97 protein-coding genes (2 of these 97 cut by a window edge) are annotated in these 115,343 nt (G+C 49.7%); 52 read left to right on the top strand and 45 right to left on the bottom strand.

Translation table 11 applies throughout. The annotated features are described in order from the left end of the window. Together AAHB90_RS13855 and coaD are read left to right on the top strand one after the other, a co-directional pair. Nucleotides 1–418 carry the 3' end of a DUF3822 family protein gene (locus tag AAHB90_RS13855; RefSeq protein WP_342085794.1) on the top strand. 488 nt of this gene lie to the left of the window's left edge, so 418 of the gene's 906 nt are visible here — the last part of the coding sequence; the start codon falls outside the window, past its left edge; it ends in the stop codon at nucleotides 416–418. 11 nt (nucleotides 419–429) lie between these two features. Next, nucleotides 430–912: a pantetheine-phosphate adenylyltransferase gene (gene coaD / locus AAHB90_RS13850; RefSeq protein ID WP_342085793.1), complete on the top strand. Its 483-nt coding sequence runs from the start codon at nucleotides 430–432 to the stop codon at nucleotides 910–912. A gap of 21 nt (nucleotides 913–933) precedes the next feature. Here the strand turns inward: coaD and AAHB90_RS13845 are convergent, their stop codons facing one another. Continuing rightward, nucleotides 934–1,623: an NUDIX hydrolase gene (locus AAHB90_RS13845; protein WP_342085792.1), complete on the bottom strand. Its 690-nt coding sequence runs from the start codon at nucleotides 1,621–1,623 to the stop codon at nucleotides 934–936. Between the two features lie 101 nt (nucleotides 1,624–1,724). Between AAHB90_RS13845 and AAHB90_RS13840 the strand changes: the two genes are divergently transcribed. Together AAHB90_RS13840 and pyrE are read left to right on the top strand one after the other, a co-directional pair. Beyond that, nucleotides 1,725–3,029, top strand: coding sequence for a hemolysin family protein (locus tag AAHB90_RS13840; protein WP_342085791.1), 1,305 nt, complete (start codon nucleotides 1,725–1,727; stop codon nucleotides 3,027–3,029). A 2-nt stretch (nucleotides 3,030–3,031) separates the two neighbouring features. Further along, a complete protein-coding gene (gene pyrE / locus AAHB90_RS13835; protein ID WP_342085942.1) occupies nucleotides 3,032–3,673 on the top strand; it encodes an orotate phosphoribosyltransferase in 642 nt (213 codons plus the stop codon). 104 nt (nucleotides 3,674–3,777) lie between these two features. Here pyrE and AAHB90_RS13830 read toward each other — a convergent pair whose 3' ends face one another. Further along, nucleotides 3,778–4,800 carry an aldo/keto reductase gene (locus AAHB90_RS13830; protein ID WP_342085790.1) on the bottom strand — a complete coding sequence of 341 codons (1,023 nt, stop codon included), beginning with the start codon at nucleotides 4,798–4,800 and terminating at the stop codon, nucleotides 3,778–3,780. A 142-nt stretch (nucleotides 4,801–4,942) separates the two neighbouring features. Here AAHB90_RS13830 and ppk1 point away from each other — a divergent pair, with 142 nt between their 5' ends. Both ppk1 and AAHB90_RS13820 read left to right on the top strand, forming a co-directional pair. Continuing rightward, nucleotides 4,943–7,042: a polyphosphate kinase 1 gene (ppk1, locus tag AAHB90_RS13825; protein ID WP_342085789.1), complete on the top strand. Its 2,100-nt coding sequence runs from the start codon at nucleotides 4,943–4,945 to the stop codon at nucleotides 7,040–7,042. 205 nt (nucleotides 7,043–7,247) lie between these two features. After that, a complete protein-coding gene (locus AAHB90_RS13820) occupies nucleotides 7,248–7,841 on the top strand; it encodes a TetR/AcrR family transcriptional regulator (protein WP_342085788.1) in 594 nt (197 codons plus the stop codon). On the opposite strand, the gene epsC is transcribed toward AAHB90_RS13820, so the two are convergent. Continuing rightward, nucleotides 7,834–8,667, bottom strand: a complete 834-nt coding sequence (gene epsC, locus AAHB90_RS13815; protein ID WP_342085787.1) for a serine O-acetyltransferase EpsC — start codon at nucleotides 8,665–8,667, stop codon at nucleotides 7,834–7,836. The genes AAHB90_RS13820 and epsC overlap by 8 nt on opposite strands. A gap of 196 nt (nucleotides 8,668–8,863) precedes the next feature. Here epsC and AAHB90_RS13810 point away from each other — a divergent pair, with 196 nt between their 5' ends. Continuing rightward, nucleotides 8,864–9,763, top strand: a complete 900-nt coding sequence (locus AAHB90_RS13810) for an alpha/beta fold hydrolase (protein WP_342085786.1) — start codon at nucleotides 8,864–8,866, stop codon at nucleotides 9,761–9,763. Between the two features lie 158 nt (nucleotides 9,764–9,921). Here the strand turns inward: AAHB90_RS13810 and AAHB90_RS13805 are convergent, their stop codons facing one another. Together AAHB90_RS13805 and AAHB90_RS13800 are read right to left on the bottom strand one after the other, a co-directional pair. After that, nucleotides 9,922–11,022, bottom strand: a complete 1,101-nt coding sequence (locus AAHB90_RS13805) for a T9SS type A sorting domain-containing protein (RefSeq protein WP_342085785.1) — start codon at nucleotides 11,020–11,022, stop codon at nucleotides 9,922–9,924. 130 nt (nucleotides 11,023–11,152) lie between these two features. Further along, nucleotides 11,153–12,244: an isoaspartyl peptidase/L-asparaginase family protein gene (locus AAHB90_RS13800; protein ID WP_342085784.1), complete on the bottom strand. Its 1,092-nt coding sequence runs from the start codon at nucleotides 12,242–12,244 to the stop codon at nucleotides 11,153–11,155. 181 nt (nucleotides 12,245–12,425) lie between these two features. Here AAHB90_RS13800 and AAHB90_RS13795 point away from each other — a divergent pair, with 181 nt between their 5' ends. Continuing rightward, nucleotides 12,426–14,300: a glycoside hydrolase family 2 protein gene (locus tag AAHB90_RS13795; RefSeq protein ID WP_342085783.1), complete on the top strand. Its 1,875-nt coding sequence runs from the start codon at nucleotides 12,426–12,428 to the stop codon at nucleotides 14,298–14,300. A 71-nt stretch (nucleotides 14,301–14,371) separates the two neighbouring features. Here the strand turns inward: AAHB90_RS13795 and AAHB90_RS13790 are convergent, their stop codons facing one another. The 8 genes from AAHB90_RS13790 to AAHB90_RS13755 form a co-directional block, all read right to left on the bottom strand. Further along, nucleotides 14,372–16,645 (bottom strand): NADP-dependent malic enzyme, encoded by a 2,274-nt coding sequence (locus AAHB90_RS13790; RefSeq protein WP_342085782.1) that lies wholly within the window; start codon nucleotides 16,643–16,645, stop codon nucleotides 14,372–14,374. A gap of 113 nt (nucleotides 16,646–16,758) precedes the next feature. Continuing rightward, the gene (locus AAHB90_RS13785) at nucleotides 16,759–17,949 is read right to left on the bottom strand and encodes an MraY family glycosyltransferase (protein WP_342085781.1); all 1,191 of its coding nucleotides are present in this window, start codon (nucleotides 17,947–17,949) and stop codon (nucleotides 16,759–16,761) included. A 149-nt stretch (nucleotides 17,950–18,098) separates the two neighbouring features. Next, complete coding sequence (locus AAHB90_RS13780) at nucleotides 18,099–18,842, bottom strand: glycosyltransferase family 2 protein (protein WP_342085780.1); 744 nt, start codon at nucleotides 18,840–18,842, stop codon at nucleotides 18,099–18,101. Then, nucleotides 18,839–19,405, bottom strand: a complete 567-nt coding sequence (locus AAHB90_RS13775; RefSeq protein ID WP_342085779.1) for a putative colanic acid biosynthesis acetyltransferase — start codon at nucleotides 19,403–19,405, stop codon at nucleotides 18,839–18,841. The genes AAHB90_RS13780 and AAHB90_RS13775 overlap by 4 nt, the downstream gene beginning before the upstream one ends. Further along, nucleotides 19,362–20,288 (bottom strand): glycosyltransferase family 2 protein, encoded by a 927-nt coding sequence (locus AAHB90_RS13770; protein ID WP_342085778.1) that lies wholly within the window; start codon nucleotides 20,286–20,288, stop codon nucleotides 19,362–19,364. The genes AAHB90_RS13775 and AAHB90_RS13770 overlap by 44 nt, the downstream gene beginning before the upstream one ends. An 83-nt stretch (nucleotides 20,289–20,371) precedes the next feature. Next, entirely contained in the window at nucleotides 20,372–21,526 is a 1,155-nt protein-coding gene (locus AAHB90_RS13765) for a glycosyltransferase (protein ID WP_342085777.1), read from the bottom strand. 29 nt (nucleotides 21,527–21,555) lie between these two features. After that, nucleotides 21,556–22,728: a glycosyltransferase family 4 protein gene (locus AAHB90_RS13760; protein ID WP_342085776.1), complete on the bottom strand. Its 1,173-nt coding sequence runs from the start codon at nucleotides 22,726–22,728 to the stop codon at nucleotides 21,556–21,558. Further along, on the bottom strand, nucleotides 22,725–23,768 hold the full coding sequence (locus AAHB90_RS13755) for a hypothetical protein (RefSeq protein ID WP_342085775.1): 1,044 nt from the start codon (nucleotides 23,766–23,768) through the stop codon (nucleotides 22,725–22,727). The genes AAHB90_RS13760 and AAHB90_RS13755 overlap by 4 nt, the downstream gene beginning before the upstream one ends. A 287-nt stretch (nucleotides 23,769–24,055) precedes the next feature. Here AAHB90_RS13755 and AAHB90_RS13750 point away from each other — a divergent pair, with 287 nt between their 5' ends. Next, a complete protein-coding gene (locus AAHB90_RS13750) occupies nucleotides 24,056–24,934 on the top strand; it encodes an alpha/beta fold hydrolase (protein WP_342085774.1) in 879 nt (292 codons plus the stop codon). Nucleotides 24,935–24,986: 52 nt separating this feature from the next. On the opposite strand, the gene AAHB90_RS13745 is transcribed toward AAHB90_RS13750, so the two are convergent. The 3 genes from AAHB90_RS13745 to AAHB90_RS13735 are packed head-to-tail and all read right to left on the bottom strand — an operon-like array spanning nucleotide 24,987 to nucleotide 27,240. Further along, a complete protein-coding gene (locus AAHB90_RS13745) occupies nucleotides 24,987–25,355 on the bottom strand; it encodes a VOC family protein (protein ID WP_342085773.1) in 369 nt (122 codons plus the stop codon). A gap of 26 nt (nucleotides 25,356–25,381) precedes the next feature. After that, nucleotides 25,382–25,891, bottom strand: coding sequence for a cupin (locus tag AAHB90_RS13740; protein WP_342085772.1), 510 nt, complete (start codon nucleotides 25,889–25,891; stop codon nucleotides 25,382–25,384). A 14-nt stretch (nucleotides 25,892–25,905) separates the two neighbouring features. Continuing rightward, a complete protein-coding gene (locus tag AAHB90_RS13735; protein WP_342085771.1) occupies nucleotides 25,906–27,240 on the bottom strand; it encodes an amidohydrolase family protein in 1,335 nt (444 codons plus the stop codon). Between the two features lie 123 nt (nucleotides 27,241–27,363). On the opposite strand from AAHB90_RS13735, the gene AAHB90_RS13730 reads away from it, so the two are divergent. Next, the gene (locus tag AAHB90_RS13730) at nucleotides 27,364–27,540 is read left to right on the top strand and encodes a DUF6496 domain-containing protein (RefSeq protein ID WP_012779878.1); all 177 of its coding nucleotides are present in this window, start codon (nucleotides 27,364–27,366) and stop codon (nucleotides 27,538–27,540) included. 215 nt (nucleotides 27,541–27,755) lie between these two features. Continuing rightward, on the top strand, nucleotides 27,756–31,631 hold the full coding sequence (locus AAHB90_RS13725) for a PAS domain S-box protein (protein ID WP_342085770.1): 3,876 nt from the start codon (nucleotides 27,756–27,758) through the stop codon (nucleotides 31,629–31,631). Nucleotides 31,632–31,766: 135 nt separating this feature from the next. On the opposite strand, the gene AAHB90_RS13720 is transcribed toward AAHB90_RS13725, so the two are convergent. Continuing rightward, entirely contained in the window at nucleotides 31,767–32,624 is an 858-nt protein-coding gene (locus tag AAHB90_RS13720; protein ID WP_342085769.1) for an SDR family oxidoreductase, read from the bottom strand. A gap of 238 nt (nucleotides 32,625–32,862) precedes the next feature. Between AAHB90_RS13720 and AAHB90_RS13715 the strand changes: the two genes are divergently transcribed. Genes AAHB90_RS13715 through AAHB90_RS13700 form a run of 4 tightly spaced genes read left to right on the top strand, consistent with a single transcriptional unit; the run spans nucleotide 32,863 to nucleotide 37,767 of the window. Next, the gene (locus tag AAHB90_RS13715) at nucleotides 32,863–34,134 is read left to right on the top strand and encodes an NAD(P)/FAD-dependent oxidoreductase (RefSeq protein ID WP_342085768.1); all 1,272 of its coding nucleotides are present in this window, start codon (nucleotides 32,863–32,865) and stop codon (nucleotides 34,132–34,134) included. Between the two features lie 45 nt (nucleotides 34,135–34,179). Further along, nucleotides 34,180–35,082 (top strand): magnesium transporter CorA family protein, encoded by a 903-nt coding sequence (locus tag AAHB90_RS13710; protein WP_342085767.1) that lies wholly within the window; start codon nucleotides 34,180–34,182, stop codon nucleotides 35,080–35,082. Between the two features lie 54 nt (nucleotides 35,083–35,136). Then, nucleotides 35,137–36,594 carry a fibronectin type III domain-containing protein gene (locus AAHB90_RS13705; protein WP_342085766.1) on the top strand — a complete coding sequence of 486 codons (1,458 nt, stop codon included), beginning with the start codon at nucleotides 35,137–35,139 and terminating at the stop codon, nucleotides 36,592–36,594. A gap of 30 nt (nucleotides 36,595–36,624) precedes the next feature. After that, nucleotides 36,625–37,767 carry a glycoside hydrolase family 18 protein gene (locus AAHB90_RS13700; RefSeq protein ID WP_342085765.1) on the top strand — a complete coding sequence of 381 codons (1,143 nt, stop codon included), beginning with the start codon at nucleotides 36,625–36,627 and terminating at the stop codon, nucleotides 37,765–37,767. Here AAHB90_RS13700 and AAHB90_RS13695 read toward each other — a convergent pair. Continuing rightward, nucleotides 37,764–41,153, bottom strand: coding sequence for a DEAD/DEAH box helicase (locus AAHB90_RS13695; RefSeq protein WP_342085764.1), 3,390 nt, complete (start codon nucleotides 41,151–41,153; stop codon nucleotides 37,764–37,766). The two genes, AAHB90_RS13700 and AAHB90_RS13695, sit on opposite strands and share 4 nt — an antisense overlap. Before the next feature lie 59 nt (nucleotides 41,154–41,212). On the opposite strand from AAHB90_RS13695, the gene AAHB90_RS13690 reads away from it, so the two are divergent. The 3 genes from AAHB90_RS13690 (at nucleotide 41,213) to AAHB90_RS13680 (ending at nucleotide 44,729) form a co-directional block, all read left to right on the top strand. After that, on the top strand, nucleotides 41,213–42,040 hold the full coding sequence (locus AAHB90_RS13690; protein ID WP_342085763.1) for a DUF481 domain-containing protein: 828 nt from the start codon (nucleotides 41,213–41,215) through the stop codon (nucleotides 42,038–42,040). 118 nt (nucleotides 42,041–42,158) lie between these two features. After that, nucleotides 42,159–43,331, top strand: coding sequence for a Gfo/Idh/MocA family protein (locus AAHB90_RS13685; RefSeq protein ID WP_342085762.1), 1,173 nt, complete (start codon nucleotides 42,159–42,161; stop codon nucleotides 43,329–43,331). A gap of 42 nt (nucleotides 43,332–43,373) precedes the next feature. After that, nucleotides 43,374–44,729, top strand: a complete 1,356-nt coding sequence (locus AAHB90_RS13680; RefSeq protein WP_342085761.1) for an amidohydrolase family protein — start codon at nucleotides 43,374–43,376, stop codon at nucleotides 44,727–44,729. A 3-nt stretch (nucleotides 44,730–44,732) separates the two neighbouring features. On the opposite strand, the gene AAHB90_RS13675 is transcribed toward AAHB90_RS13680, so the two are convergent. Further along, nucleotides 44,733–45,482, bottom strand: coding sequence for an SDR family NAD(P)-dependent oxidoreductase (locus tag AAHB90_RS13675; RefSeq protein WP_342085759.1), 750 nt, complete (start codon nucleotides 45,480–45,482; stop codon nucleotides 44,733–44,735). Between the two features lie 12 nt (nucleotides 45,483–45,494). Then, the gene (locus tag AAHB90_RS13670) at nucleotides 45,495–46,340 is read right to left on the bottom strand and encodes an aldo/keto reductase (protein ID WP_342085758.1); all 846 of its coding nucleotides are present in this window, start codon (nucleotides 46,338–46,340) and stop codon (nucleotides 45,495–45,497) included. A 169-nt stretch (nucleotides 46,341–46,509) separates the two neighbouring features. On the opposite strand from AAHB90_RS13670, the gene AAHB90_RS13665 reads away from it, so the two are divergent. Continuing rightward, nucleotides 46,510–46,752 (top strand): transcriptional regulator, encoded by a 243-nt coding sequence (locus AAHB90_RS13665; protein WP_342085757.1) that lies wholly within the window; start codon nucleotides 46,510–46,512, stop codon nucleotides 46,750–46,752. A 3-nt stretch (nucleotides 46,753–46,755) separates the two neighbouring features. Here AAHB90_RS13665 and AAHB90_RS13660 read toward each other — a convergent pair whose 3' ends face one another. Beyond that, entirely contained in the window at nucleotides 46,756–48,879 is a 2,124-nt protein-coding gene (locus tag AAHB90_RS13660; RefSeq protein WP_342085756.1) for a type IA DNA topoisomerase, read from the bottom strand. A gap of 589 nt (nucleotides 48,880–49,468) precedes the next feature. Between AAHB90_RS13660 and AAHB90_RS13655 the strand changes: the two genes are divergently transcribed. Beyond that, a complete protein-coding gene (locus AAHB90_RS13655; RefSeq protein ID WP_342085755.1) occupies nucleotides 49,469–49,726 on the top strand; it encodes a hypothetical protein in 258 nt (85 codons plus the stop codon). Nucleotides 49,727–49,872: 146 nt separating this feature from the next. On the opposite strand, the gene AAHB90_RS13650 is transcribed toward AAHB90_RS13655, so the two are convergent. Continuing rightward, nucleotides 49,873–53,496 carry a BamA/TamA family outer membrane protein gene (locus AAHB90_RS13650; protein ID WP_342085753.1) on the bottom strand — a complete coding sequence of 1,208 codons (3,624 nt, stop codon included), beginning with the start codon at nucleotides 53,494–53,496 and terminating at the stop codon, nucleotides 49,873–49,875. A 222-nt stretch (nucleotides 53,497–53,718) separates the two neighbouring features. Here AAHB90_RS13650 and AAHB90_RS13645 point away from each other — a divergent pair, with 222 nt between their 5' ends. From AAHB90_RS13645 to AAHB90_RS13630, 4 genes are all read left to right on the top strand, one after another. Next, nucleotides 53,719–54,417 carry a response regulator transcription factor gene (locus AAHB90_RS13645; RefSeq protein ID WP_342085941.1) on the top strand — a complete coding sequence of 233 codons (699 nt, stop codon included), beginning with the start codon at nucleotides 53,719–53,721 and terminating at the stop codon, nucleotides 54,415–54,417. After that, nucleotides 54,401–55,771, top strand: a complete 1,371-nt coding sequence (locus tag AAHB90_RS13640) for a HAMP domain-containing sensor histidine kinase (protein WP_342085751.1) — start codon at nucleotides 54,401–54,403, stop codon at nucleotides 55,769–55,771. The genes AAHB90_RS13645 and AAHB90_RS13640 overlap by 17 nt, the downstream gene beginning before the upstream one ends. A 142-nt stretch (nucleotides 55,772–55,913) precedes the next feature. Beyond that, nucleotides 55,914–56,366, top strand: coding sequence for a hypothetical protein (locus tag AAHB90_RS13635; protein WP_342085750.1), 453 nt, complete (start codon nucleotides 55,914–55,916; stop codon nucleotides 56,364–56,366). A 53-nt stretch (nucleotides 56,367–56,419) separates the two neighbouring features. After that, complete coding sequence (locus AAHB90_RS13630) at nucleotides 56,420–57,328, top strand: bestrophin family protein (RefSeq protein ID WP_342085749.1); 909 nt, start codon at nucleotides 56,420–56,422, stop codon at nucleotides 57,326–57,328. A 48-nt stretch (nucleotides 57,329–57,376) separates the two neighbouring features. Here AAHB90_RS13630 and AAHB90_RS13625 read toward each other — a convergent pair whose 3' ends face one another. Continuing rightward, nucleotides 57,377–58,264 carry a hypothetical protein gene (locus tag AAHB90_RS13625; protein WP_342085747.1) on the bottom strand — a complete coding sequence of 296 codons (888 nt, stop codon included), beginning with the start codon at nucleotides 58,262–58,264 and terminating at the stop codon, nucleotides 57,377–57,379. Nucleotides 58,265–58,445: 181 nt separating this feature from the next. Between AAHB90_RS13625 and AAHB90_RS13620 the strand changes: the two genes are divergently transcribed. Further along, nucleotides 58,446–62,291: a PVC-type heme-binding CxxCH protein gene (locus tag AAHB90_RS13620; RefSeq protein ID WP_342085746.1), complete on the top strand. Its 3,846-nt coding sequence runs from the start codon at nucleotides 58,446–58,448 to the stop codon at nucleotides 62,289–62,291. A 39-nt stretch (nucleotides 62,292–62,330) separates the two neighbouring features. Here the strand turns inward: AAHB90_RS13620 and AAHB90_RS13615 are convergent, their stop codons facing one another. The 5 genes from AAHB90_RS13615 to AAHB90_RS13595 all read right to left on the bottom strand — a co-directional run bounded on the left by AAHB90_RS13615 (nucleotide 62,331) and on the right by AAHB90_RS13595 (nucleotide 64,853). Continuing rightward, on the bottom strand, nucleotides 62,331–62,762 hold the full coding sequence (locus AAHB90_RS13615) for a hypothetical protein (protein WP_342085745.1): 432 nt from the start codon (nucleotides 62,760–62,762) through the stop codon (nucleotides 62,331–62,333). After that, on the bottom strand, nucleotides 62,737–63,288 hold the full coding sequence (locus tag AAHB90_RS13610) for a Panacea domain-containing protein (RefSeq protein WP_342085743.1): 552 nt from the start codon (nucleotides 63,286–63,288) through the stop codon (nucleotides 62,737–62,739). The genes AAHB90_RS13615 and AAHB90_RS13610 overlap by 26 nt, the downstream gene beginning before the upstream one ends. Nucleotides 63,289–63,399: 111 nt before the next feature. Further along, the gene (locus tag AAHB90_RS13605) at nucleotides 63,400–63,675 is read right to left on the bottom strand and encodes a hypothetical protein (RefSeq protein WP_342085742.1); all 276 of its coding nucleotides are present in this window, start codon (nucleotides 63,673–63,675) and stop codon (nucleotides 63,400–63,402) included. Nucleotides 63,676–63,871: 196 nt separating this feature from the next. After that, complete coding sequence (locus AAHB90_RS13600; RefSeq protein ID WP_342085741.1) at nucleotides 63,872–64,456, bottom strand: YdeI/OmpD-associated family protein; 585 nt, start codon at nucleotides 64,454–64,456, stop codon at nucleotides 63,872–63,874. Beyond that, entirely contained in the window at nucleotides 64,446–64,853 is a 408-nt protein-coding gene (locus AAHB90_RS13595; RefSeq protein WP_342085739.1) for a VOC family protein, read from the bottom strand. The genes AAHB90_RS13600 and AAHB90_RS13595 overlap by 11 nt, the downstream gene beginning before the upstream one ends. Nucleotides 64,854–65,094: 241 nt before the next feature. Here AAHB90_RS13595 and AAHB90_RS13590 point away from each other — a divergent pair, with 241 nt between their 5' ends. Together AAHB90_RS13590 and AAHB90_RS13585 are read left to right on the top strand one after the other, a co-directional pair. Continuing rightward, nucleotides 65,095–66,219: a redoxin domain-containing protein gene (locus tag AAHB90_RS13590; protein ID WP_342085738.1), complete on the top strand. Its 1,125-nt coding sequence runs from the start codon at nucleotides 65,095–65,097 to the stop codon at nucleotides 66,217–66,219. 28 nt (nucleotides 66,220–66,247) lie between these two features. Further along, nucleotides 66,248–67,255, top strand: coding sequence for a sugar phosphate isomerase/epimerase family protein (locus tag AAHB90_RS13585; protein ID WP_342085737.1), 1,008 nt, complete (start codon nucleotides 66,248–66,250; stop codon nucleotides 67,253–67,255). Nucleotides 67,256–67,426: 171 nt separating this feature from the next. On the opposite strand, the gene AAHB90_RS13580 is transcribed toward AAHB90_RS13585, so the two are convergent. Together AAHB90_RS13580 and AAHB90_RS13575 are read right to left on the bottom strand one after the other, a co-directional pair. Further along, a complete protein-coding gene (locus AAHB90_RS13580; protein WP_342085736.1) occupies nucleotides 67,427–67,801 on the bottom strand; it encodes a PIN domain-containing protein in 375 nt (124 codons plus the stop codon). Beyond that, on the bottom strand, nucleotides 67,770–68,000 hold the full coding sequence (locus AAHB90_RS13575; protein WP_342085735.1) for a DUF2080 family transposase-associated protein: 231 nt from the start codon (nucleotides 67,998–68,000) through the stop codon (nucleotides 67,770–67,772). The genes AAHB90_RS13580 and AAHB90_RS13575 overlap by 32 nt, the downstream gene beginning before the upstream one ends. A 100-nt stretch (nucleotides 68,001–68,100) precedes the next feature. On the opposite strand from AAHB90_RS13575, the gene AAHB90_RS13570 reads away from it, so the two are divergent. From AAHB90_RS13570 to AAHB90_RS32795, 5 genes are all read left to right on the top strand, one after another. Continuing rightward, complete coding sequence (locus AAHB90_RS13570) at nucleotides 68,101–68,466, top strand: BlaI/MecI/CopY family transcriptional regulator (protein ID WP_342085734.1); 366 nt, start codon at nucleotides 68,101–68,103, stop codon at nucleotides 68,464–68,466. 27 nt (nucleotides 68,467–68,493) lie between these two features. Then, entirely contained in the window at nucleotides 68,494–70,515 is a 2,022-nt protein-coding gene (locus tag AAHB90_RS13565; protein ID WP_342085733.1) for a M56 family metallopeptidase, read from the top strand. A 62-nt stretch (nucleotides 70,516–70,577) separates the two neighbouring features. Next, nucleotides 70,578–71,714, top strand: coding sequence for a glycoside hydrolase family 5 protein (locus AAHB90_RS13560; RefSeq protein ID WP_342085732.1), 1,137 nt, complete (start codon nucleotides 70,578–70,580; stop codon nucleotides 71,712–71,714). A gap of 64 nt (nucleotides 71,715–71,778) precedes the next feature. Next, complete coding sequence (locus AAHB90_RS13555; RefSeq protein WP_342085731.1) at nucleotides 71,779–72,000, top strand: hypothetical protein; 222 nt, start codon at nucleotides 71,779–71,781, stop codon at nucleotides 71,998–72,000. Then, complete coding sequence (locus tag AAHB90_RS32795) at nucleotides 72,000–72,143, top strand: type II toxin-antitoxin system PemK/MazF family toxin (protein ID WP_446717900.1); 144 nt, start codon at nucleotides 72,000–72,002, stop codon at nucleotides 72,141–72,143. The genes AAHB90_RS13555 and AAHB90_RS32795 overlap by 1 nt, the downstream gene beginning before the upstream one ends. Here AAHB90_RS32795 and AAHB90_RS13550 read toward each other — a convergent pair. After that, a complete protein-coding gene (locus AAHB90_RS13550) occupies nucleotides 72,082–72,579 on the bottom strand; it encodes a VOC family protein (protein ID WP_342085730.1) in 498 nt (165 codons plus the stop codon). The genes AAHB90_RS32795 and AAHB90_RS13550 overlap by 62 nt on opposite strands. Before the next feature lie 107 nt (nucleotides 72,580–72,686). Between AAHB90_RS13550 and AAHB90_RS13545 the strand changes: the two genes are divergently transcribed. After that, a complete protein-coding gene (locus AAHB90_RS13545; RefSeq protein ID WP_342085729.1) occupies nucleotides 72,687–73,604 on the top strand; it encodes a sugar phosphate isomerase/epimerase family protein in 918 nt (305 codons plus the stop codon). A 31-nt stretch (nucleotides 73,605–73,635) separates the two neighbouring features. On the opposite strand, the gene AAHB90_RS13540 is transcribed toward AAHB90_RS13545, so the two are convergent. Both AAHB90_RS13540 and AAHB90_RS13535 read right to left on the bottom strand, forming a co-directional pair. Next, complete coding sequence (locus tag AAHB90_RS13540) at nucleotides 73,636–74,187, bottom strand: hypothetical protein (RefSeq protein WP_342085728.1); 552 nt, start codon at nucleotides 74,185–74,187, stop codon at nucleotides 73,636–73,638. Continuing rightward, nucleotides 74,188–75,189, bottom strand: coding sequence for a phosphotransferase (locus tag AAHB90_RS13535; protein WP_342085727.1), 1,002 nt, complete (start codon nucleotides 75,187–75,189; stop codon nucleotides 74,188–74,190). Nucleotides 75,190–75,217: 28 nt separating this feature from the next. On the opposite strand from AAHB90_RS13535, the gene AAHB90_RS13530 reads away from it, so the two are divergent. Next, nucleotides 75,218–75,553 carry a GNAT family N-acetyltransferase gene (locus tag AAHB90_RS13530; RefSeq protein WP_342085726.1) on the top strand — a complete coding sequence of 112 codons (336 nt, stop codon included), beginning with the start codon at nucleotides 75,218–75,220 and terminating at the stop codon, nucleotides 75,551–75,553. 10 nt (nucleotides 75,554–75,563) lie between these two features. On the opposite strand, the gene AAHB90_RS13525 is transcribed toward AAHB90_RS13530, so the two are convergent. Further along, nucleotides 75,564–77,966 carry a PAS domain-containing sensor histidine kinase gene (locus tag AAHB90_RS13525; RefSeq protein ID WP_342085725.1) on the bottom strand — a complete coding sequence of 801 codons (2,403 nt, stop codon included), beginning with the start codon at nucleotides 77,964–77,966 and terminating at the stop codon, nucleotides 75,564–75,566. A gap of 182 nt (nucleotides 77,967–78,148) precedes the next feature. Here AAHB90_RS13525 and AAHB90_RS13520 point away from each other — a divergent pair, with 182 nt between their 5' ends. Continuing rightward, nucleotides 78,149–78,787, top strand: coding sequence for a 3-keto-disaccharide hydrolase (locus AAHB90_RS13520; protein WP_342085724.1), 639 nt, complete (start codon nucleotides 78,149–78,151; stop codon nucleotides 78,785–78,787). Nucleotides 78,788–78,833: 46 nt separating this feature from the next. Here the strand turns inward: AAHB90_RS13520 and AAHB90_RS13515 are convergent, their stop codons facing one another. After that, entirely contained in the window at nucleotides 78,834–79,316 is a 483-nt protein-coding gene (locus AAHB90_RS13515) for a DinB family protein (RefSeq protein ID WP_342085722.1), read from the bottom strand. A 129-nt stretch (nucleotides 79,317–79,445) separates the two neighbouring features. Between AAHB90_RS13515 and AAHB90_RS13510 the strand changes: the two genes are divergently transcribed. From AAHB90_RS13510 to AAHB90_RS13465, 10 genes are all read left to right on the top strand, one after another. Beyond that, nucleotides 79,446–80,825: a Gfo/Idh/MocA family protein gene (locus tag AAHB90_RS13510; RefSeq protein ID WP_342085721.1), complete on the top strand. Its 1,380-nt coding sequence runs from the start codon at nucleotides 79,446–79,448 to the stop codon at nucleotides 80,823–80,825. A 74-nt stretch (nucleotides 80,826–80,899) separates the two neighbouring features. Then, nucleotides 80,900–81,760 carry an alpha/beta hydrolase gene (locus AAHB90_RS13505; RefSeq protein ID WP_342085720.1) on the top strand — a complete coding sequence of 287 codons (861 nt, stop codon included), beginning with the start codon at nucleotides 80,900–80,902 and terminating at the stop codon, nucleotides 81,758–81,760. A 5-nt stretch (nucleotides 81,761–81,765) separates the two neighbouring features. After that, entirely contained in the window at nucleotides 81,766–82,551 is a 786-nt protein-coding gene (locus AAHB90_RS13500) for an SDR family NAD(P)-dependent oxidoreductase (protein WP_342085718.1), read from the top strand. A gap of 643 nt (nucleotides 82,552–83,194) precedes the next feature. Further along, nucleotides 83,195–86,350: a SusC/RagA family TonB-linked outer membrane protein gene (locus AAHB90_RS13495; RefSeq protein ID WP_342085716.1), complete on the top strand. Its 3,156-nt coding sequence runs from the start codon at nucleotides 83,195–83,197 to the stop codon at nucleotides 86,348–86,350. Nucleotides 86,351–86,360: 10 nt separating this feature from the next. Continuing rightward, entirely contained in the window at nucleotides 86,361–88,241 is a 1,881-nt protein-coding gene (locus AAHB90_RS13490) for a RagB/SusD family nutrient uptake outer membrane protein (protein WP_342085715.1), read from the top strand. A gap of 248 nt (nucleotides 88,242–88,489) precedes the next feature. Then, the gene (locus AAHB90_RS13485) at nucleotides 88,490–88,834 is read left to right on the top strand and encodes a hypothetical protein (RefSeq protein ID WP_342085714.1); all 345 of its coding nucleotides are present in this window, start codon (nucleotides 88,490–88,492) and stop codon (nucleotides 88,832–88,834) included. 108 nt (nucleotides 88,835–88,942) lie between these two features. Further along, complete coding sequence (locus AAHB90_RS13480; protein WP_342085713.1) at nucleotides 88,943–90,664, top strand: PQQ-dependent sugar dehydrogenase; 1,722 nt, start codon at nucleotides 88,943–88,945, stop codon at nucleotides 90,662–90,664. A gap of 105 nt (nucleotides 90,665–90,769) precedes the next feature. Next, complete coding sequence (locus AAHB90_RS13475) at nucleotides 90,770–91,132, top strand: hypothetical protein (RefSeq protein ID WP_342085712.1); 363 nt, start codon at nucleotides 90,770–90,772, stop codon at nucleotides 91,130–91,132. A 33-nt stretch (nucleotides 91,133–91,165) separates the two neighbouring features. Beyond that, on the top strand, nucleotides 91,166–91,867 hold the full coding sequence (locus AAHB90_RS13470) for a hypothetical protein (RefSeq protein WP_342085711.1): 702 nt from the start codon (nucleotides 91,166–91,168) through the stop codon (nucleotides 91,865–91,867). Between the two features lie 10 nt (nucleotides 91,868–91,877). After that, nucleotides 91,878–92,816: a hypothetical protein gene (locus AAHB90_RS13465; protein ID WP_342085710.1), complete on the top strand. Its 939-nt coding sequence runs from the start codon at nucleotides 91,878–91,880 to the stop codon at nucleotides 92,814–92,816. Here AAHB90_RS13465 and AAHB90_RS13460 read toward each other — a convergent pair whose 3' ends face one another. Then, on the bottom strand, nucleotides 92,817–93,542 hold the full coding sequence (locus tag AAHB90_RS13460; protein ID WP_342085709.1) for an esterase family protein: 726 nt from the start codon (nucleotides 93,540–93,542) through the stop codon (nucleotides 92,817–92,819). A 14-nt stretch (nucleotides 93,543–93,556) separates the two neighbouring features. Next, nucleotides 93,557–94,174, bottom strand: a complete 618-nt coding sequence (locus AAHB90_RS13455) for a GDSL-type esterase/lipase family protein (RefSeq protein ID WP_342085708.1) — start codon at nucleotides 94,172–94,174, stop codon at nucleotides 93,557–93,559. Between the two features lie 233 nt (nucleotides 94,175–94,407). On the opposite strand from AAHB90_RS13455, the gene AAHB90_RS13450 reads away from it, so the two are divergent. Both AAHB90_RS13450 and AAHB90_RS13445 read left to right on the top strand, forming a co-directional pair. Then, nucleotides 94,408–94,830, top strand: a complete 423-nt coding sequence (locus tag AAHB90_RS13450) for a hypothetical protein (RefSeq protein ID WP_342085707.1) — start codon at nucleotides 94,408–94,410, stop codon at nucleotides 94,828–94,830. A 135-nt stretch (nucleotides 94,831–94,965) separates the two neighbouring features. Then, the gene (locus AAHB90_RS13445) at nucleotides 94,966–95,898 is read left to right on the top strand and encodes an aldo/keto reductase (protein ID WP_342085706.1); all 933 of its coding nucleotides are present in this window, start codon (nucleotides 94,966–94,968) and stop codon (nucleotides 95,896–95,898) included. Here the strand turns inward: AAHB90_RS13445 and AAHB90_RS13440 are convergent, their stop codons facing one another. Together AAHB90_RS13440 and AAHB90_RS13435 are read right to left on the bottom strand one after the other, a co-directional pair. Next, entirely contained in the window at nucleotides 95,899–98,028 is a 2,130-nt protein-coding gene (locus AAHB90_RS13440; protein WP_342085705.1) for an outer membrane protein assembly factor BamB family protein, read from the bottom strand. It lies immediately after the preceding gene. A gap of 29 nt (nucleotides 98,029–98,057) precedes the next feature. Beyond that, nucleotides 98,058–100,013 (bottom strand): sialate O-acetylesterase, encoded by a 1,956-nt coding sequence (locus AAHB90_RS13435; RefSeq protein WP_342085704.1) that lies wholly within the window; start codon nucleotides 100,011–100,013, stop codon nucleotides 98,058–98,060. Nucleotides 100,014–100,089: 76 nt separating this feature from the next. On the opposite strand from AAHB90_RS13435, the gene AAHB90_RS13430 reads away from it, so the two are divergent. After that, on the top strand, nucleotides 100,090–101,013 hold the full coding sequence (locus tag AAHB90_RS13430) for a glycosyltransferase (RefSeq protein WP_342085703.1): 924 nt from the start codon (nucleotides 100,090–100,092) through the stop codon (nucleotides 101,011–101,013). Nucleotides 101,014–101,382: 369 nt separating this feature from the next. Continuing rightward, nucleotides 101,383–102,432, top strand: coding sequence for a hypothetical protein (locus tag AAHB90_RS13425; protein WP_342085702.1), 1,050 nt, complete (start codon nucleotides 101,383–101,385; stop codon nucleotides 102,430–102,432). Nucleotides 102,433–102,568: 136 nt separating this feature from the next. On the opposite strand, the gene AAHB90_RS13420 is transcribed toward AAHB90_RS13425, so the two are convergent. The 4 genes from AAHB90_RS13420 to AAHB90_RS13405 are packed head-to-tail and all read right to left on the bottom strand — an operon-like array spanning nucleotide 102,569 to nucleotide 107,038. Then, complete coding sequence (locus AAHB90_RS13420; protein ID WP_342085701.1) at nucleotides 102,569–103,321, bottom strand: glycosyltransferase family 2 protein; 753 nt, start codon at nucleotides 103,319–103,321, stop codon at nucleotides 102,569–102,571. 1 nt (nucleotide 103,322) lies between these two features. Then, entirely contained in the window at nucleotides 103,323–104,279 is a 957-nt protein-coding gene (locus tag AAHB90_RS13415; protein WP_342085700.1) for a glycosyltransferase family 2 protein, read from the bottom strand. Further along, on the bottom strand, nucleotides 104,276–105,208 hold the full coding sequence (locus AAHB90_RS13410; protein WP_342085699.1) for a glycosyltransferase family 2 protein: 933 nt from the start codon (nucleotides 105,206–105,208) through the stop codon (nucleotides 104,276–104,278). The genes AAHB90_RS13415 and AAHB90_RS13410 overlap by 4 nt, the downstream gene beginning before the upstream one ends. Beyond that, nucleotides 105,209–107,038, bottom strand: a complete 1,830-nt coding sequence (locus AAHB90_RS13405) for an ABC transporter ATP-binding protein (protein WP_342085697.1) — start codon at nucleotides 107,036–107,038, stop codon at nucleotides 105,209–105,211. Nucleotides 107,039–107,301: 263 nt separating this feature from the next. On the opposite strand from AAHB90_RS13405, the gene AAHB90_RS13400 reads away from it, so the two are divergent. Continuing rightward, on the top strand, nucleotides 107,302–108,486 hold the full coding sequence (locus AAHB90_RS13400; protein ID WP_342085695.1) for a putative sensor domain DACNV-containing protein: 1,185 nt from the start codon (nucleotides 107,302–107,304) through the stop codon (nucleotides 108,484–108,486). On the opposite strand, the gene dinB is transcribed toward AAHB90_RS13400, so the two are convergent. Further along, nucleotides 108,481–109,599 (bottom strand): DNA polymerase IV, encoded by a 1,119-nt coding sequence (gene dinB, locus AAHB90_RS13395; protein ID WP_342085693.1) that lies wholly within the window; start codon nucleotides 109,597–109,599, stop codon nucleotides 108,481–108,483. The two genes, AAHB90_RS13400 and dinB, sit on opposite strands and share 6 nt — an antisense overlap. 166 nt (nucleotides 109,600–109,765) lie before the next feature. Between dinB and AAHB90_RS13390 the strand changes: the two genes are divergently transcribed. Beyond that, nucleotides 109,766–111,907, top strand: coding sequence for a M43 family zinc metalloprotease (locus tag AAHB90_RS13390; protein WP_342085691.1), 2,142 nt, complete (start codon nucleotides 109,766–109,768; stop codon nucleotides 111,905–111,907). A gap of 86 nt (nucleotides 111,908–111,993) precedes the next feature. On the opposite strand, the gene AAHB90_RS13385 is transcribed toward AAHB90_RS13390, so the two are convergent. Next, complete coding sequence (locus tag AAHB90_RS13385) at nucleotides 111,994–112,389, bottom strand: hypothetical protein (RefSeq protein WP_342085690.1); 396 nt, start codon at nucleotides 112,387–112,389, stop codon at nucleotides 111,994–111,996. 367 nt (nucleotides 112,390–112,756) lie between these two features. Here AAHB90_RS13385 and AAHB90_RS13380 point away from each other — a divergent pair, with 367 nt between their 5' ends. Next, on the top strand, nucleotides 112,757–115,343 hold the 5' portion of the coding sequence (locus tag AAHB90_RS13380) for a SusC/RagA family TonB-linked outer membrane protein (RefSeq protein WP_342085689.1). 968 nt of this gene lie beyond the right edge of the window; the window shows 2,587 of its 3,555 coding nt (coding positions 1–2,587); it begins with the start codon at nucleotides 112,757–112,759; its stop codon lies beyond the right edge, outside the window.

Below are 115,343 nucleotides of genomic sequence, written 5' to 3'. Positions count from 1 at the left end.
GACCGTAACGTTCTACCATCTGACAAGTGCCCTGGCGATCGGTTCGCTGGTCAACCACGTAGAGCACCAGGAGATGCGGATGATGTCCTTGTATTTCGAAAAAGACCATTTCACACTGGTAGTAAGCGAAAGCCAGCAACTGATGCTTTGCAACCGTTTTAAATATGCCCAGGTTCAGGAACTGGCTTACATTATCCTCTTTACATTGAGCCAGTTGAATATCCTGCCGGAGGAAATCAAGGTCCTTTGTTATGGTGAAATTACGCCGGCTTCGGATTCTTACCACGAGCTTTCGCGGTTTTTCCCGAACTTGCATATGGGTACGCGGCCGACCACGCTGAGGTACAGCCCGCAATGCGCGGAAGTGCCCGGTCACCGGTACTTCGGTCTGTTCAATACTTATCTTATTTCTTCCTAATACGTCCTCCTATGACACGTGTTGCATTATTTCCGGGATCGTTCGATCCTTTCACAAAGGGTCACGAAGATATCGTCCTGCGCGGGCTGAGACTGTTCGACCAGGTGGTAATCGGGATTGGTAACAATGCTACCAAAAAGCGTTATTTCCCGCTGGAAGTGATGAAGGAAATGATCGAAAGGACTTTTCGAGCCGAACCGAATGTAAAAGTGGTCACTTACGACGACCTGACGGCCCATACCGCTCGTGAATTGGGCGCGAGGTTTCTTTTGAGAGGCCTTCGGAATACAACCGATTTTGAATATGAAAACGGTATCTCTCAGGTTAACAGGTATTTATATGAGGAGATCGAGACCGTGTTCCTGATCACTTCGCCGAGTCTTGCGCCGATCAGTTCCAGCATTATCCGCGACCTGCACCGTTACGGACAGGCCGTGGACAATTTTCTTCCCTATTCACTATCCGAATTGAAAAAAGCGGAACAGAGCAGTTAAAAATAGCTCTTAGCGCCGGTTTCAGGATTCTTTCAGGTTATGTATCTTGTTAAGGCTGTCGATCACATAGCGGATTGAGCTGTACGACTTGATTAGCAGCGGTTTTACTTCTGCCGGCTCGTACCAATCCAGCTTTTCGATCTGCTCTTCGGCCTGCGGGCTCATTTTAGAATCGTCGATACAATCGAAGAGATACCATTTCGTGCGTTTGAGAATACGGCTGTTGTTGAGCGTGTAGGTGTGCCAGGTGGTGCAGATTTTGTCTCGGATCAGCGCTTTCACGCCCGTTTCCTCCTCAATTTCCCGGGTAGCTGCTACTTTGGAATTTTCGCCTTTATCCAGCTTCCCTTTCGGCAGGTCCCACATCTTACGACGGTACATAAAGAGCCATTTGCCCTCTTTCACCACCACGCCGCCTGCGGCTTTGATCACCTTGTATTGTGCCTTGATCCTGTCTTCTACCTCCGCTTTTTCGCGAGTTGCCATCGTAATCGAGAGCATTTCTTTCGGAAACTCCTTTTCGAGCATCTGGATTACCTGAATGGCGCTCGTAGTAGTGGAATTCAGAAACAGGACGTGACCTGTCAGCATGCTTCTCTGCAACTTTTCAAGCCGTAGGTCAACGATGTGTTCAAACCGTGACGTTTCGGCAGCAGACAACTGATTGGTCCGTACAATTCTGACTGGACGGTCGTCGAAAAAAATGGTCATTTTGGAATGGGTACGTGAATGGATCGCAAAATTAAGTAAAGAGTTTAGTTTAGGCAGAGATTATTATTGATAAATTTGTACTTGTAACAACTAACCAGTTCTTGGAACTCCTTATAATTCTACTTCTGGTGCTGCTCAATGGCCTTTTTTCCATGTCAGAGATAGCACTGGTTTCCTCCCGAAAATCGCGCCTGGAGGCAGCAGCCAAGAATGGCGATTCGAGCGCGAAAGCTGCTTTAAACCTCGCAAATTCACCCACAAAGTTCCTTTCCACCGTTCAGATCGGTATTACGCTTATTGGTTTGCTGACCGGTATGTATAGCGGTGACAATATTACGGCCGATTTCGAGCAGTTCATTGCAACGTTTCCAATCCTGGCTCCATATAGCCATTCACTGGCAGTAGGCACGGTGCTGGTTTTCATCACATATCTGTCCCTTGTGCTCGGTGAGCTCGTCCCGAAACGAATAGGTATGTCTAATCCGGAGGCCATTTCGAAAGTGATGGCTACGCCTATGAACCTGCTTTCGAAGGCGACAGCGCCCTTTATTGCGTTGCTTGGTTTTTCAAGTGATTTGATTATCAGGGTTTTAAATATAAAGCAAAGCGAAAACGCAGTTACAGAGGAAGAGATTAAAAGCCTGATACAGGAAGGAACCTCTGGTGGTGTTTTCGAAGAGATAGAGCAGGAGATCGTCCACAATGTGTTCCAGCTCGGGGATCGTAAGGTAACCTCGCTGATGACCAACCGCCAGGAAATCGTTTGGCTGGACCTGGAAGATACCGTCGAAGAAAATAAGGCCAAGATACTCGATGCGAGGCACTCTATTTACCCGGTTTGCCGGGGTAATGTTGATGATGTGGTTGGTTTGGTGTATGTCAAAGACCTGATCGCGACAGACCTGGAAGTACAAATGGCCCACCTTAATTCGATCATGCGCGACCCGGTGTATCTTCCGGAAAGCAACCGGGCTTATCAGGCACTCGAAAAGTTTAAGGAGCAGCGCGTGTATTACGGCATTATCGTGGATGAATATGGCGGTACGCTTGGCGTGGTGACCATGCACGACATTATGGATGCGCTGGTAGGCGACATTTCCGAGGATATCGAAGAGGCATCCGAAATTGTTAGAAGGGAGGACGGTAGTTATCTCATTGATGCTCAATTGCCGTTTGACGATTTTATTCAGTATTTCAATATCAATATCCAGGAAAGTGAGCGTCGGGAGCTGGTGGGCTTTAATACCCTGGGCGGCTTTGTGCTGCACGTTCTTGAAAACATACCCCAAACCGGCGAGAAGTTCAACTGGCGGCAGTTCGAGTTCGAGGTCATCGATATGGACCGTAGCCGTATTGACAAGCTTTTAGTAACCAACCATAATAAACAGCAAGAATCCGAAGATTAATGATGTCGAACGATCAGGATATTACCAAACGAATCGCCGAGCTGCTTTTGGAAGCGCAGGCCATCAAGCTTAGCCCCGAAAAGCCGTTCCAGTGGAGCTCAGGCTGGTTTTCGCCCATTTATTGTGACAACCGGGTCGCCTTGTCCTACCCTGACACACGCACTTTTATTAAAAAGGCGCTGGCGGAACTGATCCGTGCAAAATATCCTAATGTACAGGCGGTTGTAGGTGTGGCAACCGGTGGCATTGCGCAGGGTGCATTGGTAGCTGATATGCTCGAATTGCCTTTTGCCTACGTGCGTCCCGAACCCAAAAAGCACGGAATGGGTAACCAGATCGAAGGCAGATTGGAAAAAGGTCAGTCGGTGGTCATCGTGGAAGACCTTATATCGACCGGAGGAAGCTCGCTGAAAGTAGTAGATGCCCTCCGCGAAGCGGGCATTGAAGTAGCCGGAATGGTAGCCATATTCACCTACGGCTTCGAAGTCGCTGTCAACAATTTTGCCACTAAAAATGTCCAGCTGGATACGATCAGCAATTACAATGCACTGATCGAGGTAGCACTGGAACATCAATACGTAAACGACTCACAACTTGAAAGCCTGGCGGCCTGGCGCACGGCGCCTGAGCAGTGGGGCAGGTAGGTAATTAGCCATAAGCTTTAAGCTATAGGCCTTAGGCTATAAGCTATGCGTGAGATTTGCATAGCATTAAAGCCTACAGCTTATAGCTTATAGCTTTTTTTCCCTCACCCCCGATGATTATCAAGACTCTCATACAGCCCGCCAAAAGCCTCTTCCTTCACTCCGTCTGATTTCAGGAATTCGTGCGGGAAGCCCAGCTCGATTTTGCTTACCTCGTTTAGCTTTTGCAGGGCTTCTTCCGGAAGGCGGAAGTCAAGGCAGCCAAGAGAATCAATCAGCTGACTTTCTTTTGACGCGCCGATGATCGGGATCATTACCTGATCGCGGTGGCGCGTCCAGTTGATCGCTACCTGTGCGGGTGTTACTCCCAGTTCTGCGGCGACATCGACCACAGTTTGTGCGATTGCGCTGCTGTGATCGTTTCTGCGGGTACTATGGTCGGGCACGCGGCCAGTTTCTCCCCGCAGATATTTACCCGTTAACGCGCCGCCGCCAATTGCGCCCCATGGGGTTACAGCCAGGTCAAGCGCCTTTGCCATCGGAAGCAGGTCGCGCTCCGGCGTTCGTTGCAGCAGCGAGTACTCAAACTGGATAGCGGCAAATGCATTCCAACCGCGGAAATCAGCGACGGTATTAGCCTGGGAGACAATCCAGGCAGGTGTATCGGAAATGCCGATGTAATGTACAATTCCGCGGGTTACAAGGTCATCCAGGCCACGCATTACTTCTTCGGTCGGGGTGGTATTGTCCCACATGTGCACCCAAAGCAGGTCAATGTATTCGGTATTAAGGCGTTTGAGGCTCGAAGTGACAGAACGCATCATGTTTTTGCGGTGGTTGCCGGCAAAGTTAAGGTCATCGTTGCGATCTTTGAGCGTGAATTTGGTGGCCAGTACCCAATGGTCGCGATCGCTTTCGATGAATTCGCCCACATACTTTTCCGAAGTGCCTTCGGTATACCGGTTGGCCGTGTCGATGAAATTGCCGCCTGCGTTGGCGAATGCTTCAAAAATTTTGAAGCTCTCGTGTTTATCCGCTCCCCAGCCCCATTCTTTTCCGAACGTCATGGTCCCCAGGCAAACTTCTGACACCCGCAAGCCCGAGCGGCCTAATAATTGATAACGCATAGTAATTTACTTGTGGTTTTGAATGAAGATATAGCTGCTGAAACTTACCGGACAACGTTGTTTTTTGTACCGCAAAGTTATATTCTTACCCGCCAAATGTATTTATATTGTACCAAATTTTGAATCTTTTACACCACACTCAATGATCGACGTTGCCTATCCCTACTTTGATACCAATCTCAGTTGGCTTTCGAACAATTACAGGTTGCTGCTGGAAGCAAATGACGAAACGGTACCGGTAAGGGAACGGTTGCGGTTTTTGGGTATATATGCCTATCAGACCAAAGAGTTTTACCGTGTTCGTATCCCAAATCTGCTGGCGATGGGGGAGGTCAGTGAGGATATACGCTCCAAACTGAATATTTTTCCCGAGTCGCTGCTCGAACATGTCTATGAAACGGTTGAGAATCAGCTTCGCGAGTTCAACGATATTCTGACATCGGGCATCTTGCCTGCATTGATCGAACAGGGCGTACATCTGTATTATCGCGAGGCATTTGTACCCGATCATACCGCATTTGTGAGGCGTTTTTTTCTCGATAAGCTGTTCCGCTATTTGCAGCCGGTATTTCTGGACAGTCGTCGCACGCTGAAAACGCCGGCCTTTGAATCCAAGCAACTGTATCTGATCGTCCGGATGCAGCATCGCGAAGATGCCGAGGAAGATTGGTATGCGACCGTCAATGTTCCCACTGAGCATTACGGCCGTTTCCTGGAACTGCCAGAGTGGGAGGGGAAGCGCCACGTCGCCTTTTTGGAGGATGTAATACGAGAAAACCTGCCTATACTTTTTCCGGGTTACAACATCCTGGAAAGCTATGCGCTGCGGGTCGAAAGGGAAACCGAGCTTTCTATTGAAGACGAATACCCGATGCAGGTCGCACAACGCATTCTCAAACAGCTTGAAAAGCGGAATTTCGTGCAGCCTTCCCAATATTTTTATGAATCCGGCATGCCGCTGTACGTGCGCGAATATCTGGTGGGTAAGGTGGCAATACCGATGAATGACTTCCATGAACGCGGGGATTACCTGCTTATGCAGGACCTGGCCAAATTTCCGGTAGTATCCCGCCGGCTCGATTATCCCTACCAGCGGCCGGTCCAAAATCCTGAATTCGAGGAAGCGAAATCGGTCTTCGAGGCTATTCAGCAGGCCGACCAGATGCTGCACCTTCCTTACCAATCCTATGAACCTATCGTCCGTTTTTTTAATGAAGCGGCCGTGGACCCGCATGTGCGGGAGATTCACGTTTCTTTGTATAAAATCAGTCCTAATTCATTTATACTGAACTCGTTGATAAGCGCTTCAAAAAACGGGAAGCGAGTCACTACCTATGTCGAGCTGAATACCAAACTCGACATCCAGGAGAACCTGCAATGGTCGAAAAAGATGCGTGACGCGGGCGTAAAAATCCTGCTGAGTGTTCCTGGTCTGAAAGTGCATGCGAAAATGGCTTTGGTGAAACGGAAGGTGCAAAAAGGGTGGGAGCGTTACGCATTCCTGGGAACCGGCGGTTTTTACAGACTGACCAGCCGGGAGATCGTCGATCATGCGCTGTTTACCTCACACCGCGAACTAACCAATGAATTGGAATTGCTGTTCGGGTACCTTTCCACGCAGGATGAACCCAAGAAATACAAGTATCTGCCTTTCAATAGTCTGTATGTTACCCAGTTCAATCTTCAAAAAAGGCTGCTGGATCTGATAGACCGTGAGATTGCCAATTGCAACGCAGGTCTTAAATCATTTATCACCATTAAAATCAACCAGTTGCAGGATCATATCCTGATAGACAAGCTCTATCAGGCCGGACAGGCGGGTGTGCCCGTGCATGTGATCGTAAGCGAGAGTTGTGGGCTGATCTCAGGACTCCCGTCGATCAGCGATAATATCGTGGTAAGCCGCCATGTAGACCGTTACATTGAGAACACGAGGATATTCCATTTTGGTAACCGGGGCAACGACGAGATCTACCTTACATCCTGCGACTGGACGCACCGTAACCTGCACCGGCGTATCGATATCTGTTTCCCGGTACTGGATGAGACATTGAAGAACCAGATGCGGACCGTGCTCCGCAATTATGTGAACGACAACCAGAAATCGGTGCGGCTGGATCTGTACCAGAACAACTTGCGTATTGTCGACGACGCGCGGGGCAAGGTGCGCGCGCAAGAGGCTAATTACCGGTTAGTGGAGAAAATTGAGCGGAATGGACTTGCGCGGCGTTCAGAAATATAAGCTTTCCGGTGGCTTAAAAAAATTTTATCAGCATTAAATTTCCGAATCGCCTGTCAGATTTAATGGACGGCCTTTGTAGAAAACTTAAATAAATTTTGGGTCAGTTTTTCATTGCCATACCTTGTCTGGTCTTGAAGTGTAAGGGGTATATCGTTATATTTGAAATCATATCATTCTGAATCAATCCTAAAAGACATTTTTAAGCATGGGAATAGTAGAGCGAAGAGAGCGGCTTAGAATACAGGTACGCTCAGACATCGTTAAGACAGCCAAGGACATAGCCCGCGAGGACGGATGGACGGCTGTTTCGATTCGCAAGATTGCTGATGTGATTGAGTACAGCCCGCCTATTCTCTATGAGTATTTCGAAAGTAAGGACAAGCTCCTGGAAGCCATCCGTATGGAAGGGTTCGACTATTTGCAGGGAGAGTTTGTAAAGATAAAGGGCCATTTCAGCAACCCGCAGAAGCAGCTTGTGGAGGTCGCACAGACGATCTGGCATTTCGCTGTGGAAAATCCGGAGGTATTTCAGGTAATGTTCAACCTGGAAGGCGCTTACTGCGACTCGAAGAAAGCCTATTCACAGGCGATGAGCATTAAGGACAACCCGGTCTGGGAAATGATCGCCGGACTTCGTCCGAAATCAGGGGACCTTGTTACTAAAACCTATTATGAATGGTGGTGCCTTACCTTTGGGTTTATCAGCATCACTATGACCACCCAACCCCGTTACGCATTTCCACAGGCAGAGCCCGTGTATATGGAAGGTATCCGGAGATTTATCCGGAGTATTATGTAATAGAAGGGGAGGAATGTTGGCGTATCTCTATTTTACTTTGGTGATAAACCAGCGAATATGGAGGTACGCTTTTCGTTAGCCAGGCATTCCCGCCGATGATCGAGTCGTGACCGATTACGGTTTCTCCACCCAGAATGGTCGCATTGGCATACACCACCACATTGTCTTCGATTGTAGGATGCCGCTTGTGTGATGCAAGGGATTTAGAAACATGCGTCGCACCGAGCGTAACACCCTGATAGAGCTTCACGTTATTGCCGATATGGGTCGTCTCGCCAATTACTACACCGGTACCGTGATCGATGAAAAACGAATGGCCGATGGTTGCATTCGGGTGAATATCGATGCCTGTCTGGCTGTGGGCGAACTCGGTAAGCATGCGCGGAAGCAGGGGAATACCGCTTTTGGCAAAAGAATGCGCAAAACGGTAGGTAGCAATAGCCATAAAGCCCGGATACACTGAAATCACCTCCTCAACACTCACCGAAGCAGGGTCGTTATCCGTAATGGATTTGGCATCCGTCAGAAGCGCTTCATAAATACCGGGGATTTGTGCAAACACTTCGTCGAGTATTTCCTCTTTGTCGCGTTCGAGCTGGGGCAGAAGCGGTTGCAGCATGCAGTTCAGATCATTGCGCAGGTCGGCATACTTCATCGCCAGGTCCTTGGCCGGACAACTGGGGCAATCCTTGCTGATCGGGAACAGGAAATTGATCAGGTTCTGGATGAATTTCCCCGCGTCCTGCCGTGAAGGTAGCTTGTACCTGTACTGTTCGGTCTGGGCGGTGAGGCGCTCGAAAAAAAGTGCTTGCTGGGTGGTTGTCATTAAAATAGAGGTTGAACTATACCGTTAAACCATTGCTGGCATTGCTTTTGCATATCCAACAACGAAATGCACTGAAAAATTTTGAGGGTGGCGCTTTCTTTTCAAAAAAGGCCAATCGTCAGTTTTTTCTCCCGATAAAATCGTATATTGAAATATCCTGTGAATTTAGGAAATAAGGCAAGATTCTCTACGGCGTATGTTAAGTTTTAAATTGCTTCGTTCGGCTATCCTGTTCCTTTCTTTGTCTGTTTCTCTGAGCTCCTGCTTTTCGCGGTACATTATTTCAGCCAAGGAAGTGCGGAGGCATTATGCCGATAAGAAAGTCAAGCCAAAGGAAATATTCATCAGGAACGACACACTTTCACTATCGCTGGCCAGCATCGGGCCCGACACGCTTCCGATGCTGCTGCTTATTCATGGTGCCCCGGGTTCCTTGTGGGGGTACATGAACCTGATGGATGATGAGGATCTCCAAAAGCATTTTCATATCGTTTCCGTCGACAGGGTAGGTTACGGCAAATCCCGGCTGAAAAAGCGGCGGTTTGTGACCTCTATCGAAACGCAGGCGAATGCATTGCTACCAGTGTTCTCGCTCAACAAAAGTGATCAGAAGGTGATTGTGCTGGGGCGGTCTTACGGGGCAGCCATTGCCGCCAGGCTGACTTCGATGGTGCCTGACAAAGTGAAAGAGCTCATTATGGTATCGCCTGTCATCGACCCGGAAACCGAGCGGTTCTTTTGGTTTTCGAAGTGGGGCCGCATGAGCTTCGTGCAGCTTTTCCTACCTAGCGCATTCAATGCCGCAACGGCCGAGAAGTACAGCCACGCCGACGAGCTACGCAAAATGCTACCGGTTTGGGAACAGCTAAGTGTGCCCACCACGGTGATCCAGGGCGGCAACGATTGGATTGCAGATCCTACCAATATCGAATTTGCCAAAAAGCACATTAAGAGCAAGCGTGCCCAATATATTTTCCTATATAACGCAGGCCATATGATTACCTTCTCGCACGCTACTATGATCAAGGAAATGCTGCTGAAAAGCAGGCTGTTTCAGGAAAAAATCACTGCATTGGAGTCATTTGGCAACGAGTAGTTAATCAGAGAGCGTTCAAAAAGAAAGCGGCAGGTCACAGGATCTGCCGCTTTTCTGTTAATAATTAACCTATGGTGATAGGTGAAATTAGATTTCACCTAAAACAACTATATCCCATAGGACGACATTAATGCCGGAAACCATTACAGGCAGGGGCATTATCTCAATACTTTCTGTGTTACCGAATCTTTTGCATTGCTGGCGCGGATCAGGTACATGCCCTGCGCCAGGTTATGCATGTCGAATACTTCCTGAACTGCGATTTCCGGCACTTTGCTTACGATTTCGGTCAAAATGCGGCCATTCATGTCGATCAGTTGCAGGCGGATGATTGCCCGTTGCTTGCTGTATGCTTTCACTGTCACAAAACGCTCGGTAGGTACCGGATATGCCTGGATAGCCATAGACACCTCTGGCGATGTGACAACAGGCGTAGAAGTGATCACGCCGCCATATTCCGAGGACTCGTACGGAGGGATTTCAACGGTTTCTCCCGGCCTGTCGACCACAGTTACCATGCCTTCGCGATAACTTTCGGAGATTCTCGCCCCGTTGCGCCATTCGGCGACAACGATCGCAAAAAGGTAGTTGCCAACCACTTCCGGTGCAGTCCACACCAGCTTTTTTTGCACCGCATCGACCTTAAATGTGCCACTGGCGCTAATTTCATTAGGGAATAAGTAGCTGTGATCGACCATGCGTACGCCACAGGTGCCCGGTGAAGGCTTGCTCAACCGGACCACTTTGGCTGTAATGCTGTCATTATCTGCGACGGTCGGTTTAAGGTCAACGGAGAAAACCTGGCGGACACCGGCAACAAATTCAAGGGGCGGCAGGACCGGCGTAGCGTTAGAAAGTTGCGTATCAATCACCGTCCATAAAAACTGGGATGTCATTTCTGCTTGCGGCAAATTCAGGATCTGGCCGGTACGGGTTTCCAGGGCTACTGAAATCTGATAAATTCCCGAAGAAGGATAGGTGTAAATAGCCTGATACTCACCTAGCGATACATTATTGGAAATGGCTGTTAATGAAGCTCTGGAAAGCTCTTTAATGCCTCCGTCACCCATGCAGACTGTCACAGAGTTCAACGCATCAACAGCGCTTTGACCGTTTTGCGTATCAAGGTAGAGCCTTACCTTGATATGATAGGTTTGGCCCGAAATGTGGCTTGCCAGAATTTCTCCGCCTCGCAGATGCGATGCTTGCGCATGCGCCGAAAGCAGGATCAGTAAGAGAATGCTGTAAACTGATTTCATACAGAGGAAAAGAAGCCGTGAGGTTACATACAAGTTCAAAACGCGGGAAACGTTTGTTTTTGTATGACTTCTTTTCAAAACAAATGCAAAAAATGCCGCCGCAAAATCCTTTCCTTTTTGGCGCGCATTGTTAATCCTTATAAATCAATATTTCACGTTTCCCATCGCTTTTGATGTAGCCCCTGTACATACCTTCGCTGTTAAACGGCATGGCCACATTGCCATTGCGATCGACGGCGATAACGCCCCCCTCGCCACCTCTTTCGACCAGCTTTTTCATCACCACCTCGTTTGCCGCTTCGGAGAGGGGCATGCCTTTATATTCCATCAACGCAGAAATGTCATGGGCGACGACCGAACGGATGAAATACTCGCCATGGCCCGTTGCGGAAACGGCGCAGGTCGCATTGTTGGCATACGTTCCGGCCCCGATAATGGGTGCATCGCCGATGCGGCCATACCTTTTATTGGTCATTCCACCCGTAGATGTGCCCGCGGCCAGGTTGCCATATTTGTCCAAAGCCACACAGCCCACTGTTCCGAACTTTTTACCCTCAGTAAAAATCAAATCTTCTGCGGGATAATATCCCGTCCTGGGCGCCTTTTTTACGTCTGGTTTCCCTGTTCCTCTCTTGTCTCCATTTTCTTCCTTACCATTGTGGTCAAGCTCGGTCTTTTCCTGCTCTTTGGCTCGTTCTAAGGCTTTATACCGAGCTTCGGTGTAGAAATAGGACGGGTCTACGATTTCCAATCCCTTCTCTTTGGCAAAAAGCTCGGCCCCCTTGCCAGCCATCATCACGTGAGCCGATTGGTCCATAACGGCGATCGCCGCCGAAATCGGGTTCTTTATAGTGGTAACACCTGCAACCGCACCGGCTTTAAGCGTTTTGCCTTCCATAATGGCGGCGTCCAGCTCATTTTTTCCCTCATTGGTAAAAACGGCCCCCTTCCCGGCATTGAACAATGGCGAGTCTTCCATGACGTGGATCGCTGCTTCTACGGCTTGCACGCTCGTTCCGCCTTTTTTCAACACATCATAACCTGTCTCCAAAGCGGTGTTCAGCGCCTCCCGATAAGCCTTCTCGCGTTCGGGGCTCATGTTCGCGCGGGTGATCGTACCTGCGCCCCCGTGTATGACGAGTGTAATTTTATCAGAGTAGCCCTGCGCGAAAGTTGAAACGCCGGAAAGGCAGATCAGCAGAGTCAGAAGAAGTCTTTTCATGAGATAGCAATTTGAGTGATGTATTCAAATCTAGTAACAAAAATTCGATATCGCTATTGATCTAACAGCCCGGCGCTTTTATCTTCTGGCACCGGATATGCCGTTTTTTGTACAGTAGAGCGCATTCAGACGCTACTTTTGGTAGTTCTGATTAAAATTTACCTACAAAACCGAAACTCTGATGAAGAAAGTAGTGCTTAGCCTGGGAATGCTCCTGGGCAGCCTGTACGGTTCGGCTTATGCGCAGGGAACTGTTGAGCCGAAATCCGCCTGGAACTATGTGCGAGGCAGGATCGTAACGCCCTGGGCGGAAAAAGTCACAGCAGAAAACCCGCATCCCGAGTATCCGCGTCCTCAAATGGTGCGCCAGAACTGGCAGAATATCAATGGCCTGTGGAATTATGCAATCGTCCCTCAAAGTGCGGCAGAGGCCAGGCCTGCGGCCTTCGATGGCAAGATTCTCGTCCCATTCGCAGTGGAGTCTGCATTGTCGGGCGTGGGCAAGACGGTCGGAAAAGACAGTGTCCTTTGGTATCAGCGCACGATCGATTTCGCTCCCAAACTGAAAGACCAGCGCGTGCTGCTTCATTTCGGGGCTGTCGACTGGAAAGCCGAAGTGTTCGTAAACGGCAAACCTGCGGGAAGCCATCAGGGTGGTTACGACCCATTCTCATTTGACATTACCGACCTGCTGGTAAAGAAAAAGCAGCAAGAAATTGTGGTAAAGGTATGGGATCCAAGCAGCGACGGCCCTCAGCCGCGTGGAAAGCAAATCAAGAACCCGCATGGGATCTGGTACACTCCCGTGACGGGTATCTGGCAAACGGTTTGGCTGGAAACGGTCGCCACCAGCCATATTAAAAGAGTAACTCCTGTCGCTGATATTGATAAGCAGACACTTACTGTAAATGCGGAGGTGGCCAGTTCCGGGACAACCGATAAGGTGAAAATCATTGCCTGGGATGGTAGTGAGAAAGTGGCTGAACAGGAAGTGGCGGCTGGCCAGTCTGCCAGCCTGACGATCAACAATGCAAAACTCTGGTCGCCGGATTCGCCCTCACTTTATAATCTGACTGTGACACTTACACGCAATGGAAAAGTGGTCGACGAGGTAAAAAGCTACGCGGCCATGCGTAAAATCGGCGTGCAGGTTGATGAGAACGGCATCCAGCGCATGACTTTGAACAACAAGTTCCTGTTTCAATATGGCCCGCTCGATCAGGGTTGGTGGCCCGATGGACTCTACACTGCGCCGACCGATGAGGCTTTGAAGTTCGACATTGTGAAAACCAAGGAAATGGGTTTCAATATGATCCGCAAGCACGTAAAAGTGGAACCGGCAAGATGGTACCGTTATTGCGACGAACTTGGCATGTTGGTATGGCAGGATATGCCAAGCGGCGACTTAGGCAACAACTGGGAAATGCGCCCGGGCATTACCGGCAACGAAACCGACCAGAAGCGCACGCCCGAGTCTGAGAACATCTACAAAACGGAATGGAAGGCCATCATGGACGCCAACCGCTTTTTTCCCTCGATTGTGGTTTGGGTACCGTTCAATGAAGCATGGGGTCAGTTCAAAACGGCTGAGATAACCAACTGGACCATGCAATATGATCCTTCGCGCCTGGTAAACAGCGCCAGTGGCGGTAATTTCGAGCCGGTGGGCCACATTATCGATTTACATAATTATCCGGCTCCCGTAATGCCGCGTCCTGATCTGTTCGGTCAGAAGCAGATCATTGTTTTAGGGGAATTCGGAGGTTTGGGTTTGCCGGTTGACCAGCATGTCTGGCAGCAGAAAGATAACTGGGGTTACCAGAGCTTTAAAAACCAGGAGGAGCTCTACAACCGGTATGAGTCGTTTATCAACCGCTTCGAACCTCTGATCAAAAAAGGCCTTTCGGCAGCGGTTTATACCCAGACAACCGACGTTGAGGTTGAAACCAACGGATTAATGACTTATGACCGCAAGGTGAACAAATTCCCCGAGGCAAAGTTGAAGCAGATTCATTCGAAGCTTTATGATCCATCATTTGTAAAATTGAAGCCGTGACAGGCTTTTCATAAAACAAAATAGCCCGGCATGTTCCGGGCTGTTTTGTTTAGAATCAATCACTAAGTGCATTATTGGCCTTTCAGCTGCGCTTCGACCACCGCTATTGCGACCATGTTCACAATCTCTCTGACGGAACTGCCCAATTGCAGTACGTGCACGGGCTTTTTTAGTCCCAGCAGGATCGGCCCGATGGTTTCCAGCTCTGCTGCTTCTTTCAGCAAGTTGTAAGCAATGTTACTGGCCGAAAGGTTAGGGAAGATCAACGTGTTGGCACCGCCGTCCACCAGGTCGCTGAACGGGTGATTTTCTTTCAATAGCGCGGTATTGAATGCAAGGTGCGCCTGCAATTCGCCTTCCACGATCATTGACGGGTTACGCTTTTTCAGGATCGCCGTCGCATCGCGCATTTTTTCGGCATCGGCTCCTTTGGCACTGCCGTAGTTGGCATAGGTCACCAGCGCAATGCGCGGCTGGATATTGAAGCGCTCAACAGCTTTTGCCGTCAGTTCGGTGATTTCCACGATGTCATCAACGGTCGGATCGAGATTGACTGTGGTATCAGAAAAGAACAACGGACCTTTCGGAGTGAGCAGGATATACATACCCGCCACCTTGTTGACGCCTTCCTGCTTACCGATCACTTGCAGCGCAGGGCGGATCGTGTCGGGGTAAGTTCTTGTCAGACCGGAAATGAATGCGTCGGCTTCTCCGGTTTCAACCATCATCGAGCCGAAATAGCTTTTGAAATACATCGTTCGACGCGCTTCGATAGGGGTAAGGCCCTTTCTTTTGCGTTTTTCGAACAATTTTGCGGCATATTTCTCGATCATCGGATCGCTTTCCGAAGCGCGCGGATCGATGATCGACACATCGGCCAGATCGAGCTTGCTTTCCTGGATCAAATGAAGTATTGTATCCTTATTACCCAGCAGGATTGGCGTAGCAATTCCTTCGTCGCGGACCTGCTGGGCGGCGCGTAGCACCTGGATATTCTCTGCATCGGCAAAAACGACCTTTTTCGGGGCCAATTTTGCTTTGTTAAGGATTACGCGGGAAATCTGCTCATTGCGTCCAAGACGGTTGGAAAGCTCCTGGTCATAAGCATCCCAGTCGGTGATAATCTTCCGCGCCACACCGGTTGCGATCGCTGCTTTCGCAACAGCAGGTGCTACGGTAGTCAGCAGGCGGGGGTCCACCGGTTTTGGGATAATATAATTTTTGCCAAAAACGATATTTGTCTCATTGTAAGCCAGGTTGACGATATCAGGTACCGGTTTTTTAGCCAGATCGGCTAATGCGTGAACGGCAGCAAGCTTCATTTCCTCGTTGATCTCCGTCGCTCGCACATCAAGCGCGCCCCTGAATATGTACGGGAAACCAAGCACGTTATTGACCTGGTTGGGGTAGTCCGAGCGGCCGGTGGCCATGATCACATCTTCGCGGGCCTCAACTGCGTCCGGATAAGGAATTTCGGGGTTGGGGTTAGCCATTGCGAGCACGATCGGGTCTTTGGCCATGGATTTGACCATGTCCTTCGAAACGATATCGGCTGTGGAAAGACCCAGAAACAGGTCGGCACCTACCATGGCTTCTTCCAGTGAGCTGTAAGCTACATCGGTAGCAAACTGCTTTTTCATGTCGCTGAGGTCGGTTCGTCCATTGTGAATGTGGCCCTTGGTGTCAAACATCGCGATATTCTTCGGGTTTGCCCCTAAGGCGAGGTAGAGCTTGGTGCACGAGACGGCCGATGCGCCCGCTCCCGAGACGACCACGCGGATGTCGCCAATATTCTTGTTGACCAGCACCAATGCATTCAGCATCGCGGCCGCGCTGATGATCGCCGTGCCGTGCTGGTCGTCGTGCATCACCGGAATGTTCAGTTCTTTTTTAAGCCGGGTTTCTATCTCAAAGCATTCGGGCGCTTTGATATCTTCCAGGTTGACGCCACCGAAGGTAGGTTCGAGGATTTTGACTGTTCTTACAAATTCATCGACGTCTTTGGTGTTGAGTTCGATATCGAAAACGTCGATGTCAGCATATATTTTGAAGAGCAATCCTTTTCCCTCCATCACGGGTTTGGAAGCTTCCGGACCGATATCGCCCAGGCCGAGCACGGCGGTGCCATTGCTGATAACAGCCACCAGATTGCCTTTGGCGGTGTATAGATAGGCATTTTCTACATTTTCGGCGATTTCCAGGCAGGGCTCCGCCACGCCGGGAGAATAGGCAAGCGAAAGGTCACGTTGGGTACTCGTTTCTTTGGTGGGGATAACCTGTATTTTTCCAGGTCTACCCTTGGAATGGTAGTATAGCGCGTCTTCTTTTCTGATCTTTTTGTTCATACCTAAGTGGACGATGTTTCGTGCAAGGTACAAACATTCGGTTCATCGCCATGAATTCTCAGAAGGTATTCGCGAGAATTTCATCGCGGTTTTCAGACGACAGGTTACTGTGTTTATTGAAAGGTAGAAAGGTCATCGTCGGCCAGTGAAGGGCTTTTGACCAATTTTTTCCGCTCTTTGACGGAAGCAATGCGCTTTTTGAGAAAATAGGCAAATACCATGTATAAACCGAACATGCCAATGTAAATGTACATGGATGCTGTGTTGGTGATGTCGCCATGGAAGGTGAAGAACAAGGCAGTGTTGATGATGGTCACCATCCAGAGCGTGAATGAGGCCCAGAAATGGTTCAGGCCATTGTCGATCAGGATATGGTGCATGTGGTTGCGGTCGGCTACGAATGGAGAGCCGCCTTTAAAAATACGTACGATGAAGACGCGCAATGTGTCGAAGATCGGCACAATGAGCAATACCATCACAATGATCGGCGCATTGAAATAAGCGTTGGGATCGTGCAGATACCCTACATTCAATGAGAGGAATTCCACCGCAAAGATCGATAGCAGATACCCTACGATCAGCGAACCGGTGTCGCCCATAAAAATCTTGCTGGTTTTGGAAAAATTGAAACGCAGAAAACCGAGCAGTGAGCCCGACATCGCGAACGCGAGGCAGCCGAAAGAGAAGTGGTCATTGGCAATAAACCAGATTCCGAAACCAAGGCCGGCTATCAGGCTGATACCGCCTGCCAGGCCATCTATTCCATCGATCAGGTTGATGGCGTTAATGATGGCGATGAATATAAAGACGGTCAGGGGAATGCTGATAAAGTCTGAAACGCCGTGAATGCCGAAGATGCCGTAAAAGTTATCAACCTTGAAATTACCCATCGCCACAAGGATCAGCGACGCGAAAATCTGGATAATGAGCTTCTTGGTAGGATCTACTGCAAGAATATCGTCTTTGATCCCCAGGAAAAACAGGATGATCATTCCGGTCATCGCCAGACTGATCAGGTTCGAATCGAGTATGTTTTCTGAATGCGGCCACAGAAAGTAGGCTATCAGCGTGGCTGCAAATATGGCAATACCGCCCAAAGTAGGCGTTTCCGTTTCATGTGAGCTTCTGAAACCCGGCTTTGCAGTCAGATGCAGCAGGTTTGAGAGGTTGATGATGATGGGTATCGAAATGATCGAAAGAAAGCATCCGATCAGGAAAGAGAGAAGGCATTGATAGATGTCATGATGGACAAGCGTATTGACGTTTCCTTCGGTCAGTATCTGCAGAGGTAGTTGTAATTCCATGTGCCTGTCAAGTTAGTAAGTGCGTCGAGTACGGATCCGAAAATCCAAATTCAAATGTCGAAATATAAACCAATATTTGTAATATGCAAATGCCTGAATATCAAAATAATTACTGTGTGGTTTAAGCTACTTCAGTTGAGTTCCGCATCTTAGATAAATTGTATAATTTTTCTCAAAGGTTTTAACCATAAGGTATAAAACCGGGGTTCCAGATTGTTGATTTTCCAAGCCATCCGGTCGTTCCGGTTGGCCGCGACGCGATTTCTCAGCGTGCTGTTGCTGACCCCGCCCGCCCGCATTTTCACCAGGACTCTTGGCAGGTAAGCAAGTTTGATTTTTTCACGATGTACAAAACGCAGCATTAGTTCATAATCCGCTGCGCTTCCCAGATCGAGGCGAAAAAGCCCGTGTGCGTTGTAAACCTTTTTCTTGACAAAAAAGGTGGGGTGTGGCGGCATCCATCCATTCAAAAATGCGCCAAACTTATATGCACCTGAGACCCATTTCCTGCGTACCACCGTTGCATCGTTCGCATCAATATATTCAAGATCACCATAGGAAGCATCGATGTCGCTGGATGCCAGTACTCCGGCCACTTCGCTGATCACCGATGGATACGCGTAAAAATCATCGGCATTCAGTATTCCTATCACATCGCCGGTTGCCAATTGTATGCCTTTGTTCATGGCATCGTAAATTCCGGCATCAGGTTCGCTGAGAAAACGGGCTATTTTATCACCATAGGACCGCACAATTTCCTGGGTGCCGTCCTTCGAATTTCCGTCCACGACAATATATTCGACGTCAGGATAATCCTGCCCGATGACCGACTCGATCGCGTCGCGGATCGTCGCCGAGCCGTTATATACAACAGTAAGTATACTTACTTTCAATTGGTTATAGTTCTTGTTTTGACATATTTCGCAGGATTTCCCTGATATATTCCATAAGGCTCTAAATGGCTCGTCGCCACAGACCCCACTGTCAGCAGCGCGTGGGAGCCTACCACCACACCCGGGCAAACTGTCGCTTTTGCGCCGATCCAGGCGCCAGCCCCAAGGGTTATCGGCTTCACAATCAGGTCAAAAGTGCTTTTTCTGTAATTATGATTGCCCGTCAGAAGCATCGCGCCCTGCGAGAGGCACGCATTTGATTCAATAGTCACCAAAGTGAGGTTGTCGATCCACACTTCTTCACCGATCCAGACGTGGTCGCCTATTTGCAGGAACCAGGGATATTTCACGTTCACTTTTGGCTTGATCACCACGCCTCTGCCGATCCTGGCGCCGAACATCCGCAGCAATGCAACCTTGAATGAAGAAGGGTACGGAATATGCGTATGAATAAACAGCCGGTTGAGGAAATACCAGATCACCATCTTGGGATAACTGCCTGGCTTGTACCAGTCGATGTTATAAACTGACAGATTGGTTTGGGTTCCTGAGGTCTTTTCCATACTCTGTCCTGAAATGTGATATAATAGCTTCCTTGTCGCGTCCTACCCGGTGATATACCTCATAAATTTTGGCATCAACCAGGAACCGGTACCAAAACCCCTGTAAAACGTGCCATATGAGCCCCTTCGTTCCATCGAGGAACCCCAATTTAATGAAGTACCTGTATGTGAAGTAGATGAATGGCCGGGTGAAAAGAGGCATATTGGCATATTTGATTTTCAGGAAGCGCGTCCGCTGCTCCTGGCTGCCCCAGAAACTCGGCTCGACAGTCTCCTTGCTATCAAAGTTATACTTAATGTTTAACAGGTCGATAACCTCCCTGATTGCGTAATTGTTATGCTTTTGCGTCCACCAGGTCAGGTTGTTGAGGGTGTGATCGACGATATCGTGTTGCAATTGGGCAGTGCTTCCACTGCTTAGCTTGATATGCTCATCCATCCACAATTCTTCGCAAATGCCTAGTCCGCGACGCCAGATACGCAGTAGCCAGATCGGATAGTATCCGCCCCGATGGATCCATTTTTCCATGAAAATCACCCGCCGTTTCAGGTATAATCCTGAAACGTGCTCGGGCACTTGTGCCAGGGAACTGTTCAGTTCAGCCGCAAGTTCGGGAGTAAGGTATTCGTCGGCATCCATCCGCATAAGCCACTGCGTTTGGAACGGGTTGTTGCGGATACCGAAATTGAATTGGAATGCGTAGGAAACCCAGGGATTTTGCACGACTCTGGCGCCGAGCCTTTCAGCAATCGCGACTGTGTCGTCGGTTGAAAACGAGTCGACGATGAAAATTTTATCAGTAACCTGTAACAGGCTTTGAATGCACCGGCCTATGTGCTTGGATTCGTTGTGTGTTAAAATGATGACGGATAAATCGATCATACGTTGTTGGAAACAGAACCGGGCATCGTTGCCGTTCACCCGCGCCGGGCGCCATGGAACGGTTACTACGGCGGCAAATGTAGTTACTTTTTTTGAACTTTCTTGTATTCTTCCAATAACTGGTTGGCAACCACACGGATGTCAAAATTTTCGGTTACCATCTCGAAAGCTCGATTTGCAATAGATTCAGCATAGGGCTTGTCTTGTAATATTTTAAGAAGACCATCTGCTACACCGTCGCTGGTCAACGGGGTAAGGTAGGCTGCCCCATAACGGGCGATGTAGTCGCCAAAGCCAACGCGGTCGGACACCAAAGCGGGTACGCCTGAGGTCATCGCTTCCAGCACCGCGATCGAAAAACCTTCGGAATAGGAAGGGGAAACGAACAGATCTGCATCTGCCAATGCTTCTTTTTTGATCGTATCGGTAAGCATTCCTACCAGTTTGACGCGGTCTTCCAGGTGATGCTTTCGAATGAAGTCTTCGGTTTCGGCCTTGTAACCATCGTCGGGTCCGGCAAGGATCAGTTGGGCATCAGGTATCTGTTGATGAACTTTCTGAAAGGCGGGCAAAAGCAGATCGAGGCCTTTTTTAATATTGAGCCTTGCCAGGAAAAGCACTATTTTCTGGTCGGGCAAAATGCCGTGTTTAGCTCTGAAAAGGCCCCTTGCAGGCAAATTGGAACGGGTGTACTCGTCGAGCTTCATACCATTTGGTACGATCACCATGTTTTGGGGCCGATACCCCAGGTAGCGGATCACATCCTCTTCCTCATCGGTATTATTGATCTGAATCAGGTCGGCCTTCCCCAGTAACCTTTTTTGGTACAACAAGGTCACCAGATCCTTTTTCCACTTACTGTGGGCCACCGCCCATTTGTCAAGCAGGCCGTGAATGGTGATCACTTTTGCCGCCTTCGAGGGGATCAGGAACGGGGCCAGGCTGCCGAAATGCCAGATCCCATGCATATGTACCACGTCGTATTCGTGGATATGTTTTTTGAGGTATTTGTACAAATCGACAGAAAACTCCCGGTAGAAATTGCTAAATGGCGTTGTGCGGGCCACAGCGATCAGGCGCGCACCTTCGGGTACGGGATACATCTTCTCGCCTGGCGTCATCGGGCTGAGGATATCGACCTGGTGGCCTTGCCTGACTACTTCTGTGGTATGGTCGTAGATAATGCGGGCCGGGCCTCCGATCGCCCATGTATATGCACAAATATTCAGTATTCGCATGCTTGGGTTTTAATGTATAGTTGTGTTGGTTATGCTACCGGTCGTCTGGCGGTCAGGTCGCGGTAGGCCCCCGCCATTTGCGCGGCTACGGGGCCTGATGCGAATGGAGCGATCAATTTCACAGACTCTCGTCCCATTCCGGTTATGCGGTCGGGGTTCCGGATAAAAAAGCTTAAATGTTCTTCCAGCTCAGCCTGACGGGAGTAATCGAATGTAAACCCGTTCACGCCGTTACGCACCAGATCCTGGGCACATCCACAGGTTTGGGACACGATTACCGGCATCCCGCATACCATCGCTTCATTAACGACCAATCCCCAGGGTTCCGATTTGCTGGGCAATACGAGCACATCGCTTTGCGCCAGCCAGCCAGGCACCTGATACCAGGGGAACCCGCCGGCAAAAATGACCTGTGCGGCAATACCCAAATCGGTCACCAGTCTGTCCAGGTTGGCCCGTTCAGGGCCGTCTCCCACGAAAAGCAATTTCCAGTCCGAACCAGTTTGTCTGACCACGTTGTCGAATGCCCGGATCAGCGTCGTCAGGTTTTTCTCCGGAGCGAGCCTGCCGACATACACGAATTTTCTCGAAACGCGATCCGCTCCCGCAGAGGCGGCGAGTTCTCTTTTAGCTTCGTCGTATCGGTTACGGATCACTTGCTCGTCGATGACCGCCGCATTTCTCACCATGATCGCACTTTTCGCTACACCAAGGCTTTCAAGGTACTTCGCCGATGTTTCCCCGAAACAAAAGAAGGCATTGGCACGGCCAACAATCACTTTTTTGACCCATTCTTTCCACGCCGATCGGTTATGGTCGGCCGAGGAGGATTCTGATGAAATGGCCACCTTTACGCCTTTCCAGCGGGCATAGAACATCAGCAGTACCTGGGCCCAGTCGAAATAGCCGGTAATGTTGAGCACGTCAGGCTGGTATTCGTTAAATATCCTGAAAAGTGCCTGGCGCCGCTCCGCAAAGCTCACCTGGTCGAGGCTGCGTTCGAAGAGAACCTTGTAAGGATAATCATAAATGATCGCATCGTCACTTTGCATTACTTTCCGGCTTGCTTCGTAAAAAGCGATCTGCGCCACAAGCAGCTCGTCTCCCGGATCGGTTAACTTTATGGCCCTGTCGATCTCACTGAAAAGCTTCGATTTGTAATGCGCCCATAATTGGTTGTGAACAATCAGTACGCGCATCATTTCCGGAGGTTAAGGTATTCCTGAAACAATGGATACAGATTGTCGGCCAGGAAGATCTGTCCCCGGCTGTTGAAATGCACGACATCCATCTTGCGGTATCTTTCTTTCGAGACGCCGAACTTGAACTCGTCTATCAGCCGGATATTCTTCTCTTTGGCGAAGGCGATAATCTCCTGACCCTGGTCATTAAAATGCCCCAGATCGATCTCGGAAATCTCCGGATGCAGATAAATGAGCATCGGAATGTGATCCCTTTGTGCGATTTGGTAAAGCTGCTCATAACCGGGATTGAATATCAGCCCGGATTTACGGATGCCCGCATCGTTGAGTTTTTGCGCCTCTACCGTATCCTCTACCGCCTTCGCGTCCGCCGCAACGTGTGCGCTGTCGGTCACGTCGGGTTTCACGATGGCGATATTGTCCTCTTTTTTCTCGGGTTCGGGTGTCAGGAAAAGGGTATCCAGGAAATAGAAGAGCATCCAGCGATACCGGTCCCAAAGCTCGTAAAGTGCCACTTTGTATTGTTTGTCGGGCCAGCCCGGGTCGATGCCTACTGGACTTTGGGGCGACATGATATCATGGGCGTCGTGACTGCTCGTTACAAGGCATATCAATTTAGCCTTGAAAGTGCCGTATTTTTTGAGATAACCGGCGATATTGTCCGGACCCCATGATCCGGCGGAGATGTTCAGAACGCGCACCCGTTTCTTGAAATCCTTTAAGAAGCGCTTTTCCAGCAGGGTGGAAGCAATGCTGTCCTGATCGGTGAGACTTCCGCCATTTACCACCGAATCTCCGATCAGCAATATCACCAGGCTGTCGGTAGGAAGCACTTCCTCATTTCGCATGGAAAGGCTATTGGTACGCAGCACCTGGCCGAACCTTTTTACGTTCTGGTTTGGCGCATATATATATTCAAAATCGGGGTCGGACACGTAAAGCGGTGAGTTACAAAAGCCATATTTTACCCTTAATACAACCTCGGTAATCCCCGCAAGAATGACAATAGCAATTAAAAAACCGTAAACAAACTTTAACATCAAGTGAATGTCTTCTGCGTCGAAAGTGACTGCAAATTTAGGATTACTTTTGCCAATTACTGCTTTTTCGCTTCGCGTTAACTAAATATGTCGGCATTTGAACTGGCATACAGGATTTTGCTGATCTTCCTCCCCGCTGTTCATATCCGTCCACAACCTAGTATCCCTGGCAAATCATGCAGGAATACATTCATCACTTTATTTGGGATGATCCGCTGGCTGGCACAGCTCTTTCTGTCGGGTGGTTGCAGATTTTAGCATCAACCAGAATCTAAAAACAGAACGTCATGGGATTTATAGAATCAAAAACAGCGGTCAATGCAGAGCCTGTACAGCTTTTTGTGCATGAAGTTGGGCAGGGAAAGCCCGTCATATTCATTTCGGGTTGGCCTCTCAGCCATGAAATGTGGGAGTATCAGTTTAATGTGCTGCCAAAACATGGCGTTCGCTGCATTAGCTACGATCGTCGCGGCTTTGGCAAGTCGGATAAACCTTGGAACGGCTACGATTACGATACACTGGCCGCTGACCTTAAATCGGTGATCGATACGCTGGACCTGAGGGATGTGGTCCTGGTCGGCTTCTCGATGGGCGGAGGCGAAGTGGTGCGTTATCTGAGCAAATACGGTAGCGGCAAAGTGGCTAAGGCCATCCTGATAAGTACTGTGCTGCCTTACATGCTTCACACCGAGGACAATCCCGAGGGCCTGCCTCAGGAAGTCTTTGACGGTTTTGTGAAGGACATCGAAGACGACCGTCCTAAATTTCTGGCGGGTTTTGCCAGAGATTTTTATGGGAATGGATTTTTAAATCATGCCGTAAGTGAGGAGTTGCTGCATTGGCACAGCATGCTTGCATTACAGGGTTCAGGCCGCGCTACAACGCAATGCATCCGCAGTTTCAGCGCTACCGATTTTCGAAACGAAATCTCGTTGCTGGATGTGCCTCTGCTGGTCATTCACGGAGAAGACGATAAGACGGTACCTATCAATGTGAGCAGCGAACGCACATCCGGAATGCTGCCCGGGGCTGAGTATATCGTTTACGAAAGCGCGCCACATGGTCTGTTTTTCACCCACAAGGAGCGCTTGAACGAGAATCTGATCCAGTTCATCAATCAGGAAGTCGTCACGATCAGCAATCCATATACCGATATCACAACGTAGGTTTGGTTTACAAGCCGCAGGGGCCGTGCCAATGGTGCGGCCCCTGTCATTTTTATGCGGTCATTTCAATCAATTCTATACGGTTTCCGAACGGGTCGCGGAAGGAGAAGCGGTTACGATCCGGAATTTTGCTTTCATTCTTGACGGTGATGCCGTGCTTTGCGAGCAACGCGCGGGCCTCTTCCAGGTCGTGTACCTCAAATGCCGGATGCCTTTGTGAAATATCGTGCACATCTTCGGCACGGATATGCAACTGTATATCGCCCATCTGAAACCAGATCGCGCCATGTGGCAGCGGATAACCCAGGTCGGCTAATTCTTCCAGGCCCAGTACGCCACCGTAGAATTCCCGCGCCTGCTGTTCGGTACCCGGCGGAATGCAGAGCATGATATGATCGAGTCTTTTAAATCTAATTTTCATGATCAGGAGTGATTTTGGGCATTAAATTACTTCCATATTTTGGATAAACCTTTTTCGGAGCCCCATACAGGGTCCAAAAGCGGGATGGGAACTTTGCGGATATTTTCCAGGGCACGCGGCCTGTCGCCAGCCTGGCCACGCAGGATGTCGTAATCCCGGCCGTCGGGGTATGCGCCAACTACCGCAAAATCCGCCGAGGCTTTCAGTTTCTTGTGACCCACTCCGGCCGGTATCACCAGCACATCGCCAGCGCTTACGTTCAGCTTTTCACCGAGCTCTCCCCCCATATGCAGCAATGCATGCCCGGCATACACGCCCAGCACCTCGTGTGTGATGCTGTGGTAGTGGTGATACGGAAACACACCATTCCGCCATGAATTTGTCCAGTTATTTTCTGCAAACCGCTTTTCCAGACAGGCAGCACCATCCTGTCCCGAGACCTTGAAAGCGCCATGATAAATAAGCAACGGGAGTTTGTTGTTGGGTATATTTCCGTCGTCTTTAAAGTAGTAAGTGTGAGGTTGTGTGATGTTCATGGTTTTACTGGTTATTAAAGAGGCCCCTTGCTCACCTCCTGCCCATTTTTCCAAACAGATTCGATCTTCCTTGTGTTCCGGATGTCTTCGAAAGGGTTCCCCGAGAGGATGATCAAGTCGGCTTTTTTACCTTTCTCGAGCGTGCCCTTTTCATGGCTGATGCGAAGGGCGGTGGCCGCATTACGTGTGCTGATGGTGATGGCTTGCGCGGGTGTGAGACCGGCTTTTACCATCAGTTCCATTTCCAGGTGTTCGGTGAAGCCCTGGGTACGGACAGGGAACGCCCCGGAGTCGGTGCCGAGCGCTACGGGAATACCTGCATCGTATATTTTCTTCAAATTGATCATCGCAGTTTTGAATGCAGACATGTTGCGCTGGTAATCCGGGGAGTTCTTGATTTTTTCACCATAAGCTTTATCGGTGATCATTTCGAACACACCCGGTTCGAGCGAGGCTTTAAAAAACGCATCGTTGATCCATTCGGGATGACCAGCGTATACAAACTGGTATTCATCAAGCGAAAGCGTGGGTATATAAATTACCTTCTTCTGCTTCATTTTTGTGAGAAGGTCCTGGCCGACTTCCTTGTCGCGGATGCTGTGGGCTATGATGTCGATACCGGCCTCGGTCAGCTTGCGGGCATCTTCGGCATAAAACAGATGCGCGGCTACGCGGATATTGCGTTTGTGTGCCTCGCGGATAATGGCCTGATAGATTTCCGGTTTCATTTTCCGGGCGTTACCACCGTGGTCATCGACCCAAATCTTAACCACTGTGGGTTTCACTGCCGCGAGTTTTTCCATCATGGCAGGGACCTCTTCGGGCGTATCGGGCCGCAAAAGCAGGTTCATCCACGAGCCAGGATTTGGATCAGGGGTGTTGAAACCGTAGCCTGCCGAATAAAGTCTGGCTCCCGGCAGCAGTCCTGCCTGGGTGGAATCGATAAATCCATTAAATATCAGCGGACGGTCGGTGCCCATAGCCAGCACGGCACTGACGCCATAATCCTGATATTTTTTCAAATGCCTTAGCACGTTCTCACGGGTGTAGTTATCGGCCGACGAGGTGGTTGCTTTGAGCGTTCCCACGTGTGCATGCGCACAAACCAGGGAGGGCATGACAGTCTTACCGGTCAGATCAATTTCGCGTGCCCCATTTGCTTTGATATTCTTTTGAACAGCGGCAATTTTTCCGCCGGCAACGAGAATATCGGTATTGGTTTGGGCGGTCGAACCCGCGCCATCGAGCACGGTCGCATTTTTTAGCAATATCAGATCGTTGTTTTGGGCTATTGCAGCAGAGCTGCATAATGCGCAGGTCATCTGAAACAGTAATTGTATTTTTTTCATGAGCTATGGGTTTGGAATTATAAAGTCCAATGAAATGGTTTTTGTTGGTATGCATTTTGAGCTACAAAATGCGCGCCGCTACGGTGTGAAAAATAAAAGCATCAACTCCTAAAAAACAATGTCATGGCTAAATATTCGAAAAAAGCCGGTGAAAAGGTGGAAGAGGCCTTACACGAGCAGAAAGAAGGTAAACTTAAATCGGGCTCCGGGAAAAAAGTAACTTCTAAAAAGCAGGCGATTGCCATCGGTTTGTCTGAAGCCCGAAAAGAAGGAGCCAAAGTCCCCAAAAAGAAAGATTAACAAGTTGCCAGTTAAGCAGACGCTCTTTTTCCAACACCTGAAAAAGAGCGTTTTTATTTATACCAGCAGGAAATGCAAATGTAGAATTTGTTTTAGAATATTATAAAATTAGGTACCGGACAGCTTAGCGCTCCCCAAAATCGTCGAATAACTCCTATATTGTACAAAAAAGGGTATTCCAATATTGACGTTTCTAATTGTAAGTCTTTTTGAAAATGAATGATCTGAGGACGGAGCTGTTAAGGCTGCTGCAAAAGGATGAAAGTATTTTCGATTTTATCCAGGACTCAGCCATAGACGGACTACTGATTTGGAAGCATTCAGATCCGGGCGATCGCTGGGCCGATGCCAGGTTACGGCAAATGCTCGAACGGGGTTTTGAGGAAGGTTCCGATCTGGTTTCTTCGCTTTTTAATAATCAATCTTTTACATTCCACATCAACAAGGCCCGCGCGGCTTTCCCGGAAAACCTGGAAGCCCGTCATGGGATCGTACGGATTCAAAAACATAACCTACAATCGCTGCGGCTGGCCGTTACCTCCATTTGCACCTTCGCCGAACCGCATGGCTGGCTGGTATTGTCGGGCTTCCGTCGCCAGGATCTGATGCCCGAACTACCAGGGTTGGTAACCGGTACCGAACTCTATAAATCCTTGCTGAATAGTAATGCGTTTTTTGTTACAAGCATCGACCTAGAGGGAAATTATATATATGTCAACGACCATTTCAGTGAATTTTATGGTCTGGAAAAAAGCGAGATTATAGGCAAGCCGTCACTTAGCGGGGTTGTACCCGAAGACATTGAAAAATGCCTGCAAGCGGGCGAGCAATGCTTTGTCAACCCGGGTACACCCAACCCTGTGGTGCTTCGGAAGTACTCATCGCCCGGAGGTGTCAAAACAACCAGATGGGAGTTCACCGGCATTGCAGACGAGAATGGCGTTGTTACCGAGATATTTTGCGTGGGTTACGACATCACCAAGCAGCTCAAAGTACAGGAGGATCTTTCTGTACTCGTATCCAATATGCAGGATGTGCTGTTCACGATCTCGCCGGCAGGCATTTTCAGTTATGTCTCACCCAGTTGGACGGCGATGTACGGGCATACGGTCGAAGAGACAGTCGGGAAGCCTTTTACCGAATTCATACACCCGGAAGATTTTGATGTCTGTTTCGAGGCGTTGCGGATTACCTCCGAGACAGGCGTACCGGTGCCGGGAGGGATAGAGCATCGGATCAGGCATCGGGACGGATCGTGGTCATGGAGTAATACCAGCGCTAATATAGATCCGGTGAGCAAGGACATTATCCTTACCAGTCATGACATTACCGAGCTGCGAAATTCCCGTGAACGGCTCAAAGAGCTGGCCATTGTAGCCTCGAACACGACCGACTACATCGTCATCACAGACAGCAAGGGCTACATCACTTGGGTCAACAAAGCCTATGAGATCCGCACGGGCTATGGCCGAAGGGAAGTCAAAGGCCAGAATCCGCTCCTTTTGTTGCGCGGCCCAGATACTGATCTGGATACCCTCGACCGGATCGCGTTGCAGTGTAAGGAGAAGAAAATTGTTAGAGAGGAAGTGCTCTGCTACACTAAAACTGGTGTCAGTTATTGGGTAGACTTGAAAGTTACTCCCGTATTCGATGATTATGGTAACTGCATCAACTACATAGCCGTCGAAAGAGACATAACCGCCCGCAAGGAAGCGGACATGGAGCTTAAAAGGATCAAGGATATCCAGGAACAGACCCATAGTGTCGCGCATGTGGGAGGATGGGAGTACGATGTGCGCACGGATGAACTTTACTGGTCGTCGACGACCAAAGAAATCCACGAAGTCCCCCAGGATTATGTTCCCAGTATAGAAGCAGCCATTCAGTATTATAAGGAAGGTCATAGCAGGGACGAGATAGCCCGGCTGTTAAGTGAAGGCCTGGCACATGGAACCGACTGGGACAGTGAGTTGCAAATTATCACCGCAAAAGGGACCGAGCTATGGGTGAGGACTATCGGCAAGTCAGAGATGATCGACGGCGTATGTGTGCGAATTTATGGAGCATTTCAGGACATCACATCCAGAAAGCAGGCAGAAGTGGATATCAAAAATTCCGAGGCCAAGTTCCGTCGCCTGTATGATTCCACCAGCGATGCGGTTATTCTTTTTGACCATACGGGATACCTGGATTGCAACAGCGCCGCGTTGAAAATGTTCGGGATCGATTCGGTGGAGACCTTTCTGAGGATGCCGATGGGCGACTTGTCCGGCCTGAACGAATTGGGCATGGAGGACAACAAAACGGAGGGCAACCGGCATGTGCAGGCCGTTTATGAAAAAGGCACCCACAGCTTCGAATGGAAATACAGGCGTTTTGGCGAATCGGAAGAATCTTTCATTGCCGAAGTTTTGCTTAATCTGATTAAAATCAATGACACCCAGATCATCCAGGCGGTGATCCGAGATATTACGCTACGGAAGCGGGCCGAGCTTGAATTGCTTGAAGCACGGGAGCATGCAGAGGCAGCCAGTAAACTGAAATCGCAATTCCTGGCCAATATGAGCCATGAAATCCGGACGCCGCTCAATGGCATAGTAGGGTTTACCGATCTGCTGATGAGGACCAATCTGGACGAAAGCCAGCAGCAATACATGTCAATGGTATTTCAATCGGCAAACTTGCTGATGGACATTATCAATGATATCCTGGATTTCTCCAAAATAGAGGCGGGCAAGCTGGAACTGACGCCCGAAAAAACCGATCTGCTGGAAGTTTGCGGCCAGGTCGCTGATATGGTAACCTACCAGGCGCAACAGAAGCACCTTGAAATGCTGCTGAATATCCCTGCCGACATCCCACAGTTTGTCTGGTGCGATTCGGTGCGGTTGCGGCAGATCCTGGTGAACCTGCTCAGCAATGCCGTCAAATTTACGAGCCAGGGTGAAATTGAACTGAAAATTGAACTGCTGCATAAGGCTAGCGGCCCGGAGAATACATTCCGGTTCTCGGTCCGCGACACGGGTATCGGCATCGATCCTCAGAATCAGCGCCGCATCTTCGAAGCGTTTTCACAGGAAGATTCCTCCACCACCAAACGGTTTGGCGGCACAGGACTCGGCCTGACTATTTCAAACAGCCTGCTCGGTTTGATGGAAAGCCGCTTGCAACTGGTAAGCAAACTCGAAGGCGGCAGTACTTTTTTCTTTGATGTCACCTTCCATGCTATCGAAGGCGAGGAACGATTTGAATGGGAGAATGTGGAGCAGATAGAAAAGGTGCTTATCGTCGACGATAATGTGCATAACGGCCAGATTTTGAAAGATATGCTAGCCAATAAACGCATCGGGTCCGACTACGTCAGCGGTGGTGAAGAAGGCTACCGCCTGCTGTCTTCGGGTGAACGATACGATGTGGTGCTAATGGACTGCCAGATGCCAGGGTGGGACGGGATTGAAACAATCCGTAAAATCAGAAGACTGGAAGGCCGCATGGCAGAACAGCCCGTGATACTGCTGAACGATTCGTTCGACGAAGAGGCGCTTAGCGTTTTTAGCAACGAGTTGGATATCAAGCATTTTTTGGTAAAACCGGTGAAGATTCAACAGCTATTTCACGCGCTCTCCGATCTCGGGCTTAAATCGGAAATCACTTATAAGCCAGAGAAATCACCCGCAAAAGAAGAATTTTCAAAAGTCATTTACGAAACAGGCGAAGTGAAAATACTCATTGCAGAAGACCACAAAATCAACATGCTGCTGGTTAAATCGATGCTGAGCAAAATATTGCCCGGCAGTGAGTTGATCGAGGCAGCCAACGGCAAAGAGGCCATCGAGGCATTCCGCCGGACCAGCCCTGATATTGTATTTATGGACATTCAAATGCCTGAAATGAATGGGTATGAAGCTACACGCGAGATCAGGCAGGTGGAGAGTCATTCCCACGTGCCGATCATCGCGCTTACGGCTGGTACAGTCGTAGGCGAGCGTGAAAAATGCATCGAGGCCGGCATGGACGATTATCTCACCAAGCCGGTTTTGAAAGACACGCTCGAAGAAGCGATCCGAAAATGGCTTTACAAACAGGACTAGCCGTCCGCGACTAGCCGTCCGCGACTAGCCGTCCGCGACTAGCCGTCCGCGACTAGCCGTCCGCGACTAGCCGTCCGCGACTAGCCGTCCGCGACTAGCCGTCCGCGACTAGCCGTCCGCGACTAGCCTCTGCCATTACCCGTTTACTACCTGCCCGCCATTAGGGTGGAGCACTTGCCCGCTCATGTAGGAGGCATCCTCGCTGGCCAGGAATACGTAGCATGTTGCCACTTCGCAGGGTTGGCCCGGCCGTTTGAACGGGGTATCTTTTCCGAAATTCTTCACCCGCTCCGAATCAAAGGTCGACGGGATAAGCGGCGTCCAGATCGGTCCCGGCGCAACTGCATTAACCCGTACGCCTTTTTCCGCCAGGTTAGCCGCTAGCGAACGTGTATATGCGACAATCGCCCCTTTGGTAGAGGAATAATCGAGCAGTGAGGGGCTGCCGTGGTAGGCGGTTACAGAGGTCGTATTAATAATTGAGTCTCCCTCAGCCAGGTGAGGTAAAGCCGCCTGTGTGAAATAGAAAAAGGAGAAAATGTTTGTAGCAAATGTGTCGCTGAGCTGATCGGGCGAGATTTCGGATACTTGCTCTTTCGGATGTTGCTCGGCCGCGTTATTGACCAGGATATTCAATTTCCCAAACTCATTCACTGCGCGGCTCACAGCTTCACGGCAGAATTCCTCGCTACGGATATCGCCCTGAATCAGAAGGCAATTTTTACCTTCTGCCTCCACCATCGCCTTGGTATCGGCCGCGTCCTGGGTTTCCTCGAGGTAAACAATGGCGATGTCGGCGCCCTCGCGGGCGAAATGCACGGCTACTGACCGGCCTATGCCACTGTCGCCGCCGGTGATAAGGGCCGCTTTGCCCTGCAATTTGCCGCTGCCGCGGTAGTTTTCCCTGATGACTACCGGTGCAGGATCCATAATTTCTTCTATGCCGGGTCGTGCGCTTTGCGTTTGTCCGCGGGTATCGATGTCAAAGTTCATAATGCAGATGTTTTGTGAATTCGGCCCACCGCCACAAAGCACATGCCAGCATTGCCAACCGCGGCACCAGGGGCGCTATTGGATAGCTTACCGCCGGGAATGAGTAAAGATTTTCACAGTTCATCGCGTGCATTTGAGCAACGAAGGTGGATTTTGAAGCTTCCTGAGGCGTTCGGCATGGTTATTAATGCAAGCCACGCGATGCGGCCCACAACACGGGCAGACAAAAAGTTTGGCTATGGATGTAAAAAAAGTAGTGATTATTGGAGGAGGGTTTGGCGGGATCAACCTTGCTCAGAGACTTTCCCGGAACAAATCGTTTCAAATTGTGCTGGTGGATAAGAACAATTACAATTTCTTCCCGCCATTGTTGTACCAGGTAGCGACGGGTTTCCTGGAAGCTTCTAACATCAGCTACCCGTTTCGTAAGTTTTTTCAGGATAAACCCAATCTTCGTTTCAGTTTGGGGGCTTTTGAAAGGATTTTTCCCGATCAAAAAAAAGTCGCGACCGAAAGTGGTGATATCCATTACGACTACCTCATATTTGCCACAGGCACCGAGAGCAACTACTTCGGAATGGAAAACGTGCGGAAAAACGCAGTACCGATGAAAACCGTACGGGATGCACTGGCTTTACGGAATCATATTCTGAGGCTGAAAGAGCGGGCTACCAAAGAAACCGACCCGGTCGTGCGCAGAAAGTTGCTATCGATTGTGGTGGCAGGCGCAGGACCGACTGGCGTGGAGGTTTCCGGAATGCTGGCAGAAATGCACAAGTCCATTTTCAAAAAAGACTATCCTGAATTGAAACGGGAGGAAGTGAAAATCTACCTCGTCGATGCATTACCAGTCGTGTTGAACCCGATGACTAAAAAATCACAGGAGGAAACGCTCGCCGAACTACGCGGACTCGGGATAGAGGTTTTGCTGGAACATGCCGTGAAAGATTATGCCGATGGAATAGTCGCATTCGGTAACGGGAAAACGATTGAAACTGAAACGCTGATCTGGACCTCGGGTGTCACTGCAACGGCATTGCCCGGACTGCCCGGGGAGGTTTTCGGAAAAGGTAAGCGGGTGCTGGTGGATGCCTACAACCGGGTAAATGGCTTCGACGACATTTTTGCCATCGGTGATATTTGCCTGATGGAGGCCGATGAAAATTTCCCGAACGGACATCCTCAACTGGCGCAAGTAGCCATTCAGCAAGGGAAGAACCTGGCGCGTAACCTCTCGTTGTGGCACGAAGGGAAGTCGCCGAAGCCATTCCGCTACGTCGATAAGGGCACAATGGCGATTATCGGTGTTAACAAAGCCGTAGCCGACCTACCGGGTTTGCATTTCAAGGGCTTTATCGCTTATTTTCTGTGGCTGGTCGTGCATTTGTTTTCGCTGATCCGCTACCGCAACCAGATAAAAACTTTTTACAACTGGATGGTGGCTTTCTTCACAAGGGATCAGTCGCTGCGTTTTATCCTCGATTCGAAGCCTGAGAAGCCGGGCCGCTGACGACATTCAATTTATTAACACCGTAAAATTATAGCCTTATTCCTTATGGTCCAGACAATTGCAGATTCATCTCAGTACCCATTCGAATGGATTGACGTGACGGATCCCGATGAAGAGGAATTAAAGCAGATCAGAAAAAAATATGCATTGCATGAGTCGTCGATCAACGACTGGCTGCAACCCGATCACTTACCTAAATACGAAGATGTGGGTACTTACGTGTTTATCATTTTCAGGATGCATGCCGAGAAAGTAGGAGGGGAGGCCGATACGGTCGCCGAGCTGACCGACAAGCTGGCCATTTTTATGACCAAGGAGGCCGTTATCACGATGCACAAAAAAGACTGGGGCGCTCCTGAGATCATTCGTGAGCAGCAGGTCGACAAACATTCCTGCGAGGACACAATTCATCTCGTCAATGAAATCATCAAAAGCTGCATTGCGACCTACGAGGCACCGTCGTTAAAACTGACGAAGGACATCGAGTATTACGAGGAAAATATGTTCCTCAAAAGGCGGAAAGCATCCCTTTTGAAGGGATTATATTATCTGAGAAGAAGGGTGGAGGTTACACGGCGCATATTAATGCTTTCGCATGAAATTGTCGATAAAATGGATGTGCCCGGGCATTCCAATACCTACACACGCGATACACGCGACCTGTACGTGAAGCTTCATAATATTTACGACACCCTTTTTGAAAACATGAACCATCTGGTGATGGTCTATTTCTCGATTTCCTCCCAGCGAACCAACGAAATCGTGCGCGTACTCACCGTGTTTTCAGTCTTTTTTATGCCGCTGACATTTATTGTAGGCATTTACGGGATGAACTTTGATTTTATGCCTGAACTGCGTTTGAAATGGGGTTATCCGGGTGTGATGATCCTGATGGGAGCGATTACTTTCGGGATTTATGTCTGGTTTAAACGGCGCGGATGGCTGTAACTGGTGGCATGAATGCTTTTAACCTCTATTTTTGCCTCCCTATTGTCCCGATTTATGAACCGAACCTCTACCCGACGCGGATTTGCACTGTTGATTCCGATTTGTATCCTGTTTCTATTTTCGTTTGGCGTTTTAGCCGCCGTTCCCAAAGCACCTGCAACGCTGGTTGCTTTGCCAGCCTCCGCAAGCCAGATCAATCTCACGTGGCTGGATCTTTCCTCCGACGAGACCGGCTTTGAAGTCGAGCAATCGACTGACGGGGCAAAATTTGTTAAAATAGCCGAGCTAAATGCCAATTCCATTTCCTATCAGGACAAATCACTTAAATCGTCCACCAAATACTGGTACCGGGTACGAGCCAAAAATGCCTCTGGCGCCTCGCCTTATTCCAATGTCGCCAATGCGACAACACTGGCCATCATCACAGTTCCAAAGGCCCCGTCGGCACTAGCCGCTGCCGTGGTTTCCGCTACGCAAATCAATCTGAGCTGGAAAGACAATGCAACGGATGAGACCGTTTTTGAGCTCGAACGCTCGACGGACGCTTTGTCCTTTACCAAAATAGCCGATCTGGGGCCAAACGTGACTACCTACCAGCACACCGGCCTGGCGCCCGCGACCCGCTACTGGTACCGCGTGCTTGCCAGGAATGCCGCAGGGAAATCGGCTTATTCCAATATCGCCGACGCCACCACGCTGCAGGTAGCACCTAACGCGCCTTCGGGGCTCACTGCTACGACGGTTTCGACTACGCAAATCAATCTGAAATGGACCGACAATGCCGGCAATGAGACCGGCTACCAGGTCGAGCGTTCACAAAATGGGACGAATTTTACCAAAATAGCCGACCTGACCGTCAATGTTACCTCTTACCAAAGTACTGGTCTGGCCCCCGCGACCGAGTACTATTACCGCGTGCGGGCGATAAATGCAATCGGGGCATCGGCGTATAGCAACACAGGCTCAGCCAAAACGCAGAATATTGCGGTACCGGACGCTCCGGTGAACCTGACGGCCGTTCCCATTGGTCCCGACCTTATCCAGCTCCGCTGGGCCAAACCTACGGGCAATGCAAACGAAATCGTGATCGAGCGCGCGAAAGGCGATGGCAACTTTTCGCAAATAGCAAAGGTTCCGGCCACGGTTCTGCAATATGAAGATAAGTTGGAGCTGGAAACGGCGGAGTATTTTTACCGCGTCAAGGCTGTGAACGCGGGGGGCGACTCACCTTACAGTTTACTTGCCATCGTGCGGGCGGCGTCTATTATAACCGGCGTGGAAATGCCACAAGACCAGCATTTGATCTACACCGTCGGGCGGATGTTAATTGTGAATCTTGCCAGTTCAGCGCGGGTAAAGCTATCGGTTTATGACCTTGCCGGCAGGCTTCATCATGTGTATCAGATCAGTCGAGAAGGGCGCATTGACCTGAGCCGGCTTCCCGCCGGGATCTATGTGGCTGTAACCGATACGGGTAAAGAAGTAATATCGAGGCGGATATTCCTTTATTGATATATCCTGAACCTAAATTTACTGACCTCTATGAAATGCTCTTCGGCGAAGCCCTTTCGGGCTTCCCCTTTCCTGGCACTTGCTCTGTGCGTGCTTATGTCCGGCGCTGTTTTGGCTCAAAAGAAGAAAAAATACATCGTAAATGCCTACGTAGGCGGCTTCCGCGGCCTGGCGAATGTAGAAGAAATTGATGCAGAGAAGCTGACACACATCAATTATGCATTTGTGAATGTACAGGACAGTCTGGCCGTGCTTACCAACCTGGCTACCGACTCGACCAATTTCCGCAAATTGAATGCACTTAAAAAGAAAAACCCGGACCTGAAAATCGTAATCTCGATCGGTGGCTGGGCTTGGAGCGAGAACTTTTCCGATGCGGTGCTGACTGAATCTTCCCGTTTGAAATTTGCGAAATCGAGCGTCGACATTGTCCGCCAGTTCGACCTGGATGGTGTGGACATCGACTGGGAATACCCCGGTATGCGCGGCGAGGAAGGCAATATCTTCCGTCCTGAGGACAAGCAGAACTTTACGCTGATGTTCAAAGCATTGCGGGATGAATTGAATTTGCTCGAAAAAGAAAAAGGGAAGAAATACCTGCTGACTACGGCTGTTGGCGGTTCAAAATCGTTCATTGAGCACACTGAAATGGGTTTGGCGCAGGCGTACCTGGATTATGTGCTGATAATGACCTACGATTACGGCGGTCGCAACGGCACGGTAGGGCACCACACCAACCTTTACGATTATGATTCCTCGGGTGAAGGCTCATCGGCCGACCGTTCAGTGAAGAATTTTATTGCCGCGGGTGTGCCTGCGAGCAAGATCGGATTGGGGGCGGCTTTTTATGGTAAGGGCTGGGAGGCTGAGACGGCCGACAATCATGGCCTGGGAGCGAAGCGTGTCAAATCGGTGCAAGGTGGTGGTTATACCAAGTTGAAAGACACGATTATCGAACAGAATGGCTATAAAAAGTATTATGACAAAAAAGCCAGAGCGCCTTATCTGTTCAATGATTCTACCAAAGTACTCATTACCTACGAGGATGAAAAATCGATCAAAGGGAAATGTAAATATGTGAAAAAGAATAAGTTGGCTGGTATTTTCTTTTGGGAGTATTTCAATGATCCGAAAGAATACCTGGTCAACGAAATTCACAAAAACCTCGACTAGCGCGATACCAGCGCCATCAAATCACTCCTGGTCAATGATTTGAGAATATCCGTATCGGTTTTCACCAGATCATTGGCCAGGTCTTTTTTGGCTTCCTGCAATTCCATCACCTTTTCTTCGATGGTCCCCGGGCATATGAGCCGCACGGCGATCACGTTTTTCTGCTGACCAATACGGTGACTCCGGTCGATGGCCTGATTCTCGACGGCCGGGTTCCACCAGGGGTCTATCAGGTACACATAGTCGGCTTCCGTGAGATTCAACCCCGTCCCACCGGCTTTCAGGCTGATCAGGAACACGCGCACCTGATCGTTGGTCTGAAAGTTCTCCACGCGCGCGCCGCGGTCGCGCGTCTGGCCTGTAAGATATTCATAGCCTATGCCGCGTTCTTCCAGTTTCGGCTTGATCAGGTCGAGCATGGATGTAAACTGGGAGAATATCAGGATCTTATGCCAGGGCGCTGTGTCTTCAATTTGCTCCATCAACACATCTATTTTTGCCGACGATTCACCATAATAAAGATCATCGCGCAGCAATGCGGGCGAGTTGCAGATTTGCCGCAACTTGGTAAGGCCCTGCAAAACGTGCAGCCTGCTGCGTTCAATGTCGCCCTCGGTGCGGGTGTTCAGGAAAGTGAAAAATTCCAGCTCGTAAGCGTTGTAAACCTTGCGCTGCTCTTCACCCATTTCGCAGTAAATGACCATTTCGGTTTTTTCGGGGAGCTCCGAGGCAACCTGTTGCTTGGTGCGCCGCAAAATGAACGGGTTGATCCTCTTTTGCAGCTCGGCGGCCCGTTCATTGTCCTTGAACCGGTCGATCGGGATCGAAAAATGGTTGCGGAACTGCGTCTTATTGCCTAGCAGGCCGGGACAGGCAAATGAAAGCTGGCCATAAAGGTCGAAAGTGTTGTTTTCGACCGGCGTTCCGGTCATCACCAACTTATTGCGGGATTGAAGCAGCCGTGCCGCTTTGTAACGCTGTGATTCGGGATTTTTAATGGCCTGCGACTCGTCGAGGATGATATAATTGAAATAATAGGTTTTCAAAAAATTGACATCCGAAAGCAGTGTGCCATACGAAGTAAGAATGATCTCGTAACGGTCAAAGTCGGTCACTTCTTTCACCCGGTCGGAGCCGTAGATCGTGAGTATTTTAATGCTGGGCGCAAACTTTTCGACTTCGGCCTGCCAGTTGAATATCAGCGAAGTCGGTACAATGATCAGGTTTGTGTTTTTGACCTGTTTTTTTCTTTGTAATAATATGAACGCAATGATCTGTAAGGTTTTTCCCAAACCCATGTCGTCGGCCAGACAGCCGCCGAAATTGTATTCATCCAGGAAATTCAGCCAGTTGAGTCCCTGTTTCTGGTAATTGCGCAGGGTTGCTTTCAGCGTCCTGGGCACAGGTACCGGTTGAATGGACCGGAAATCTTCAACCCGAGACTGGTAGAATGCGATCTGCTCTTTCACCTCGCGGTCAAGCATCTCATCTTCATACATTTCTTGCACCGATGCGAAGCGGATCTTGGGCGTCTGAATCACCTCTCCGGCAATTTCGCCCGCCTCGAAAAACTTCGCGAACTTTTCGACCCATTTTTCCGGCAGGATACCCAATGTCCCGTCTCCCAGCTCCACATATTTGCTGCGGTTTTTGACGGCTTTGTGTAAATGTTTGAGCGTGACTTTTTGCTTGCCAAATTCCACATTAGCCGTGGTATTGAACCAATTGATTCCGCTTGCCATGTGCACGGAAACGTTGGCCTTGTTCTGATTCAGCCGGTTTTTGGTCAGTTTGTTAAAACCCAGAATGGTAACGCCCTGGTTTTGCCATTCTTCAAATGCATCCGGGAACCAGTCCTCGCTCAAAAAACGGGCGCGGTGCAGGTAGAAAAACTCCTTGCCCAACTGCTCTTCAAAATCCGGATGCTGACGCATAACCGCGCTGCCGAAGCGCAGTTCAGCCTCTTGATCGCGTCTTACCATGAAGGGGTTGCCGTGGTTATCGACGGCGTAAATATCATTTTTGGAGAACAGCGGCACCTCCACCTTGCCATATTTGAGCACAGGCGTAATCATCACATAGTTGCCGACGTCTTCAAGGTAAATAATTTTTTCGATACCCTGGTCGAACCCCTGCTCCTGGCGCTGGGCCGGGGTGGCAGCCTTCACATAGGTGTAGTTGATCCGAATGGCGTTGCCGAGTTTGGAAAGCAGATTGACCCTGAATGCCTCGAATTTGGATTCGTGGACGTAAATGCGTTGGTTATGCTGCCTGAAAAATTGCAGCGTCCTGAGAATGTCCTGGCTTTCGATCAGATGCAGTGAGTCCTTGTAAAGCACGAAATAATCGTAACGGAACTGCACGTTTTCGATGTCCAGATGTACATTGTCGAGGATTAACTCGCCCTTGATCTGGAAAAACGGGTCCTTCTTGTCAATAGTTAATTGCAGATCGGCCGGCGTGGCAGCGAGCTTCACGGGCACCAGGGACCCGGCATTGACATTCTCGGAAACCAGGGGATTATGATAGTAGAAATCAATCTTCAGCGGATTCTGTACAATCGAATGCAGCCCCGGCAGGTCGGTTTCCGGGTTCTTTTTCCTGAAATTATTCTGAAAAGAGGCAATGGCCGTGTGAAACCTGATCGAATCCGTATCCTGGGTTTTCCAGATCATTTCGAGCGGATTAAGCGGAACGAACGGGTTTTTCAATTTACCCTGCCGGGTTACCGGCGCCTCGTACATTTCCATATAAAAATGATCGTAGTACTTATTCAGGCCGATGGCGACGATCGTTTTGGTATCGATGGCCTGTGGCTTGGGGCCTGGGAAGTCGCGGCCCGGTTTGGGCACGAGTTGTTCCTGCAAGGCCTCCACCGAAAGAGTGTCGACCGGGATGAGCTCCTTCAATCTGGGCTTAACCTGCAGTTCGCGCCCGCCGTATTCGAGCTGAAAATACTGATCGAGATCGGGCTCGTCCTGCATGCCGTAGATGAAAGCAACTTCCCTGATCTTCTCCTGCCGGAGCTTTTTATCAAAGAATGCACGCAGGTCCCTTCTATTCAACAGGTTATATAATACCTGGCTCTGATGCTCGCACAGTTTCCGTTTTGGACGAGTGCATTCACAGTAAAGGTTGACCGCTTTCCGGTCCTGCTTCACCACCACTTTGAATGTCTCGGTAAGGTTTACAGCTACCCGGAATGCGGCGTAATCGACATCGATTTCATGAGGCTGAATATCAAAAAAGCCCCTTTTCTCAGTTTGCGGCATTTCCGAGCTGTTGTTCAGGATGTGTGAAACCGAGAGTTCGGAAATGTTGAAATCCAGAAAAATGAAGTTATGCTGTCCGGGTACCGGCATTCCCGCTGGGTCAATCTTGTTCATAAGGCAAATTAACCAACTGCCCGTACGTTTGGCACCATTATTTTGCAAAATTTGCGTTAATGAAAAATCTTACTTGCTTCCGTTTCTTTACGTTTGCCGCTTTTTTAATTCTGCTGATATCGGTGCCTGCATGGCCGCAGGATGTCAAAACCGATACTTTGAAGGTGCTTCCGGCCGATTCGGTCACCGCTGCGCAACCCGACACGGCCATCATGCCTCCTCGCGTTTTGATCGATACGGTCCGCTACCGGTTTATCGGCGATGGTAACTTTGCCAAGGGGAATGTCAACCGCAGTCTGATGGTTTTGCGCGCCGAACTGATTTTCAGCGGACCGGTGATCAATATAGCGACCAATCCGCGCTTTACTTATGGGAAACAAAATGGCGTTCTAGCCGAAAGGGATACTTATGTGGATCTTTTTGTGGATGTTTTCAAAAAGCGCAAAACCTATGTTTTCGGCCTGGCGGCGTTGGAAACCAGTAACCTACGCCGTATCGACCTGCGGCAAATGGCCGGAGCGGGGGTTGGATACCGGGTAATTAAAACCAAGTCACACGATCTGAGCCTCACCGACGCGTTGCTCTATGAATCGACCAACTTTTTTGAAAAGGCTACGGTAGCCACCATCCGGAATTCCTTCCGGATCAAGGGAAAACATTCTTTTTTATCGGACAAATTCCGGTTCAACCACCTCACCTTCATCCAGCCGGCATTAAATGATTTGTCTAACCTGCGGTGGAACACGATCCTTTCGGCTGAGTTGCCGCTCAACAAATGGGTAACGCTTCGGACGAGCTTTGAAAACTCCTATGAAAGTGTGGTGGAAGTTGGCCGTAAACGCAACGACTCCCGTATTACTTTTGGGATTTCGGTAGGAAATAAATAGACAATTCCGGTAGCGGGGTTGTCAGGGAAAGAGGTGTAGAATACTGTCCATATTACCGGCACATTATATCCGCCGAAAATCTGCTTTACTAAGTATTCACTACATTCCCAATCGAGCAATGAGAGACCAACAGGACAACCGTCGTGACTTCCTGCGTAATTCGCTTTATTCTGCCGCCGGCCTGGCGATGTTTCCGCAACTGACCCCCAATGCTTACGGCTCCATTAAGACCGTCGTGGCCGGCCAACCATTTGTACCCGCAATGCCGAACGCGGCCCCGCGCATTAAGTTCGCAGTCATCGGAATGAACCACGGGCATATTTACGGACAAGTGGAAGCAGTAACGCGGGGCGGTGGCGAGCTGGTTTCATTTTTTGCCAAAGAAGAAGACCTCTCGGCGGCATTCGCCAAGCGCTATCCGAATGCCAAACAAGCCAAGTCGGAGGCCGAAATCCTCGAAGATAAGTCCATACAACTCGTGCTCAGCTCCGGCATACCCGACGAGCGTGGGCCACTGGGCGTGCGTGTGATGAAGGCAGGCAAGGATTATATGGTAGACAAACCGGGCCTTACCACACTCGAACAGCTCGCAGAAGTGCGTAAAGTGCAGAAAGAAACCAAGCGCATTTATTCGATCATGTACAGCGAACGCCTCGAAAACCGCGCGACAGTGAAGGCTGGCGAGCTCGTAAAAGAGGGTATTATCGGTAAAGTGGTGCAAACGATCGGGCTGGGGCCTCACCGGATGAATGCGAACACGCGCCCCGAATGGTTTTTTGATAAAAAGCGCTTCGGCGGTATCATATGCGACATTGCTTCGCACCAGTTTGACCAATATTTATTCTTCACGAATTCTACCAAAGCACAAGTCGTAGCCTCGCAGGTTGGCAATGTAAACCATCCGCAGTATCCCAAATTCGAGGACTTCGGTGACGCGATGCTGCGCGGCAACGGCGGATCGGGCTACATCCGCGTCGACTGGTTTACGCCCGACGGCCTGAAAACCTGGGGCGACGGACGTCTTACCGTGCTTGGTACGGAAGGCTTTATCGAGATTCGCAAGAACATCGACATAGGAGGCCGTGAAGGAGGCAATCACCTTTTTGTCGTTAATAATAAAGAAACGACCTATGTTGATTGCAGTAAGGTGGAATTGCCTTACGGTCGTCAGCTTGTAGACGACGTGTTGAACCGTACCGAGACGGCCATGTCGCAGGAGCATTGCTTTCTGGCGACCGAACTGTGCCTGAAAGCGCAGAAAAACGCGCAGAATGTTTCAGTAGTGAGCTGATGCTCATATCCATTCCTGACTATTTCAAAACACTTCACAACCATGATACGCAGACTGATTTTCATCTTCGGATTAATGGGTGCCCAGGCCGGGTTCGCGCAGGGACCTGTCAGCAATGTCGATCGTGATATTGTCTTCAAATCGGTGAATGTGGTTCCGATGGACCGAGAGACGGTTTTAAAGGATCAGACGGTGGTGGTCAGGAATGGAAAGATTGTTTCACTAGGGAAAGATGCAAAACCGGCGGGCAATGCCTTGATTGTGGATGGGACAGGCAAGTACCTGGTGCCCGGCTGGTCGGAAATGCACGCCCATGTGCCTGCAATCGACGATTTCGGGCCGATGAAAGATGTCCTAACCCTTTATCTGGCCAACGGCATTACGACCATTCGCGGAATGCTTGGCAATGCCAAACACCTCGAACTTCGCGAAAAAGTACGGAGCGGGGAGGTGTTGGGACCAAATTTCTACACCACAGGTCCGGCTTTCAGCGGGCAGTCCGTCAAGACGGCCGCGCGGGGCATTGAAATGGTGAGGGAAGAAAAAGCGGCAGGCTACGATTATCTGAAATTGCTCCCCGGGCTTACAAAAGAGACATTCCCCGGCATTGCCAGAACATCCAAAGAGCTGGGCATCGGTATGGTGGGGCACGTTTCGTTTGCCGTGGGCGTTTGGGCGGCGATCGACGCAGGCTATTCCTCCATCGACCACCTCGACGGATTTGTAGAGGCCATCGTGCCCGGTACCGACACGCTGGCCGAGCAGGAAACGGGCCTTTTCGGTACCTGGATCGCTTTTGCGGCGGACACTACCCGTATTCCCGCGCTTATCAAAGGTTTGAAGGATAAAAACATCCGTGTAGTACCCACGCAGGCCATTGCCGAGCGCTGGCTCTCACCACTTCCGGCGTCAGCCTACGAAAACGACCCGGAATGGAAGTATATGACCGCCGATGAGAAGAAGAACTGGCTCAATGCGAAGAGTAGTTATGTCAATAATCCCAAATTCAACAAGGAACGGGCAGAGGCATTTGTCAATATCCGCCGTAAGCTGATTTTGGCTTGTCAGAAAGGCGGTGTGCCGCTGATGCTCGGCTGTGACGCGCCGCAAGTGCTGAATGTGCCGGGGTTTGCTACCCACCACGAACTGAAATACCTCGTAGACGCCGGATTGACGCCTTACGAGGCATTGAAAACGGGCACTGTTAATGTGGCGGATTATTTGAATAAGAAAGATTCAGGCTCAATCAAGGCCGGTAATGTATCCGACCTGGTGCTGCTTGCCGCCAATCCGCTTGAAAACATTGGCAATACCAAAACCATAGAAGGCGTCATGATCGGCACGAAATGGCTGCCTAAAAGCTTTCTGGACAGCGAGCTGAAAAAGATCGAAAAGTAGCCGCTATTCTTCGTAGATCATTTTGCGCGTCATACCGCCGTCGATGATCAGATTGGCGCCCGTGATAAAATCATTTTCCGGATCGGTCAAATAAAGGCAAGCACGTGCGATATCTTCTGGCTTACCGACGCGGCCCGCCGGGTGCTGGGCATGGTCGGAAGCTTTCAAGTGGTTGTAGTCGCCCGTTTCGATCCACCCCGGGCTGATGGCATTCACGGTAATGTGGTCAGGACCCAGTGAGATGGCCAATGCGTGTGTCAAAGCCAGTATCCCGCCCTTTGAAGCCGCATAAGCTTCCGTATCAGGCTCGGACATCAGCGCGCGCGTAGATGCGATGTTCACGATGGCGCCCTTGCCTTGCGTGCGCATGACGCGGGCCGATTCGCGCGAGCACAGGAATGTGCCCCGCAAATTGGTGTTCAGCACATAGTCCCAATCGTCGACAGACAGCTCATAAGGTGATTTTGTGCGGCCCAAACCTGCGTTGTTAATCAGCACATCAATTCTGCCCAGCGATACTTTTTCTTCCTCAATTCCGGTTACGATCTCGTTCGGATTGGTCAGGTCGATAACCCGGGAAATGGTTTTGAAGCCTTCGTTTTCCAATGTTTCCTGAACGGCCTGCAAACCTTTCGGGTCACGGTCCCACAATGCAACGATGGCGCCCCTGCGGGCATAATGCGAGGCTACAACGCTACCGATGCCATTTCCGGCACCGGTTACGATCACTACTTTGTTTTGATAGTCGTTCATGATGAAAACAGATCAGGACAATACTTCGAAATCTTCGTCAGATAATTGAATGTTTCCCGCTTGCAAATTTTCTTCCAAATGTTTGAGTGAACTGGTACCGGGGATGAGCAGGATATTTGGGGATCGTTTGAGCAGCCATGCCAATGCAATCTGGGCTGTGGTTGCCTGATGTTTCTCTGCAATACCCGAGATTTTATTCTTTAATTTTTCGGGTCCGGACGCCAGCGGGTACCATGGAATGAAAGCCATACCATGCCCGGCAGTATAATCCAGCACTTCTTCCCAACGCCGGTTACCCAAATTATAAAGGTTTTGGACTGAGACGATAGGTACTGTCTTCTCCGCCCGTTCGATCTGTTCCACATCCACTTCCGACAAGCCTACATAGCGGATCTTACCCGCTTTCACGGCATCTGCAACAGGTCCGAGCGTTTCCTCGACGGGAAACTGCGGATCGATCCGGTGAAGCTGCCACAAGTCGATGACCTCCTTTTTTAACCTACGCAGGCTCCCTTCGATAGCCTGACGGATATGCTCGGGGTGGCCATTGACACGCCATTGATTAGGTCCGTTGCGGTCAAAACCGCCTTTTGTGGCAATAAGAAGATCTTTCGGGTAAGGAGAAAGCGCGTCGGCGATCAGCGTCTCGTTGGTGTGCGGGCCGTAAGAGTCGGCCGTGTCGATGAAATTCACACCGGCACCTACCGCGGCACGAAGCACTTTTATGGCATTCTCGCGATCGGGCGCGTCGCCCCAAACGCCCTGGCCTGTGAGCTGCATGCCGCCATAACCCAGGCGGTTAATTTCTATTTTTCCGCCGATGCTGAATGTGCCGGCATATTGATGATAGTTATTCATATGATTTGTATTTAAAGGTCATTTTGTTGGAAACCGTGCAATCGCGGTTTTCATTCAAGGAAAACCAGGTGTACTCATACTCATTTTTGCCAAAGCAAATGTCAGGCCACGGGCTTCACCTTGGCACGGTTTTGTTCTTTCCGGCTTGAAAACCAAACATCATCAGCAAATGGAAACGACAGTATTTGAAGCGCGGGCCAAAGAATTGGTCGCCGACATTAAGGAGATTGTGAAAGTGAAGGGGATCAATCTGACAGAGGCGCTGGAAGACGCGGGCATTTCCCGAAAATCATCTGATAGAATTCTGAATCGCGGGATAATGCCGACCTTGTCCGAGTTTCTGGCACTATGCCAGATTTCGGGGATTACTTTTCACCTTCCTTATGTGGAAACGACCAACAGCCCGATGTAGCACTTAGCCGACTTCAAAATTAAAGTCGCCGTTCATGACCAGCCGGGCATCTATCAGCTCGGTGCTGCCGGGAATTTGAAGGCCTTTGATTTTGGCAGTTTTGCCTTTGCTGAGTAGGTCGAAGACATGTTTGTCGGTCAGTTTTTTGCCCAGGAACTCGAAAGGTATTTTAAAGCCGCAGGCCTGGAAATTACTGCATCCATAGGCTGTTTTGCCCTTCTTTAAGAGATATTCCTTGCATTTGGGGCAGTTGAGGGCTTCGATGGAGACTTCCTCTTTAGCCTCTCTTGGTTTACGCTCCTTTTTAGGTTTTTCTTCCTGCTCGATAACGGGGGCTTCCTCGATAATGGTAATAGACCGCGCGCGTTCATTCTTGACCTCGTGCGTAAGTTTGACCACCATTTCAATTAACTCTTGCTTGAAGGTCTCCATAGCGTATTCGCCCTTTTCGATCAGGCGAAGTTTGCGCTCCCAGTGACCGGTAAGTTCGGCGCTTTTCAGCAATTCGTTTTGGATCGTGTCAATCAGATCTATGCCGGTTTGTGTGGCAAAGACATTCTTTTTCTTTTTTTCAATGTATTTACGCTTGAAGAGCGTCTCGATGATATTGGCCCGGGTCGAAGGGCGGCCTATGCCATTGTCCTTCATCAGCTCGCGCATTTCCTCGTCTTCAACCTGCTTGCCGGCCGTTTCCATGGCGCGAAGCAGCGTCGCTTCGGTGTAGGCTTTCGGTGGCGAGGTCTTGCCCTGGTGCACGCGGGGCTCGTGCGGGCCCCGTTCTCCTACTTCAAAAATCGGCATTACCTTCTCTTCTTCAACCTCCTTTTTTGCCGCATTGTCGTTCACATACAGTTCCCGCCATCCCAATTCGAGAATTTGCTTGCCCGTTGCCTTAAATTCCACTTTGCCTACCATCCCGAGAACGGTCGTATTGGAGACTTTGCATTCGGGGTAGAAAACCGCGATAAATCGTCTGGCGATCAAATCGTAAATGCGCTTTTCGTCCTGGCTGATATGCACAGGAAGCACGCCCGTCGGGATAATGGCGTGGTGGTCGGTTACCTTTTTGTCGTCGAAAACGTTTTTAGATTTCGGTATCGGAAGGTTAGCAAGAAGTGGGGCGGTAAACTGGCTGTAATAGGTCAGCTCGCGCAGGATGCCTTCCACTTTCGGGTGTAAATCCTCTGAAAGATAGGTAGTGTCAACCCGGGGATAAGTTACAAATTTCTTTTCGTAGAGGTTTTGAATGTGCTTCAAAGTGTCTTCTGCCGAATAGCCATACTTTTTGTTGGCCTCTACCTGCAGGGAGGTAAGGTCGAAAAGCCTTGGGTTACCCTCTTTCCCTTCCTTTTTTTCAAAAGCAGTTATTTCAAAATCGCGCTGTTGCAGGTAGGCAAGGCCTTTGTTGGCTTTCTCTACATTCTTGATGCGATCGATTGTTGCCGTAAACTCGGTTTCCCGGTAAATCGTTTTCAGCTCCCAGTATTCTTCCGAAACAAACGCGTCGATTTCCTTTTGCCGCTGGACGATCAATGCCAGGGTAGGGGTTTGTACCCTGCCGATTGACAGTACGGCTTTACCGCCGCCAAATTTTTTGGTGAACAGACGGGTTGCATTCATGCCCAGCAGCCAGTCGCCGATGGCCCGTGCGCTTCCGGCCGCATACAGGTTGTCGTACTGGCTGCCTTCTCGGAGTTTGTCGAATCCTTCCCGGATGGCCTGTTCGGTAAGCGACGAAATCCACAGCCGCTTAACAGGCACGGCGCATTTGGCTTTGAGCAGCACCCAACGCTGGATCAGCTCGCCTTCCTGGCCCGCGTCCCCGCAGTTGATCACCTCTTCGCAGTTGCGCACCAGCGCCTCGATCACGCCGAACTGGCGCATTGCACCTTCGTTATTTATAAGCTTGATCCCAAAGCTGGAAGGGATCATGGGCAAGTCTTCGAGCCGCCATGATTTCCAGCGCTCGGTGTAGTCGTGTGGTTCCTTTAACGTGCAGAAATGGCCGAAAGTCCAGGTTACCTGGTAGCCGTTACCCTCATAATAGCCATCGCGGCGCTGGCTGGCGCCAATCACTGCTGCAATATCTTTGGCTACGCTCGGTTTCTCAGCAATGCAAACTTTCATAGGTTCCTTTCCCGCGGTCGCTCTCTGCGCGACCGGTGTGTCTGTTGTTGTTCCTTTTGAGGGGTGCAAAGATGGTTATTTTTGTCCAGACTTCCCGCCCGGAACTGCTCGATTTCCGACCTTGTCAGACGCTCTGCCAGCGTTCCGAGGCGTGATTTTGACCGAATAATCAATCAGGGTAAAAAAAATTAAAAAATTTTTCGAAAAAATTTCGCGCTTTTTAGCTTCTGTAAGGCAATTCTTCGGTGAAACAGGGTATTGGTAGAATCCACTCCAAAGATAATTTGGTTTTGAGTGTCTGGTTTAGAATAAAATACAAGTGTTTAATATCACTTAACAATAAGGTAACATAAGCGCTTGCCGCAACGAAATCTTATCAGGCGCCAAAAACGGAAATTTGGCTAATTCAAGATTTTAAATCTTTGAATAGTTATATTGTAATCAGCCCAGGAAAGCTGATTTTTATAGTTGAGACGTATTGTACTATTTTGTTGGTTAGTGCGCTGAACGTTTGTTTTCAGAATATTGTATTATATTTGTACTCGAAATACGATTAAGAACACAAGCAAAACACAAAACACTATTACCAATGAAAAATGCAAAAAATATGCTAGCCGTTGCTTTGATAGCATTAACTAGCGCAGCTTATGCCAACAACAATTCTACATATACAGTTGAAGAGAAAACCAAAGTAGCTGTTGTTAACAACACATTGCCTGCTTCGGCGCCAGTTTTGGACAGCCCGGCACCGCAAAAAGTGAAAAACACGCCTGACACCAATAACCACAGCGCAGCCCAGAAAGCCGCTATTGTAGGCCTCCAATTGAAAAGTGTAACTACGAAGTAAGTGATTGAACCGCATAGGTTCGGTTAAGATTGATTGATGGTTTAAAAAGGGAGAAAATTTTCTCCCTTTTTTTGTACCCGGATTTCTGCCGGAGGCCTATATTGCCTCGAGCGAGCCGGAGGGTTCGCCCCAACTTAGGGCCATAACTACCTAAAAAAGCTGCCGATAGAGATCATGAGCAGAAGGGACTCTTCTTTGGAGGTTCCTGCGCTTATATTGAACGCGAATTGCTCCCGAAAAGGCGTTATGTAAAACCCGCCGCCATATCCCTGATGCCAGTAATTGGCATTGTCCGGGTCGTTTTTGGCCCAAACTCTTCCCACATCATAAAATGCCCGCACGCCCATTTTAAGGGGGACGAACGTATTGCGGGTTTCGGTGAGCTGCCATCGCAGCTCCGTGTTCAAAAAGCCTTTTGACTCTCCGGTGAAGCGGTTCCGCTTGAAACCGCGCAGGTCGTTAAGCTGGCCGAGCGAGAACAGTTTATAAAAAGGCAACTGGCCTTTTGCAATGCCACCTCCGAGCCGCAGACCGAGCGTGAGCGGGTTTTTGCTGTAGGTCGATAGGTATTGCTCGACTTCCAACTCTGAAATGGAGGCCAGATCGTTACGGGATTGCGAAACATGGCCGGCCTGTTGGCTCAATTGAACCCGGAAACCGCGCTCGGGCAATGCGGCACGATCACGGAAATCGAGGTTGAGAATGCCTTTCGCGAACAGCAGGTGCAACTGCTCGACACCAAAGATGTCGGGATGATCAGCCAGATAGCTGCTTTTCCTTTGAATGCCTTCGTCGAGCTCATAGCTGGCCGTCACTTCGATTTTGCTCTGTTTCCAGAACTGGCGAAGCAGCCCGGCAGACACTGCCAACGAGTTGTATTGGGTACGGTAGTAGTTAGAAGGCAGGTCGTTGTCTTTGGGCGTATCGTTACCTACTCCGAAAAAGAAGTTGTAATTGAGTGGTCGCGAAAGCGCAACCTGGGAAATACCGTCCCATTTGCCCAAAAGCTGCCGGAACTGGTTACTGTAACTGAATTCATAATTCCCTTTCACACTTGCCGACGCGTTGAGCGAGTGTTTCGCTGCAAAATCGGGCTTGCCGAAATGTTGGCGGGTGAAGGTAACGCCGGCATGGACAGCAAAACCAACGAAGGGGTTGTAAGTCAGCAACGCAACCGGCAAATAGGTATTGTATTTGAATGCATTGCGATCGTAATCGTAGTAGCGCTCGTCCACTGGTTTTATCTCGTGTCCCTCTGTCCCAAGCTCGTGATGCGGATTTTGGTCTTTTTCGTAAACAAGGGTGTGTTTACCGCCATTATGAACGTCCGATTGGTCGGAAATATAATCATTACCGGCTCCGCTTATAATGCGGACGAGGATCGATCGCTCTGATTTGCCCTGAATATCGAAAACATCGTTGCCTCCCAGACCATTCAATCTGATTTCCCGGGTTTCAGTTGGATCGAAAGTGCGTCGGTAGTAGGTTTTAGAAGAATCGGCCTGCTGGTTTTGTTTGGAAACATCATAGACAGTGACGCTCACCTGTCCATTCAATTTGCGCTCTACTTTGAAGTATTCAGCTTTATTGGATCCTACCACATCCACTTCTTTTGCCAGCAATGCATAATATTCGGCGGCATATTTTTGCAGGTCGCCAATGCGGGCTTTTAATTTTCGCTCGATTTCGCGACCGTCCTTTTCATAGATTTCAGCAGGCATGTTGTGTACGGCGGCTGCAATGTCCTTTTCTGTAATGGCGTCCTGGATTTCTTTGGCGGCATTCTGCCAATCTGCTTTGCTGAGCTCACTCCCCACAAAGCGATCGAGGTGGCGCGCCTGCCACATAAGGCTGCGAAGGCCGTGAATACGTTCGGCAAAATTTTCACCGTTCGGCATGCCCCATTCACGATCGGCTAACCAGGGAATAATGCCGTCCCAGCGCGAGAACGCGTGGTCACGATCGCGGGGGATGGGACGGTACAGCTCGCCGTCCGCGGTTTTGTAGCCTGCCCATTTCCAATTGTCTTCATGCTTGCTCCAATCGCCGATCCAAAGGTCGAACATTCTCGCCCGGGCGAATTCAAGTTTATCAATACGGTTATCGTGGTCGTGGTAGAGTTTATTGAATAGTTTGAAGCTCTTCTCGATGTCTTTGGCCCCTGCGAATATTTTGGTCTTTTCGATTTTGTCGGTCGGACGTTCTTCGAGCATGCCGAAAAGATTACCGTACTGTTCTTTGAATGCGCCGAGCTTGTTGTCTTTGGGCAGTACAAACAACTCGGGGGTGGCGTGCAGGATACCTATTTTGTCAAGCAATGGTGCAACAGCCATCGCGCCATAGGGTTGCTGGGTTGAGGTTTGGTCTTTGAGCACCTGAGAAACGACCGTCCCGCGCAACTCGTATGCGAGCGCGCGGAACGGGTCTTTGTCCACTGAGCGGAAAACGTATTCTTTTCCATTGCCTGCTACGAGTTTGAGCGAGGTCGTTTGCCGGCCGCCACCCTTTCCGGCGATGACCAACCCACCGAAAGTGGTGTCCAAATCCAGATAGGGGACCTTGACAGGCATTGTCCACGAGTCGCGGTAATGTTTTCCAAACCATTTTTCTTTGAAACGCTTGCTTGCATATTCGCTGCCGGCCGCGACAGTAACTGGCTCGCGGTGTGGCGTGTCCATGCTGTCGGATGGTTTGATCACCGGATTGCAGGGCTGAAAGAGGGTATTTGGAATGCCTTTACCAGCATTTTCGCAAGCTGACGTGAAAAGCTGCCCTGCTTCCGTTTTTGAAACCTGACTTCCATTCACCAACCAATGCTGATAGCTTACATTGCCATTGGCAGAATAGGTTATTTCAACAAAACCATCTAATGATGAGGATAATGAAGCTTTTTTGCTGTGAGCGGCAAAAGAGCCGCCGGCAATTCCGCCGCTGTTGATATAAAAATTGTTGTCTTTGCGGATGATCGACTGGTTGCGCTCATGCCCCGAGGCAAGGATCACCGAGCCATAATCCTGTAAAACACCGTTTAATTTGTAACGGTACAAGCCCAGATTTGTATTCGAAATATCGCGGCTGGTGCCGATATTCTGCCGGAAGCCTACCAACGCACTGCCGACCAGCGGAGGCGAAAAATAGGAAGCTACCGAAAACCGCCCGCCATAATTTCCCAGCGATTCAATCGGAAAATGGGAGACCACCAGCACGTTTTTATCATTTGTTTCGTCAAGAATACCTTCCAATTCTTCGACGAAATTATCGGTGTCGGCGATGGTGCAGGCGTCCGATGAGGGTCTCGGTTTGTCGTAGGGGTGGTTCCACCATTGAGAGTTGATCACAACAACTTCGAGCATCGGGAAAGAAACCGTCCACGGGCCGGGACAGCCGTGGCCCAAAAAGACCTGAAAACGCTGGTGTTTTATGCCATCCAGGGCCTTTTCCAATGCCAGCACCCTTTGCCATCCTTCTTTGTCCGAGCTCATCCACTCGCGGTCGCCCTGGTTGAGGAGGATATGCAGCTCCGGATTGCGATCCAGTAATGCGTTAGCCCTCATTTTCCAGTCGGTGACCTGCCCGACGGTCATTTGTTCGGGGAAGGCGTCGCCATTGAGGACCCAGAGCACCGGGCCCGGTTTGGTAGCGAGGTAATGTTCGATAACCGGAAAAATGCCGGCAGGGTCTTTGAAGTCGGCGGTGTTGCCTGTGAGTATCACTTTGAAGTCGGCAGCGTACAGGCTGCAAGCCGCCAGAGGGAATAATAGTACGGACAAAACGAGGCGTTGAACGCAGGTTTTTAGTCCGTCAGCGATGTGTAGTAGAAGTAAAGTCAAGGTCCGGGAACGTTGCATGTGAAAACATTGCCAATTTAGCAGGAATCGCCACTGATTGAAATGACCGGGCACACGGAAATGTTGGAAAAATGTATTGCCACACGCTTTTTTTATAAATTACGGGTTAAAACCTTAATTGCAATGCCGTTTTCCAAGCTACCCATGAAGCTTTTGCTCATTGAAGATGAGCCTAACGTGATATCCCTGATCCAGCGTAGCCTGACAGCCAACGGCCACGAAATCACGATTGCCATGGATGGTCAATCGGGCTTGCAAATGGCTTTGCAACATCAGTTTGACGTCATTATCCTTGACCTGATGATCCCGATCATCAACGGCATGGAAGTGTGTCGCCGTGCGCGCCAGGCGCAGGTAACCACACCGATCCTGATGCTGACTGCGCTGGGCACGACCGAAAACATTGTGTCGGGTCTGGATGCCGGTGCAGACGATTATATGACCAAGCCTTTCAAATTGGCTGAGCTGGAAGCACGGCTCCGGACGCTGATCCGCCGCGGCAAAGAGCCGGAAAAGGAGAAAAACGATAAAGTACTGACGCTGGGCGACCTCTTCCTTGACAAGGTAACGAAGACCGTTAAACGCGGTGGCCAGCCGATCGAGCTGACAGCTACCGAATTCCGCCTGTTGGAATATCTTCTTTCAAATACCAACCGTGTCCTGAACAGAATGGAAATTCTTGAAAATGTGTGGGATATCAATTTCAATCTGGGGACGAACGTGGTGGATGTATACATCAATTACCTGCGTAAGAAAATCGATAAAAGCCATGATATCAAGCTGATACACACTGTATTTGGGATGGGATATGTGATCCGTCAGTCGTATGAAGATACAAAATAAGATCGCCCTGATTTTTACGGCATTATCGGCGGGTATTATCCTGGCATTGAGCGTGTTTGTCTATTTTTTTGCCTCTGAGAGCATTGCAACGAGTTTTTTCCACCGACTCGAAGTGCGTTCCGATATTGTAGGGCATGCGGCGTTGCAGGAGAACAAGTCGCTCACTTCCATTTATTACGATATCAAGGAGCGGCATCTGGGAAGTTTGCCGTACGAAAAGCACCGCATTCTGCCGGACCCGCCCGACGAAGCGACCCGAAAAAGGATTGCTTTGCCTTCGTCATTCTATGAAGCAGCACAAATCGACATTCCGGCCCGATTTTTCAATCACGATACTTCCTACGTCGTGCTTCGCATAGCCCGGGGCGACAAGAAAATAATGGTGGTCTCCTCGGCGCTCGATACCTATGGGATGCAGGAAATGAATAACCTGAAAAACCTGCTGACGATCGGTTTTGTCATTGCGATGATATTTGTGTTCACATTCGGGAAGCTTTTTTCGAACGAGATTTTCAAGCCGATCCGCCGCATTATCCGTAATGTAAAAGGTATTAACGCCCATAACCTTCACCAGCGGCTGGTGGTAGACCCTACGGACGACGATGTGGAGGCGCTTTCGAGAACTTTCAACGATATGCTCGACAGGTTGGAGGTTACTTTTGAAATGCAGAATAACTTCGTAAGCAACGCTTCACACGAATTCCGTACGCCGCTGACGGTTGTGAGCGGAGAAGCTGAGCTGGGAATGTCGATGCCCGGTCTGCCGGACAATGCCCGGGAGTCGTTTATGAATATTTATAAGGAAGTCGAAAAGCTCGAACACCTCACCAATAGTATGCTTAGTCTGGCCCAGACCGGGTTCGACGGGAAGAAAGAACAATGGGAGGAAGTCCGGATCGACGAGCTGATCCTGTCCGTGAAGGAGGCTACCGACCGTATCATTCCCAATAATCGGGTGGCCATTGATTTTGATAATCTGCCCGATGATGAATGCAAGCTGACTGTGAATGGAAACCTTGCCTTACTGAAAGCGGCTTTTTCCAATATCGTTCTCAATAGCTGCAAGTATTCAGACAACAAGCCTGTGACTGTCAAGATCAGTGCCGACAGTAAATATGTCATCGTTGAAATTACTGACCAGGGTATTGGCATTCCCGACCGGGAAATAGGGCAGATCTTCGTCCCATTCTTCAGGGCTTCTAATACGGCCCCCTATAAAGGTTATGGCATCGGTTTGCCGCTGACACACAATATCATACGCATGCATCAGGGCAAAGCCGATGTACAAAGCCGTGTTGGCCAGGGAACACGCTTCACCACCTATCTTCCGTTCAAGTATTCTGAGCGCTCTTAACTCATTTTAATATTCTTATTTCATTCTAATAAGTCTCTCACTACATTATAATGCAGCTCTTAAACAGGGCTAATGTCTTGGCTGTAACATTGCATTGTTAATTGATTATCAACGCATTGTTAACTTAAAAGACGGCATTTATATGAGAACAGTGGTGATACCTACGGACTTTACAAATGAGGGCATTCAGATCGCCGAAGCCATTGTGAGGGACATCCGCGATGAGGTGCGCGTGATTTTTACCCACCTTTTCCACGTGGCCGACGATATCCAGGATTTGCTCTTTTCGACTTATCGGGAAAAGGAGTATGAGCTCGTTCCGGAAGAGTTCTGGCAGGAGTGCAAAATGCTGAAAGATACATACCCAGAGCTAATCAGCATTAAGATCGACTTCTTTTATGGCAATAAGCTGGCACTCCTGAAAAATTTTTTGGAATACTACGAAACCGATTTTATCGCTTATTCTGAACAATATGGCATTCCCAAGCTGACAAGAAGCAGCCTGGAAGCTTTGCCGGTGCTGAAAAAGACCGGCTACACGATGATCAACGCCGATATGGTCCGCGTTTCTTCGTTTGCCGACAGTTACCGGTAAGGCATTTGGTTTTGACTATGAGATTTGTGAAAAAGGTAAAACATCAGTGAACTATGCTTCTCAAAAAGAATATCCCTATCCGTTATATTTTCGGCAAAATCAAATATGAAATCCTGTTCGTAACAATCTACGGTATCGCTATCGAGGTGATTTATCAGAATTTCCATATTACCAATATTTCAATTCCGATGACCGTACATAGTGTACTGGGTACGATCATCTCGCTGCTGCTGGCATTCCGTTCCAACCAGGCTTACGACCGCTGGTGGGAGGCCAGGATTGTATGGGGCGCTATCGTAAACGATTCCCGGACATTCGCCCGACAGGTCCTGTCATTAATGGAGGATCCGCTTGACCCAGACCGCATCGACGGCTTTAAAAAGCGGATGATCAAACGCCAGATCGCCTGGTGTTATGCGTTGGGCAAAGGCTTGCGCCGGGATGATCCCATGCCGATGATCAGCAAGTTCGTCTCGGAGGAAGAACTGGAATACCTCAAAGATTTCGATAACAAGCATGTTGGCCTGGTTCAACTTCATGCACGTGACCTGAACAATGCATTAAAACAGGGCTGGGTGAATCCATACCAGCAGGTGGAGCTCGACCAGACGCTCACGCGTCTGTGTGACCATATGGGTAAGTCCGAGCGGATCAAGAATACCGTATTTCCTTCGACTTACAGCCTTTACATTCATCTGGCATTACACTTCTTCATCCTGCTGCTGCCGTTCGGGCTTGTTCAGCTGTTTGGCTTCCTGATGGTGCCAGTACTTGTGGTGATTACCGCATGTTTCTTTCTGATCGAAAAAATGGCGATCCATTTGCAGGACCCGTTCGAAAACAAGCCTACCGATACGCCTGTGCTGTCGATTTCCAGGAATATCGAGCGCGATTTGAAGCAGATGATGAAAGACAAGCACGTGCCGCAGGCATTCCAACCCGAGACGTTTTATATCTTGTAAGATGGTGCGAAGCTCAGGCTTCGCGACAGCGGCGTCTAAGCGCCGCTGTTATTTTCTTTTCATACCGTTGTGAATATCCACCAGAATATGATGGTCGTCGCGTACCCAGTTGCCGCTCTGGTATTTCTTGTGTTTTGCCGTAAACAGGTAATCTTCGAACATATCGTAAGCCTTGTGCGCTTCTTCAATCGAGTAAAAAGAGCTCAGCCAGGTGGCTGGAATTTTATCTTTTTTTACCGCTCCGACCCCCACATTGTAAAGCTTCACAATACCTTGCGAGAATTCCATTGAAATGTAATCCTGTTCCCTGACCTGCGCGCTGCTGAGGATGGATGCGGTATGCGCCAGATAGTTGAGCAGCCTGGCGCGGATTTGCGCTTCATTTTCAGATTTCACGGGTTTGACACGCCACCAGTTGTTTTTTCCAAAGTAAGGATCTTCCTGAAAGCGTAGCAATTTGTGGCCGTACTCGATCAATGAAACGCTTTCATTCGGCGAAAACTCGAAGTTGATCAGCCGCAATCCATTGTCGGCATAAGAAAAGAACACGCCGATCTCTTCGGTGTTGCGGTTTGAGGTGAGGAAAATGGTGTGGGCTGCCGTATCGAAGTCCCATTTCCCGGTCGTGTATTCACCGGCCGTTCCCACTCTTGTGAAGGTACTGTCAGGAAAGAAGGAGATGAGCATATTGTGCTTATCGCCCGGCTCATATTGCCTGACTGGCTGGCCGTCCGGTTGTACGACTCCCTGATTGGTCGTACTGACCCCTGAAATCCGCCAGGTACCGAGCATATTCGCTGGTTTTGGTTTAATGCGCTCTTGCATTACCTCTCGTGGCTGGCGAGAGGCACGCTTGGAGCCAGTGCGGTAAATGATCCCGTGATGCTGCATCATGGTGATCATAATGAAGAGGAAAAAGAGTTTCAGGGATGTCATGGCGCGGCTGTTGATGGGAGTTGTCGTACCCTAAAGTTAGGAATTTTCTTTTATTCAAAATGAAGTAAACAGGGAGGAACATGAAATTTTGAGTAATTCCAGGCCACTTTTTGCTTATCACTGCATATCGGGATGGTCATAATACATCCGTGTTTAATCCTAAAACCCAGGACTTCTGCCCATGAACTTGCTCAGGTTGCTACCGCTGCTGTTTGTTTTTGTATTGTTTGGATTTGAACATGATTTTAAACGGCCTGAGTCCAAATATCCGGCACCTAATGTTGCTGACACGCCCTTGCGGGCCGTCCAGGATGCAAACGGCGAAACCATCAGCATTTTCAGGGGTAGCGAAAGCAAACCGATATTGACGCAAAATGCAAAGCCGGATTTTCGACCATACTTGCACCCGATTGTCGCGCCCGACGGAAAGGGTATCCTCACCGAATACAGTCCCGGACATCATAAACACCAAACGGGCATTTACTGGGGCTACACTCGGGTGAATGGCCGCGATTATTTTCACCATCCGGGTGACGGCTATTGGAAAAAAAAATCTGCCACGGTGCTCGAAGCGAAGGGGGCCGAGGTAAAATGGCAGACCGTCTATGACCTGCTTGACTCCACCGGCGCCGCAGTATTGACCGAAACCCAAAATTGGTCGATGCGGGTGAAGGATGGCAAATATCTGCTCGACCTGGAATGGAACGGCGAAGCCCAGACCGAGGTAACCATCGGCAAATACGACTACGGTGGGCTGTTTGTGCGTATGCCATGGAAGCAAGGCATTAAAGGGGAGGTCGTAAATGCGGCGCGGCAGAAGAATGAAAAAGCCGAAGGGCAGGCTGCTATGTGGGTGGACATTGGTATGCAGGTCGAAGGGCGCAACGATCTGGCGCATATTGCTATTCTTGATCACCCGTCCAATAAAGGCTATCCGCAGATCTGGCGAGTAGACGGGCAGTTGGGCGCAGGTCCGGCGCGTGCGCGAAAGGGCGATTGGCATATTAAGAAAGGCGAAACAGACATCATCAGACATGAACTGGTGGTTTATACTGGTGATTTTAAGGATGTGGAACTGAATAAAACATTCGGTGAATTCATTGGCAACACTGGCCAGTACAATACCACGGCGCTTTGGGCATTAGCCCAAAAAGAGGGAAGGGAAGCCAAGTTTCTGAATGCGCAGGAAGCGGTAGCCGCAATGACCATTAAGGATGGTTACCAGGTCAATGCGTTCGCTTCCGAACCGATGATGACCCAGCCGATGGCATTCTGCTGGGACGACCGCGGCCGGATGTGGATTGCCGAGAACAAAGACTACGAATCGCGTGGTAAGGGTTTTTCCAACAACGGCGCAAGCCGTATTCTCATCCTGGAAGACACCAATCACGACGGGGTCGCCGATAGTAAGAAGGTGTTTATGGAAGGTATCGCATTCCCTGCCGCGTTGGCCGTGGGGTTCGGTGGAGTATATGTGGGTGCGCCACCAAATCTCCTTTTTGTACCTGATAAAGACGGCGATGACAAAGCCGACATGGACGATATTGAAGTACGGCTCACCGGCTGGGGCATCCGTGACCGTCACGAAACGCTCAACAGCTTCCATTGGGGCCCCGACGGCTGGTTATATGGCTTGCAGGGTTTTGCAACGCCCTCCAAAGTGGGTAAACCGGTTGGAAAGGGCAAAATATACGGGCATCATGACGCATTTCCCGAAAATATAGCGGTGGAAGACGGCGTCGAGATCAATGGCGGGGTGTGGCGCTATCATCCTACGAAGCGGAAGTTCGAGGTCGTCGCGCACGGGTTCAGCAACCCCTGGGGCATTGATTATGATGCCAAAGGCCAGCTTTTTATCACGGCCTGTGTGATCCCGCATTTGTGGCACGTCGTACCGGGGGGGATTTACCATCGGCAGGGCGGGCAACACTTCAATCCATATGTCTATAACGATATCAAAACCATCGCTGACCACAGTCACCGCTCGGCGCATGGCGGCGCGCGTATCTACCTCTCTGACGCGTTTCCTGCCTCTGAGCGTGGGAAAATTTTCATGGCCAACATCCACGAACACGGCATTCTCTCCGACCAATTGATCCCCAAAGGCTCTGGCTTCTCCGGTACGCATAGCGACGATTTTCTGATGGCCAACAATGCCCAATGGGTCGGTTTCAGCATGGAAATAGGGCCCGAGGGAGGAATGTACATCCTTGACTGGCACGACGCAGACATTTGCGGCTCCGACGTGCTTAACTCGGAAACCGGCCGGATTTTCAGGGTAATGCCTAAAAAATCTCTCGCTGAAAACTGGAATGGACGTTACGATGATTTGAACAAACTCTCCGACACTGACCTCGCCGCATTGCAGACCAGCAAAAGCGAATGGCACGCCCGCCGCGCGCGGGTAATCCTGCAAGGCAGGGCTGCCAACGATAAAATTTCCGCCGAAGCGGTTGGGAAATTGAACGCATTGTACCAATCCAAAGACAATGCCGATAATCGCCTCCGCGCGATGTGGGCATTAAAAGTGACTGATAATCTGAACGTTGTTGCGTTGAAGCAGGCGCTGTCTGACGCCGACGCCCATGTGCGTGCCTGGGCGATCCAGTTTCTTTGTGAGGATGCGAAGCCTGCGCAGGACGTGGTCATCCAGTTTGCAAAAATGGCTGTCAGCGATCCATCGCCTGTTGTGCGGTTGTACCTGGCTTCGGCCTTGCAACGAGTGGATGCAACTGCGAAATGGAAAATCGCCGAAGGTCTGCTCACGCATGCAGGGGACGCTCAGGATCATAATCTTCCCAAAGTGATCTGGTTTGGATTGGAGCCGTTGGTAAAAGATAATGCTCCCAAAGCACAGGAACTGGCCGCAGAAAGTAAAATCCCGATGGTAACACAATTCATTGCAAGACGCCTGGTAGACGCGGATCAAATCCATTCATTGCTTGCGACAGTTAGCAAATCCAATGCGAACCGCACCGACCTTCTCACCGGCATGCGCGACGGCCTGGAAGGACGGACCGACATCAAAACGCCCGAAAACTGGAATGCCGTTTACGCCAAACTCAAACAAGCAGACAAATCGACCGCCCAGCTTGCCGCCGACCTGGGCAGGCATTTCGGCGATACCGAATCTGCGAGAACGGCTTTGATGACATTGAAAAACAGATCGGCATCATTGGCCGAACGTAAAAATGCATTACAATCTCTCGCTGCACGCCAGCGCCCCGAGCTCGCCGCCGAGCTCCCCGCGTTGCTAAACGACAATGCATTACGCCTGGACGCGATTCGCGCCGTGGCTGGCTATGACAGCGAGCCGTTGGCGAAGCAGCTCATCGACGCGTATCCGAAATTCAGTGCACAGGAAAAATCCGAGGCCGTGCAAACCCTTGCCTCCCGCCCGAAATCTGGCTGGCTCCTTACCCAGGCCATTTCCAGGAATGTGATACCCAAAAAGGAGGTTCCCACTTATGTCGCCCGCCAGCTCAGGCGCGTGGTCGGCAGTGGTTTTGTCGAGGTATGGGGCCCGATAGATCACGTGGCATTTGATGAAAAGGCCTATAAAAAATATCGCAACCTGCTCAGCGACAAAGCCGTAGCTGACGCCAGCAAAACGCAGGGGCGTCTCGTATTTCAGCGCACCTGTGCGCCCTGCCACAAACTCTACGGTGAAGGCGGCATCATCGGCCCTGAGCTCACCGGCTCGAATCGTGCTAACCTCGATTACCTGCTTGGCAACATCCTAGATCCCAGCGGCGAAATCCAGGATGACTACAAAATGGTCGTCATCACCACCCGCGACGGGCGGACGTACGTAGGCAATGTCGCCAAAGAAACCGACCGCCAACTTACATTACGCATTGTAGGGCAGGATGCTGTGAACCTCAACAAATCGGACATTCAGACCCGGGAAGTAACGCCGTCATCGATGATGCCGACGGGTTTGCTGGATAATCTTTCGGAAAAAGAGGTTGCGGAGCTGATTGCGTATTTGCGGACGACGGCGCAGGTGCCGTTGGGGAAGAAATGATGAGGTCGAGTCTGAATCAGCTTGATTCGGACATGCAGTTTAGGCGTAAGTTCGATGCTCGACATCCAACCAAACCACATACAACGTAACACCAATAAAAAAACCAATTACCCGTCCATGCGCATTTGCCGAGATACTAAATTGAAATGGTTGTTCCACTAATTGCTCTTCATCAGGTAAGCCAAAGCACTTTTGTGAAGTGTCTTCCCACCGAATGAAATGATTTCGTAATGCTTTTACGGTCGGGTATTTCAATTCACTGCATTTCAGACAACAAAGGTGTTTTAGCCGATGAATGAAGCTAATAAAGTAGGCGCTCTCTTTGTTTTGAAAGTTGAAGACCTTGTGCTCGATAGCCAGGTATTTGAATGAAAATTTAACAAGGTCGTTGTGAATGCTTTCTCGTTTCGAAGGCGCGTTGATATGCTTGGTATATTTATTAGTCTTAGGAGGATTGAAATTCTTGGCCATCCGATTTCACAAATTGGGAGTAATAGTTGTGTATAGTTTTCTTGTCAATAACATTTGTGCAAGGTTCGTCTAATGGTAGCTGGCGGCGAGCGATCAGCCATGGTGCCTCCTGCTGCGTACTCATTTCAAGCGTGTATGCATCTTTATGAAAGTACTCTTCAATCACATCAGCCAAAATCTCTCTGACACTCGGAGATAACTGACTCTCTAACAGCCGTAAGGAAACTTCTTCAAGATCATCTCTCAATATCGGATGCCATTGAAATGACTTGTACCGTTCATATAGCGATGGCAGAACAGGCCCGTGAATCCAAGCCTGAAAGTCCTCTTCAAAAATGGACTCGTTAAAAACTGCGATATGCCAGGCTTGCGTGTAGAAAACAAGCTTTTGCAGCTTCATGTTGGTGAGCAAACTTCCTGTTGCATTCGCGAATGCGAGGAAATAATCTGCAATCTGGTCAGCGGTAGCTGCCGGAACCTGTGCTGGCGAGGATGCAATAACGGGCATAGCGAGTGCGGTTTGCATGATTGAGATTGGAAAAGTTGGGTCTTGTTACCGCAATGTATGGAAGTAAAATGACGTTCACCAAGCCCGATTTTCAAGCGGTAGGGAAATTCGCAATTCGCAATTCGCAAATCACGAATCCATTTCATCCTCTTCAACCCCCTCAAAATAATTTAAAACCGTCATCAAAGGCAGCGTAGCCTTATCTGCTGCATTTGACATCTGAATCACAGCGCGGTCAATGGAGTTGGGGTCAAACCCTGAAAAATACCCTTCAATAACCTCGCCAGGCCGTAACTGATAAGAAATAGCTTTGTTGATATATTTCGAAGCGCGTTTTTGCAGGCCGGTGAGTTCTGGGGCTGACATGGTCGGTAATGGGTTGTTTGGTCGGAAGAATGCAGGCATTCTGTTTGCAAAGGTATTAGCCGCTGGAAAAGTTTCCGCAAATGGCCTAAGTTTTAAAGCTTCGAGACCATCACATACCGGCGTGAACCCGCCTTGTGACGGTAATCGAAGCCCATTTTTTCAAACAGCGGCTTAAAACCCATGAAACGGTAGCTCGGCGAATCGGGCTCGACGGGGTAAGCTTCGATGTTTTTGGTCAGCGCGGGTGATTGGCGCGTTCATTACGTGCGGCCATTTCCACCGACTGAGTGATGCGTTTTTCACGCGTTTCCAGCCTTTTAGCATTCAAAATCCATTCCAGGATCAGCCGTTTGGACGAAGGGGCGAACTTGTCAAAGTTTTCAAGTGCGGCCGGATTTTCGTCGAAGGCTTTCTGCAAATCGTTGGGGATAACGGCGTTTCCGGCAGCTTCGAGCGCGTCCCAGGCGCCGGTTTCCTTCGCAAGGTCAATCATCGCCTGACCTTCGGGTCGCATAAGGCCGGCCGCGGTCATGCGTGTGGCGCGTTCCTTGTTTACGGTGCTCCATTTACTTTTTGGATTCCGTTTGGTGAATGTGAGGTAAAAACTCTCCTCGTCGCGCTTGATCGCCTTGCTGTCGATCCATCCATAACATAGAGCATGCTCGATCGATTCTTTGTATCCAATGCTGGGCGTGGAGCTGTCTTTGTGGTAGATGATCAGGAAAACGAAGTCTTTTTTTGCGCCGTTTTTCGCCAGCCAGGCGCGCCATTCCTTATTGGTGGGTGCGGCAATGGCTTCGATGCCATTTTTAGTTTCCATGGATGATCGACAGATAATGTTTGTTGTACATCACGCCCAGAATATTTCCGAAAGGATCCACCACCGAAGCGGTCACAAACCCTTCTCCCCGGGTAATGACCGGCTGATAACTTCTAGCACCCAGATCCAGTAATCTTTTGTAAGCTCCTTCCACGTCATCAACATGCCAGTAAATGATCGCTCCAGCAGGTGCTCCCGCAGCTCCGGGAGGCGCCCATTTGGCGTCGATAATACCCATTTCGTGCTCATAGTCGCCTACACGGAACTCGATGTAGCCTGGCTTTTCAAAATAAGGTGGTATTTCAAATACGTCGGTGTACCATTTCTTAGCTGCATCCAGGTCGGCTGCATAAAAATTAACGGTAGCGAATCCTCTGAGTGATGTTGGTGTTGCCATGTGTTACTGGATCTCGGTGTAAACTGAAACAAAACTAAGCGGTTATGATGACAGCCCTATGTCAGGAGGTTTTTGCAGGGCGGAAAAAAGCTTGCCACTGGATTGAACACCTGGTAAGTATCAGTTATTTAGAGGGTTGCTTCCTTTTTAGTGAGCCTGATTTCAGTAGTACAAAACCAGTATTTTATTGCAATGCACCCGCTTTTGGTTTAAATTCATGACTCAACCAAAAACCATAACTATGCGCGCGTTTAATAAAATGATGTTTGTTATTGCGTTGTGTGTCAATGCATTCGTGTCGCATGCGGCCGAGCAGCCTGAAACGCTGAAAATCGGGGCGCAGGCGCCTGATTTTAATTTGCCAGGCGTCGATGGTAAACGGTATTCGTTGAAGAGTTTCGCTAATGCAGATATTCTTGCCATCGTTTTTACCTGTAACCATTGTCCCACGGCGCAGGCCTATGAAGATCGTATAAAAAAACTGACCTCAGATTACAAAGCCCAAAAGGTAGCTGTCGTAGCTATTTCTTCCAATGATCCCAAAGCAATCCTGCTGGATGAATTAGGGTACACTGACATGAGCGATACTTATGATGAGATGAAGAGCAGGGCCAGGGATATGGCCTACAATTTCCCATATCTTTACGATGGTGACGATCAGAAGGTCGCACTAGCTTACGGACCGGTGGCGACTCCCCATATTTTTATATTTGATAAAGCTAGAAAATTGCAATACAATGGCCGGATCGATGATGTGGAAAAGCCGACCGGCACTCCGAAGAACCTGGATGCGAAAAATGCCATTGAAGCGCTGCTGGCTGGAAAGCCAGTGCCGGTTGCAACAACTAAGACATTCGGTTGTTCGATGAAATGGGCCGCGAAAGAGGATAATGTCAAAAAAGAACAAGCTGCCTGGGCCAAAGAGCCGGTGACGCTGGAAACGATTGATGAGGCCGGGTTAAAAGAGCTGATCCAGAACAAATCCGACAAGCTGCGGCTCATTAATGTGTGGGCGACCTGGTGCGGGCCGTGCGTGACCGAATTCCCGGATTTCATGGTGATGCACCACATGTACCGCCGCCGGGACTTTGAATTCATCTCGATCAGTGCAGACAATCCCGATAAGAAGGACAAGGCGTTGAAATTCCTGCAAGGCAAATTTGCTTCCAATAAAAACTATATTTTCAGTATTGAGGATAAATACAAGCTCATTGAAGCGGTAGATCCGAAGTGGCAGGGCGCTTTACCATATACCATACTTGTGGAACCGGGCGGCAAGATCGTCTATTCGCAGCAAGGGCCGATCGACCCTGCGAAAATGAAGAGGCTGATCGTCGAGAATAAGTATGTCGGACGGTACTACTAACCCAAATTCAAATAACCAACCTGACTTTATGGAAGACCTGGACACTTCAAGACGCCGTTTTCTGGGCACGTCGGCCCTTGCGGCGGCGGGTTTCGTGATGGCGCGTACCCCTATTTTCGGCGCGCCGGCTTACATTAAAAAGCTGGGCAAACCCAATTCGCTTTTCAACGGCGTGCAGGTAGGAGCTATCACCTATTCGTGGCGAAGCCTGCCTGGCGGTGCGGAGGATATTTTGAAATACTGTATTGAAACCAATATCAGCGCAATCGAGCTGATGGGACCTACCGGAGAGTCTTTCGCTGGAGCGCCGGAAGCGCCGCCGCGCCCTAACCTGGCTCCCGGTCCGGATGGAAAACGCCCTGAAATGACCGATGAGCAAAAGGCGATTCAGAAAGAATATGCAACCAAAATGGCCGAATGGCGCGCGAAGGTTTCGATGGACAAGTTTGTGCAGCTTCGCAAAATGTATAATGATGCCGGCGTGAGCATTTACGGTTTCAAACCGAACGCGTTAGGCGAAAAAAATACGGACGCCGAGGTTGACTACGCATTTCGTGCTGCCAAGGCGCTGGGTGCCAATCAAGCCAACGTGGAGCTGCCTAACGACCCGGCACAAACAAAGCGCCTGGGCGACATTGCGGCTAAAAACAAAGTGTATTGCGGCTACCATGGCCACACGCAGCAAACGCCAACCTGGTGGGACACTGCATTGAGCCAGTCAAAATATAATGCGATGAATTTCGATATGGGGCACTATGTGGCGGCCGGATTCGATCCTTTCCCATTGATCGAAGCGAAGCATGATCACATTGTGAGTATGCACGTGAAGGATCGTAAAAACAAGGAGCATGGCGGCGCCAACGTAGTATGGGGCCAGGGCGATACGCCGATTGTTGCCGTGCTGGAAATGATGCGCGCGAAAAAATACAAGTTCCCGGCCACGATCGAGTTGGAATACGAGATCCCGGCTGGTTCGGACGCTTTGAAGGAAACGGCGAAGTGCGTCGAATTCGCGCGGAAGGCGTTGGGGGCGTAATCGGATTACATTATACCAAACCGGGTCGTGGAGCTTCGCTTCGCGACCCGGTTTGGTTTCCAACTGGTTGGGTATTTCACCGGGCTGTCTGATATACCAATATCCCGACCGTTTACAGGGTATATCCGCAGCTCAAAAATGGATTGATGATCGTGAGGCGGCCTTCTGCAATCATTTGATGCTGCATATCTTCCGAGTATAGAACACCGCATCCAGCGCGCCGGAGACGACGATCGCATCAAAGAGCTGGAAATCATATTTTTCGCTCAGATAGATGGCATCGGCAATGGTGGTTTCCGTTATTTCAGCAACCTTACAGTGTGTCATCAAGGGATACCATAGTTCACTTACTTCGTGCTTGGTGTAGCTCAATTTCCTTTTACAGACGTTTCCGACTTCCACCAATACTTGCGCATTGACACACGGAATTTCCGCCAATAGCTCTTCTGCGGCGCGGCGTTTTTCCAGGTGGTCGTCCATCAGATAAATAAGAATATTTGAATCTAAAAAAGTATTACTCAAAATCATTTGCTTCGTCTCGATCAAATTTAAGCTTAGACAGATCTTTACGAGGAAATTTTGAGTAGGTGTTTTTGATGTGCTCCAACCGCTCGGCAAGCGTCAACTTTTCATAATTCTTTGGCACTTCAACTGACGCGGTAACCTTTACATTTTTTCCAATATATTCGTCAGGAAGCTCAATCGTGACCGAAGTGGTCTTTGGAGTGATCGTTTTCGTGAACATGGTAGTGTGGTTTTGTTTAAATAAATCTAGAAATTTTTCGATAAAAATTTTTTCGTACGAAATTTTTCCTACCTTTGAACGGTTGATTAAAAACTTGCCAATGGAACCTACAAAATCAGAATTAGAGATACTGCAAGTGCTATGGGAACATGGCCCGTCGACGGTGCGGTTTGTGAACGACAAGCTCAACGAGGAGAAACGCGCGGTGCAGTATTCATCTACCTTGAAGCTCATGCAGATCATGGCCGAGAAAGGTATCGTGATCCGCGACGAGAGTAGTATGAAGCACATTTACAGCCCGGCCGAGCCGGAAGATAAAACGAAGTCGGCTCTGCTGGAACGGTTTGTCGATTCGATGTATAAAGGCTCTGCATCCAGCCTGGTTATGCAGCTTTTCGGCAACAAAAACACTTCCGACGAAGAGCTTAACGAGATCAGGGATTTTCTCAAAACACTCGAACAGTAATTATCCAACTGCTTAAATCAGTTAGCCATGAATTGGAATATCATCGATCAGCCCGCCGCCCGCCAATGGATCGAAGCATTGTGCCTCACGCTTATGCACTCGCTCTGGCAGGGGCTCGTTGCCGCTATCCTGGCCGGGATCATTTTGCTGTCAACCCGTAAAAGTAAGCCTGCATTTCGCTACAATTTGCTCGCTTTGGTGATGGTAGTGTTTGTCGCCGGAGCTATTGGAACATTCGTTTTCGTTTTAAGGGATGCAAGTGCAGCGATGGCTTCCATGCTAACCCAGCCAATGCCTTGGGCACAGCAAAAGGTCTTTTTCGGAGAAGCGGGTATTCTGACCATCGCAACTGCCGGAGCGACGGCAAACAACGGCTGGCAGGAACAGATTGTGGCCTTTTTTGCAGCTAACGCTCAGCAGATCGTTACGGTTTGGTTCCTGGTTTTTGTACTGAAATCCTTACAGGCAGTGAGTGGGCTGGCTTACCTGACCAGGGTTACCAGAACGGTTTCGACGCCGGGAATGCAATGGATCGTCCGGTTTTACGAGCTGGCGGAAAGAATGCGGGTAACGCAGGAAACCGAGCTTCGCGAATCGGCGCAGGTGGCTGTACCGATGGTGGTAGGGTTTGTCAAACCGATGGTACTCGTGCCGCTGGGCATGCTTGCGAACCTTCCCGCAGCCCAGGTCGAGGCGATCTTGTTGCATGAACTGGCCCATATCCGCCGCCGCGATTACCTGATCAATCTCGTGCAGGTCTTTTGTGAAAACGTGTTCTTCTTCAATCCGGCTGTCTGGTGGGTGTCCAAACTGATCCGTGAGGAACGGGAACATTGCTGCGACGATCTGGCGATCAGCGTCATGCAGAATAAGACTTCTTTCATTCATGCGCTGATCTCGTTCCAGGAGTACAACCAGTCACGTCCCGCCTTTGAAATGGCCTTTTCCAGAAAGCGTAATCATTTGCTGGAGAGGATCAAACGCATTATCAATAACAATAATAAACCACTTGATGCCATGGAAAAACTATTTGTAACATTCAGTCTGGCAGCGGCGATTGCGCTCTCAGCGGCGACCGCGCCGGAAAAGCAGCCGGTATCCACCAAAATCCCCGCGTTAACGGCAAAGCAGCCCGCCGTAGCTGCTCCCATGCCGAAGACCCGCGAAGCGGTGCAGATGCGCGAACATGAAATTTTAGCCGAACAGCCCGACACGCTTCCGAAAAAGAAGCAGCGGTCATCCGAAATGGAGATCCACTCCGCGAGCGTACATTCTGCGCGGGAGGGTATCAGTACGTATAATATTACACGTAACAACAAGCAGTATGAGATCGTACAGCGGAATGGCAAGATGATATCGCTCTGGGTAGACGACCGGGAGATACCCGAAAGTGATTATGCGAAGTATCAGCCGGAGATCGACAAGATCATGGCAGAAATAAAGGTACAGCATGAACTGGCGGAGAAACAACGTGAAGAGGCGCAGGAAATGCGCAAAATCGCGGAAGGTCAGCGCCGCGAAGCTGAAAAACAGCGTGAGCACGCCGGTCAAATGCGGTTGGACGCCGAAAAACAACGGGAGTACGCCAGTCAAATGCGGCTGAATGCCAATACCAACCGCGAGGAGGCTGACAAAATAAGGGCGGAAGCGGCTAAGCAACGTGAAGCTGCGGACGATATGCGGAAACAGGCAGATCAAATGCGGCAAATGGCTGAAAAACAGCGCGAGGCCGCAGAAGATATGCGGGAAAAGGCAGAAGAACAGCGTAAAGTAGCCGAAAAGGAGAGAGAAGCTTATATCAAGATCCAGGATGGTATTATCGATGAGCTTACACAGGCGGGCCTGGTGAAGGACAAGGAAAGTTTGTCGTACAGATTATCGAACGACGAACTGATAGTGAATGGCGCAAAACAACCTGCTGCCCTTCAACAGAAATTGAAAGCCAAGTATCTTAAAGATCTAGGTGACAGGAAGTTCGAACTGATGTATAATTACAGCAACCAGGACGGGCATACCAAAACGGGTATCATCCGTTCGGGCAACGAATAGCAGTAAAACAGGTGTCTGCCTGTGTTTAGTAGGAAGTTACCACAAATAACTTCCGAACCGACATGCATCGCAGGACATTCATTAAAAATACATCCATCGCAACAGCCGGGGCCACATTGGCTTCCGGTTTTGCGTTTTCCAGTCAGGCAGCGCAAAACAAACTTCCCAAATGGAAAGGCTTTAATCTGCTGGACTTTTTTTCGCCCGATCCCGCCAAAGGCAGAAAAGCTACCACCGAGGAACAGTTCAAATGGATGGCCGACTGGGGTTTCGACTTTGTGCGTATCCCGATGGCTTATCCGGCCTATCTCAAATTCGACCGCAACCGCAACATCACTCCGGAACAGGTTTACCATATCGACGAGCAGGCCGTGGACCGTATCGATAGGCTCGTTTCCGCCGCGCACAAGCACAACATCCACGTAAGCCTTAACCTGCACCGGGCGCCTGGATATTGCGTCAATGCAGGTTTTAATGAGCCTTACAATCTATGGACGGATCAGAAAGCCCTCGACGCATTTTGTTTTCACTGGAATATGTGGGCCAAAAGATACAAGAGTACTTCATCGAAGCGCATCAGCTTCGATTTGCTTAATGAGCCGAGCATGCGCGCCGATATGAACGACCAGCATTCGAAGCGATCGTCGGTCCCCGGCGATGTTTACCGAAAGGTTGCTATTGCCGCGTCGGAAGCGATCAGAAAGGAAAATCCGGGGCATTTGATCATTGCGGACGGCAATGATGTAGGCACCTCGGTAATTCCGGAGCTGGCTGATCTCGACATTGCGCAAAGCTGCCGTGGCTACCACCCGGGCATTATTTCGCATTACAAAGCGCCCTGGGCGATGAAGGACCCGGACAATGCGCCCGAACCGAAATGGCCGGGGCAGGTGGGCGACCAATACCTCAGCCGGGCCATGCTCGAAAAGTTTTATAAACCCTGGATAGAGCTTGTCAGTAAGGGTGTGGGCGTGCACTGCGGCGAATGCGGCTGCTGGAACAAAACGCCACATGATGTTTTCCTGGCCTGGTTCAACGACGTGCTCGACATTCTTTCTTCGAATGGAATCGGTTTTTCGCTCTGGGAATTCGCGGGAGATTTCGGCGTACTGGATTCGCGTCGCGAGGATGTCGCCTATGAAGACTGGCACGGGCATAAGCTGGATCGGAAGTTGTTGACCTTGTTGATGAAGTACTAGGCTGTGCGTTAACGGATTGTTGGACTGGGTAGTTTTAAATGTTATATTTGAAAAAACAACACACATGAAAACGATAAAAATAGCACTTTCCGACACCGACATTAATTTCATCCGTTCACGTCGAAAAGACGAGGAAGGGTTCACCAAAGAGGCAATCGAAGAGAAGATCGCGCGCGAACGCCGCGATTCACTTCAAGATTTGCTGAAAGAGGGGTATCAGGCTACCCGTGAGGAAGATCTTTCCATTACAAACGATTTTCAGCACGCTGATTTCGAGAATTTGTAATGCAGCGAGGCGAGATCTTCTGGGCTAAACTCGATCCAGTAGTTGGAAGCGAGATAGCGAAAACGCGGCCGGTACTATGCATTATTTATCCAACTCCCCCAGCAACCCCGGTATATTCAAACTCCGGGTATACATTTCGATAGATCCGTCGGGAAGGTATTCCCATTGGTCCTGCGGGCGGTCCCAGTACAATTCTACGCCGTTGCCGTCGGGGTCGTTCAGATACAATGCTTCTGAAACACCATGGTCACTGGCGCCGGTGAGGGGATAGTTGGCCTTCAAAAGACGGTTCAATGCAACGGCCAGGTCCTTGCGGGTCGGGTAGAGAATGGCTGTATGAAACAGGCCGACGCCGTGGGCCGACGCAGGGGGCGCGCCTTTGCTGTACCAGGTATTCAATCCGATGTGGTGGTGGTAGCCGCCGGCGGAAATGAACACGGCCTGAGTGCCGTAGCGGGTAGTAATTTCAAAGCCGAGCAGGCCGCAGTAGAAATCGATGGCGCGGTCGAGGTCCGCTACTTTGAGGTGGACGTGGCCGATACGGGTTTGCGCTGGTATGATATAGTTATCCGGTTCCATGGGAGGTGTAATCGATTTGGTATAACAACCAATTTACATGGATTTGCGGTAAATAATTCCTGAAAGCGGCTTTACAGTTAAATCAGTTAACCATTCATAACACGTTAATGAACCGCCGGGAAGCATTATCCTCGATCGCCGCTGTGAGCGCAGCAGGCATTGTTCCAGCCGAAGCTGCGAAAGCCAAAGTTCAGCCCTTTATTTATTCTCTCAACATGAGCACCTTGCGCGGCCAGAAACTCGGGTTTCGCAAGGAGCTGGAAGTAGCGGCAAAAGCAGGTTACGGTTCGGTGGAGATATGGATCAGCACTTTGCAGGACTATCTCAAAGAGGGAGGAACGTTACAGGAAGCTAAACGCATCATCGGTGATCTTGGATTGAAAGTGGAGGATGCCATCGGTTTTGCGACGTGGATTGTGGACGATGAAACGGCCCGTGCCAAAGCATTGGACCAGCTCAAAGGTGAAATGGAACAGCTGGCGGCCATTGGTTGCCCGCGCGTAGCTGCCCCGCCGATGGGGGCCACTACCGGCGCTTCGCTGGATCTCGCAAGAGTAGCCGAGCGTTACAGGGCGATTCTTGAATTAGGAGATAAAACAGGTGTTGTGCCACATTTGGAATTGTGGGGCTTTTCTAAAAACCTCAGCCGGGTGGGGGAGATATTATATGTGGCGGTCGAATCGGGGCACCCTTCGGCACGCTTGCTCATGGATGTTTACCACTTGCACAAAGGCGGCTCGGGGATGGGTGCCATTAAAGATGTAGGTAAGCCACTGATAGAAATCTTCCACGTAAACGATTATCCTAAAACGCCGCCTCGCGAGTCGATCACCGACGCGGACCGCGTGTATGTAGGTGATGGTATTGCTCCGTGGAAAAATGTAATTCAAAGCCTTAAAAACCCCGATAAGCCCATTATTCTGTCATTCGAAGTGTTCAATAAGGATTATTGGGCGCAGGACGCATTGCAGGTAGCGAAGACGAGCCTTACGAAGATGAAGAAAATTGTTGAGGCAGCCGTTTAGAGCGCGCGGGCCGGTAGTAATGCCGGCCTTTTTATATTTTACCTAAAAATGCAAGCACACTCAACACCATTCCGCCTATGGTCGCTATGGCGGAAATGATAATGGCAAATATCATCAGAAAGCCTTTTGAACCGGTTTTTTTCATGATAATCAAACCATCTCCCTTTTTGATTTTCCCCAGCTCCCCGACGGTTAAGTGGTAAATACCGGGTGCATGGATACTGAATTCGGCAACTGGCACAACGCGGCTGCCAGTCATATCCTTCCTCGATCCGAGGTGGTTGACCCCATGGGTTACCTCAAAATGCTTTCCGTCGGGCACAGAAATCAGTTGGTACTGTACGCTGGTGGGTATAATGCTCAGGAATGCAGGGCGACGGTAGGCGATTTCGTATTCGCCGGGCTCTGAAAGCTGGAAGTGCGGAAGTGGTTTATCCAAGGGCAGCATAATTTTTTTACCCCCGTAAATTTCAATGATCTTGCCAATGCTGCGGATCAGCAACCACAGCCCGGCTAAAAACAGCAGCGGAAAAAGAATTTTGAACATCATCATATTTGCCTGCAATGCGTCGAAAGTAAGCAATTATGAAGTCAGCTTATGGCCAAGTTGGTGATAATCAAAGTATTTTTTGAGTAAAAGGTTAATGAACCTTTTAAGGTATATTTCATTCAGGAACACATTCGACCAGTTGTCGTACCGCTGCGACTGGATACCCAGGTAAAAGAAGTACAGGCAGATTCCCAGCATCGGGATCAGCCGCTTTTCTTCGTCACTGACAGGGGTAACGGATTCGTAACCTTTTATAAACTGAGTGGTTTTGCGTTCGCGTTCGTCATCGTCCTTTTCTGTCGAATGGATTTGCAGCATATAATAGGCCATATCAAGGCAGAGCCAGCCATTACCGCAAAAATCGAAATCAAAGAACGTAATCTTACCTTCCGGTGTGACATTCATGTTGTCAAACCAAAGATCGAGATGAACAGCGCCGTGTCTCAGCTGGCTTTGATCTGCGTTTTTCAGCTCGGTGATGAGATATTCCTGTACCGTTCTCATATACTGCATTTCCTCGGTATCCTCGGGAAGAAACCTGCTAAGTTCTACAAGTGAGTCGATCAACAGTTCTTTTTCGGTATAGGTAACGCGTTGCAGCGGGAAATTCTGAGCCAGTAAATGCATTTCGGCCATCAGCTTCCCTACCTGGAAATGTGTTTCTGCGTTGAAATTGAGCACCTTCTCGCCTTCGGCAAAAGAGAACAACACGCCAAAACGTTCTCCTTCCGGTGCTGCAAAAGAATGGATGAATGTATTCTCCAGATCGGGAATCGCATATGAGACCGATATGCCATTTTTCCGCAAGTGCTGTAATAAGCGCAACTCTTCCGAAATCTCAGCCTGTGTACGCCACTGGAAACTGTAAACACGGAAGATGTAGCGTTTCGCGGGCGTAACGACCAGGTAAGTATCGCTGATGCCCGTTTTCAATATCCGGCATTCAACCTGCTGATCAGGAAAGTAATGCTTTTGAACAAAAACGCCGAGATGGGACGGTGACAGATTGGAATTCGATACGGGAAATACGTTCATGGCGTAAGGCGATTGGGGCGGCAAAATTATGGATATATTTGCCCCGGACGTATCGCACTTTAAACAAAAATTTATGGCTGAGATCAAATTCAAGCTGGATAACCGTCGTCGCGGGGCTTTTTATGTCGAAGAAGACGGAAAACAGGTGGGCGAAATGGTGATCGGATTGAGTGAAACTACATTAACGGTGTATCATACCGAAGTTGACCCGGCCATGGAAGGTCGCGGATTGGCCAGAAAAATGCTCGATGCGATGGTCGCCTATGCCCGTGAGCAGGGATTGCAGGTAATGCCGCTATGCGAGTACGTGCATGGGCAGTTCCGTCGCCATCCGGAAGAATTTTCTGATATCTGGCAAAAATAAAGCTGCCGCATCATAAAGGAAGCGGCAGGTATACGATGAAGGTTGATCCTTTTCCGGGTTGACTCCTAGCGGTAATATAACCATGATGGTTCTGAACAACCTTTTTGCACAACGCCAGTCCAATGCCCGAGCCCGAGAACTCGCTCCGACCGTGTAGGCGCTGGAACATCTGGAAAATCCGGTCGAGGTAGATTTCGTCAAAGCCGATGCCGTTGTCGCTCACCTCGAGGCAGATATACCTGTGGTCGGGCAATAATTTTGGCAACGTTTCCTTTTCTGTTTTATCCACCGTCCGGTAAGACAGCCTGATAATCGATTCCTGGTCGGGGAGCCGGTATTTCACCGCATTGCTGATCAGGTTCTGCACAAGCTGTGTAAGCTGCGGAGCATTGCCCCAGACAACAGGCAGGTCCCCAACAATGATATCAGTCTTTTGTTCCTGGATTGATATTTCCAGATCCGCCAGCACCGAATTGACGATATCATCCAATGGCACTTCGCCAAATTCACCCTCGCGCGTGGTCAGGCGGGAATAGGCCAGAAGATCGTCGATCATCACCGACATGCGCTTTGAGGCGTCCTGAATGCGGTTGAGCATGTATTTGCCGTTGTCATCGAGCTTGTCCGAATAGGTCGCAAGCAGGCGTGAGCCAAACGACTGGATTTTCCGCAGCGGTTCCTGCATATCATGGCTGGCTGCATAGGCAAACTGTTGCAGGTTGTTGTTGGAGTTCACCAGCTCGATATTGGCCTGATGAAGCTCGTCGGTGCGCTGGCCTACGCGCCTTTCCAGCTCGCTGGCCAGTTGGCGGTACCTTTCTTCGCTCTGTTCGAGCTCCTGGCGTGAAACGACCTGCTCGGTCACGTCGACGGCCATATCCAGGATCGCATACACTTCCCCCATCGCATTTTTCAGGGGCTTGTAGGTATAGTCGTAATAGAAAGTGTGCAGTTCACCGTCGATCACCAGATCGGCCCTGGCGCCCTGCTCCGAATGCGGTTGGCCGGTTTTGTAAATACGGTCGAGGATATCAAGAAACGGCTGGCCTACGAGCTCCGGCAACGCTTCCCGCAGCGGTTTACCAATCACCGACCTTCCTTTTCCCCATACTTTCAGCATCGCTTCGTTCGGAATGTCGATCACCATATCCTTACCGACAAACAATGCGGTAGCAACAGGTGCCTGCTCGATAAGCGTCCTTAAATGTTCCTCATTGACTTTCAGTCGTTGTTCCGATTCGATGCGGTCGGTAATGTCCATCACAATGCCGGACAGCGAAACGGCCTTGCCCAGGCTGTCGTAGAGGTAGCGCCCGAGCACCCGTACCCAATGTATGGAGCCATCATTCCAAATAAATCGCGCCTCATAGCGGAGCTCTCCGTTGTCCTCCGCTTCGGCATATGCCTGGTTTCGGATCCCTATGTCATCCGGATGAAGACTGGCCAGTAGAATGTCCCTTGTCATGTTGACCGACTCGCTGCCGGTGATGATCCGGGCCATTGTAGGGGAATAAATGATCTCGTTGGTCGCCAGTGTCACCATAAACGAGCCAGCCCCCGATCCTTCAATGGTCATCGCGGCCTGCTGGTCGGCCCAGGCAATTTTTTCCTGGCTGGCAATCTCCGAAGTAATTTCACGGGAAATGCCGGAAAAGCGAATGGGGTTTCCCAATTGATCGAAGGAAGCCTGGCCTGTGCAATGCAGCCAGCGGAGTTTACGGTCGGTGGCACCGATCACCCGGTAACGGATATCATAACTTGCCCTTAAAGACGGATCCAATGCGCGTTGGACGGCTTCGGTTACCCGGGCGCGGTCGTCGGGATGGATAAACTGCACCAGGCTCTCATAATGCATTTCGGTTTCCGCGGGAATGCCGTAGAGCTCTTTACAGCGGTCGTTGAATAACACCGTCTGATTTACGGGATTCAGATTCCAGGTGCCTAGCTGGGCGGCCTGGATGGCGAATGTTAAGTTTTGCTCGCTTTCCTCACGGGCCTTGTCCGAGCGCAGCTGCTGGGTGATATCCATCATCGATCCGACCATTCGAACGGGTTTTTCCTCGCTCTGGATCGTGTATCCGCGGTCGTGTACGTGGGCATATGAGCCGTTGGCCCGCCGGAACCGGTAGAAATTCGACCAGTTACTTTCACCTTTTTCTATGACATCATAAATCTTTTTGACTACCTGCTCCTGGTCATCGGGGTGAATGCGGTCGAACCAGGAATTGGGGCCGTTTTCGACCTCTTCGGGATGGTATCCGAAAATTTCCTGCATGCCTTCGTTCCACCAGACCGTGCCCTTGGTAAGGTCCCAGTCCCAGATCACGTCATGGGTAGCTTTTGCCACAAGTTTAAACCGCTCGATCGCCAGCAGCAGGTCGTTCTCAGGCTTATTAAGGGTACTATCAGTCATTGGTAACAACTCCTCAGGTTTACGTATTCTCCGTTTCAGTGGCGGTCTTACGTTGTAAAAATACAGATATTAGCTTAAAAGCAGCGGTGGTTGCTTGTTGCAGCCCATTCAAGTAAAAATCCTCACCTCATTTCTTTAATCATCATTAGAAAAAAGTATACTAGCACCAAACCGACCGTGCCATGAGAAAGCTCCTGTTCTATTTTTCCTGCCCTGTCGTCCTGGCGTTTGTCGGCTGCATAATGATCCAGCCCGGTAAAAAGGTCTCGCTTTTTGATGGGAAAACATTCAATGGATGGGAGGGGGATACCGTCAAAACCTGGAAGATTGAAAATGGCAGCATTGCAGGCGGCTCACTGGAAGAAAACGTGCCGCATAACGAGTTCCTGTGTACGCGTAAGGAGTATTCCAATTTTATATTGAAAGTAAGGTTTAAACTGACAGGCCATGAAGGCTTTATCAACACGGGCATCCAGTTTCACAGCGTACGCCTGCAAAATCCGCCCTATGAAATGACAGGATACCAGGCTGATCTGGGTGATAAATACTGGGCTAGTCTTTACGACGAGTCGAGGCGGAACAAGACGTTGATCGCACCGGATTCGGCATTGGTAGAAAAAACCGTCAGGCGCAACGATTGGAATAGCTATGAGGTGCACAGCCAGAACGGCCACATCCAGCTTTTCCTGAACGGCACGAAAACGGTGGATTACGTCGAGCCGGATAAATCCATTCCCCAGAAAGGACTGATCGGCCTGCAAATCCACGGTGGCGGAAAGGCCAAGGTATTTTATAAGGATATTATGATTGAGGAGCTTTGATTGCCAAACTGCCGGAGCTTAAAATGCCGGCAGTTTGGCAATGTCTTTACTTCCAGATGCCCAGCAAACGTCGGGCTACGATGATCTCGGCGGTATGGTAGGAGTTGTGGTCGGCGATCAGCATAGCCTCGCGGACAATGTTCTGCCCGCTACCCCATGGCAATGGACTGAAAAGGTCCTTCTCATCATTCTGCAACAGCTGAAAAAAGCGCTGCTGATCGTCGCGAATTTCCTTCACGCTTTTTTCCCACTGCTCATCGCTCACCTGATCGGTTGGCTGCGGCCAGTATTCATCGGGCCAGATAAGCGTCTGGTAATCCCTGGAGATCGAAAAATCGATGATGTCCTTCTGAGCGATCCGGATATGTTCCAGAAGTTGCCAGATGCTGTATGGCAGCTTATCGGGAATCACCGCACGCAGGTTGGCCGGGACGCCTTCCAGGGCGTCTTCCAGGGTGACGTGTGCGTTTCCGCCCTTAATAAGGTCGGTCAGTTCATTAATCAGTTTTTTTCGCTGGTCGGCGTGCATAGAACGTTAGTTAATTAGTAGGGTGGGTAATAAGGTGGCAAAATGTACATATTTTTGATTTAGCGGCGCAACAAATCGCGAATTGTTTAAATTAGGGGATCATCTTCTTAAACCTTTGAAACTCTTACAATGAAGCCTGACCGCCGTAGTTTTCTCAAAAATGTAACAGCAGCGTCCGCACTGTTAGCCACGGAAAGTATTGCCAAACCATTTCACATTATTAAGGACCTGAAAAAAATCAGTCCTAATGACAAGATCCGTTTCGCCACGATCGGAATGGGCATCCAGGGGCATAGCGACACGAAGGCCGCCCTGCGCAGCTCGCAGGATGTGGAATTTGTCGCTGCCGCCGACTTGTACGACGGCCGCCTTACCCGCGTAAAGGAGCTTTACGGAAAGGATATTTTTACCACGAGGGATTACCGCCAGATCCTGGAAAGAAAAGACATCGATGCGGTGCTGGTGGTAACCCCCGACCATTGGCACGACCACATTACCAAAGCCGCATTGCAGGCAGGAAAGAATGTGTATTGCGAAAAACCAATGGTTCATCATATTAATGAAGGATTATCGGTGATCGATGCCTGGAAAAAATCGGGTAAAACAATGCAGGTCGGCAGCCAACGCATCAGCTCAGCTTCTTTTAAGGAAGCAAAGCATCTCTTCCAGGCAGGAGAGATCGGCGAGATCAATTATGTCGAATCCAATAACGACCGTTTCAATGCCATTGGCGCATGGAACTACTCCATCCCGACCGACGCTTCGCCCAGCACCGTCGATTGGGATACCTATCTTGGCGACGCGCCCAAACGTGCGTTTGACGCGAAACGGTTTTTCCGCTGGAGAAATTACCAGGACTACGGTACCGGTGTGGGCGGCGACCTTTTTGTACACCTTATTACCGGCGTGCATTTTGTAACCAATTCGCTGGGCCCTGAGCGTGTAATGTCATCCGGTGAGCTGAGCTACTGGAAAGACGGCCGGGACGTACCCGATGTGCTGGTTTCGATCCTGGATTATCCCAAAACCGATATCCATGCCAATTTCCAGATGGTACTACGCGTGAACTTCGCCAATGCGGGCGCTATTGCCAACAATACCCGTATTATCGGAACGGAGGGGCAAATTGAATTTACAGAAAACAACCTTGTGTTAACAAAAAAGAAACTGCCGAAAGCACCCGGTATGGGAGGCTACGACAGCTTCAATACATTCTCGGAAGCACAGCAGAAGGAATTCAAAAGACAATATGATGCTCAATACCCGGAAGAGACCAGGAAAGCGGAACCGGTAAAAGAAGTGCGGTTCGAAGCTCCAAAAGAGGATGACGCGCACGCCAACCATTTCAGGGACTTCTTTGAAAATGTAAAAAAAGGAAGTGTGGGCACCGTTGAAGACCCCGTGTTCGGCTTTCGGGCGGCGGCTCCGGTGCTGGCCTGCAATGAGAGCTATTTCAGTAAGAAGATTGTTCACTGGGACCCGGTGGCCATGAAAATGAAGAAGAAATAAAACCTTCATACAGAGCGGGAGATGCACAACATCTCCCGCTTTTCTTATTTCAACCCTAATCCAATTGTTCCTGTATGAAGATCATCTTTACGATCGCGTTGGCCGCATTGCTGGCCACTCCCGCGCTTGCCCAGACGGGGAAAGTGCTCGATAATCTCTCGGTACCCTCCAAGCTGCTCAAATCCGAAAGGAAATTTGCCGTTTACCTTCCACCCGATTATGGGACTTCCGAACGGAGTTATCCGGTCATGTACCTGTTGCACGGCGGGGGCGACGATCATACGGGCTGGGTACAATTCGGCGAGGTGCTGCACATAGCCGACAAAGCGATCCGGGAAGGTACTGCCACGCCGATGATCATCGTCATGCCCGATGCCAATACGGGTAGGAGAGGGTATTTCAACGACGTAAAGGGAGACTGGAACTACGAGGACTTTTTCTTCACCGAACTTATGCCCTACGTGGAAAAGAAGTTTCGTATCAAAAGCGAAAAACGGTTCAGGGCCATCGCCGGGCTGTCGATGGGCGGTGGCGGTAGCTTCATGTACGCATTGCACCACCCCGAGTTGTTCTCTTCGGCTTGCCCGCTCAGCGCATCGACCGGTCCGATTACCCTGGATGACGCCAAAAAGAACCTGATCAGAAATAATCCCAATATCGCCGATTCGACCGTAGAGCGGTACTACAACCGTCACAGCGCACTGGCGTTGATCAACAACATGGCCGAGGATCAGAAAAAGGCTGTTCGTTGGTATATCGACTGTGGTGATGATGATTTTCTCTATGAAGGCAATAGTCTTGTTCACATTGCATTGCGCAAAAAAGAAATACCACACGAATTCCGTGTACGCGAGGGCGGGCACACCTGGACATACTGGCGCGAATCGCTGCCGGAGGTGCTTGCGTTTGTTTCCAAAGCATTTCATCAGTACTGATCACTATGGTGCAGGACGTTTTACCGGGTATCAAACAATTTGACCTCACCGGGAAGGTTGCCATTGTCACAGGCGGCTCCAAGGGGCTTGGTCTTGCCATGGCGGCCGGGCTGGCATCGGCCGGCTGTGATATTCTGCTGGTCAACAGAAGCGCAGTCGATGGTGAGCGGAGCGCTGCCGAATTGTGCATTTCTTTCGGTACGCGGGTACTATCCTATGCGGCCGATGTTACCAGCGAAGAACAGATAAATGCGATGGCTGCATTTGCTCTGGAAAGTTTCGGTAAGATCGACATTCTTGTTAATAGCGCAGGGATCAATATCCGTGGACCCATAGACGAGCTGTCACCGGTGGATTTCAAACATGTTATGGAGGTGAACGTGACCGGTACGTGGCTGTCGTGCCGGGCGGTAGCACCACATATGAAAGCGCGGCACTGCGGCCGCATTATCAATCTGGCCAGTACACTGGGGCTAGTCGGACTAGCCAACCGGACGCCCTACACGGCAAGCAAGGGTGCTATCGTGCAGATGACCCGCGCGCTGGCGCTGGAACTTGCCCCTTTCGACATTATGGTGAATGCCATATGCCCCGGTCCGTTTCTTACCGAAATGAATATTCCGATCGCTGAAAGCGACGATGCGCGCGACATTATCCTGGGCGCTACTGCCCTGCGGCGATGGGGACATCTGCGTGAAATCCAGGGCGCTGCCATATTTTTAGCCAGCGACGCGGCCAGCTACATGGTTGGCTCAATCCTTGCCGTCGACGGCGGGTGGACGGCTCGTTAATCGTTTTTTAATCTTAAAAAATATAATTTTTATAAGATCAATTCGTTTCACAGACCGCTCTGGGCGGAGTGAGGTGCAAAAATCAGGTAAGTTTCTGCAAAATTGCTATTACTATCTTCTAAATGGCCGTTTCCATGTAATGGAAGCGGTTTTTTGTTGCCTGTCTAACTAGTTGCTGCGTATAGAGACCGGTTCCCAGTATACGTTAAGTAACTACTGGTTATTTTCCAAGAAAACATAGTCAGAAAGCAGGAAAGCTTGTTTATGTAAATAATTTCATATCTTTTTGTACATCTGGTGTTCCTACTGCTCAGCTCGGTATTGCCGGATTACAAAATATAACATTTTCGAGTTCAGCCTCCCTTTTAAGTGTAAATAAATAGCCCGGTGGTTACAGGTGGAATTTTTAGAATAGGATTTTAGGGAGTTTTTTGTGAGATAAATTGTGTATGGTAGACACTTCTCTGACTTGCTGAAAAGCAAGGGATTACGCATGAGTCTGGTTTGTAATATCTTTTCATTTTTTTATAATTTTTTTAACTATCTACTATCTATCTATACTTAATCTATGAGGATTTCTGAACGGGAAAAGTACCGTAGCCTAACGCGGTATTTTTGCTCCCTTCTGTTGACCCTGTTGGTCATGACCGCTACATACGCTCAGGATGTAACGGTGAAGGGAAAAGTGAATGATGAGCAGGGGCAGGGATTGCCCGGCGTGAGTGTCCTGGTCAAAGGGACGTCGACGGGCACGGTGACGGACATCGAAGGTAATTACACAGTGAATGCGCCGGGTACGGCAACGCTCGTGTTCTCTTTCATCGGCTACATTACGCAGGAGATTCCACTGGGAAACAAAACCAGCCTGGATGTTAAAATGGCAACTGATACCAAAGCACTCGACGAAGTCGTGGTCGTAGGTTATGGTACGGCCAAGAAAGCTACGCTGACGGGTTCGGTAACGGCCGTGAAAGGTGCCGAATTGCAAAAAGCCCCTTCTACGAACCTTTCCAATACATTGGGAGGCCGTCTTCCGGGCGTTTCCGCAGTACAATCGAGCGGTGAACCTGGTTACGACGGCTCTGCGATCCGCATCCGCGGTACCAACTCCCTCGGTAACAGCAATGCGCTGATCGTTGTGGACGGTGTTCCTAACCGCTCGGGTGGTCTGGACCGTTTGAACCCTGCCGACATCGAGAGTATTTCGGTATTGAAAGATGCCGCTGCGGCCATTTACGGTTCACGCGCGGGTAACGGGGTTATCCTCATTACAACGAAACGGGGAAAGAGCGGCAAGCCGCAGCTTTCATACGACTTGAACGTGGGGATGGGGCAGCCCACCCGCACGCCGAAAATGTCTGATGCAGCCGAATATGCGACTATCCGTAACGAGTTGCAGATTTATGACAACCTGCCGGTCAATCAGTGGTCGGGCGCATTGCAAGGCTTCAATACAAACGGTGCCTACACTCGTACCGACAATGGTAATGTGCTGAGCGCCGTGTTTACGCCAACCGATCTTCAAAAATTCCGTGATGGGTCCGACCCGCTGATCCACCCAAACACCGACTGGTACGGCTCGGTGATCCGCAAATGGTCGCCACAGCAGCGCCATAACCTGCAATTGACAGGCGGTAGCGAGAACATAAAATACCTTGCCTCATTGGGTTATATTAACCAGGAAGGTAACTATGTGAACTCGGCAACGGGTTACAAGCAGTACGACATGCGCGTGAACCTTGATACAAAGATCAACAAATACGTGACTGCCAAGCTGGGCGTGGTTATGCGTGAAGAGTTCCGCCGCTTCCCCAATGGCGGCGGCGCCGGGGATATCTTCCGGATGCTGATGCGCGGAAAGCCTACCGAAATCGCGATCTGGCCTGACGGACGCCCTGGTCCGGACATCGAGAACGGTCAGAACCCTGCGGTAATTACGACCAATACAACAGGTTATAACAACGACAAGCGTGATTACATCCAGACCAACGGCCAATTGGACATCGATGTCCCTGGCGTACCAGGTTTGAAAGTGACGGCAATGGCTGCGATCGATAAGCAAATGCGTCGTCAGAAGTCGTTCCAGAAGCCTTGGACGCTTTATTACTGGGACAAAAAGACTTACGAAGAGGATGGCGTGACCCCATTCTTGACAGGTACCGTGCGTTCGACATTTAACGATCCACGTTTGACCGAGACTTCTTCGCAGGAACTTTCGATTCAGCTTACAGGACAAGCTTCTTACGAGAAGACAATCGGCTCACACAACTTTAATGCGATGGTAGGTATTCAGCGCGAAACTGTGGATGCTGATGGTTTCTTTGCATATCGCCGCTACTTTATCTCTCCGGTGGTTGACCAGCTTTTTGCCGGCGGTACACCCGAGCAGAACATTGGTAACTCGGGAACGAACAATGGGGATCTTTACAAGCGTGCACGTCTGAGCTATTTCGGTCGCGTGGGTTACAACTTCAAGGAGAAATATCTCGCTGAATTCCTGTGGCGTGCGGATGGTTCCTACGTATTCCCCAAAGACGGCCGTTTCGGTTTCTTCCCGGGAGTTTCGGCGGGCTGGCGTATTTCAGAAGAGGGTTTCTGGAAAGACAATATCCGCTTTGTCAACAACGTGAAACTGCGTGCATCATGGGGACAAATGGGTGCTGAGCCTTATCTGCTGGGTACAGAAACATTGGCCGAATACCAGTACCTGAATACCATGGGCTTTGGAACCTACATTATCAATGATCAGGTTGCCAAAACTTTGCTGGAAAGCCGTGTTGCGAACAACACTTTCACATGGGAAGTTGCCAACAACTCCAACTTCGGTATCGAAGGTACTTTGTGGAAAGACCGCATCGCATTTGAAATCGACTACTTTATCAATAACCGTTCGAAAATCCTGATCCCGAAAACAGGTTCTACACCTTCCAGCGCAGGTATCGACGGCAAGCTTCCACCTCAAAACCTTGGAAAGCTGCAAAACAAAGGGTGGGAGTTCAAAGTTAGCTACGATGGAAGCGTCGACAACTTCACCTACTCTGTGGGTGTGAATGGTGGTTATGCCAAAAACACGATCAAGTACTGGGATGAAACGCCGGGTGCTCCTTCATACCAGCGTACTACCGGAAAGCCTTACAATGCATTCCTTGCGTATCAATATGACGGCGTTTTCGCAGATCAGGCATCGATCGATGCAAACAAGCTGGATTACAGTGGTATTACCGGATCGCTTCGCCCGGGTGACATGAAGTTCAAGGATATCAACAACGATGGCAAAATTACGGCCGACGATAAGGTACGGTCAGACAAAACCAACCGTCCGCAATTCACTGGTGGTATGAACATCAATCTTGGCTACAAATCGTTTGACCTGTCCATTCTTTTCCAGGGAACGCTGGGTGGTTTGCAATACATCGGGCAGACAGAGTCGGGTGACATTGGCAACTACCTCAAATACGCTTACGACCACCGGTGGACAATCGACAACCCAAGCTCGACCGATCCCCGCCTGGCCAACCGCAACAACACCTATTATACCAACTTCGATAATGCGGGCGCAAACACCTATTATCTGAAAAGCAACAATTACCTGCGTCTGAAAAACATCGAATTGGGCTACAACCTGCCGTCTGAAATCGGTTCTAAGATCGGGGTAGGCAACCTGCGCGTGTATGTGAATGGATTGAACCTGATCACGTTCGACAAGATCAAGATCTGGGATCCGGAAGCGACTTCTTCAAATGGACAATACTACCCGCAGTCGCGAGTGCTTAATGCAGGTGTACGTGTAACTTTCTAAGACTAAAAAAATGAAACTGAATTATAAAAATTGGATTTTTCTGGCGGCGCTTGCTACAACCGGGCTGGTGTCGTGCGACACTGACTTCCTGGATGTAACGCCACCCATTGAAATCCCGACCGACGAGGTCTGGAAGGACGGCGCATTGGCCGAAGGATTTGTGACAGGTATTTATCAGGGGCTTCAGCAAGGCGGATTCAGCGAGCAAATGCTTGCATCATTGACTGATGAAGCGGTATTTACCCACACCGGCCGTAATATCAATACCGTAAATGAGGGTAGTTTGAGTCCTTCGAACTTAGGCTGGGTAGACGACACCTACGGATGGGGACCTATGTATACCCGTATCCGGGCAACCAATCAGGCGCTTACAGAGCTGCCAACTTCAACTTTTACGGATCAGACTTTGAAAGACCGTTTGAAAGGAGAAGCGCATTTCCTGCGTGCTTATTACTATCAGCAGTTGGTTCGCTATTATGGATCGGTTCCTTTGATCACCAAGGTATATGCATTGAATGAGGACTATTCTGTAACGCGGAATACTTTCGAGGAGTGCGTGAAGTTCATCGTGGCCGACTGTGACAGTGCTGCCGCGTTGCTGAAAGGCAAAGCTGAGCAAAAAGGTCGTGCAACCGAGATAGCCGCTTTGGCGCTTAAATCACGCGTGCTGCTCTACGCGGCCAGCGATTTGCACGATGTTCCTACTGCGAAAGCGAAGTCAGCGTTGATCGCCGCCTATCCTAATCCTGAATTCCTGGGTTATACTTCGGGTGACCGTAAGGCGCGTTGGACCGCAGCGCAGGCTGCTGCCAAGGCCGCATTAGATGCCAAAGCAGGCTACAAGCTTAATCTGACTGCTCCTGTTACTGCCGAGCAAGGCAAGATCAACTATATTTCGATCGCAATGGCCGGGTACAGCGCAGATAAATCTCTGGATGCTTCCGGTGGCGACGATATCATCTTCGGCCGGTATTTCACTGCCAGCCAGACCTCGGACGGCGCACGCCAGACCGGCTTGAACAACGGTCCGAACGGCTATCACAACTGGGCAGGCAATACGCCGATCGGTTTGCTCGTCGATGATTATGAAATGATGGACGGAACCCCGTTCTCATGGACTAACCCGAAGCATAAAGCAACACCTTACGTGAACCGCGACCCGCGTTTCTATGCGACGGTAATGTATGATGGTGCACCATGGAAACCACGTCCTTCCGATGCAAAAGATCCGGCGAATCAGATCCAGACAGGTTCCTACGACCTGCTCGACGAGAAAGGAGCCTTGTTCAACCGCAAAGGACTCGATACCCGCAGCAGCTCCATCGAAGACTGGAACGGAAGCCGTACAGGTTATTACATGCGTAAGTTTATTGACCCGAACCCGGCGTTGTATGATAATACCGATCGCCAGAACATTCCGTGGCCGTTCTTCCGGGTAACCGAGGTCGCGTTCAACTACATCGAGGCAAGCATCGAGCTGGGCCAGGATGCGGTAGCCCTTGAATGGTTGAACAGGATCCGTTTCCGGGCTGGTATGCCTGCCTTGAAAGTATCGGGCGCAGCCTTGAAAGAGGCCTATCGCCACGAAAAACGCATTGAGATGGCTTACGAAGAACAGCGTTACCACGACGCACGCCGGTGGATGATCGCCTCTACTACTTTGGGCCGCTCATTGCAGTTCATCACCGTGATCGGTAAGTTCAAGCCAGGCAAGTCGATGAAGGAGCCTTACCACTACGATCCCACCGTTTACGACTACACTTATACGCCGACTGAGGATAAATCTCACGAAAACCGCACCTGGGTTGACAAGATGTATTTCCGTCCGTTCAGTCGTGATGAGATAAACCGTAATGCAAAACTGGTTCAAAACCCGGGTTACGACAAGTAAAAGCTTTTGAACACATTACTCTTGCAACTGCCCGCGCCGTTATGGTGCGGGCAGTTGCGTTTTTGAGGTTTTTTGAAGACAAATCCCCACAAAACGTGGATTTAAGTAAACACTATTAAATTAGTAGAATATTTATAATTGTTTAATTTTCAAATAGTTGTATGTTTTGGCATGATCCTCTTGAAATAAATGGCAACAGTGCGAATGCACGAGACCAAACATGAATAGTTGTCTAAAAAACAAGGATTATGAAAAAGCTAGTAGTATCGGCATTGGCCCTGACACTCATCTCGTTTGCTTCTGTTCAGGCTCAGACGGCCAATCAGACCACCACTGACCATTCGGCGCACAAAGAAGCAACGACTACGAAGGCAGCTAAGGCAGACCAGGAGGAAAAAGTTGCCGTGAAGCCGGAAGATCTGCCCGACGGCATCAAACAAACCATCAAAAGCGAGGAGTTCAGCGGCTGGACTGTTAAAAAGGCGTTTTTGGTAACCGAGCCTGATAAAACCCAATATTATGAGCTACAAGTAGCAAACGGCAAGGAAAATGCCCGAGTGAAACTTGATAAAAACGGAAGAAATGTAGGATAACCATAGTATTCCTTCATTATTCAGTGAATAAGCCGGAGCGATCCGGCTTTTTTTATGTGCCAGTCGCTAACTTTGATGCCACTTTTGATAATTCCTAACCCATCTTAAATGACCTTAATTCTACGTTCTTGTTGCTGCATTTTAGCGGCGCTATTCCTTCTATTGAGCTGCACAGGCAGCAAGCAAAGCACATCCGCCGGCAGCCAGCTAACCAGTACCGGTTCGGAAGGAAAGGAGCTTTTCACTACGCATTGCGTCTCATGCCATACAATGGAGCAGGAGGAAATCGGTCCCCGGCTGGGCGGCGTGACAAATCTGCTTTCTGAGCAGGAACTAATCGCATTCATCAAAAACCCAAGCCACGCGATCCAATCCGGTGATGCGCGGGCAGTGAGCCTGTCGAAACGGTATAAAATGATTATGCCGCCTTTCGATTTTTTAAAGGACGAGGAAATCCGCTCGATCCTTGGGTACATTGCCTCGGAGACCCGGATACATCGTATTGCGCCTCTTGAAGTAAAAATCGACACCGAAGCATCTAACGCACGCCTGGCGCCGCCGGTCATCAAGACCGGCCTGAGAATCGAAGTGGAGGATTTTGTGACCATTCCGCCGTCCGGCGATAAAATGCCCCGCACACGTATCGCAAATATGCGCCCGCACCCCTCACAGGACGGTACACTGTACGTGAGCGACCAGCGCGGTATCATCTACCGGATCAAAGGGCGGGATGTCGCCCCCTTTGTCGACCTGAGAAACCAGGTCGACAATTTCGTCAACGAACCCGGCCTGGGGACTGGCCTTGGCAGCTTCGCATTTCACCCCGATTACACGAGGAATGGTTTGATGTACATTACCCATACCGAATCCTTCAAAGGGAAGCCAGCCGATTATGCTTACCATGACTCCATTAAAGTAGCGATGCAATGGGTCGTTTCGGAATGGAAGATCGATGATGTTGAAAGCCCTGTTTTTAAAGGGACAAGGAGGGAATTGCTTCGTATCAATGTACCTAATGTTGTCCATGGCACGCAGGATATCGGCTTCAACCCGGAAGCGGTTAGGGGTGATAAGGATTATGGGCTGCTATACATCGGCACAGGCGACGGCGGTTCTACGATCAGTAAGTATCCTGAGCTTTGCCATAGCCTGCATTCGCTGCTTGGGACGATCATCCGTATCGATCCACTGGGAAACAATAGTAGAAACGGGCATTATGGTATTCCGGCAGACAATCCGTTTGTGGACAGCAAGGACGGAATCTACAAGGAAATATACGCCTACGGTTTCCGTAACCCACACCGTTTGTCGTGGTACAACGGCAGGTTATTCAGCGCCGAGGTAGGCGAGTCGAATTTTGAGGAGGTGAATGTGATTATTAAAGGCGGCGACTATGGTTGGAATGTACGTGAAGGCACCTTTGGGATATCTTCGAAAGACCTCAAAAACGTCTATCCCGTTCCCGAAACCGGGCCGGGGAAATTCGAAAAACCCTATTTACAATACGACCATATCGAGGGCAATGCGATCAGCGGCGGATATGTATACCAAGGCGCAATCGCTGCATTGAAGGATAAGTACATTTTCGGGGATATAGTCAACGGCCGCCTATTTTATGCCAATATCGATTCTGAGCTAAGCGACCGGTCGATATACGAGCTGCTGATCATGCGGGAAGGAAAGGAGAGCAATCTGGTAGAAATGTCGGGCTCGAAGCGGGTCGACCTCCGCGTTGAATACGACCGCTTCGCCAAGGAGCTGTACATTATGACCAAAAGCGACGGGAAGATCCGGCGCGTTGCCAAGGCATATACGTTAAATCAGCCCTAAGGGCGCTAAATAGTCTACAGTGGCCGGTAAATAATTGAATTGTCCTGATTCTCAATGAGCATTGTTTCTTTGCAGCCCTCATTAAAACGAAATCAGGACAATTTTATGGCCAATGTTAAAACCGTACTCGACCAATGGTCGGTAAAAGACCTCGAAGACAATTCAAGCATCAATGTACTCGTAGAAGGGTGTACTGAGCTTGGCAACAATGCGCAGCCTGGCGTGCAGATTATGTGCATGGGGCAATTCGTTACCTATGAGCCCAACATCGTAGAACAATGGGCCTACAAGGCAGGTAAGCAGGGGATGTCTGAATATTTGCTGGAAGATAAATCCTGGACCTTTCATGAAGATCAATACGTCAAATACTTCCTGGTGCTGGGTAGCCCCCTGAAAGCCCGCATTATCGTAAAAACGCGCAGCTCCAAACCGAACACCAGGGATTATGAACTTCCATTCGAGGTCTGATCAGGAATATTCAAACACACACTTACTATTGACATGATCAAAGTTACTTACCTGGCCCTGCTGGGCATATTTTCACTCATTGTTCTGGTAGCGGTGGTCTACTATCTGCTGAAACCCGCTCCGACCGGCGATAGCTCGGTCGGGTGGGCTATCGGGATTTTCTACCTGGCCGGGCTGGTGGGCATACTGCTTCTGGCAGCGCTTTTCTGGAAAAACAAGACCATCGGTCTGATAATCCTTTGCATTCCGCTGCTGTTTTTGGTCCTACCCACGCTGAAGAGCCGGGTTCGTGATTTCTACGCCTGGCTCCCATCTCCGCGCAGCACGCAACTCACATTGCACATCGCCAACAACACGCAAGCGCTTGTGAACGTGAAACTGGAATGCTGGTTTGGGCAAAAGGACGGCGATCAATCTCTTTATAAAACACTGGAATTTACCTCAAAACCACTGGCAGTCAACCAGCACGTACTGTCGGATTACGACGCGCAGCTGCTCTCGGCCAAATCGGCATTTGTGCGTATAGTTTTCTTTGAATGTTTGCAGGAATCCGGCAATGGCTATTCCTACGTTCGCGAAATCCAGCCGTGTATGCAGTACCGTAACGTCCCGATAGAGGATTTTCAAGTGAAGGATTTTCTGATCGCCATAGACGGTGAAAAGAATTCGGAGGCATTTCGGGCCGAAGTGAAAAGGTTGAAATCGGATAGCTTGTATCAAAACGGAATCTTTTAAACCACTCAATATGAAGCTTGCATTATCAGCCATCATGCCGTCGCCCGTAAAATTGCCGGATTGTACTATCTGGGTGGCAAGCGATACCGGCGTCTTCTTGATGGCAGGCCTTTTCGAAATAGTAGGTTTGGCGTTCGATGGCGCAATTCATCCCATCTGGAAGACATCGGATGAGGAAATAGCCTATGCCATGAAGGGATATTATGATACCCGGTTGACTGAAAAATTGTATGACGATGTGGCTTTGGACGGTATCGACGGCTTTTGTCTTCTGGAAATAAATGAATATCACAAAATCGACAAGCCAAATGGCAGTAATGCTTTGATGAACGTCGCTAAAAATTATGGATTGTTTGGTCAGCAGTTGCCCGTTCGTGCCCACGATACTATTTTATCTTTTGCTTCAAAAGAGATCAGGATAATCGCTCCGAAGAGTACAGGGACCGACGTGCTGCATTCGGTGAAAACCAAAGGCAAATTGCCTGTTGCTACCACCTTACATCCTCAGCAGAACCTGATCATGTATGGCACTAACGACGGTCAGCTTTACGGGCAATATTTCGAAGAAAACAGCTTTACCAAAACAGTGAAGATCGGCAAGGTTCCAAATACGTGCAGCCAACTCGCTTTCAATGAGCAAGGCGATCGGTTCTATGTCTGCGGAACAGGCTTCCTCCACATCTTCAACTATCATAATGACACATTTTCGCTGCGGGCCTCACTCTCCACCGCTGCCCGGTCATTTGTGTTAGTCGAAACATACCTGATTCTTAACAAAGGAATGCATGGGGTAGAGGTGTGGCACATCGAAAATGAACCCCGTCGTGTCACCTCCCTGGAAATCCCATTCGCGATTGACAAAATGGAATACCTTTGGTCCGTCCGGACACTGCTGCTCACTTCTGCCACAACGCAGCAGGTAGCGCTTGTCCGTTGCGATTTGAAATAATTACAAGTATACCTTTACCATCTCCCGCCAATACCTCGGCCGGTGTGCCTCATCATCCCAGATGTAAAACTGATGGGGTACGCTGATCTGATGCAAGGAATCGCTTAGATGGCGGTTATTGTCCAGGAAAGTATCTTCCCGCCCGATTACCATTGTGATCTCCATTTCCCTAAGTTGTTGGAGCAGCCCGGGATCCGAAATGCCCGGCACGAAATGGTTAGGCATGTTGAAATAGATATTTTCGTCAAAATAGCCGTCGAATAAGTCGGCGAAAAAAGGGAGAGGTTGGGTAAGATCGTAACGGGCACTCATCCCGACGACTTTGGTGAAAAGGGTGGGGTGCTTCAATGCGATGTTCATCGCATGGTATCCGCCCAGGCTGCAACCGGCTGCCACAAGCTCCTGGTGCTTGTTTTGTATGCGGATAAACGGAATGACCTCGTCAAGAATATACTTTTCATATTGTATGTGACGGATAATGCGCAGCGGCGGAGGAGCGTCGGAGTAGAAGCTCTCGCTGTCGATGCTGTCGACGCAATACACCTGAATATTGCCCGCCTCAATCTTATCGCGCATCGCGTCGATAATGCGCCAGTTTTCAAAGTCATAGAAATGCGCCGACCGTGTCGGGAAAAATATCACCGGAACCCCCTCGTGGCCAAAGACGAGCATCTCCATAAACCTGTCCAGAGTCGGGCTAAACCATTTGTGATACGTCCTTTCCATGAAAAGAAGATTGGTTAAGAAGTTTTTTGAAGTGTTCCGTTTACGGCATAAATACTTTCATTGATCACTTTTTTCCAGATTGCATACCCATCTGCGCTCAAATGCAGCCCGTCCGCCTCAAAAAGTGATTTACGCGGATAACCCTGATAATTCACCATAAGCGGGAAAATATCAATGTAATGTTGGTTAGGATTTTTTTGGATTTCTTCCTGGATCAGCTCATTGGCAGCCTTGATCGAACCAATAATTTCCCATCGCTGCAAGCTGGGTTTGATCGAGACATAAAAGCATGGAATATCGCCGAAGCGGCCGCGGATCAGGGCAATCAGCTGACGGTAGAATAACAATACCTCCGTCGGGTGGCGCCCGTCGCCAAGGTCATTATCACCGGCATAAATAACGATGCGGACCGGAGCATTCACGGTGGCCATAATACGTTCAAAAAACCAGACGCAAGCTGCCAGCGTCGAGCCTCCAAAACCCAGATTGACAGGCTTCAATTCCGCGAAATCCTGGTATAGACCGGTCCACAGGGTGAAGCTCGAACTTCCATAAAAGACCGTATCAGGTTCGTAGTTTAACGTGGATCTCTCTTTTTCAACTCTTTGTACTTCCTCTTCATACCAGACCATATTTTCCTGATTTTCGGTATTTCACTGATTTTGGGTGTTTAACCGTAAAAATAAGTATGCCGGATTAACATATGGTTAAAAAATAGTCACCGGAATGAGAATTATCACAATATCGTGCAAATAGGGTACAGGAGGTGCCAGAAGACTGCAAGAAATGTAATTTTTTGTAAATCGGTTACAACCATCGGCGCATGTTCCGTTTCTCTGCACTATAATTCAAAACTACTATTGGCATGAAAAAGACGATTTTACTCGCATTAATCTGTATCGCAGCTATTTCCTGTGAGAAAAAAGAAGACGCCGCACCCCAAGCCGATCTGAATGCGATCAGCCTGTCGTATCAAAAGGCGACGACGGTACGTACTTCCGGAAGCGATTTGAAAGTGGAGCTCAAGGAAGTGAATGACAGCCGCTGTCCGATCAACGCCAATTGTGTGTCGATGGGAAGCGCAAAATTAGTCTTCTCAGTCTCCGACGCTTCCAACCAGGTAAATGTGGATTTCGAATTTAAGGGTGATTCCAAAAACGAACAGGTGTTCAAGCTGGGCGGAACAGCGTATGTGCTTCGGGTAACAGAAGTACTCCCTTATCCTGAACTTCCCAAATCACCCAAACTGGAAGACTACAAGATCGCCGTATCCATCGAAAAAAAGTAATAGATTCAGATTTGGTGTGAAGTGCAGCAAAAGGAGCCAGGATTGTCCTGGCTCCTTTTCTCATTTTTGGCCTTACAAGTGCTGCTGACGCAATTTGTTTGTAACTTGAACACTTCAAAACCCATTAACCAGCTAATGAAGCATATTTTTTCAAGACGCGAGGCGTTGGCCGGGCTGGCCGCCGCAGGTGCCGGACTGGCATCGGCTCCGTTTTCTTCCTCCGCAAACAGCGATCTCAAAATGATATTGGAAAGAAAAATTCCGGCTACCGGCGAGCGGCTCCCCGTCATAGGCCTGGGCTCATGGCAGCAATTCGACGTTGGATCAGGTGCTGCCGAGCGCGCACCGCTGAAAGAGGTTTTGCAAAAAATGCACGAAATGGGCGGCAAATTGATAGACGCCTCGCCCATGTACGGCCGCGCCGAGCAGGTGATCGGCGATCTGACCACGGATTTGAAATTGAACGACGGTTTTTTCTTTGCCACGAAAGTCTGGACAACCGGCAAGCAGGAAGGTATCGAACAGATGAATGCTTCAATGAAGAAAATGAAACGGGGAAAAATCGATTTGATGCAGGTACACAACTTACAGGATTGGGAAACGCACCTTAAAACACTCAGGGACTGGAAATCCGCGGGAACAGTCCGATACATAGGGATTACGCATTATACCGATGCGTCTCACGCACGCCTGGAACAGATCGTAAAGTCGGAGGAAATCGATTTTGTACAATTCAATTACTCGATACGCTCACGGAATGCCGAAAAAAGCCTGCTGAAAGCGGCGAAGGATAAAGGCGTGGCCGTGATTATCAACGAGCCTTTCGAGCAGGGTGCGTTGTTTCGCGCCGTGAAAGGAAAGCAGCTGCCCGCCTGGTCTGGCGACTACGATATTAAAAGCTGGGCGCAATTTTTTCTCAAATACATTATCAGCAATGACGCCGTCACTTGCGCGATACCAGGCACCTCGGATGTGAAGCACCTGGTAGATAATCTTGGCGCCGGCGAAGGGCGCTTGCCCGACGAGGCAGGCCGGAAAAAAATGCGCGAATGGATTGCAGGGGTTTAATTATTCCAGGGCGAAGGCCACATATTGGTTTCCTTTCCTAGTTCCCAGCTTGGTTCCACCGCAGGCTATCACCACATATTGCTTGCCGTTTACTTCATAGGTGGCCGGCGTTGCAAACCCGGCAGCCGGCAGTTGAGTCTCCCAAAGCAATTTGCCGGTTTTTTTATCAAAAGCCCTGAATTTACCATCTTTTGTAGCAGCGATAAAAAGCAGTCCGCTCGCAGTGACCACCGGGCCTCCGTAGTTCTCTGTCCCGGTAGTAGGTACGCCTTTGGCTTTGAGCGATTCTACTTCACCAAACGGTATTTTCCAAAGGAACCGGCCCGTGTTCAAGTCGATTGCATTAAGGGTGCCCCATGGAGGTGAAATGGCAGGCAGGCCGTTGGCATCCAGGAATTTATTGTATCCGGTGCTTTGGTAGGGCAGGTAAACCTTCTTCGAAGCCAGGGTTTCAGAAACCGCTTCCACCTTTTCATCGCCAAACAGGAAAGAAACCAGAGCCTGCTTTTCGCCGGCCGTCAGCATGGTAAATCCAGGCATCATGCCCTTGCCGGTAGTGAGTAGTTGATTCACGAAGGCCTTATCGCGGCGTGCGCCAATGTCGACAAGCGAGGGGTAGCCACTCTTTGCATTGCCTTTCCGCTGAGGTCCGTGACAGGTCACACAATAGGTCGTATAAACCTTTTCACCAGGACTCAGGTTGGATAGTTCGCTTTCTTTGGGCGTGTCTTTCATGGTCAGAATCCACGCCATTTCATTGCTGTTTACGTACAGAATTCCCTCGTTGGGATCAGCCGCTGCGCCTCCCCACTCGGCTCCGCCGTCAAATCCCGGCAGTATTACCGTGCCTTCTTTGCTGGGCGCAGCGAAAAGCGCCTTGTTATAACTTTTGAATTTGATTTTCAGCGAGTCCCGATCGGGAGCGTGTATGCTGATATCGTTCTCTGTCAGGGTATGGGCTTGCCGTGCATAAGGGGCAGGCTTGGTTGGGACTGGCTGGGTTGGCCACTGATATTCGCCGGATAATGCTGCTTTGGGGACGGCTGTTTCCCTGATCGGAAACAGTGGCTTGCCCGTTACGCGGTCGAAAATAAACACGTATCCCTGCTTGCTGACCTGAGCCACCGCATCGACCTTCCGGGGCTTGCCATCAGGGCCGGTTTGTGTCACAGTGATCAGGTTAGGCGGGGCGGGAAGGTCTCGGTCCCAGAGGTCGTGGTGCATGGTCTGGTAATGCCAGAGTCGTTTTCCTGTACGCGCATCGAGCGCCAGCAGGCAGTTTGCAAACAGATTGGCTCCCTTGCGCTTACCACCGTAAAAATCGTAACCCGCCGAGCCGGTTGGTACATACAAAATGCCGCGTTTGCGGTCAATTGCAGTACCTGCCCAGTTGTTGGCAGCGCCGGTGAAGGTATTTTTGTAGGCGTCGGCAGGGAATGTCTCGTAACCGAATTCACCCGGGTAGGGGATGGTATGAAACGTCCACACGAGCTTGCCCGTACGTACATTAAATGCACGCAGGTCCCCCGGTGCCGCATCGGAATCTTCCGAAAGCCGCAATGGCATGACAATCAGATCTTCGAAAATCGTTCCGGGCGTGTTGGAAACCATGTATTTGTTTTTGGAGGTTTCCGGAAGGCCGGTGTGCAGATCAATGCGCCCTTTTTCTCCAAAGCTTTCGATCACTTTTCCCGTGCGTGCGTCGAGCGCGTACAGATATGCACCCATTGCGTGCAGGATGCGTTTGTCGTTGCCATCTTCCCAATAAGTGAGACCGCGGCTGGTATTCGAGCCATTTTTGGATTTATCTCCAAATATCCAAAGCTGCCGGCCTGTTGCGGCATCGAGCGCAAATGCCTGTACTGTGGCCGTTACGCCATACAGGACGCCATTCACCACAATTGGGTTTACCTGGGTCTGCCCCGAATCGGGCATAGACCAGGTCCAGGCCACTTTCAGGTTTTTTACATTGTATTTATTGATCTGGGTCAACGCAGAGTAATGGTTGCGGTCCGGGCCGCCCAAATATTCCCTCCATTCGCGTTTGTCATCATTTGGATCAGGCAAGATTTGTGCGCCAGCCAGTAGCAATGCCAGCCCGCCAATACACCACGATAATGGTTTTAACATAGAATTTAAATTCAGATGAGGAAAGGAGGTTATTCAAACCGCGCGTTTACGGTAATGCCCGGCCAGGAGTCGGTACGGAAAGCGCTGGCAGGAAAACCGTCGGCATTGTACAGGTTGGCCTCTTCCGGGGCGTCTGACCATGCGTAGCGCACCGCTACGGGTTTACTCACTTTCGGATTGGATACCACCACCTTGTTGCCTTGTATTTCCGCTTTGGCATAATGGAACACCTTGTCCTCGCCGGCGATCTCGAAGCCTTTCAAATACCCGTAACGGTCTTTGACGGTCAACCCGTTTTCCGCATTTTTGAATGAAATGACCGCCTTAGTGCCGTCCACCTGCATTTGGTCATACAACGGAGAGGCGTAGGGGATGTTCTGGCCGTAATCGTTTTTCAGGGCATTGGTGGCAAGGCGATGGGCAACGTCCTGTTTGTTGGTTGGGTGAATGTCGTTGGGGTTACCCACGTCGGTAGTAACAGCCATACCCGTTTTAGGAAGGCTCAGTGTCATGTTTTGCGCTTCGCGGAGCTCGGCCCAGCCACTTCCTTTATTGCTATCGCGGTCGCTGCCGAAGCTCGATAGCTGTACCCAGTAGAACGAAAATTCATCATTCCAGCGCCTGCGCCATTCGTTGATCATCAGCGGGAATGTCTGGCGGTATTGGTAAGCGCGGCCCGCGTTGCTTTCGCCCTGGTACCAAAGCGTGCCCCTAATGGCGAAAGGAAGCAGAGGCACGATCATCGCGTTGTAGATAGTGGTGCCCACGTTGTTCATCAAATGCGCATATTCATGCTTCTCTGCAAATGCGGGCATCAGATACCAGTCCTTGGCCAGACTGATTTTGCGGCTGCCATCTTCCAGGTAAAGGTCATTGGCCGAACCCATCAGACCCGGACCGAACCATGCGGCACTTACCATGTTGCCTGTTTTGATGGTCAGGACATTTTTGCCTTCTTTCCAGGTGTTAGCCGGGAGCTGGATTTTCCGAGAACCCTTGGCTGTCCCTTCATGAACTGGTTTACCATTGATATACACCTCGACAGGGCCGTCGTTCTCTGCAAATGACAGGGTCGTCTGCTTGGATAACCAATCCGGAGCGATAGTCACTTCCTTCGCCATATATCCCTTGCCCCGGAAGCCCATCAGTCCTTTCCAATCCCACTGTCCCACGCCGTCGGCTGTTTTTTGCCAACTGGTCAAATCCACATCCGGCGAGAAGTATTTCTTCTCATCTTCTCCGGTAGGCTGGTAAGATGCATTTTTAAAGAGTTGTTTTTTTAGTTTTTTGTCCATGATCACATCAGCTTCTTCCCAGGTTTTGGGCAGACTTTCAGCGTAAGGGCGCAATTCATCATTGTCTAGCATGGCCTCTTTGCTGATCCACCCCTCGATCTGAGACCCACCCCATGAGGAATGCAGAACGCCAATCGGTACATTCAGTTTTTGATATATTTCACGTGCAAAAAAGAAACCCACGGCGGTAAATCCTCCGATGGTTTCCGGGCTGGCGATTTTCCATTCCCCGGCCGTCAGGTCCTGCTCGGGTTGGAGTGTCACCAGATGGTCGACCCGGAAATGGCGTATTTGTGGGAAGTCGGCGTTTTTACGCTCCTCTTCATAGTTTTTAGCTGCCGATACGGGCCATTCCATGTTGGATTGTCCGGAGCAGAGCCATACTTCGCCAATGAGTACGTCGTTTACCCCGGCATTGCCCGATTTTGCGCTTGCCTGCAACGAATGCGGCCCGCCGGCTTCCAGGGGTTTGAAGCTTACCTGCCATTTTCCCGACGCATCCGCCTTTGCATCCATGGCTTGCCCGGCCAAAGTCACTTTCACTTTTTCACCGGGCTTGGCCCATCCCCAGACCGGGATTGGCTTTTGGCGTTGCAGCACAACGTGGTCGGAGAACAGCCGGGCAAATTTGACTTGGGCAAACGAGGACGTCGCGCAGGCGAGAAGTAGAAATACGAGTATGCGTTTCATGGAAAGTAGAAAATAATTGAATACTATTCATAAATGTCGCAGTACGGCAATTTCTACTGAAATCGGCGCCGCGTGAATGATTTCCTGGTTACTTTTGACAGCCATTTATATAGTCATGATCTCAATTATTATTTGCTCGGTAAGCCGCAATGAGCTTTTGACCGTTTCGGAAAACATCCGCAAAACGATCGGCGTGCCCCATGAAATCATCGCTTTCGATAACAACCAATTGCAGAAAGGGATTTGCGAAATCTACAATATGGGTGCAAGGCAAGCAAAGTATGATGTGCTTTGCTTCATGCACGAGGATATTGAAATGCAGACTGTTGGGTGGGGGGAGAAGCTGGTGGAGCTGTTTAAAAATAATCCGGCCTTCGCACTCCTAGGAATTGCCGGAGGAGGCTATAAATCCCTGGCGCCTTCAAGTTGGTATAATTATCATTTGCAGGAGAACGGCGGTTTTTACTGTAACCTGATACAAGGTTACAAACATACTGGGCGAAACGACTCGTTGGACTATCAAAATCCACGTAACGAACTACTTTCACGCGTTGCCTGTGTTGACGGTTGTTGGTTTAGCGTGCGTAAGAGTGCTGCTTTAAAATATCCATTTGACGAAAAACTTTTGAAAGGATTTCATGGATACGACATCGATTTTTCCATTGCGATAAATCAGGAATTTCAGGTTGCCGTCACATTTGAAATCCTACTAAGGCATTTTTCGGAGGGGAATTTCAACAGGAAATGGATGGATGAGATTTGCAAAGTCCATAAAAAGTGGGGCGCAGTTTTACCACTGAATATTGATAAAATTCCTGAAAGCCATCTGAAAAGGATTGAACGGCATGCTTATGAAGTTTTTCTTCAAGAGCAAATAGATAATGATAGGTATTCGAAATGGTATTTGATCAAGCTTATATGGAGCACAAGACGCTCACGGATTGCTACTTTTTCGTTTCCTTATAAATTGATGATTAGGCTGCTGAAAATGAATAAATAAGGAGAATTAAGATTTCCACAACGAACAATTGGTCTACTACCTTTGACTAACTCTTCGTTGTGGAAAGCTTCAATAATTGTGACCGTCATAGTCGGGTTTAGAACAGGCTATAATAAGCCATTTGTTTACCACTACCTGGAAAAGCCATTTGTGTCGTTCTGTTCTGCGGCGTTTCTGGTTTTACAAATGTGATCCGTTGTGCGGTTAGCAAAAGAATGCATATTTAATTGGTCCGGATGACACCAGGACGATATTAATGGTTTCGCATCATTGCAATTGGGTTGATAAATCTGACTTTAAATTATTATTCAGCGGTTACAAAATATTTGTAAAATAGTATTAATTTGCATCTCACCTAAAAATATTTGTATGAATTTGTTAAAACTAATTCTGTGCTCAACGGTACTAGCCACCTCCGTTGTCCTTACCTCGTGTGATCAGAATGATCCAGTTAATTCTATCTCAAATCCGGTTCAAAACAACCTTGTCTACAAAGCGAGCTCTGGGAACGTAACTTTTAATGGAAGTGAATTGGTCTTTGAGAATGTCAAGACTTTTGCTGAATACCAAAATGTTATTAATTCTGACAGTGTTTTTAAGAAAAAGCTATATAAGAAATATGGTGTTAATCTTGCTGTTGGCCAAATAGAAAACGCTTCCTTCTCAAAACGATATTTATTTGAGAAGCTGACGATTGACTATCTATATTCAGTGAACAAAGACGGTTTGATGATCATCGGTGACGAGGTTGTCAAATTTGACGAAAACTACCAATACTTGGTGCCTTTAAAGGATCGCAATTTGCTTGATAAAGCGGAAGATAATATTGATCTAACTATCGTAAAACGCGATACATACGGCATCGTAGATATGAAAACGGGCCTACCAAATGGCAGAACAAGCGCTGTAACGCTCCCTTACAACGGGTCGACAGCTCTATTTTATTCATTCCAAATTGGGCCAGCAGACCCCTTGGCAGGCCAAACAAGGAGATTTATTCACGAATTATTTGCTCATAAAGGTGCCCACGTTGGCGGCCAAACGCATCATCGATTGATGTTGCGGTTCCGGATGCAATATCCGAGTGGCAGCAATTGGTATACGGCAGGTGAGTTAAGATCCTTAAATTATCGGGTTTGGATTTTTGGGAAATTTAAACAAGATGGGAGCTTGTATAGTTACCTAGAAACTAATCCAAATTACCCTATTCAAAATTCACAAAATACGACAAATACTGAAGAGAGAGTTTTGAAGGAGTTTTACACAAACTCTGCTTCGGCTGGTACTTGGGAAGATGTTACTGTCCGGGGGCACATTACAAGTTTACTTCCCTCGCCGAATGGATATCCACAGAACAGCTATACTAGTGGTTACTATGTTGCAGATCCGGACGTGCAAACGCCGCCCGCCATATGGTAGTGTTGTAACATATAAAGCGAGTGAGATGAGCCTATAACAGCTTCGTTATGGGCTCATTTGAACTTTTGGTGAAGGTGGTCAGCTTAAACTATCAGTGACAGACGTAAACAACAAAAGATATCTCTCGAAATACGCTTCACTTCATTTTGCATATCTCTTTGTGAAATTTGCGGACCCGGTTTAAATAGGAGAAAAAGCTGCGGCCTTCCCATTTGTATTCATAATAAAACCGCTCTTTGCTGGTCAGCAGCATTTGTTCAGTCGCCGTTCTGGTTTTCAACGTCCGGCTTTCGAGGTGATCTACGAAGGAGGAAGTGACCAATGCATGTTTTAAATGGTGCTTTTGAAGCGTATTTCCATAATCGTTATCGGCAAACCAGAACTTGAATGCCGGATCAAGCTTCCCGGTGATTTTAAGCATATCCCTTTTGAAGAAAATACACCAGCCCACCAGTTCTTTACGCACTTCATAACCGTAATGTAAGCCACTGTTCAATGCCACACCGTGTTCCGGATGATGGATGCTGCATGCAGGGCAGGCGCTCCATAGTTCGGGGTCTGTTTCAAAGGCTTGAAGGATTTCGCTAGCCCAATCGGGATGAAATAGCAAATCGTTATTACAAATACATATCCAGCGGGCTTTGGTCATGCCGATTCCTATATTCATGTAACGGTGATAACCAAAAGGCTGCCATGGATAGACCGTTTTAGTTCCCGGATATTGATAGGGTTTCAATTCCTTGTTGGACTCGATCACTACAACATTGAACCGGATCTTTTGTGGGTCTTCCGATTTGAGAAGGGTGTCAATTCCGTCGAGCGTCACCTTTTTCAGGTCCTCGTTGCGAGCGTAACTTAATATGATAATGTCTATTTCAATGGGCAACATATTATCTCCCTTTTTTGAACAGCGCTTTCCGCTTGTAATTCAGTGATTTAAAATAGTATGAAATAAATGTCTTCCTGTCAACGAGCCCTGAGAGAAGTTTCATTTGTACCGGGCTTAACAAATTGGCATGATACATCATGTATTTGTAGAGCTTTTGAGTACTTGCCGAGTTCCTGTCGAGCAGCTTCTGTTTTTCTTCCTGGCTCAGGATTGCGGATCCAGTTACAGCTTCGACGATCCGTTTCCGAAATTCGAGCTCACCGGCCTGCATAACCTGAATGTTCCTGCTCGTGTTGCGTGCGTGGATGCGAATGAGCGTTCTCGCCTTGTCGTCGGCTATGAAGGTGTAGCGCGCTCCGTTGATCGCGCACAGGAACCAGAACTCCCAGTCCTCGGTATAATTGCTCAACTCGGGAAAGCCGTTTACCTTTTCAACGATCGCCCTGCGTAAAACAGGACTGCTTACCACCGCTATGTTCGAGTATATCAATGTGTTCACGGCCTCGTAACCCCGCGCATCGATTTTGGGCAGCCAGTTGTTGTGGTTCATCTCGTAATCGGGATAGAAGACCTCGGGCTTGTCTGTTTCGAAATAGAGGTGATCGGTGTAGGCAATGTCGACGTCCGGGTTACCTTCCAGAAAATCGACTTGAATCGCTAGCTTGTCTGCGCTCAATAGGTCGTCGGCGTCGAGAAACTGGATATATTTCCCTTTCGAGTGCTTGAAACCCCGGTTGCGGGCAACCGAAACGCCGCTGTTTGTTTGCCGGATATATTGAATACGGCTGTCGCGGGCGGTGAATTTGGTCACTACCTCGCCGGTGTTGTCCGAGGAGCCGTCATCGACCACAAGCGCCTCCCATTCCTGGAAGCTCTGCGCCAAAAGATTTTCAAGGGTTTCCCCAATTACAAAACCGTAATTGTAGGACGGAATAATAATGCTGACTGTAACATTCATAGGAGTTTTTTTGCTTTGCTACCCCAGATCTTTCTAACTACATAGAAAAATTTGCTGATCCCGGATTTTTTCAAAAGACTTAACAGCGTTTGACGGTTTTGCCAGATAACGTACCCATACCTCGGTGTCGCAAATGAATGGCTGCGCGATTTGCTCAGGGCGGTCAGCCGGACGAGCAGATCACGGGTATCTCCCTTCGCTTTGTCGGCGCACCGGGCGATCCAGGCAGATTCTTTTTCCAGCTCGGCCAATTTTAGCTCGCGGGCCCGAGCTGTTTTGCGTCTGGCCAGGATGTCGGTGGTATTGCGCCCGTGCTGCCGGTAGCGGACAAGTTTCTCCCCGACAAAGTCGACGGATCCTTCGCTGGTGGCCACAAAAGCCAGCCATTGATCGTAATGGAACCCCTGGGGAAAGGGTAAGGCTTTGGCTAGCAAATCTTTTTTCATCAGAATAGTGTGTCCTGACACGCAATTCAAATACAGAAACGCCTCCGGTGACGACCCGCGGTAAAAATTGAATTTATCCGACATGTTAAGGCCCATGGATTTGCCCGCTTCGTCAATAAATTCCGAGTCATGGTAAATCAGAAAGCTGCTTCCGATGCCTTCCAGCTGGCGTCTCAGTTTATCGGGATGCCAGATGTCGTCCTGGTCACAAATGGCGATATAATCACCTTCACAAAGGCTCAGGGCCTTCTGGAAATTTGCATTGTAGCCCAGGTTTTGCTCGTTTCTGATCAGTTTAAAACGGTCATCGAGGGCTGCATAGGTCTGCAAAATATCCCAGGTTCCATCAGTCGATACGTCGTCCACTGCTACAACCTCCCAGTTGTCGACGCTTTGAGCGACGATCGAATCAAGTTGGGGGCGAAGGAACTGCTCGCCGTTATATGTGCATAATGCGATCGATATCTTGGTGGTATCACTCATTTAAGCTTCCGAAAAGGTCTGCATATCGATCAGCCGCTTATACAGCCCGTCGCGCGCGATGAGCTCAGCGTGATTGCCTTGTTCGATAACCCTGCCTTCTTCCAATACCAGGATCGTATCCGCACTCTGGATGGTGCTCAGGCGGTGGGCGATCACCAGCGAAGTCCTGTTTTTCATCAGGTTGTTCAGTGCCTCCTGCACCAATTTTTCCGATTCGGTATCCAGAGCCGAGGTCGCCTCGTCGAGCAGCATGATGGGTGGGTTTTTCAAAACAGCCCTGGCAATACAGATCCTTTGTTTTTGCCCGCCCGAAAGTTTCATTCCGCGGTCGCCGATATTACTGTAATAGCCGTTCTCGGTTTCCATAATAAACTCGTGTGCATTGGCGATGCGGGCCGCTGCTTCCACCTGTTCCATCGTCGCTTCCGGGCTTCCGAATGCGATATTGTGAAAAATCGTGTCGTTGAAAAGCATCGACTCCTGATTGACCAGCCCGAACATCGACCACAGCGATTCCTGCTTGATCTGCCGCACATCGGTGCCATCGATCAGCACCTGGCCTTCAGCAGCGTCGATAAAACGGGGCAAAAGGTCCATAAAGGTAGATTTCCCGCCGCCCGATGGGCCAACTAGTGCAACCGTTTTGCCTTTCGGGATGGTTACATTGATGGATTTGAGCACCGGCCGCGATGGGTAGGAGAAAGATACATTTTCCAGCCGGATCGACTCTTTGAAATCCTTCATATCAATTGCATTCGGGGCATCTTCGATCTCGGGTTTCTCATCGATCAGTTCCAGCACGCGCTCGCCGGCCGCAATACCTGCGTGTATGGTGCTGAATGAGTCTGTAAGCGCTTTGGCCGGACGCATTACCTGGGAGAAAATACCAATGTATGCCACGAATTTTGCTACGGTCAAGTCTGTTCCCGACGGGTTGTCAAGGATCAGTGAGCCGCCATACAAAACGATGATGGCTACCATCGTAACCCCCAGAAATTCTGAAACGGGAGAGCCCAGTTGCTGGCGTTTTGCCATCTTGCGGCCCAGGTCCGAGTAACGGATATTCTCTTTGTGGAATTTTTCCTTAATATCCTCGGTAGCGTTGAATGCCTTAATGATCTTGATGCCGGTAAGCGCCTCATCGAGGTAGCTGATCATCAACCCGAAATAATGCTGGGCAAGGGTAGCCTGTTCTTTGAGCCGCTTGACAATTTTCGAAATCAGGAATGCGGAAACCGGTATTACCAGAATTGCAAAGAATGTGAGCTTGGCCGAAGTAGCGAAAAGCATGAACACATAAGCAATCAATTGCAGCGGCTCCTTAAAAACGACTTGTAAAGTGCTTGTCACCGAGAACTGCACCACCTGCACATCGGAGGCGATCTTTGAAATGATATCGCCCTTGCGCTGGTTGCTGAAATACCCTACATGCAGGTTCATCACACTGTCGAACACTCTCTTGCGAAGGTTAAGCAGGGTGTGGATACGGAGGTTTTCCATGATACGCTGCGAAAGGTATTTGAAGATATTTGAAAGTAAAACCGAAACTACGATTACCGCACATACGACCTGCAATGCACCATGCGGTCCGAAAGCCAGGTTGGCCTGTTGGGCATAGTAGTTGAGCATACCCGTCGGATCGAGCCAGCCGTCTGTCGGTCTGGGGAGCACATCGCCTGCACGGTTGTTGAATAGCGTACTAAGGAGTGGCGCTAGAAGTGCCAGGTTCAGTGTATTGAAAACAACTCCCAGTACTGTACAAACAAGGTAAGGGATGGCAAATTTGGCAATCGGTTGAGCAAAAGATAATAATCTGAGGTACGTTTTCATTCTTAAAATAGTGGCATATTGACCATACGCCGGAAGTAAAAAAACCGAAACCGGGTTTTTCGGATTAACGCGCAAATTAACGCTTATCTGGCGAAACAACTGTCCGCGACTTCAATTAATTCCCGGCAGACCGCTGGTAAATACGATACCCGGATACGGAGAAAGGTTGGAAGCCTATGCGCGGAAACAGGAAAAAAGCAGACAATAGCCACCGAACCCAACTTTTTAAAACAAGTCGTTGTTCAAAAGTAAACCGCCAGACAATGATTACGAACACCGATATATTTCCGATTGAAACAGGTGGCCAGGAACCTGTAACCACTTATAAGGCAGCCCGGTCGGTTGCCGGGCTCGTCGCCAGCCATTTCGAGCGGCACCACCAGGCGGTTTCCAAATACTACGAACAGGAACTCGCTCCGATACCCGACGCACGGATTGTGGAAGCGATCATCGACACGACTTTCTGGGCCAGCCTGCGCAGGGAAGAGGGCCGCTCGCCCAAGGTGTCGATCGCCTACCTGCCGCCCGAAGCGGCCGAACATCCTCTGGTTTTTGCAGAAAAACTGGCATTGACCGCCAACACACTTACCAAGCTCGCACCCGCCGTGGAGCGCTCGGGAATACACCTGGGCGTGTGGCTGGAAGACGGTGAGTTGCGCATTTGGGGTACCACACGCGTTATTCCCGGCTTATGTTTCGTGCTCGAAGTAATCGAGCCGGGCATGCTGGTCGTCAAACACCGAAGGGTTGAGGGATTTGGAAAGTTTGTCAATATGGCTGTGCTCAAAGGCGATCAGGTAAAGATTGTCAACGAAGAGAGCCGCAAAGTAAAAGACTGCCCTTCGCTGATCAACTCTTTGATGGGATTTTCTTCCACTACTTTATGGAGCGACTACCCGAACCTGCTCGTACAGCTTGCCGCGTCCATGCGCAGCCACGAGCGCGGGGGAATATTGCTGGTAGTCCCCAAAGGCAAGGACCGCTGGCGCGAATCGATCATCCATCCGATCACCTACGACGTGCAGCCGCCGTTTTCGGAACTGGCCGACCTGCACCGTAAATATGTGGAAGACCCCAATCCTATTACCTGGCAGAACCAATTCAGCTCGGCTGTACATAATATGGCCGGCTTGACGGCCGTGGATGGCGCTACGATTATCAACGACCGTTACGAACTGCTTGCATTCGGTGCCAAAATCGGCAGAGCGCAGGGTGCCAAGCCGGTGGAGGAAATCCTGATCACAGAACCTATTATTGGAAACACGGCAATGGTCGTACATCCGGTACAGAACGGTGGCACCCGGCATTTGTCGGCTGCCCAGTTTGTATACGACCAACGCGATGCTATCGCGCTAGTCGCCTCTCAGGACGGACGTTTTACGATATTCTCCTGGTCCAAGTGCGAGAACATGGTGCAGGCCCACCGGGTAGACGCGCTGCTGCTATGAGCCGAATGGGAAAAGTTCGAGCTGCTCGGGGTCTTTGTATTTTCGCGATTTAACCTCCGGTTCATGGAAGTTGGACAATGAGATCCCAAGCAGCCGCACGGCTTTCGCTTCCAGGTCGAGCTTTTCAAGCAACTGTTTGGCAGTGTCGGTGATCGTATCGAGGTCACCGATGGGATAGGCGAAGGAATGGTTACGGGTTATTTGTGTAAAATCACTGAATTTGACCTTCAAGGTAACAGTCCTGCCTTTCAGCTGACTTTTTTCAAGCCGGTTTGCGACCGTTACGCCAATTCGGTCGAGTTCCTTGTTCATCTCGTCCAGGGTAGTAAGGTCGTAGGTGAACGTATCCTCGGCCCCGAGCGACTTGGTCTCCCGATGTGTTTGCACCGGGCGATCGTCAATCCCACGCACGATCTTAAAGTAAAAATGGCCGGTTTTTCCAAAATGGCTGACCAGTTCGTCCTCAGATAGTTTTTTGAGGTCCGAGCCCGTAAACAGCTGCATTCCCTTCATTTTATCGGCGGTAACTTTGCCAACGCCGTGAAACTTTTCCACGGGTAGCTGGTCCATGAAACTTTCAATTTTGGAAGGCCCGATGAATGTCAACCCGTCTGGTTTATTGATGTCCGAAGCGATTTTGGCCACGAATTTATTGACCGACACGCCCGCCGACGCGGTGAGGTTAAGCTCTTCTCTGATGGACTTCTTGATCTGCCTGGCAATTTCCATCGCCGAACCGATACCCATTTTGTCTTCGGTCACATCCAGGTATGCCTCGTCCAGGGACAGGGGTTCGATAAGGTCCGTATAACGGGAAAAAATCTCACGGATACTTCTGGAAACGGATTTATACACCTCAAATCTCGGATGCACAAAGATGATCTGCGGGCAAAGCTGGATGGCCTGTCGGGAAGGCATTGCCGACCGCACGCCGAACTTGCGTGCCTCGTAACTGGCCGTTGCCACCACTCCCCGGCCGGTAGGAGAACCGCCCACGGCCAGTGCTTTGCCCCGGTATTCAGGGAAATCGCGCTGCTCCACCGACGCGTAGAATGCATCCATATCGATATGGATAATCTTGCGGATGGGTGAGGTATTTAACGTTCCCTGCATTGAAAAGGCAATTTCGCGGATGTAATACGCTTCTGTAATTAAAAACAAATTAAATAACATTGCATTCGCATCACAAGGCACTTTTTTTTCGTAGTAGGTGAATAAATCCACATGTGGTCTTTAACCGGCGTGCATTTCATTTACTCAGGTTCCTTAGAAAATCTCAATGCGAAACACTATACTTTTGTTCAAGTGCCTTTTTGCCGTCCTTATTCTTCTCTACATCAGCCTTGGCACCGTGCAGGCGCAGGATCGTTGCGGGTCGATGGAGTTGCTTCAAAAACGGTTCACCGACAAACCTGCTCTCAAATTAATGTTCGACCAGCGGCAGGTCCGGATTCAACAACTGGTCAATGCAAGAATAGCTTCCGGGAGAACACTTCGCACAACCGGCCCCATTACCATTCCGGTTGTATTCCATGTCGTGCTCAACCGGCAGTCGATGGTTACCGACGCGCAGATTATGGCTCAGTTGGATACGATCAACAAAGACTACGCAGGAGTTAACGGCGGCGCTGCAAAAATCCCTTCCTATTTCAAATCGCTTTTCGGACAGTCGGGCATTCAGTTCTGCCTTGCCCAACGCACGCCCAATGACGCCCCGTCGACAGGCATCGAGCGCTACAACACAACGCGTAACTCATTTGATTACACCAATAACCAGGTGAAGCATGCCGAATCAGGTGGCGCCGATGCCTGGGATACCGATAAGTATCTCAATATCTGGATTTGTGATCTTTCAGGGAGCACATTAGGTTATGCCACCTTCCCCGACGACGGCGTGAAAGACGAGCAGGGCGTTGCCGTAGACTATGCCTCGCTTCCGGGAGGGGCCGCTACGGGATTCAACCAGGGAAAGACATTGACACACGAAATAGGGCACTACTTTGACCTGTACCACATCTGGGGCGACGATAACGGCGCTTGCTCCGGATCAGATAACATCGACGATACACCTAATCAAAGCAACAGCACGACTACCTGCCAGACTGGTGTCGTTACCGACCGCTGTACCACCACAGCGCCAGGGATCATGTACCAGAATTTTATGGATTACTCCCCGGACGCCTGCCTTTTTATGTTCACCCAAATGCAGGTGGCCCATATGGAGGAGATCTTTGAGAGATATCGTTCATCCCTTCTAACCTCCAATGCCTGTACACCAGTCGATGTTAAGAAAAAAGATGCTTCACTGAAAACGATCCGCCAGCCTGCGCAGCGCATTTGTACCAATTCACTTACGCCGCAGATTACGCTCGTCAACAGAGGTAGCGAGAGGCTCACCTCATTGACAATCCACGCGGTGATCGACAATGGAACGGCACAAAATTACAACTGGACCGGCTCCCTGGCGACCTACGCAGAAACAACTGTTACCCTGCCTACGCTTACAACTGTGGAGGGGAACCACGTTCTAAGCATTACCACCTCGAATCCTAACGGGGCAGCCGATGAGGACACTTCCAATGATGCATTGAGCCTCGATTTTATCTATTACGAGCCATTTGCGGCGCCTGTCAAGGAAGGTTTCGAAGGGCTGTTCCCGCCACAAGGTTGGGATATTGTCAATGAAGACGAGGGCTCTACCTGGGAAAAGACTACCCTGGCTTCCAAAACGGGCAATGCGTCGGTTAAGATCGGGAACTTCGATAATCAGGTGGTCGGGCAGCGTGATTACCTTCGCTCGCCAACGGTAAATATCGCAGGTGTCGACTCTGCTTTTGTGTCCTTCCAGGTCGCGGCCGCGACGTATACCAACACTTCGGCCCAGAATAATGTGTGGGATACCTTGCAGGTGCTTATCAGTACAGATTGCGGACAGACTTACACAAGTGTCTACAAAAAATGGGGATCGAGCCTGACCACCCGCGGCACGGCAACCCGGACCGCATTTACACCGGGTATCAACGAATGGCGGCATGAAGAGATCAATATCGGCAGTTTCATTGGCCAGGGTGAAATACTGGTGGCATTCCTGAACACCAATGGCAACGAAAACGACATTTACCTCGACGATATTAATATCAGAACCGTCACCGTCAATCCTAACCTGAAAGAAGCGGGATTTCTGGTAACGCCTAACCCGACAAGCGGACAAGTCGCTGTCCAGTTCTATCCGCATCCGGAAAAACTGAAAGCCGTGTCGATTTATAATGTATCCGGACAAAAAATAGCCGAAACCATCCTTACCGGCGAAGTGGCTTCCAATGTCTATAATTTTGATCTGACGAGCTTCCCCTCTGGCCTGTACGTCGTTAAAGCAGAATTCGAGGATCGTGTACTGACGAAGAAGATTGTGAAGAATTGAGCTAAAAAAGTCAGGAAGTCATTAGGTCATTTGCTGGTTAACAAATGTGCTCTAATAACTTCCTGACTATCAGTGATTACAAATGACTAATATATCCGTTTGACGATTACCTTGCTATTCGTTTGCGAAATGGCAAACTCTTTGGCATTCTCATTGGGTGGCGCTATAAAAATCTGTTTCTTCTTCTTTCCGTCCGTATTCACCCAGTTTGCAGAATATATTTCCGGTAGATGACCGGCATAGATTGGGTGGTGGTCGGAATACATAAATACTTCCTCCTGCTCATAAGCCAGTTCGAGGTCGCTTCCTTCTATTACGTCACAGATAATCTTCAACCCACCTGTCTCGTCCTCTACCAGACCTTTAATCCGGGCTTTCCCATAAAAAGGATCTTCCTCAAATTCCCAACGGATATAATATTCGATTACGTTTCCGATCTGAGACTCAATGTAGTCGGCAGTGAGTAATTGTTCCTGGTGCATGGTCGAAGTTGGTTTTTTACACTCCTTAATACTTAGCAAAATTCAAACCCGCCCCTTTATGGGCGTTTTGACAAATGTAATCGTAAGCATGATGTTTCCAAAAATAATAGGACGCGTTTCATAGATATTTGAAAAATTACGATCAAGTGGACATTTGTAGTAGCCATGGGCAATTGTGCAGACTTCGCACATATAGGTCCATAGGTTAGTTATATAAATTTTATTCGCCGCCATTTTGTAGAACTCCTACGGAAGTTAAGAGTGCCTGTTTTATCACCTGGGGAAACATAGCGGTATGGTTTTTGTCGGGCACAGGCTAAACAACTTTATTTTCCGGGCATTGTCCCGTCACTTAGCCAAGAATGATATGAGAAAAACTCAACGAGCCAATGAGCCTGTGCCGTGTTCGGTCCCGCTCATTTTCCTGAGGATCGGTTTCTTTCTGTTACTGTTTTCCGGTCCCATATGCCGAAGTAGCGCACAGCAGGTCGGGCCGGACACAACCCGAAAGGCCAGGCCCGATACGCTCACGACCCCGAAAACGAACACCGCACCGGCCCGACCAGCCTCCGATACCCTCCCCAAGCCTCAAAATACCACCGATTCTGCTTCCAAATCCTCCGCTTCACCTTTGGTGAAACCCACGCAGAACTTCGATCCACTGGTTAAGCCAGCCCCTCAGAAAGATACATTGAACCAAGCCGGCGCGGCGACCCCGGCAAAGCCCGATAGTGCAGTTAAGCCCGCGCAGACAGGGAATGCCAATGCTGCCCAACCGGCACAGAACGCAGCGCAAGCCCCTGATTCAGCCACGGCACAGAAACCGGCCCCAGGCGGGCAGACCGATGCCGGACCCGACGCTCGCGAGATTAAGGGCGTTGTGCAAGATGAAAAAGGAGTCGGAATGCCGGGCGTTGCAGTCTTGGTGAAAGGTACTCAGATACAGGCCATTACCGAGCCAGACGGCTCTTTCCAGATGAAGGTGCCTGCAAAGGGAGGGATATTGGTGTACAGCTTCGTGGGTTTTACTACCAAGGAAGTGCCCATTACTGGCCTCACAACTTATAATGCGCAGCTTACCCCTGAAACGAAGGCTTTGAAAGAAGTGGTGGTGGTAGGCTACGGTGCCCAAAGCAAGCGCGACCTGGCTAGCTCGACGTCCCGTGTAGCATCGCAGGATTATAAGTCGGCTGTTATCAATACGATAGATCAGGCCATTCAGGGACGTGCTACTGGTGTGCAGGTGGTGGAAAGCTCGGGCGAACCGGGCGCATCCGCAGTGGTCAGAATCCGGGGTAACAATTCATTGAGCGGTAATAACGAGCCGCTGTACGTGATCGATGGCTTCCCGATGCCGCCTTACCGTGAAGCAGGTACTAATTTCTATGGCTCCTACACGCAAAACGGTCTTTACGGTATCAACCCGAACGACATTGAAAGCATGGAAATCCTCAAAGATGCGTCTGCCACGGCCATTTACGGGTCACGTGGTGCGAATGGGGTAATCCTGATCACGACCAAATCCGGAAGAAGGGGCGAGGGGCGCGTGGAACTTGTTAACAAGACCTCTTTCGGGCGGGTAGCTAACCCTATCCGTATGATGAACTCGCGGCAATATGCGGAGGTGATCAACGAAAGCTTCCGGGTAACCGACCGAAATCCGCCTTTTGAAAACCTGGACAGCACTATGACCAACACCGACTGGGTGGATGCCATCACGCAGCCAAGTTTCAGGCAGGACATTACCCTGAGCCTTTCGGGAGGCAGCCCCAAGTCGTCCTATTACATTTCAGGTAACTATCTCAAAGACAAGGGGACGATCATCAATTCGAATAATGACCGGGCAAGTTTGCGGGTCAATTTGAACAACGAGATCAATAACTGGTACACAGTCAAAGGTCAGGTTTCATTTAGTCGTCAGAAAACGAACCGCGCGGTAACTGCCTCACGCGCATGGCCGAGCTCGGGTGGATTGATGGACGGCCTGCGTGCTGCGCCTACGTTGGAAATCGATTACCTTGGCAACAACAGTCTGGGTATCCCCAATTACCAGGGCTATTACTTTTCTAATCCCTACAATGAACTGACGGCCAAAACGGACGTCACCCAGAGCGATTATTCGATCCTGAACATCGAAAACTACTTCAAGATAGCCAACGGCTTGCAACTGGTCGTGAGCCTTGCCGGAAACCAGAACCTCACACGCCGTAAAGTGTTCCTGCCGCCATCGACCGCCGAGGGCAACCAGGTGAAAGGGAAGGGTAGCAACAATACGGCCAATACGTATAGTTATAACTTCAACTCGTATCTGCAATACGAAAGGACATTTAAGAAAAATCACTACCTCAATACGACGCTGGGTGTGGAATATAACGACCAGACTGTTGAATTCGTCAACACAAACTCTTCGGGCTTCGATGTGCCGTTTTTCGGCGTCGATAATATTGGTAGCGCGTCATCGCAGGTAATCGCTTCCTACAAGGAAAAGCGGATTTTGCAATCCGGTTTCCTGCGGGCGAACTACTCCTTCAAAGGAAGGTACGTGTTGAATGCCTCGATCCGGGCAGATGGCGCTTCGGCGTTCGCAGCCAATAAAAAATACGGGATTTTCCCGGCGGTGGCGCTGGCCTGGAACCTGGACCAGGAGGAATTTATGAAGGGCGTTACTTTTATTTCGAATACCAAGTTCCGTGCTTCCTATGGTGAAACGGGTAGCCAGGCCATCTCGCCTTACTCGTCGCTGTCGCTTTACAGCTCCGGCTTCTACGAAATGGGGCCAGGTGGTGACGGGGCGGTGATCAATACCGGCGTGTTCCCCAACACGATCGCCAATCCGAACCTTTCATGGGAGCGGACCAGGCAGTTCAATGTCGGCTTGGATTTCAATGCTGTCAAAGACCGCATCGTGTTGAGCTTCGACTACTATAATAAGGTCACTTCCGATCTGCTGCAAT

The organism is Dyadobacter sp. OTU695 (assembly GCF_038440355.1).
Lineage (GTDB): Bacteria > Bacteroidota > Bacteroidia > Cytophagales > Spirosomataceae > Dyadobacter.
Note: the sequence above shows the minus strand (reverse complement) of the source record. Positions and strands in the feature narration are given on the sequence as shown.

What these genes read in the sequence shown, in the direction of transcription:
- AAHB90_RS13630 (WP_342085749.1), top strand. Translation starts at nt 56,420, where the DNA reads ATGCTTCTCAAAAAGAATATCCCTATCCGTTATATTTTCGGCAAAATC.
- epsC (WP_342085787.1), bottom strand. Translation starts at nt 8,667, where the DNA reads ATGACAACCACCCAGCAAGCACTTTTTTTCGAGCGCCTCACCGCCCAG.
- dinB (WP_342085693.1), bottom strand. Translation starts at nt 109,599, where the DNA reads ATGCAGGGAACGTTAAATACCTCACCCATCCGCAAGATTATCCATATC.
- AAHB90_RS13545 (WP_342085729.1), top strand. Translation starts at nt 72,687, where the DNA reads ATGAACCGCCGGGAAGCATTATCCTCGATCGCCGCTGTGAGCGCAGCA.
- AAHB90_RS13660 (WP_342085756.1), bottom strand. Translation starts at nt 48,879, where the DNA reads ATGAAAGTTTGCATTGCTGAGAAACCGAGCGTAGCCAAAGATATTGCA.
- AAHB90_RS13720 (WP_342085769.1), bottom strand. Translation starts at nt 32,624, where the DNA reads ATGAACTTTGACATCGATACCCGCGGACAAACGCAAAGCGCACGACCC.
- AAHB90_RS13785 (WP_342085781.1), bottom strand. Translation starts at nt 17,949, where the DNA reads ATGGAATTACAACTACCTCTGCAGATACTGACCGAAGGAAACGTCAAT.
- AAHB90_RS13615 (WP_342085745.1), bottom strand. Translation starts at nt 62,762, where the DNA reads ATGGCCAAGAATTTCAATCCTCCTAAGACTAATAAATATACCAAGCAT.
- AAHB90_RS13535 (WP_342085727.1), bottom strand. Translation starts at nt 75,189, where the DNA reads ATGAACGTATTTCCCGTATCGAATTCCAATCTGTCACCGTCCCATCTC.
- AAHB90_RS13595 (WP_342085739.1), bottom strand. Translation starts at nt 64,853, where the DNA reads ATGGCAACACCAACATCACTCAGAGGATTCGCTACCGTTAATTTTTAT.
- AAHB90_RS13515 (WP_342085722.1), bottom strand. Translation starts at nt 79,316, where the DNA reads ATGCACGCCGACCAGCGAAAAAAACTGATTAATGAACTGACCGACCTT.
- AAHB90_RS13485 (WP_342085714.1), top strand. Translation starts at nt 88,490, where the DNA reads ATGAAAAAGCTAGTAGTATCGGCATTGGCCCTGACACTCATCTCGTTT.
- AAHB90_RS13415 (WP_342085700.1), bottom strand. Translation starts at nt 104,279, where the DNA reads ATGAATGTTACAGTCAGCATTATTATTCCGTCCTACAATTACGGTTTT.
- AAHB90_RS13695 (WP_342085764.1), bottom strand. Translation starts at nt 41,153, where the DNA reads ATGAACAAGATTGACCCAGCGGGAATGCCGGTACCCGGACAGCATAAC.
- AAHB90_RS13730 (WP_012779878.1), top strand. Translation starts at nt 27,364, where the DNA reads ATGGCTAAATATTCGAAAAAAGCCGGTGAAAAGGTGGAAGAGGCCTTA.
- AAHB90_RS13420 (WP_342085701.1), bottom strand. Translation starts at nt 103,321, where the DNA reads ATGTTGCCCATTGAAATAGACATTATCATATTAAGTTACGCTCGCAAC.
- AAHB90_RS13445 (WP_342085706.1), top strand. Translation starts at nt 94,966, where the DNA reads ATGAAGCATATTTTTTCAAGACGCGAGGCGTTGGCCGGGCTGGCCGCC.
- AAHB90_RS13450 (WP_342085707.1), top strand. Translation starts at nt 94,408, where the DNA reads ATGAAAAAGACGATTTTACTCGCATTAATCTGTATCGCAGCTATTTCC.
- ppk1 (WP_342085789.1), top strand. Translation starts at nt 4,943, where the DNA reads ATGATCGACGTTGCCTATCCCTACTTTGATACCAATCTCAGTTGGCTT.
- AAHB90_RS13830 (WP_342085790.1), bottom strand. Translation starts at nt 4,800, where the DNA reads ATGCGTTATCAATTATTAGGCCGCTCGGGCTTGCGGGTGTCAGAAGTT.
- AAHB90_RS13430 (WP_342085703.1), top strand. Translation starts at nt 100,090, where the DNA reads ATGATTTCCTGGTTACTTTTGACAGCCATTTATATAGTCATGATCTCA.
- AAHB90_RS13550 (WP_342085730.1), bottom strand. Translation starts at nt 72,579, where the DNA reads ATGGAACCGGATAACTATATCATACCAGCGCAAACCCGTATCGGCCAC.
- AAHB90_RS13705 (WP_342085766.1), top strand. Translation starts at nt 35,137, where the DNA reads ATGAACCGAACCTCTACCCGACGCGGATTTGCACTGTTGATTCCGATT.
- AAHB90_RS13475 (WP_342085712.1), top strand. Translation starts at nt 90,770, where the DNA reads ATGGCCAATGTTAAAACCGTACTCGACCAATGGTCGGTAAAAGACCTC.
- AAHB90_RS13690 (WP_342085763.1), top strand. Translation starts at nt 41,213, where the DNA reads ATGAAAAATCTTACTTGCTTCCGTTTCTTTACGTTTGCCGCTTTTTTA.
- AAHB90_RS13585 (WP_342085737.1), top strand. Translation starts at nt 66,248, where the DNA reads ATGGAAGACCTGGACACTTCAAGACGCCGTTTTCTGGGCACGTCGGCC.
- AAHB90_RS13575 (WP_342085735.1), bottom strand. Translation starts at nt 68,000, where the DNA reads ATGTTCACGAAAACGATCACTCCAAAGACCACTTCGGTCACGATTGAG.
- AAHB90_RS13480 (WP_342085713.1), top strand. Translation starts at nt 88,943, where the DNA reads ATGACCTTAATTCTACGTTCTTGTTGCTGCATTTTAGCGGCGCTATTC.
- AAHB90_RS13770 (WP_342085778.1), bottom strand. Translation starts at nt 20,288, where the DNA reads ATGATCGATTTATCCGTCATCATTTTAACACACAACGAATCCAAGCAC.
- AAHB90_RS13525 (WP_342085725.1), bottom strand. Translation starts at nt 77,966, where the DNA reads ATGACTGATAGTACCCTTAATAAGCCTGAGAACGACCTGCTGCTGGCG.
- AAHB90_RS13735 (WP_342085771.1), bottom strand. Translation starts at nt 27,240, where the DNA reads ATGAAAAAAATACAATTACTGTTTCAGATGACCTGCGCATTATGCAGC.
- AAHB90_RS13805 (WP_342085785.1), bottom strand. Translation starts at nt 11,022, where the DNA reads ATGAAATCAGTTTACAGCATTCTCTTACTGATCCTGCTTTCGGCGCAT.
- AAHB90_RS13425 (WP_342085702.1), top strand. Translation starts at nt 101,383, where the DNA reads ATGAATTTGTTAAAACTAATTCTGTGCTCAACGGTACTAGCCACCTCC.
- AAHB90_RS32795 (WP_446717900.1), top strand. Translation starts at nt 72,000, where the DNA reads ATGCAGCGAGGCGAGATCTTCTGGGCTAAACTCGATCCAGTAGTTGGA.
- AAHB90_RS13795 (WP_342085783.1), top strand. Translation starts at nt 12,426, where the DNA reads ATGAAGAAAGTAGTGCTTAGCCTGGGAATGCTCCTGGGCAGCCTGTAC.
- AAHB90_RS13610 (WP_342085743.1), bottom strand. Translation starts at nt 63,288, where the DNA reads ATGCAAACCGCACTCGCTATGCCCGTTATTGCATCCTCGCCAGCACAG.
- AAHB90_RS13790 (WP_342085782.1), bottom strand. Translation starts at nt 16,645, where the DNA reads ATGAACAAAAAGATCAGAAAAGAAGACGCGCTATACTACCATTCCAAG.
- AAHB90_RS13820 (WP_342085788.1), top strand. Translation starts at nt 7,248, where the DNA reads ATGGGAATAGTAGAGCGAAGAGAGCGGCTTAGAATACAGGTACGCTCA.
- AAHB90_RS13490 (WP_342085715.1), top strand. Translation starts at nt 86,361, where the DNA reads ATGAAACTGAATTATAAAAATTGGATTTTTCTGGCGGCGCTTGCTACA.
- AAHB90_RS13765 (WP_342085777.1), bottom strand. Translation starts at nt 21,526, where the DNA reads ATGCGAATACTGAATATTTGTGCATATACATGGGCGATCGGAGGCCCG.
- AAHB90_RS13655 (WP_342085755.1), top strand. Translation starts at nt 49,469, where the DNA reads ATGAAAAATGCAAAAAATATGCTAGCCGTTGCTTTGATAGCATTAACT.
- AAHB90_RS13460 (WP_342085709.1), bottom strand. Translation starts at nt 93,542, where the DNA reads ATGGAAAGGACGTATCACAAATGGTTTAGCCCGACTCTGGACAGGTTT.
- AAHB90_RS13495 (WP_342085716.1), top strand. Translation starts at nt 83,195, where the DNA reads ATGACCGCTACATACGCTCAGGATGTAACGGTGAAGGGAAAAGTGAAT.
- AAHB90_RS13710 (WP_342085767.1), top strand. Translation starts at nt 34,180, where the DNA reads ATGGTCCAGACAATTGCAGATTCATCTCAGTACCCATTCGAATGGATT.
- AAHB90_RS13645 (WP_342085941.1), top strand. Translation starts at nt 53,719, where the DNA reads ATGAAGCTTTTGCTCATTGAAGATGAGCCTAACGTGATATCCCTGATC.
- AAHB90_RS13560 (WP_342085732.1), top strand. Translation starts at nt 70,578, where the DNA reads ATGCATCGCAGGACATTCATTAAAAATACATCCATCGCAACAGCCGGG.
- AAHB90_RS13600 (WP_342085741.1), bottom strand. Translation starts at nt 64,456, where the DNA reads ATGGAAACTAAAAATGGCATCGAAGCCATTGCCGCACCCACCAATAAG.
- coaD (WP_342085793.1), top strand. Translation starts at nt 430, where the DNA reads ATGACACGTGTTGCATTATTTCCGGGATCGTTCGATCCTTTCACAAAG.
- AAHB90_RS13565 (WP_342085733.1), top strand. Translation starts at nt 68,494, where the DNA reads ATGAATTGGAATATCATCGATCAGCCCGCCGCCCGCCAATGGATCGAA.
- AAHB90_RS13665 (WP_342085757.1), top strand. Translation starts at nt 46,510, where the DNA reads ATGGAAACGACAGTATTTGAAGCGCGGGCCAAAGAATTGGTCGCCGAC.
- AAHB90_RS13740 (WP_342085772.1), bottom strand. Translation starts at nt 25,891, where the DNA reads ATGAACATCACACAACCTCACACTTACTACTTTAAAGACGACGGAAAT.
- AAHB90_RS13390 (WP_342085691.1), top strand. Translation starts at nt 109,766, where the DNA reads ATGCGAAACACTATACTTTTGTTCAAGTGCCTTTTTGCCGTCCTTATT.
- AAHB90_RS13745 (WP_342085773.1), bottom strand. Translation starts at nt 25,355, where the DNA reads ATGAAAATTAGATTTAAAAGACTCGATCATATCATGCTCTGCATTCCG.
- AAHB90_RS13440 (WP_342085705.1), bottom strand. Translation starts at nt 98,028, where the DNA reads ATGTTAAAACCATTATCGTGGTGTATTGGCGGGCTGGCATTGCTACTG.
- AAHB90_RS13775 (WP_342085779.1), bottom strand. Translation starts at nt 19,405, where the DNA reads ATGGAAAAGACCTCAGGAACCCAAACCAATCTGTCAGTTTATAACATC.
- AAHB90_RS13750 (WP_342085774.1), top strand. Translation starts at nt 24,056, where the DNA reads ATGGGATTTATAGAATCAAAAACAGCGGTCAATGCAGAGCCTGTACAG.
- AAHB90_RS13435 (WP_342085704.1), bottom strand. Translation starts at nt 100,013, where the DNA reads ATGAAACGCATACTCGTATTTCTACTTCTCGCCTGCGCGACGTCCTCG.
- AAHB90_RS13670 (WP_342085758.1), bottom strand. Translation starts at nt 46,340, where the DNA reads ATGAATAACTATCATCAATATGCCGGCACATTCAGCATCGGCGGAAAA.
- AAHB90_RS13510 (WP_342085721.1), top strand. Translation starts at nt 79,446, where the DNA reads ATGAAGCCTGACCGCCGTAGTTTTCTCAAAAATGTAACAGCAGCGTCC.
- AAHB90_RS13530 (WP_342085726.1), top strand. Translation starts at nt 75,218, where the DNA reads ATGGATATATTTGCCCCGGACGTATCGCACTTTAAACAAAAATTTATG.
- AAHB90_RS13570 (WP_342085734.1), top strand. Translation starts at nt 68,101, where the DNA reads ATGGAACCTACAAAATCAGAATTAGAGATACTGCAAGTGCTATGGGAA.
- AAHB90_RS13700 (WP_342085765.1), top strand. Translation starts at nt 36,625, where the DNA reads ATGAAATGCTCTTCGGCGAAGCCCTTTCGGGCTTCCCCTTTCCTGGCA.
- AAHB90_RS13845 (WP_342085792.1), bottom strand. Translation starts at nt 1,623, where the DNA reads ATGACCATTTTTTTCGACGACCGTCCAGTCAGAATTGTACGGACCAAT.
- pyrE (WP_342085942.1), top strand. Translation starts at nt 3,032, where the DNA reads ATGTCGAACGATCAGGATATTACCAAACGAATCGCCGAGCTGCTTTTG.
- AAHB90_RS13685 (WP_342085762.1), top strand. Translation starts at nt 42,159, where the DNA reads ATGAGAGACCAACAGGACAACCGTCGTGACTTCCTGCGTAATTCGCTT.
- AAHB90_RS13680 (WP_342085761.1), top strand. Translation starts at nt 43,374, where the DNA reads ATGATACGCAGACTGATTTTCATCTTCGGATTAATGGGTGCCCAGGCC.
- AAHB90_RS13405 (WP_342085697.1), bottom strand. Translation starts at nt 107,038, where the DNA reads ATGAAAACGTACCTCAGATTATTATCTTTTGCTCAACCGATTGCCAAA.
- AAHB90_RS13555 (WP_342085731.1), top strand. Translation starts at nt 71,779, where the DNA reads ATGAAAACGATAAAAATAGCACTTTCCGACACCGACATTAATTTCATC.
- AAHB90_RS13400 (WP_342085695.1), top strand. Translation starts at nt 107,302, where the DNA reads ATGATTACGAACACCGATATATTTCCGATTGAAACAGGTGGCCAGGAA.
- AAHB90_RS13625 (WP_342085747.1), bottom strand. Translation starts at nt 58,264, where the DNA reads ATGACATCCCTGAAACTCTTTTTCCTCTTCATTATGATCACCATGATG.
- AAHB90_RS13470 (WP_342085711.1), top strand. Translation starts at nt 91,166, where the DNA reads ATGATCAAAGTTACTTACCTGGCCCTGCTGGGCATATTTTCACTCATT.
- AAHB90_RS13755 (WP_342085775.1), bottom strand. Translation starts at nt 23,768, where the DNA reads ATGTTAAAGTTTGTTTACGGTTTTTTAATTGCTATTGTCATTCTTGCG.
- AAHB90_RS13810 (WP_342085786.1), top strand. Translation starts at nt 8,864, where the DNA reads ATGTTAAGTTTTAAATTGCTTCGTTCGGCTATCCTGTTCCTTTCTTTG.
- AAHB90_RS13590 (WP_342085738.1), top strand. Translation starts at nt 65,095, where the DNA reads ATGCGCGCGTTTAATAAAATGATGTTTGTTATTGCGTTGTGTGTCAAT.
- AAHB90_RS13465 (WP_342085710.1), top strand. Translation starts at nt 91,878, where the DNA reads ATGAAGCTTGCATTATCAGCCATCATGCCGTCGCCCGTAAAATTGCCG.
- AAHB90_RS13620 (WP_342085746.1), top strand. Translation starts at nt 58,446, where the DNA reads ATGAACTTGCTCAGGTTGCTACCGCTGCTGTTTGTTTTTGTATTGTTT.
- AAHB90_RS13800 (WP_342085784.1), bottom strand. Translation starts at nt 12,244, where the DNA reads ATGAAAAGACTTCTTCTGACTCTGCTGATCTGCCTTTCCGGCGTTTCA.
- AAHB90_RS13640 (WP_342085751.1), top strand. Translation starts at nt 54,401, where the DNA reads ATGAAGATACAAAATAAGATCGCCCTGATTTTTACGGCATTATCGGCG.
- AAHB90_RS13725 (WP_342085770.1), top strand. Translation starts at nt 27,756, where the DNA reads ATGAATGATCTGAGGACGGAGCTGTTAAGGCTGCTGCAAAAGGATGAA.
- AAHB90_RS13410 (WP_342085699.1), bottom strand. Translation starts at nt 105,208, where the DNA reads ATGAGTGATACCACCAAGATATCGATCGCATTATGCACATATAACGGC.
- AAHB90_RS13385 (WP_342085690.1), bottom strand. Translation starts at nt 112,389, where the DNA reads ATGCACCAGGAACAATTACTCACTGCCGACTACATTGAGTCTCAGATC.
- AAHB90_RS13520 (WP_342085724.1), top strand. Translation starts at nt 78,149, where the DNA reads ATGAGAAAGCTCCTGTTCTATTTTTCCTGCCCTGTCGTCCTGGCGTTT.
- AAHB90_RS13760 (WP_342085776.1), bottom strand. Translation starts at nt 22,728, where the DNA reads ATGATGCGCGTACTGATTGTTCACAACCAATTATGGGCGCATTACAAA.
- AAHB90_RS13715 (WP_342085768.1), top strand. Translation starts at nt 32,863, where the DNA reads ATGGATGTAAAAAAAGTAGTGATTATTGGAGGAGGGTTTGGCGGGATC.
- AAHB90_RS13500 (WP_342085718.1), top strand. Translation starts at nt 81,766, where the DNA reads ATGGTGCAGGACGTTTTACCGGGTATCAAACAATTTGACCTCACCGGG.
- AAHB90_RS13605 (WP_342085742.1), bottom strand. Translation starts at nt 63,675, where the DNA reads ATGCCTGCATTCTTCCGACCAAACAACCCATTACCGACCATGTCAGCC.
- AAHB90_RS13505 (WP_342085720.1), top strand. Translation starts at nt 80,900, where the DNA reads ATGAAGATCATCTTTACGATCGCGTTGGCCGCATTGCTGGCCACTCCC.
- AAHB90_RS13675 (WP_342085759.1), bottom strand. Translation starts at nt 45,482, where the DNA reads ATGAACGACTATCAAAACAAAGTAGTGATCGTAACCGGTGCCGGAAAT.
- AAHB90_RS13455 (WP_342085708.1), bottom strand. Translation starts at nt 94,174, where the DNA reads ATGGTCTGGTATGAAGAGGAAGTACAAAGAGTTGAAAAAGAGAGATCC.
- AAHB90_RS13635 (WP_342085750.1), top strand. Translation starts at nt 55,914, where the DNA reads ATGAGAACAGTGGTGATACCTACGGACTTTACAAATGAGGGCATTCAG.